Annotated in this window: 95 protein-coding genes, 1 tRNA gene and 6 pseudogenes (2 of these 102 only partly in view); 48 read left to right on the top strand and 54 right to left on the bottom strand. The window is 73.4% G+C overall.

What is annotated here, in order from left to right; translation table 11 throughout:
- The 8 genes from hypE to D9753_RS33800 form a co-directional block, all read right to left on the bottom strand.
- On the bottom strand, positions 1–305 hold the 5' end (the start) of the coding sequence (gene hypE / locus D9753_RS33835; RefSeq protein WP_240468514.1) for a hydrogenase expression/formation protein HypE. 685 nt of this gene lie to the left of the window's left edge; 305 of the gene's 990 nt are visible here — the first part of the coding sequence; its start codon is at positions 303–305; its stop codon lies beyond the left edge, outside the window.
- Positions 306–435: 130 nt separating this feature from the next.
- Positions 436–1,578: a hydrogenase formation protein HypD gene (gene hypD / locus D9753_RS33830; RefSeq protein ID WP_121790467.1), complete on the bottom strand. Its 1,143-nt coding sequence runs from the start codon at positions 1,576–1,578 to the stop codon at positions 436–438.
- A complete protein-coding gene (locus D9753_RS33825) occupies positions 1,575–1,865 on the bottom strand; it encodes a HypC/HybG/HupF family hydrogenase formation chaperone (protein ID WP_121790466.1) in 291 nt (96 codons plus the stop codon). The genes hypD and D9753_RS33825 overlap by 4 nt, the downstream gene beginning before the upstream one ends.
- 3 nt (positions 1,866–1,868) lie before the next feature.
- On the bottom strand, positions 1,869–4,223 hold the full coding sequence (hypF, locus tag D9753_RS33820) for a carbamoyltransferase HypF (RefSeq protein WP_121790465.1): 2,355 nt from the start codon (positions 4,221–4,223) through the stop codon (positions 1,869–1,871).
- Complete coding sequence (hypB, locus tag D9753_RS33815) at positions 4,220–4,942, bottom strand: hydrogenase nickel incorporation protein HypB (protein ID WP_121790464.1); 723 nt, start codon at positions 4,940–4,942, stop codon at positions 4,220–4,222. Before hypB ends, hypF begins: the two co-directional genes overlap by 4 nt.
- A gap of 60 nt (positions 4,943–5,002) precedes the next feature.
- Entirely contained in the window at positions 5,003–5,581 is a 579-nt protein-coding gene (locus D9753_RS33810; protein ID WP_121790463.1) for a hydrogenase maturation protease, read from the bottom strand.
- The gene (locus tag D9753_RS33805; RefSeq protein ID WP_121790462.1) at positions 5,578–7,287 is read right to left on the bottom strand and encodes a hydrogenase maturation protein; all 1,710 of its coding nucleotides are present in this window, start codon (positions 7,285–7,287) and stop codon (positions 5,578–5,580) included. Before D9753_RS33805 ends, D9753_RS33810 begins: the two co-directional genes overlap by 4 nt.
- Positions 7,288–7,757: 470 nt before the next feature.
- Positions 7,758–8,492 (bottom strand): MgtC/SapB family protein, encoded by a 735-nt coding sequence (locus D9753_RS33800; protein WP_121790461.1) that lies wholly within the window; start codon positions 8,490–8,492, stop codon positions 7,758–7,760.
- Between the two features lie 180 nt (positions 8,493–8,672).
- On the opposite strand from D9753_RS33800, the gene D9753_RS33795 reads away from it, so the two are divergent.
- The 4 genes from D9753_RS33795 (at position 8,673) to D9753_RS33780 (ending at position 12,485) form a co-directional block, all read left to right on the top strand.
- Complete coding sequence (locus tag D9753_RS33795; RefSeq protein WP_121790460.1) at positions 8,673–9,086, top strand: DUF2267 domain-containing protein; 414 nt, start codon at positions 8,673–8,675, stop codon at positions 9,084–9,086.
- A 176-nt stretch (positions 9,087–9,262) separates the two neighbouring features.
- Complete coding sequence (locus D9753_RS33790) at positions 9,263–9,718, top strand: ANTAR domain-containing protein (protein WP_121790459.1); 456 nt, start codon at positions 9,263–9,265, stop codon at positions 9,716–9,718.
- Between the two features lie 348 nt (positions 9,719–10,066).
- Entirely contained in the window at positions 10,067–11,242 is a 1,176-nt protein-coding gene (locus D9753_RS33785; RefSeq protein ID WP_121790458.1) for an AI-2E family transporter, read from the top strand.
- A gap of 196 nt (positions 11,243–11,438) precedes the next feature.
- Positions 11,439–12,485 (top strand): FUSC family protein, encoded by a 1,047-nt coding sequence (locus D9753_RS33780; RefSeq protein WP_205614439.1) that lies wholly within the window; start codon positions 11,439–11,441, stop codon positions 12,483–12,485.
- Between the two features lie 660 nt (positions 12,486–13,145).
- On the opposite strand, the gene D9753_RS33770 is transcribed toward D9753_RS33780, so the two are convergent.
- From D9753_RS33770 to D9753_RS33755, 4 genes are all read right to left on the bottom strand, one after another.
- On the bottom strand, positions 13,146–14,252 hold the full coding sequence (locus D9753_RS33770) for a terpene synthase family protein (protein ID WP_163010861.1): 1,107 nt from the start codon (positions 14,250–14,252) through the stop codon (positions 13,146–13,148).
- Positions 14,249–15,058 carry an ABC transporter permease gene (locus D9753_RS33765; RefSeq protein ID WP_121790456.1) on the bottom strand — a complete coding sequence of 270 codons (810 nt, stop codon included), beginning with the start codon at positions 15,056–15,058 and terminating at the stop codon, positions 14,249–14,251. Before D9753_RS33765 ends, D9753_RS33770 begins: the two co-directional genes overlap by 4 nt.
- On the bottom strand, positions 15,055–15,660 hold the full coding sequence (locus D9753_RS33760; RefSeq protein WP_121790455.1) for an ATP-binding cassette domain-containing protein: 606 nt from the start codon (positions 15,658–15,660) through the stop codon (positions 15,055–15,057). Before D9753_RS33760 ends, D9753_RS33765 begins: the two co-directional genes overlap by 4 nt.
- A 711-nt stretch (positions 15,661–16,371) precedes the next feature.
- Complete coding sequence (locus D9753_RS33755) at positions 16,372–17,199, bottom strand: alpha/beta fold hydrolase (RefSeq protein ID WP_163010860.1); 828 nt, start codon at positions 17,197–17,199, stop codon at positions 16,372–16,374.
- Positions 17,200–17,256: 57 nt separating this feature from the next.
- Here D9753_RS33755 and D9753_RS33750 point away from each other — a divergent pair, with 57 nt between their 5' ends.
- On the top strand, positions 17,257–17,742 hold the full coding sequence (locus D9753_RS33750; protein ID WP_121790454.1) for a MarR family winged helix-turn-helix transcriptional regulator: 486 nt from the start codon (positions 17,257–17,259) through the stop codon (positions 17,740–17,742).
- A 17-nt stretch (positions 17,743–17,759) separates the two neighbouring features.
- On the opposite strand, the gene D9753_RS33745 is transcribed toward D9753_RS33750, so the two are convergent.
- The 11 genes from D9753_RS33745 to D9753_RS33695 form a co-directional block, all read right to left on the bottom strand.
- A complete protein-coding gene (locus D9753_RS33745; RefSeq protein WP_121791430.1) occupies positions 17,760–18,599 on the bottom strand; it encodes a lysozyme in 840 nt (279 codons plus the stop codon).
- Between the two features lie 85 nt (positions 18,600–18,684).
- Entirely contained in the window at positions 18,685–20,541 is a 1,857-nt protein-coding gene (locus D9753_RS33740; protein ID WP_121790453.1) for a M1 family aminopeptidase, read from the bottom strand.
- A gap of 273 nt (positions 20,542–20,814) precedes the next feature.
- The gene (locus D9753_RS33735; protein ID WP_121790452.1) at positions 20,815–21,471 is read right to left on the bottom strand and encodes a maltokinase N-terminal cap-like domain-containing protein; all 657 of its coding nucleotides are present in this window, start codon (positions 21,469–21,471) and stop codon (positions 20,815–20,817) included.
- Positions 21,472–21,511: 40 nt separating this feature from the next.
- Complete coding sequence (locus D9753_RS33730; RefSeq protein ID WP_121790451.1) at positions 21,512–22,183, bottom strand: spherulation-specific family 4 protein; 672 nt, start codon at positions 22,181–22,183, stop codon at positions 21,512–21,514.
- The gene (locus D9753_RS33725) at positions 22,180–23,079 is read right to left on the bottom strand and encodes an NAD-dependent epimerase/dehydratase family protein (protein ID WP_121790450.1); all 900 of its coding nucleotides are present in this window, start codon (positions 23,077–23,079) and stop codon (positions 22,180–22,182) included. Before D9753_RS33725 ends, D9753_RS33730 begins: the two co-directional genes overlap by 4 nt.
- A 7-nt stretch (positions 23,080–23,086) precedes the next feature.
- A complete protein-coding gene (locus tag D9753_RS33720) occupies positions 23,087–23,800 on the bottom strand; it encodes a nucleotidyltransferase family protein (protein ID WP_121790449.1) in 714 nt (237 codons plus the stop codon).
- A gap of 51 nt (positions 23,801–23,851) precedes the next feature.
- Positions 23,852–24,853: a GDP-mannose 4,6-dehydratase gene (locus tag D9753_RS33715; RefSeq protein WP_121790448.1), complete on the bottom strand. Its 1,002-nt coding sequence runs from the start codon at positions 24,851–24,853 to the stop codon at positions 23,852–23,854.
- A 45-nt stretch (positions 24,854–24,898) separates the two neighbouring features.
- Positions 24,899–26,296, bottom strand: a complete 1,398-nt coding sequence (locus tag D9753_RS33710; protein WP_121790447.1) for a hypothetical protein — start codon at positions 26,294–26,296, stop codon at positions 24,899–24,901.
- Positions 26,293–27,804: a GT4 family glycosyltransferase PelF gene (gene pelF / locus D9753_RS33705; RefSeq protein WP_121790446.1), complete on the bottom strand. Its 1,512-nt coding sequence runs from the start codon at positions 27,802–27,804 to the stop codon at positions 26,293–26,295. Before pelF ends, D9753_RS33710 begins: the two co-directional genes overlap by 4 nt.
- 143 nt (positions 27,805–27,947) lie before the next feature.
- Positions 27,948–30,077 (bottom strand): hypothetical protein, encoded by a 2,130-nt coding sequence (locus tag D9753_RS33700; protein WP_121790445.1) that lies wholly within the window; start codon positions 30,075–30,077, stop codon positions 27,948–27,950.
- A 397-nt stretch (positions 30,078–30,474) separates the two neighbouring features.
- Positions 30,475–30,999 (bottom strand): hypothetical protein, encoded by a 525-nt coding sequence (locus tag D9753_RS33695; protein ID WP_121790444.1) that lies wholly within the window; start codon positions 30,997–30,999, stop codon positions 30,475–30,477.
- Between the two features lie 544 nt (positions 31,000–31,543).
- On the opposite strand from D9753_RS33695, the gene D9753_RS33690 reads away from it, so the two are divergent.
- Both D9753_RS33690 and D9753_RS33685 read left to right on the top strand, forming a co-directional pair.
- Positions 31,544–31,801 (top strand): DUF5133 domain-containing protein, encoded by a 258-nt coding sequence (locus tag D9753_RS33690; RefSeq protein ID WP_121790443.1) that lies wholly within the window; start codon positions 31,544–31,546, stop codon positions 31,799–31,801.
- A 223-nt stretch (positions 31,802–32,024) separates the two neighbouring features.
- Positions 32,025–32,942: an SGNH/GDSL hydrolase family protein gene (locus tag D9753_RS33685; RefSeq protein ID WP_205614329.1), complete on the top strand. Its 918-nt coding sequence runs from the start codon at positions 32,025–32,027 to the stop codon at positions 32,940–32,942.
- Between the two features lie 115 nt (positions 32,943–33,057).
- On the opposite strand, the gene pgm is transcribed toward D9753_RS33685, so the two are convergent.
- The 3 genes and pseudogenes from pgm to D9753_RS33670 form a co-directional block, all read right to left on the bottom strand.
- The gene (gene pgm, locus D9753_RS33680; RefSeq protein ID WP_121790442.1) at positions 33,058–34,698 is read right to left on the bottom strand and encodes a phosphoglucomutase (alpha-D-glucose-1,6-bisphosphate-dependent); all 1,641 of its coding nucleotides are present in this window, start codon (positions 34,696–34,698) and stop codon (positions 33,058–33,060) included.
- Between the two features lie 128 nt (positions 34,699–34,826).
- The gene (locus D9753_RS33675; RefSeq protein WP_121790441.1) at positions 34,827–35,666 is read right to left on the bottom strand and encodes a chitosanase; all 840 of its coding nucleotides are present in this window, start codon (positions 35,664–35,666) and stop codon (positions 34,827–34,829) included.
- Positions 35,667–35,825: 159 nt separating this feature from the next.
- Positions 35,826–36,194: pseudogene (locus D9753_RS33670) on the bottom strand (MFS transporter); the annotation flags it as partial.
- On the opposite strand from D9753_RS33670, the gene D9753_RS33665 reads away from it, so the two are divergent.
- The 4 genes and pseudogenes from D9753_RS33665 to D9753_RS33650 form a co-directional block, all read left to right on the top strand.
- A complete protein-coding gene (locus D9753_RS33665) occupies positions 36,154–36,393 on the top strand; it encodes a hypothetical protein (protein WP_121790440.1) in 240 nt (79 codons plus the stop codon). The pseudogene D9753_RS33670 and the gene D9753_RS33665 overlap by 41 nt on opposite strands.
- Positions 36,394–36,397: 4 nt before the next feature.
- On the top strand, positions 36,398–37,018 hold the full coding sequence (locus tag D9753_RS33660) for a DedA family protein (RefSeq protein ID WP_121790439.1): 621 nt from the start codon (positions 36,398–36,400) through the stop codon (positions 37,016–37,018).
- Between the two features lie 108 nt (positions 37,019–37,126).
- A complete protein-coding gene (locus D9753_RS33655; RefSeq protein WP_121790438.1) occupies positions 37,127–37,300 on the top strand; it encodes a CsbD family protein in 174 nt (57 codons plus the stop codon).
- Positions 37,301–37,573: 273 nt separating this feature from the next.
- Positions 37,574–37,831 (top strand): annotated as a pseudogene (locus D9753_RS33650) (ATP-binding protein); the annotation flags it as partial.
- 29 nt (positions 37,832–37,860) lie between these two features.
- Here D9753_RS33650 and D9753_RS33645 read toward each other — a convergent pair.
- The 3 genes from D9753_RS33645 to selD form a co-directional block, all read right to left on the bottom strand.
- Positions 37,861–40,377 (bottom strand): SpoIIE family protein phosphatase, encoded by a 2,517-nt coding sequence (locus tag D9753_RS33645; protein ID WP_121790437.1) that lies wholly within the window; start codon positions 40,375–40,377, stop codon positions 37,861–37,863.
- Between the two features lie 49 nt (positions 40,378–40,426).
- Positions 40,427–44,692, bottom strand: a complete 4,266-nt coding sequence (locus D9753_RS33640) for a HAMP domain-containing protein (protein WP_205614328.1) — start codon at positions 44,690–44,692, stop codon at positions 40,427–40,429.
- A 511-nt stretch (positions 44,693–45,203) separates the two neighbouring features.
- Positions 45,204–46,217, bottom strand: a complete 1,014-nt coding sequence (gene selD, locus D9753_RS33635; protein ID WP_121790435.1) for a selenide, water dikinase SelD — start codon at positions 46,215–46,217, stop codon at positions 45,204–45,206.
- A gap of 37 nt (positions 46,218–46,254) precedes the next feature.
- On the opposite strand from selD, the gene D9753_RS36800 reads away from it, so the two are divergent.
- Positions 46,255–46,347, top strand: a tRNA-Sec gene (locus tag D9753_RS36800).
- A 35-nt stretch (positions 46,348–46,382) separates the two neighbouring features.
- Here the strand turns inward: D9753_RS36800 and D9753_RS33630 are convergent.
- The 5 genes and pseudogenes from D9753_RS33630 to D9753_RS33610 all read right to left on the bottom strand — a co-directional run.
- Positions 46,383–48,119, bottom strand: a pseudogene (locus D9753_RS33630) (SelB domain-containing protein); the annotation flags it as partial.
- The gene (selA, locus tag D9753_RS33625) at positions 48,119–49,420 is read right to left on the bottom strand and encodes an L-seryl-tRNA(Sec) selenium transferase (protein ID WP_121790433.1); all 1,302 of its coding nucleotides are present in this window, start codon (positions 49,418–49,420) and stop codon (positions 48,119–48,121) included. The pseudogene D9753_RS33630 and the gene selA, both read right to left, overlap by 1 nt.
- Before the next feature lie 624 nt (positions 49,421–50,044).
- A complete protein-coding gene (locus D9753_RS33620; protein WP_394346784.1) occupies positions 50,045–51,064 on the bottom strand; it encodes an MASE1 domain-containing protein in 1,020 nt (339 codons plus the stop codon).
- 174 nt (positions 51,065–51,238) lie between these two features.
- On the bottom strand, positions 51,239–52,102 hold the full coding sequence (locus D9753_RS33615) for a PP2C family protein-serine/threonine phosphatase (RefSeq protein ID WP_121790431.1): 864 nt from the start codon (positions 52,100–52,102) through the stop codon (positions 51,239–51,241).
- 132 nt (positions 52,103–52,234) lie between these two features.
- Complete coding sequence (locus D9753_RS33610) at positions 52,235–52,555, bottom strand: hypothetical protein (RefSeq protein ID WP_121790430.1); 321 nt, start codon at positions 52,553–52,555, stop codon at positions 52,235–52,237.
- 176 nt (positions 52,556–52,731) lie between these two features.
- Here D9753_RS33610 and D9753_RS33605 point away from each other — a divergent pair, with 176 nt between their 5' ends.
- Complete coding sequence (locus tag D9753_RS33605; protein ID WP_121790429.1) at positions 52,732–53,046, top strand: hypothetical protein; 315 nt, start codon at positions 52,732–52,734, stop codon at positions 53,044–53,046.
- Between the two features lie 75 nt (positions 53,047–53,121).
- Here D9753_RS33605 and D9753_RS33600 read toward each other — a convergent pair whose 3' ends face one another.
- Complete coding sequence (locus D9753_RS33600; protein ID WP_121790428.1) at positions 53,122–53,814, bottom strand: alpha/beta fold hydrolase; 693 nt, start codon at positions 53,812–53,814, stop codon at positions 53,122–53,124.
- A gap of 221 nt (positions 53,815–54,035) precedes the next feature.
- Here D9753_RS33600 and D9753_RS33595 point away from each other — a divergent pair, with 221 nt between their 5' ends.
- Positions 54,036–55,487: a glyceraldehyde-3-phosphate dehydrogenase gene (locus tag D9753_RS33595; RefSeq protein ID WP_121790427.1), complete on the top strand. Its 1,452-nt coding sequence runs from the start codon at positions 54,036–54,038 to the stop codon at positions 55,485–55,487.
- A 78-nt stretch (positions 55,488–55,565) separates the two neighbouring features.
- On the opposite strand, the gene D9753_RS33590 is transcribed toward D9753_RS33595, so the two are convergent.
- From D9753_RS33590 to D9753_RS33570, 5 genes are all read right to left on the bottom strand, one after another.
- Entirely contained in the window at positions 55,566–57,524 is a 1,959-nt protein-coding gene (locus D9753_RS33590) for a collagenase (protein WP_121790426.1), read from the bottom strand.
- Positions 57,525–57,724: 200 nt separating this feature from the next.
- Positions 57,725–59,092, bottom strand: coding sequence for an alkaline phosphatase PhoX (locus D9753_RS33585; protein ID WP_121790425.1), 1,368 nt, complete (start codon positions 59,090–59,092; stop codon positions 57,725–57,727).
- A gap of 308 nt (positions 59,093–59,400) precedes the next feature.
- The gene (locus D9753_RS33580; protein WP_121790424.1) at positions 59,401–60,351 is read right to left on the bottom strand and encodes a LysR family transcriptional regulator; all 951 of its coding nucleotides are present in this window, start codon (positions 60,349–60,351) and stop codon (positions 59,401–59,403) included.
- 339 nt (positions 60,352–60,690) lie between these two features.
- A complete protein-coding gene (locus D9753_RS33575; RefSeq protein ID WP_121790423.1) occupies positions 60,691–61,356 on the bottom strand; it encodes a class F sortase in 666 nt (221 codons plus the stop codon).
- Between the two features lie 142 nt (positions 61,357–61,498).
- Positions 61,499–62,119 (bottom strand): hypothetical protein, encoded by a 621-nt coding sequence (locus tag D9753_RS33570; RefSeq protein ID WP_121790422.1) that lies wholly within the window; start codon positions 62,117–62,119, stop codon positions 61,499–61,501.
- A 500-nt stretch (positions 62,120–62,619) separates the two neighbouring features.
- Between D9753_RS33570 and D9753_RS33565 the strand changes: the two genes are divergently transcribed.
- The 5 genes from D9753_RS33565 to D9753_RS33545 all read left to right on the top strand — a co-directional run bounded on the left by D9753_RS33565 (position 62,620) and on the right by D9753_RS33545 (position 67,205).
- Positions 62,620–63,486 carry an SCO6745 family protein gene (locus D9753_RS33565; RefSeq protein ID WP_240468353.1) on the top strand — a complete coding sequence of 289 codons (867 nt, stop codon included), beginning with the start codon at positions 62,620–62,622 and terminating at the stop codon, positions 63,484–63,486.
- Positions 63,487–63,924: 438 nt separating this feature from the next.
- Positions 63,925–64,761 (top strand): fructosamine kinase family protein, encoded by an 837-nt coding sequence (locus D9753_RS33560; protein ID WP_121791428.1) that lies wholly within the window; start codon positions 63,925–63,927, stop codon positions 64,759–64,761.
- A gap of 273 nt (positions 64,762–65,034) precedes the next feature.
- Entirely contained in the window at positions 65,035–65,226 is a 192-nt protein-coding gene (gene tgmA / locus D9753_RS33555) for a putative ATP-grasp-modified RiPP (protein WP_020938095.1), read from the top strand.
- An 18-nt stretch (positions 65,227–65,244) separates the two neighbouring features.
- Complete coding sequence (gene tgmB / locus D9753_RS33550; protein WP_121790420.1) at positions 65,245–66,228, top strand: ATP-grasp ribosomal peptide maturase; 984 nt, start codon at positions 65,245–65,247, stop codon at positions 66,226–66,228.
- A gap of 35 nt (positions 66,229–66,263) precedes the next feature.
- Complete coding sequence (locus tag D9753_RS33545) at positions 66,264–67,205, top strand: Gfo/Idh/MocA family protein (protein ID WP_121790419.1); 942 nt, start codon at positions 66,264–66,266, stop codon at positions 67,203–67,205.
- 50 nt (positions 67,206–67,255) lie between these two features.
- Here D9753_RS33545 and D9753_RS33540 read toward each other — a convergent pair whose 3' ends face one another.
- Complete coding sequence (locus D9753_RS33540; protein WP_121790418.1) at positions 67,256–68,164, bottom strand: GNAT family N-acetyltransferase; 909 nt, start codon at positions 68,162–68,164, stop codon at positions 67,256–67,258.
- A 249-nt stretch (positions 68,165–68,413) separates the two neighbouring features.
- Between D9753_RS33540 and D9753_RS33535 the strand changes: the two genes are divergently transcribed.
- From D9753_RS33535 to D9753_RS33525, 3 genes are all read left to right on the top strand, one after another.
- Positions 68,414–69,541: a PP2C family protein-serine/threonine phosphatase gene (locus D9753_RS33535; RefSeq protein ID WP_121790417.1), complete on the top strand. Its 1,128-nt coding sequence runs from the start codon at positions 68,414–68,416 to the stop codon at positions 69,539–69,541.
- 48 nt (positions 69,542–69,589) lie between these two features.
- Positions 69,590–70,045: a hypothetical protein gene (locus D9753_RS33530; protein WP_121790416.1), complete on the top strand. Its 456-nt coding sequence runs from the start codon at positions 69,590–69,592 to the stop codon at positions 70,043–70,045.
- 186 nt (positions 70,046–70,231) lie between these two features.
- Entirely contained in the window at positions 70,232–71,473 is a 1,242-nt protein-coding gene (locus D9753_RS33525) for a serine hydrolase domain-containing protein (protein WP_121790415.1), read from the top strand.
- Between the two features lie 286 nt (positions 71,474–71,759).
- Here D9753_RS33525 and D9753_RS33520 read toward each other — a convergent pair whose 3' ends face one another.
- The gene (locus tag D9753_RS33520; RefSeq protein ID WP_121790414.1) at positions 71,760–73,352 is read right to left on the bottom strand and encodes an MFS transporter; all 1,593 of its coding nucleotides are present in this window, start codon (positions 73,350–73,352) and stop codon (positions 71,760–71,762) included.
- 199 nt (positions 73,353–73,551) lie between these two features.
- Positions 73,552–74,025: a MarR family winged helix-turn-helix transcriptional regulator gene (locus D9753_RS33515; protein WP_205614327.1), complete on the bottom strand. Its 474-nt coding sequence runs from the start codon at positions 74,023–74,025 to the stop codon at positions 73,552–73,554.
- A gap of 118 nt (positions 74,026–74,143) precedes the next feature.
- Between D9753_RS33515 and D9753_RS33510 the strand changes: the two genes are divergently transcribed.
- From D9753_RS33510 to D9753_RS33500, 3 genes are all read left to right on the top strand, one after another.
- Positions 74,144–74,764, top strand: coding sequence for an L-threonylcarbamoyladenylate synthase (locus D9753_RS33510; protein ID WP_163010859.1), 621 nt, complete (start codon positions 74,144–74,146; stop codon positions 74,762–74,764).
- Between the two features lie 319 nt (positions 74,765–75,083).
- Complete coding sequence (locus tag D9753_RS33505) at positions 75,084–75,839, top strand: dienelactone hydrolase family protein (RefSeq protein WP_121790412.1); 756 nt, start codon at positions 75,084–75,086, stop codon at positions 75,837–75,839.
- Positions 75,840–76,017: 178 nt separating this feature from the next.
- Complete coding sequence (locus D9753_RS33500; protein ID WP_394346819.1) at positions 76,018–77,190, top strand: glycoside hydrolase family 64 protein; 1,173 nt, start codon at positions 76,018–76,020, stop codon at positions 77,188–77,190.
- A 57-nt stretch (positions 77,191–77,247) separates the two neighbouring features.
- On the opposite strand, the pseudogene D9753_RS33495 reads toward D9753_RS33500, so the two are convergent.
- Both D9753_RS33495 and D9753_RS33490 read right to left on the bottom strand, forming a co-directional pair.
- Positions 77,248–79,652, bottom strand: a pseudogene (locus tag D9753_RS33495) (M4 family metallopeptidase).
- A 296-nt stretch (positions 79,653–79,948) separates the two neighbouring features.
- Entirely contained in the window at positions 79,949–80,764 is an 816-nt protein-coding gene (locus D9753_RS33490) for an SAM-dependent methyltransferase (RefSeq protein ID WP_121790410.1), read from the bottom strand.
- 120 nt (positions 80,765–80,884) lie between these two features.
- Between D9753_RS33490 and D9753_RS36795 the strand changes: the two genes are divergently transcribed.
- Positions 80,885–81,094 (top strand): hypothetical protein, encoded by a 210-nt coding sequence (locus D9753_RS36795; protein ID WP_163010553.1) that lies wholly within the window; start codon positions 80,885–80,887, stop codon positions 81,092–81,094.
- Between the two features lie 67 nt (positions 81,095–81,161).
- The gene (locus tag D9753_RS33485) at positions 81,162–82,193 is read left to right on the top strand and encodes an LLM class flavin-dependent oxidoreductase (protein ID WP_121790409.1); all 1,032 of its coding nucleotides are present in this window, start codon (positions 81,162–81,164) and stop codon (positions 82,191–82,193) included.
- A gap of 1 nt (position 82,194) precedes the next feature.
- On the opposite strand, the gene D9753_RS33480 is transcribed toward D9753_RS33485, so the two are convergent.
- Positions 82,195–83,256: a TauD/TfdA dioxygenase family protein gene (locus D9753_RS33480; RefSeq protein ID WP_121790408.1), complete on the bottom strand. Its 1,062-nt coding sequence runs from the start codon at positions 83,254–83,256 to the stop codon at positions 82,195–82,197.
- Positions 83,257–83,425: 169 nt separating this feature from the next.
- On the opposite strand from D9753_RS33480, the gene D9753_RS33475 reads away from it, so the two are divergent.
- Entirely contained in the window at positions 83,426–84,037 is a 612-nt protein-coding gene (locus D9753_RS33475) for a DNA polymerase ligase N-terminal domain-containing protein (RefSeq protein WP_121791426.1), read from the top strand.
- Between the two features lie 280 nt (positions 84,038–84,317).
- Here D9753_RS33475 and D9753_RS33465 read toward each other — a convergent pair whose 3' ends face one another.
- Complete coding sequence (locus D9753_RS33465) at positions 84,318–84,788, bottom strand: peroxiredoxin (RefSeq protein WP_121790407.1); 471 nt, start codon at positions 84,786–84,788, stop codon at positions 84,318–84,320.
- On the bottom strand, positions 84,785–85,189 hold the full coding sequence (locus D9753_RS33460) for a DoxX family protein (RefSeq protein ID WP_121790406.1): 405 nt from the start codon (positions 85,187–85,189) through the stop codon (positions 84,785–84,787). Before D9753_RS33460 ends, D9753_RS33465 begins: the two co-directional genes overlap by 4 nt.
- A gap of 151 nt (positions 85,190–85,340) precedes the next feature.
- On the opposite strand from D9753_RS33460, the gene D9753_RS33455 reads away from it, so the two are divergent.
- Complete coding sequence (locus tag D9753_RS33455) at positions 85,341–86,099, top strand: IclR family transcriptional regulator (protein ID WP_121790405.1); 759 nt, start codon at positions 85,341–85,343, stop codon at positions 86,097–86,099.
- 98 nt (positions 86,100–86,197) lie between these two features.
- The gene (locus tag D9753_RS33450) at positions 86,198–87,364 is read left to right on the top strand and encodes a PP2C family protein-serine/threonine phosphatase (RefSeq protein WP_121790404.1); all 1,167 of its coding nucleotides are present in this window, start codon (positions 86,198–86,200) and stop codon (positions 87,362–87,364) included.
- Between the two features lie 256 nt (positions 87,365–87,620).
- On the opposite strand, the gene D9753_RS33445 is transcribed toward D9753_RS33450, so the two are convergent.
- The gene (locus tag D9753_RS33445) at positions 87,621–88,049 is read right to left on the bottom strand and encodes an ATP-binding protein (protein ID WP_121790403.1); all 429 of its coding nucleotides are present in this window, start codon (positions 88,047–88,049) and stop codon (positions 87,621–87,623) included.
- Positions 88,050–88,234: 185 nt separating this feature from the next.
- On the opposite strand from D9753_RS33445, the gene D9753_RS33440 reads away from it, so the two are divergent.
- From D9753_RS33440 to hemC, 5 genes are all read left to right on the top strand, one after another.
- Positions 88,235–89,002: an IclR family transcriptional regulator gene (locus D9753_RS33440; RefSeq protein WP_121790402.1), complete on the top strand. Its 768-nt coding sequence runs from the start codon at positions 88,235–88,237 to the stop codon at positions 89,000–89,002.
- A 44-nt stretch (positions 89,003–89,046) separates the two neighbouring features.
- Positions 89,047–90,561: a glycerol kinase GlpK gene (glpK, locus tag D9753_RS33435; RefSeq protein WP_121790401.1), complete on the top strand. Its 1,515-nt coding sequence runs from the start codon at positions 89,047–89,049 to the stop codon at positions 90,559–90,561.
- A gap of 181 nt (positions 90,562–90,742) precedes the next feature.
- Positions 90,743–91,723: an ATP-dependent DNA ligase gene (locus tag D9753_RS33430; protein WP_121791425.1), complete on the top strand. Its 981-nt coding sequence runs from the start codon at positions 90,743–90,745 to the stop codon at positions 91,721–91,723.
- A gap of 195 nt (positions 91,724–91,918) precedes the next feature.
- Positions 91,919–92,695, top strand: coding sequence for an NPP1 family protein (locus D9753_RS33425; protein ID WP_240468351.1), 777 nt, complete (start codon positions 91,919–91,921; stop codon positions 92,693–92,695).
- A 90-nt stretch (positions 92,696–92,785) separates the two neighbouring features.
- Positions 92,786–93,721 (top strand): hydroxymethylbilane synthase, encoded by a 936-nt coding sequence (hemC, locus tag D9753_RS33420; RefSeq protein ID WP_121790399.1) that lies wholly within the window; start codon positions 92,786–92,788, stop codon positions 93,719–93,721.
- Between the two features lie 24 nt (positions 93,722–93,745).
- Here hemC and D9753_RS33415 read toward each other — a convergent pair whose 3' ends face one another.
- Positions 93,746–94,270, bottom strand: coding sequence for a hypothetical protein (locus D9753_RS33415; protein ID WP_121790398.1), 525 nt, complete (start codon positions 94,268–94,270; stop codon positions 93,746–93,748).
- 459 nt (positions 94,271–94,729) lie between these two features.
- Here D9753_RS33415 and D9753_RS33410 point away from each other — a divergent pair, with 459 nt between their 5' ends.
- Complete coding sequence (locus D9753_RS33410; RefSeq protein WP_121790397.1) at positions 94,730–95,527, top strand: RNA polymerase sigma factor SigF; 798 nt, start codon at positions 94,730–94,732, stop codon at positions 95,525–95,527.
- Between the two features lie 13 nt (positions 95,528–95,540).
- On the opposite strand, the gene D9753_RS33405 is transcribed toward D9753_RS33410, so the two are convergent.
- Positions 95,541–95,855: an ANTAR domain-containing protein gene (locus D9753_RS33405; protein ID WP_121790396.1), complete on the bottom strand. Its 315-nt coding sequence runs from the start codon at positions 95,853–95,855 to the stop codon at positions 95,541–95,543.
- A 128-nt stretch (positions 95,856–95,983) separates the two neighbouring features.
- Here D9753_RS33405 and D9753_RS33400 point away from each other — a divergent pair, with 128 nt between their 5' ends.
- On the top strand, positions 95,984–96,790 hold the full coding sequence (locus D9753_RS33400) for a VOC family protein (RefSeq protein WP_163010858.1): 807 nt from the start codon (positions 95,984–95,986) through the stop codon (positions 96,788–96,790).
- A gap of 154 nt (positions 96,791–96,944) precedes the next feature.
- On the opposite strand, the gene glgX is transcribed toward D9753_RS33400, so the two are convergent.
- On the bottom strand, positions 96,945–99,089 hold the full coding sequence (gene glgX, locus D9753_RS33395) for a glycogen debranching protein GlgX (protein WP_121790394.1): 2,145 nt from the start codon (positions 99,087–99,089) through the stop codon (positions 96,945–96,947).
- The gene (locus D9753_RS33390) at positions 99,086–99,583 is read right to left on the bottom strand and encodes a pep a2 (protein ID WP_121791424.1); all 498 of its coding nucleotides are present in this window, start codon (positions 99,581–99,583) and stop codon (positions 99,086–99,088) included. Before D9753_RS33390 ends, glgX begins: the two co-directional genes overlap by 4 nt.
- Before the next feature lie 303 nt (positions 99,584–99,886).
- On the opposite strand from D9753_RS33390, the gene D9753_RS33385 reads away from it, so the two are divergent.
- The 6 genes and pseudogenes from D9753_RS33385 to D9753_RS33360 all read left to right on the top strand — a co-directional run bounded on the left by D9753_RS33385 (position 99,887) and on the right by D9753_RS33360 (position 108,813).
- Positions 99,887–100,186, top strand: a complete 300-nt coding sequence (locus D9753_RS33385; protein ID WP_121790393.1) for a DUF5133 domain-containing protein — start codon at positions 99,887–99,889, stop codon at positions 100,184–100,186.
- Between the two features lie 108 nt (positions 100,187–100,294).
- Positions 100,295–102,284 (top strand): annotated as a pseudogene (locus D9753_RS33380) (alpha-1,4-glucan--maltose-1-phosphate maltosyltransferase).
- Positions 102,281–103,999, top strand: coding sequence for a maltose alpha-D-glucosyltransferase (gene treS / locus D9753_RS33375; protein ID WP_121790392.1), 1,719 nt, complete (start codon positions 102,281–102,283; stop codon positions 103,997–103,999). Before D9753_RS33380 ends, treS begins: the two are co-directional and overlap by 4 nt.
- A gap of 29 nt (positions 104,000–104,028) precedes the next feature.
- Complete coding sequence (locus tag D9753_RS33370) at positions 104,029–105,393, top strand: maltokinase N-terminal cap-like domain-containing protein (protein WP_121790391.1); 1,365 nt, start codon at positions 104,029–104,031, stop codon at positions 105,391–105,393.
- 3 nt (positions 105,394–105,396) lie between these two features.
- The gene (glgB, locus tag D9753_RS33365; protein ID WP_121790390.1) at positions 105,397–107,631 is read left to right on the top strand and encodes a 1,4-alpha-glucan branching enzyme; all 2,235 of its coding nucleotides are present in this window, start codon (positions 105,397–105,399) and stop codon (positions 107,629–107,631) included.
- Positions 107,632–107,723: 92 nt separating this feature from the next.
- A pseudogene (locus tag D9753_RS33360) lies at positions 107,724–108,813 on the top strand (glutamate--cysteine ligase 2).
- Positions 108,814–108,822: 9 nt separating this feature from the next.
- Here D9753_RS33360 and D9753_RS33355 read toward each other — a convergent pair.
- Positions 108,823–109,056, bottom strand: a complete 234-nt coding sequence (locus tag D9753_RS33355) for a DUF6480 family protein (protein WP_121790389.1) — start codon at positions 109,054–109,056, stop codon at positions 108,823–108,825.
- 150 nt (positions 109,057–109,206) lie between these two features.
- On the opposite strand from D9753_RS33355, the gene D9753_RS33350 reads away from it, so the two are divergent.
- From D9753_RS33350 to D9753_RS33330, 5 genes are all read left to right on the top strand, one after another.
- Positions 109,207–111,105, top strand: a complete 1,899-nt coding sequence (locus D9753_RS33350) for an AMP-dependent synthetase/ligase (protein WP_121790388.1) — start codon at positions 109,207–109,209, stop codon at positions 111,103–111,105.
- 153 nt (positions 111,106–111,258) lie between these two features.
- The gene (locus D9753_RS33345; protein WP_121790387.1) at positions 111,259–111,693 is read left to right on the top strand and encodes an ATP-binding protein; all 435 of its coding nucleotides are present in this window, start codon (positions 111,259–111,261) and stop codon (positions 111,691–111,693) included.
- 195 nt (positions 111,694–111,888) lie between these two features.
- Positions 111,889–113,265, top strand: coding sequence for an NAD(P)/FAD-dependent oxidoreductase (locus D9753_RS33340; RefSeq protein ID WP_163010857.1), 1,377 nt, complete (start codon positions 111,889–111,891; stop codon positions 113,263–113,265).
- A gap of 99 nt (positions 113,266–113,364) precedes the next feature.
- Positions 113,365–113,574: a DUF4287 domain-containing protein gene (locus tag D9753_RS33335; protein ID WP_121790385.1), complete on the top strand. Its 210-nt coding sequence runs from the start codon at positions 113,365–113,367 to the stop codon at positions 113,572–113,574.
- 66 nt (positions 113,575–113,640) lie between these two features.
- Positions 113,641–115,343, top strand: the 5' portion of a protein-coding gene (locus D9753_RS33330) for an FUSC family protein (RefSeq protein ID WP_240468511.1). Its footprint extends 553 nt past the window's final position; only the first 1,703 of its 2,256 coding nucleotides appear in the window; it begins with the start codon at positions 113,641–113,643; its stop codon lies beyond the right edge, outside the window.

Here is a 115,343-nt window from a genome sequence, read left to right as displayed (position 1 = left end):
ACGCGCTCCACCACGGCCAGTTCCACGCCCTCCTCGAGGATGAAGGCGGTGGACAGGTACGCGGGCCGGGCGCCGCTCATCGCCAGGTCGTTGACGGTGCCGTTGACGGCCAGGTCGCCGAGGCTGCCGCCGGGGAAGAACAGCGGGCGTACGACGTAGGAGTCGGTGGAGAAGGCCAGCCGGGCGCCGCCCAGGTCGAGGACGGCCGAGTCGGCGAGCGCGGCCAGGGTGGGGTTGCCGTACGCGGGGGTGAAGACCTGTTCGATCAGTTCGGCGGACAGGGCGCCGCCTCCGCCGTGTCCCATGACGACGACCGGCTGGTCGCGCAGGGGCGCCGGGCAGGTCCACTCCGCGGGGTCGACGGCAGCGGTGCCCGCCGCGGCGGCCCCGGCGGCTTCGGCGGCTTCGGTGGCTTCGGCGGCTTCGGTGGCGAGATCAGCCAACGGAGTTCATCTCCTCCTGCGGGATACGGGATCCCTGTGGTGCCGGGGCGTTCATCCGGCGGTACAGGTAGTAGGCGGCGCAGGCGCCCTCGCTGGAGACCATGGTGGCGCCGAGCGGGGTGCGCGGGGTGCAGGCCGTGCCGAACGCCTCGCACTCGGTCGGCTTGATCAGCCCTTGCAGGACCTCACCGGCCCGGCACACGGCGGGTTCCTCGGTGCGGATCCCGGTGACGTCGAAGCGGTGCTCGGCGTCGTGGGCGCGGAAGGCGTCGGTCAGCCGCCAGCCGCTGGCCGGGATGCGGCCGATGCCGCGCCAGTTGCGGTCCGTGACCTCGAAGACCTCCTCGATCATGCGCATGGCGGCCTGGTTGCCCTGGTCGCGTACGGCGCGGGCGTAGGCGTTGTCCACGCCGTGCTCGCCGCGCTCCAGTTGGTGGACGGCGCGGCGGATGCCTTCGAGGATGTCGAGCGGCTCGAAGCCGGTCACGACGATCGGCACCCGGTGCCTCGCGGCCAGCTCCGGGTACTCGGCGGTGCCCATCACGCTGCACACGTGACCGGCGGCGAGGAAGCCCTGCACGCGGCAGCCGGGCGCGGTCATGATGGCCTCGATCGCCGGGGGGACCCGGACGTGGGACACCAGCAGGCTGAAGTTGTCGAGGCCGAGCCTGCGGGCCTGGTGCACGGCCATGGCGTTGGCGGGGGCGGTCGTCTCGAAGCCGATCGCGAAGAACACCACCTGACGGTCCGGGTTCCTGCGGGCGATGTCGAGGGCGTCGAGCGGGGAGTACACCACGCGTACGTCACCGCCCTCGCCCTTGACGCGGAACAGGTCCCGGTCGGTGCCCGGCACGCGGAGCATGTCGCCGAAGGAGCAGAAGATCACGCCGGGGCGGGCGGCGATCTCCAGTGCCTTGTCGATGACGTCGAGGGGCGTGACGCACACCGGGCAGCCGGGGCCATGAATCAACTCCACGTTCTCTGGGAGGAGTTGGTCGATCCCGTGGCGGATGATGGAGTGGGTCTGGCCGCCGCAGACCTCCATGAGCGCCCATGGGCGGGTGGCGGTGGCCCGGATCTCGTCGAGCAGCCGGTGTGCCAGAGCGGGGTCGTTGAACTCGTCGATGTACTTCACCGGGACTCGCTTCCGTTCTCCTGCCGGGCCGCCTGCTCCCAGGCGTCGCCGAACTCCTCCTCCAACAGTCCGAGTTGCTCGAACAGCTCCAGGGAGGCCCGGGCCGATTCCTCGTCCAGGCGCTGGAGCGCGAAGCCGACGTGGACGATGACGTACTCCCCCACCCGCACATCGGGCAGGTACTCCAGGCACGCCTGTTTCTGCACTCCGCCGAAATCGATCAGCCCGGTGAGCGGGTCGGCGCGATGGTCGATGGACACGACCTTGCCGGGCACAGCCAGACACATGGGTCACTCCGTCTCGTGGTGGACGGCCGTTCCCGCGACCATGAGCTGGCCGAGCGCGAGACCGCCGTCGTTCGGGGGGACTTCGCCGTGCCGCAGGAGCGTGAACCCGTCCCGGTCGAGCAGGCCGGCGCACTCCTCCTCCAGCAGGGCGTTGGCGAAGACGCCGCCGGTGAGGGCGACGGTGGTCAGGCCGGTGGCCGTGCGGGCGCGGCGGCAGATCTCGGCGACGGTACGCGCGACGCCGCGGTGGAAGCGGGCGGCGAGTACGGGCGCGGGCGTGCCGCGGGCCCGGTCGTGCAGGAGCGCCCGCAGCATCGGCGTGGGGCTGCACGTGAGGCGGTCCGTGCCGCTGAGCCCGAAGGGGTAGGCCACGGTGTTCTCGCCGGCCGCCTCCAGTGCCGCCGCCTCCAGCTCCAGGGCGGCCTGCGCCTCGTAGTCAGCACGGTGGCACACGCCGACGAGCGAGGAGACGGCGTCGAAGAGCCGCCCCATGCCGGAGGACGGCACACAGGCCACCTGTCGTTCCAGTTGGCGTCGGAGCACCGCGCGTTCGGTGTCCGAGCAGGCGATGACGCTCGGCAGTTCCCGCGTCCACGGCAGTCCCGCCGCCCACAGCCGGGCCAGGGCCAGGCGGCACGGGTTGGCCACACCGGCGTCGCCGCCGGGCAGCGGGGCGGGCTCCAGGTGAGCGAAGCGGCGGTAGCCGGTGTAGTCGGCGAGCAGGACCTCGCCGCCCCACACCGTGCCGTCGTCGCCGTAGCCGGTGCCGTCGAAGGCGACGCCGATGACGGGTGCGCCGCCGTCCAGGCCGTGCTCGGCCATCGCGGCGGCGATGTGGGCATGGTGGTGCTGCACCAGCACCGGCCCGGACAGGCCGAGCCGGGCGGCCCGGCCGCGCGCCAGGCGGGTCGAGTGGTAGCCGGGGTGCCGGTCGGCCGCCACCCGCCGGGGGACGACTCCGGTGAGGCGGGTGAGGTGCCGCTCGGCCCGCTCGGCGGCTGCCAGGGTGGCCAGCTCGCCCATGTCGCCGATGTGCGGCCCGAGCCAGGCGTGGTCGCCCTCGCCCAGACAGAGGACGTTCTTCAGGTCGCCGCCGACGGCGAGCGTGGGCCGGACCGGGACCGGCAGGCGCACCGGGCGGGGAACGTAGCCGCGGGAGCGCCGCAGGACCTGTGGGGTGCCGTCGGGGCGGACGCGCAGCAGGGAGTCGTCGCACGGGGAGGCGATGGGCCGGTCGTGGGTGAGCCAGGCGTCGGCGAGGCCGGCCAGCCGGGTCAGGGCCTGGGCGTCGTCGGTGACGATGGGCTCACCGGAGCGGTTGCCGCTGGTCATGACCAGGACCCGGGGGCCGGGGGGATCGCCGGGCAGCCCGAACAGCAGGGTGTGGACGGGGGTGTAGGGCAGCATCACGCCGACGTACGGGCTGCCGGGGCAGACCTGGCCGGCGAGGCGGATGCCGTCGGGGGGTGTGCGGCGGCGCAGCAGGACGACGGGGCGGTGGGCGCCGGTGAGGGCATCGCGTTCCGCGTCGGAGAGGATCGCGATCCGTTCGGCCGTGGGCAGGTCGGCGCACATCACCGCGAAGGCCTTGCCGCCGCGCTCCTTGCGGTCGCGCAGGGCGGTGACGGCGCGGGCGTCGGTGGCGTCGCAGGCCAGGTGGTAGCCGCCGACGCCCTTGACGGCGACGATCCGCCCGGCGGCGAGCAGCGCGCGGGCGCTCGCGAGGGCCGCCGCGTCCCGGGCCGGGCGGACCCCGGTCCTGTCGGCCGGGACCAGGGCGAGCCGCGGACCGCAGTCGGGGCAGGCGACGGGCTGGGCGTGGAAGCGCCGGTCGGCCGGGTCGCCGTACTCCCGGGCGCAGGCGGAGCACATCGGGAAGCCGGCCATGGTGGTGGCGGCGCGGTCGTAGGGCATGCCGGTGGCGACGGTGAAGCGGGGGCCGCAGTGTGTGCAGGTCAGGAAGGGGTGGCGGTAGCGGCGGTCGCCGGGGTCGGCCAGTTCGCGCAGGCAGTCGGCGCAGGTCGCCGTGTCGGGCGGGAGGTGTGTGCGGCCCGGGGACCGCTCGGTGGAGCGGATGCCGAAGGGGCCGGTGGCGCCGGTGGCGGGGACGTCCTCGCAGCCGACGCCGGTCACGGTCGCCAGCGGGGGCGGCCGCTCGGCCAGCCGGCGGACGAACAGCTCCACCTCGTCCGGCGGGCCCTCGACCTCGATGAGCACGCCGTCGGCGGTGTTGCTCACGAACCCGGGCAGGGCGAGGGTGGCGGCCAGCCGGTGTACGTACGGCCGGAAGCCGACCCCCTGCACCGTGCCGCGCACGGTGATGCGGCGGCGGACCGGTCCGGTGGCGGGCGCCGTCACGCGACGGGGGCGGAATCGGGGTGGTGGACGTGCGGGTGGGGGGCGAGCGGCGGGCGGTGCGGCGGGACTCCGTCGCGGGCGGCGAGGGCGCGGTCGAGCAGGGTGCCGACGCCGGAACCGGTGCGGGCGCAGGATCGTACGATCTCCACGCCCGGGTTGACCTGGTGCACGTTCTCGTGGAACAGGCTCTCGTCGAAGCCGGCCGGTCCGGCGAGGTCGGTCTTGGTGATCACCACGAGATGGGCGGAGCCGAACGCGGTCGGGTACTTCAGCGGCTTGTCCTCGCCCTCGGTGACGGCCATCAGCACGACGCGCAGGGTCTCGCCGAGGTCGTAGGCGGCCGGGCAGACCAGGTTGCCGACGTTCTCCACGAAGAGCACGGAGGTGTCGCCCGGCAGCCAGCCCGCCAGCCGGGCCCGGACCTGACGGGCCTCCAGGTGGCACAGTCCGTCGGTGAGGAGCTGCTGGACGGGGGCGCCGGAGCGGGCCAGCCGGACGGCGTCGTTCTCGGTGGCCAGGTCCGCGGTGAGCGCGGCCACCGGGACGCCGCGCTCCACCGCGCGGGCCAGGACCCGGCCGAGGAGTTCGGTCTTGCCGCTGCCGGGGCTGGACAGGAGGTTGACCAGGGTCACGCCCTGCCGGGCGAGGTCGCCGCGCAGGCTCGCGGCCAGGTCGTCGTTCTTCGCCAGGACGGCCTGTCTGACGTCGGACCGGCACATGGGCGCTGCTCCTCGGATGGGGTGACGGGGCGCGGGCCGCATCGCGTGCGGCCCGGCATCTCAGCGATTCTGGGTGCCGCCGGGCGCCGTTGCGGGCAGCGCAGCCGGGTGCGGGGTGCCGGATTCCACCGGGCGGCCCAACGGGGGCAGGGACCCGGCGGGGTCGTCGAGCAGGGCGGGGACGAGCGTGTGCAGCGCGTCCACGGCCCGGCCGACCGCTTCGCGCACCGGGGCGCTCAGTCCCCCGAGGAGGTCGTCGCCGGCCGGCAGTACGCCGGGTTCGCAGGCCAGGACGAGGACCCGGGGCAGGGGCTCGTCGCCCAGGTGTCGGGCCAGGGCCAGTACCTTCGCCGGGTCCATGCCGTGGGCCTCGGGCGCGACGGTCCCGTCGGGCGGTTCGGCCTCGATCAGCGAGAGGGTGCCGGGGCGGTGCCCGCGCGGGGCCGCGTCGACCAGGACGGCGGTGGCACAGCCGGCCAGCAGGTCGTAGGCGAGGTCCAGGCCGCGGATGCCGTAGTCGCGCACCCGCACCCCGGGCGGCAGCGGGCGGTGTGCGAGTGCGCGGATCACCTCGGGGCCGAAGGCGTCGTCGGCGAGGAAGATGTTGCCGACTCCGGCCACCAGGATCCGGGGCGTCACCGGACGTCTCCCGCGGCCGGGGCGAGGGGCCGGGGCGAGCCGGCCGGTGTCTTGCGGACGAAGGCCGAGCGCAGGGCGTGGTAGGGGGCCGCGGGGTCGAAGAAGACGGCGTGCATGCGGGCCAGTTCCGCCTGCCGGTGGTCGGCCAGGGGGCGTTCCCGCTCGTCCGCCGCGCGGGCCGCCGCCTTGGCGGCGAGCCGCCGGTCGAGGTCCGGGGCGGCGGCGAGGGTGGTCGCCAGCCGCCGCACCTCGGCCGCGAAGTCCTGCGGTGCGGCCGGCACCAGCCGGTCCACGAGGCCGAGCCGTTCGGCGGACGCGGCGCTGACCGGCACCGCCTCGGTGGTCAGCCGGCGTGCGTTGCCGGGGCCGACGCGGCGGGGCAGGGTGTAGGTCCAGAACTCGGAGCCGTACAGGCCCATGCGCCGGTAGTGCGGGTTGAGGACGGCGCCCGTGCGGCACCACACCTGGTCGGCGGCGAGGGCCAGCATGGCCCCGCCGGCCGCGGCGTTGCCGGCGAGGGCGGCCACCACCAGCCGGTCGGTGGTGCGCAGCACGGCCTCGACGAGGTCGTCCATGGCGTTGAGGTTGGTCCAGGACTCCTCGGCCGGGTCGGGGGCGGCCTCGATGACGTTCAGGTGGATGCCGTTGGAGAAGAAGTCGCGGGTCCCGCCGAGGACGAGGACGCGGGTGGGGCGTGCGAGGGCCTGCGTGTAGGCGGCGAGCAGTCTGCGGCACTGGTCGGTGCTCATCGCGCCGCCCGGGAAGGAGAAGGCGAGGAAGCCGACGTCACCGTGCTGCCGGTAGCGGATGTCGGTCCAGGTGCGCCGGCCGGGCGGGAGTTCCGGTGGGGCGGGGTCCTCCGGGAGCCGGAGGCCGGGCTGCTGGGAGGCGAGCACCGAGGCGGCCGGGCGGCGGAAGGGCGCCGGGTCGCCGGAGTCGCGGCGGGGACGCAGTTCCGGGATCCAGACCGCGCCGTCCCGGGTCGCCCGGCAGACGGCTCCGGCGCGCTGGGCCAGCAGGGCGCCGGGACGGCCGCGCAGCCGGTCCTCGGGGTGCCCGCCGTGCAGGAACACCTGGCGGCCGAGGAGTTCGTCCAGGACGCCCGGCTGGGAGTCGGCGCCGCGGAGCGTGCGCAGGACCGTCTCGGTGTCGTCGCGTTCCCAGTCGATCCGCCGCTGCTCCTGCCGGAAGAAGTCGCGCCACCCGACCGTGACCGACGCGTCGGTCTGCGGGAGGGGCTTGTAGAAGCCTTCCGCGTAGCGCCGTACGGCCGTCAGGACGGCGGTGACGGCGGCGTCGGAGGCCTCGTTGCGGTAGAGGTCGCTCTTGCCGACGGGCGGCACGGGGAACGGCTCGGCCGCCCAGATCGCGCCCGCGTCCATCGCCGCCTCGGCCCGGAGCACGGTCACGCCCCACTGCTCCGCCCGGCCGGCGATGGCCCAGTCCAGCGCGGACGGGCCGCGGTCGCCCGGCGGCCCCGGGTGCACGATCAGGCAGGTGTGGTCGCGCCACACGTCCTCGGGCAGGGCCGTCCTGAGCATCGGCGCGATGATCAGCTCCGGCCGCGACTCGCGCACGGCGGCGCGGACCGGGTCGGGGCCGTGTGCGGCGAGCACCACGTCGACCCGGTGCCCGAGGTCCGACAGTTCGGCGTACACGCGCTGGGAGAGGCTGTTGAACGCGCTGGCGACCAGCAGGATGTCCATGGCACGGCATGGTCGTCGTTCGCCGGGGTGCCGTGAAGAACCGCCACGGCGTTTCGCCGGCCTCGCCCGGCTCTCTTGGGCCATCCGGATCGCACGGCGGGGGTCGCGGGGGTCGTCGTACGCCCCGCCCCGCTCGTCGCGGTGTGCCTGCGGCGGGGCGGGGGTGATCGGGGTGGACGTGCGCCGGGAGGGCGTGCCCCGCGCGGGTCGGACTCAGGCCGCGAGGGGCCGGCCGGGGGTGAGGCGGTCGAGGAGCTGGTCCTGGTGGAGTCCGGCCACCGGGGCGAGCAGGTCGGGGTGGCGGAGCAGGGCGGCGGCGCGGCGGTCACCGGCCTCGGGGGTGAGCAGCCGGCGGAAGCCGACCGGCGCGGAGGCGGTGTGCTCGCCGCCGGTTCCGCGTCGGCTGCTGCCCGTCCCGCGCCGACCGCCGTTTCGTCGTGCGCCGGGAGGTGCGCCGTCCCCCGTGCGGGCTATTCGTCGTCCTCCGCGGTGGTCAGCTCGACGTCGAGTACGCCGTCGTCGTGGAACAGTTCCGCGGCCAGCCGCGAGGGGTCCGCGGTGCCCTCCAGCCGCACCAGGACCCGGGCGGCGGCGTCGGCGCGGTCGGGCAGCCGTTCGACCTTGACCTGGACGATCCGGAAGCCGCGCCGGGTGCAGGCCTCCATCAGGCGGGGCAGCAGTGCCGAGCCGGTCCGGTAGGTCAGGCGTGCCTCGAAGGCGGCGGTCGCGCCGGGGACCAGCCGGCGCGAGAGCCGCGGGTAGCCCCGTACCACCAGGAAGTGCAGCGCCGTCACCGCGACCGCGAGGAGGGGCAGCCCACCGCCGCAGGCCATGCCGACGGCGCAGGTCAGCCAGACGGTGGCGGCGGTCGTCAGGCCCCGCACGGCGTCACGTCGTACGAAGATCAGACCGCCGCCGATGAAGCCGATCCCGGAGACGATCTGCGCCGCGACGCGGGAGGGGTCGAAGGAGACGTTCTGCAGCCCCAGCACCGCGGTGAACCCGTGCTGGGAGACCTCCATCATCAGCGCGCTGGCGATGCCGACCAGCGTGTGGGTGCGCAGGCCCGCGCTCTTCTGCCGGGCCGCGCGCTCCCAGCCGATCACGCTGGACAGCACGAGCGCCAGTCCGAGTTCGGCCAACTGCCGCGGCCCCTGCCCGTTGTGGATGTCCCACAGCGGGGCGGCCAGTCCCGCTCCTGTCATGCGCACCTCGCACGATGATCAGTCGATCCTACGCCGCCGACGCCCGCCCCGCGCCACGGCGACGACGCCACCGGGCGCCCGGCGACCGTGACACGGCGCGGGTGCGGGGGTACCCGTCCGGGGCCGCCATGCCCGCGGGACGGCGCTGCCGTCAGGACTCCGTGCGAAGGGACCGGCCTCATGCGGCACGACGAGATGATCGGAAAGGTGCAGGCGCTGGCCCAGCTACCCGACCGGCGAACGGCCGAGCGGGCCGCGCACGCGGTGGTGACCACGCTGTCGGAACGGCTGCCGTCGGGACTGGCCCGGCATGTGGCCGCCCAGTTGCCGCACGACATGGCGGCGGCCATGCGGGAGGCGGCCGACGCCTCGGCGGGGCCGGACTCCGGCACGTCGGCCGAACGGTTCGGGCTGACCGCCTTCGCCGGACGCATCGCCGTCCGGGCCGCCACCGACGAGGACACCGCGCTGCGGGAGGCCGCCGCCGTCCTGGAGGTGCTGGACGCCGCCCTCGCCCCGGAGCTGACCGAACGGATGGCCGGGGCGCTGCCCGCCGACATCCGCGAGCTGCTGCCGACGGGCCGGGCCGTATAGACACCCGGCGCCGGGTGCCCGGTCCGCGGCGGGAGCCGGGCACCCCGACGGCGCGAGCCGACCGACGTGGACCGGCACGGCATGACCGGGACCGGCCCCACTGGTTCAATTCGTATGCGTACGCTCACTGGGGGCAGGTGAAGCAGTGACGCCCCCCACCCCGAAAAGGTGCTCCAATGGCCTTCTTCGCCGTCTCCCGGAACAAGCCGCTCGTCCTGCTGTCGACCACCGACCTGGTGACCGAACACCACCGGTTGCAAGAGGAGAACGAGCAGCTACGGCGCGCGGTCACCTCGCACGCCGTGATCGACCAGGCCATCGGCGTCGTGGTCACCCTCGGCCGGATGGCGCCGGAAGGGGCCTGGCGGGCGCTGCGGGACGTCTCCCAGCGCACCAACACCAAGCTGCGGACGGTCGCAGAGCACATCCTGGACCACGCCCAGGGCGGCCCGCTTCCCGAGTCGGAGCGGGCCGAACTCGAGAAAGCGATCGTCCGGCACCGCCGGTGCGGCGGGATGCCGGTCACCGACGGCCGTGCCGGCTCCCCCGGCGGTGCCGGGAGCGACGGGACGACGGAGGCCGCAGCACCCACCGGTCCTCCACCTGATCCAGTCCGTACAGCAGGACGCTGAGGACCGGGAGCAGCAGAACCGCGACGATCATCATCGGAGGCTCCCCCTCCCTGCCGGGGTCACCGACGCGAGTGCCCTCCTCCCGGGCGCCCACCCCCGCCGGCTGTGAAGGTCCTGTGACCACTCGCAACCGGACCGGCCCGCGGTGCGGCGTCGGGCCGGGCCCGAGCACCAGCTCGCCCGGGCCCGGCACCGGCTCACCACGGTCCGGTACGGAGAGCCACGGCTCCGGCACCACGGTCCGGTACGAAGGGCCCGGCGGGTGCGCTCGGCGCGCCCCTTTCCCGCCCCGTGCTTACGGTGCTGTGGAGGTGACCGGTCGTCGCGGGTGGCGAGGAGGCGTGAGCGGTGGTGGGCGAGGAGCGCCGACGGGGGTCCGGGCGAGGCGGCGGGCGGCGGGCCGCCGGCCGGGTGCTGGGCAGCCGGCCGGCGTACTCGGTGCGGCTGCCGGCGCCGCCCCGGCCGGAGCCGCCGACACCGCCGGCCGAGCGGACGGTGCCGTGGCTGCGGGTCGCCGCGGCCTTCTCCTGGCGGCTGATCCTCGTCGGCGTCGTCGTCTACGGCGTCTTCAGCGTCCTCGGCAGCTTCCAGTTGATCGCCGTGGCCCTGTTCCTCGCGCTGGTCGTGACGTCCGTCCTGCGCCCGCTCGCCGACCTGCTCGGCCGGTTCCTGCCGCGGCCGGTCGCCGTGGCCGTGGTGCTGATCGGCAGCCTGCTCGCCCTGCTCGCCCTGCTCGCCCTGGTGGGCAGCGCGGTGGCGGGCGAGTCGGCCCGGCTGGTGGGCGACCTCCGCGGCGGTACGCACCGCATCCAGGACTGGCTGCAACGGCCACCGTTCCGGCTCAGCCCGGACCGGCTCTCCGCCCTCCAGGACCAACTGGCGCACTATGTCTCCGCGCACCGGGCGGTTCTGTTCAGCAGCGCGGTCAGCGAGTTCGGCCGGGTGGTGGAGCTGGTCGCGGGCGGCGCACTCGCGCTGTTCGCGTCGGTGTTCTTCATCCACTCCGGCGAGCACCTGTGGGGCTGGGCACGCGACCAGCTCCTGCCCGACGGTGCCCGCGCGGCCTGGGACCGGGCGGGCCGGGCGGCCTGGCACAGCTTCGCCGGTTACACCAGGGGCATCATCATCGTGGCCGCCACCAACGCCGTACTGGTCGGTGTCGCCCTGCTGGTGCTGCGGGTGCCGCTCGCGCTGCCGCTGGCCCTGCTGGAGTTCTTCGCGGCGTTCGTGCCGCTGGTGGGTTCGCCGGTCGCCCTCGCGGTCGCCACGGTCGTCGCGCTCGCCGGGCGCGGACCTTTCACGGCGGCGTGCGTGCTGGTCCTGATCGTCGTGATCGGCCAGCTCGAGGGGCATGTGCTGCACCCGCTGGTGATGAGCTGGGCGGTACGGCTGCACCCGCTGGTCGTCGCCCTGTCCGTCATCGCGGGCAGCGTCATGGCGGGGGTGATCGGCGCCGTCGTGGCGGTTCCACTGGTCTCGGTGGTGTGGTCGGTGCTGCGTGCCCTGCGCGCGGTACCCCCCTGACGGCACGCCCCGCCACGGGGTGGTGTGCGCTGTCACAGTGCCGGGGCGGGGATGGGCGGCATGGACCGGGCCGACCGGTGGCACCCGGGTCACCGTGCGTGGGACAGGAGTGACCTTGCAGGGCGTACGGCGTGAGCTGTCGGACGCGGTACGGACGGTACGACAGGCCTGGAGAGGACCGGGCCGGGAACGGGACATGGCCCTCCAGGCGGTGAAGGCCGCGCTGGCCGCGTGGCTGGCCTGGGTGGTGGCGGGATGGTGGCTGCACGCCCCGGTGGCGTTCGTCGCGCCCTGGGTGGCGGTCGTCCTGGTGGAGACGACGGTCTACCGGTCGATCGCCCACGGACTGCAACAGCTCGCGGCGATCGGGGCCGGCACGATCGCGGCCACGGCGGCCGGGCTGCTGCTGCACAGCACGGTGGCCGCGATGGCGGTCGTCCTGCCCCTGGTGATGCTGCTCGGCCGGTGGCGGCGACTGGGCAGCCAGGGCATCAACGCGGCCACCGGCGCCCTGTTCGTCCTCACCAACGGGCCGGTGAGCGTCGCCACCTCGACGGCCCGGCTCACCGAGGCCCTCTTCGGGGCGTTCGTCGGCATCGCCGTCAACGCGCTGGTACGGCCGCCGCTGTATCTGCGCGACACCCGCGCCGTGCTCCAGGACGCGACCGAGGAGGCCCACGACATCCTGCGGGACGTGGCGGACGGGCTGGCCGGGGGACGCTGGGACGCCGAGGAGGCCGGGGCCTGGCACGAGCGGGCACTGCGGCTGCACCGGCTGGTGGAGGAGGCCCGCTCGGCGGTGGAGTGGGGCCGGGAGAGCCTGCGGGGCAACCTGCGCCGCCGGCGCCCCGGTGCCGTGCCGCCACCCGGCAAGGAGTACGACGACGCGCTCGTGGTCCTGGACTACGCGGCCGTCCACACGGCCGGGGTGACCCGCACGGTCATGGAGGCCGCCGCCGAGGACGGTCCGCCGTCCCGGCCGCGGCCCGAGCCGGCCCGCCGCTACGCCGAGTTCCTGCGCCAGACCGCCCACGCGCTGCGGCTGTACAGCCACAGCCGGTTCGGCGACGCGTGCGAGGACGAGCTGCGCGAGGCCGTGGCGCGGCTGAACGGCACGCTCGCCGAGCTGCGCCGGGATCTGGTCCGCTCCGTCACGGACGATCCCGACGAGGTCGCCACCTACGGCGCGCTGCTCGCCCAGGCCCACCGGCTGGCCGGCCAACTGGCCGCCTCGGGCGCGTGAGCCCGGCCCCGGCCGGCCGCACCCGTTCGGAACGTCGGTCCGCGCGGTGGGACGCGCGGGCCGTCGTACTGGACGCGGCGCCTGCCGCCCTCTTGCCGGGTTCGCGCACTCCGAACACGGCCGGGCCCACTCCGAGGACGCCGTCGGTCAGCGGCCCAGAGCGCACTCCCCCGCCGCCGTGCAGCGCGCGCTGGACGTCCGGGGCCCGGTGTGGTGTCCCTCCAGGCGCACGGCCGGTCGGCCCGGCGCACGTCCAGTTCCACCGGTCCGGGGCCGCAGTCGAGGTAGACCGTCGCCCCGATGTACGCGTCGATGCCGACCCCGCGCGGCAGGACGTTGCGCCGGGTGAGGAGCGGGTCGGCCGGGTGGGGTCCCGGCTGCGGCAGCCGCTCGGCGGCCATGAGGGTGACCGGCGCGTTGCGGTGGGCGGGCCGGCTGAAGTAGCGGTCCCCGACTATGCCGAGGCCCGCGCGGACCTCGGCCGTCGTCACCGGTTCCCGGGCGGCAGTTCGGGCAGACCGCCGCCGGGCCGCCCGGAGAGCCGGTGCACCGGGGAGACCAGCGGCTGGAGCATCTCGACGTGCGGCACGCACCGAGCCTGGTCGGGCCGGGGGCGTCCGCCCCGGCCCGGTGGCCGAGGGGGCCGACCGCTGACGCCCGTCAGCAGTGGTCCCACCACCAGGAGACGCTCGGACAGGGCAGGGGGCTGGTGTCCGTGGTCGACGGCGACGGTGCCCAGTAGGCGGGTGTCCTGGTGACGTCCTCCAGGGCGATGCTCCGTGCCGGGTTGTAGCGCGGTGCGCACAGGGACGCTTCGGTGTTGGCGATGATGAACTGACCGAGTCGCTCGACCAGGTACCGCAGGGGCGCCTCGGCGCGGGGCGACAGGCGCTCGCGCAGACGGAGGAAGAGAAGCATCAGGCGGTCACGCGTCTCGGTCGCCGCGGTGACGGCCCGGTCGAAGGAGAGCCCGCGGGCCGCTTGCAGGACGCCCACGTAATTCGGGGAGGTCTGACCCTCTGCCTTCTCCTTGTGGTACGAGGCGATGTCGTTCTCCACTCCCACGAGGAGGGTCGCGCAGCCGATCAGGGCCTGGACCGCCGGTGCGTTCCAGTCCTCGTCGGGGATGGGGGCAGGTCCGCACAGTCCGATCCACGCGGCGTACACCGAGCTGCCGACGTCGTGGATGCGCAGGGCGAGGTATTCGTCCTCGGTGGGTTCGTCGATGTGGAGCTTGTGCACGCCGCTCGTGAGCAGGCACCTGAGTCCGGTGCTCACGCGAGCCACCTGTGTCGGTGTGCATTCCGCGCGGAGCTGTTCCATCACGTCGTGCACCGCCGCGACATAGGGGCTGTCGTTCTCCGTGACGCGGTATCCCGGAGATTCCAGGACATGCGTGATCCGGTTGACGAGACGGATGATCTCGCTGCGCCGGCTGGGGGCCTCGGGGTGATCGAGCACCTCGTCGTCGATCACGAGCGCCCACTCGATCATGCAGCCGATGCCTCGCAGCACCGCCTTGCTGGTCCGCTGGGTGGAGAACCGCCCGAGGACCCAGGCCAGGACGGTTCCGGCAGAGTGGTGGGACGCGGCGGCCGTCGGCTCGGGAAAGAAGTCGTAGGACTCCTTCCATGCCTGGACCTGGGCCGCGACGTCCGTCGGGAGGTGGGAGAGCGCCGGCTTCGGCAAGGGGTAGTAGAAGCGCGGTGGACCACCCGGCTGAGCGGGAATCCCGATCCGGCCCACTGCTGATGTGCTGCTGGTCATGCGTGCTCCTTCATCGGCGCGAGGCTGGTACGGGGGTTCGTCGTTCGGGGCAGGGCGTTGCGGGTGCGGTGGTGGAAGGCCAGGAGGCCGAGGAGCCCCGCGGCGGCGAACCACAGCGTCTGGAGGGCGAGGTCGGAGGGGGCGGGGGTGGAGGAGAAGCCCGCCGCCGTGGCGACCTGGACGGCGCCGTAGGTGGGCAGGAAACGCGTCATGGTGCTGCCGGCGCCCGAGCTGAGCACGGGGTTCTGCAAGCCGACGTCGATGACACTGGTCATGACCAGAGCGAACATGCCCTCGACCTCACGGCGCAGGAGCGATCCGAAGACGACGCCGAGGGCCCCGTAGGTCAGAGCCGCGCCGAACAGGGCGGCGGCGAGCGGGCCGGGCCGCTCAGGTGTCCAGGCGGTGCGGATGACGGCGGTGGCGTAGGCGGCGAGGACCGCGGACGTGAGAGTCAAGGAGGCGGTCTTGGCCAGGACGAGGTGGGTACGGGGGTAGCCGGCCATGGCCAGACGCCGGTCGAAGCGTCCGCCGGAGAACGTGGCGGCGAACATCATGAAACCGGTGACCAGGGTGACGGCGTTGAGGGCACCGGTGATCTGGGTGAGCCGGCTGCCGGGAAGCGACACCGTCTCGCCGGTGGACGCCAAGCGGATGGAGACGGCCCTGTCGGGGATGGTCAGGTAGACCAGGGTGATCCACGTGGGAATGAAGAAGACCACCAGCAGACAGGCGAACCGGTTGCGGGCGTGCTCGATGAGGTCGTAGCGGGTGGCCGTGGCGAACAGGTTCAGGTGCCTTCTCATGCCGAGGTCACCGCGTCGGCGTGCAGGGTGCCCGCGTCCAGGCGCCAGAGCAGATCGAGGCGTTCGGTGTCGTAGGCCAGGTGCGAGACCACGAGGACGGAGCGGCCGGCGTCACGCAAGTGGGCGGCCAGGTCCCAGAACCGCTGGTAGGTGTCCCAGTCGAAGCCCTGGTACGGCTCGTCCAGCAGGAGGACCTGGGGGTCGTGCATGAGGGCGAGAGTGAGGTTCAGCTTCTGCCTCGTGCCGCCGCTGAGCACTCCGGCCCGCGCGTCGGCGTACTCGGAGAACCGCAGGATCTCCATGATCTCCTCGGCGTGCCGCAGGTCGGGGAGTGCGAAGGCGACCCGGAAGAACTCCAGATGCTGCCGGACGGTGAGGGCGTCGTTGAGGACCGCGGTCTGCGGGCAGTAGCCGAAACGTCCCTGGTGACGCACCACGCCACGATCCGGACGCAGCTCACCGGCGAGAATCCGCAGCAGGGTCGTCTTGCCCGCGCCGTTCTCACCGACGATCCCGCCCAGCATGCCGGCCCCGAGGTCCAGTTCGACACCCCGCAGGACCACACGCCGGCGGTAGGCGTGGTGCACATCCCTCACCTCCACCGCGCCGCCCTCCCCCAGCCGATCCAGTGAGTGCCTCCGGCTCGTCAACCGGAGTATCGGCGGCGAGAAACCGGCACACCGATAGTCACACCGTCACACCACCCGAAAAGGGGAACGGACGCGACGGAAGTTGACGACAACGGGTCGCACGCATGCCCGGTTCGTCGCGGTGACCAGCGGCCTCGGCGGACTCCGCGGGCCCTGCGGTCGGCGGGCTCGGCGGTTGCGACGGTCTGTGCGGCCTCGCCCGTCAGTCGGCCGGCGCGGTGCCGGCCGCCGGTTCCTCGGCGGAGGCGGCCGGATGGGGGGCGCTCGGCGTCCGGGGCGGCGAGCCGTTCCTCGATGCCGGCCTCGGTGTGCCGTGGGTCGCGGGCGTCACCGATCATGAGGCGGGTTCGGCCTCCGGAGTGCTCGACGCCGAGCAGTTCACCGACGCAGTCGGGGTCGCCCTGCTGGGCACCTGCTTCTTCGCGGCACCCGCCGACGGCGGCGACCCTTCCCGGGCCGCCGCCGTCACGCTGCTCACCGCGGTGGGCCCGCCGCTCCTGGCCCTGGCGCCGCCCCCCGGCTGCCCGCCCGGGGCCGGGCCGACGACACGGCCTGACCGCGGGCCGGTTCGCCGGGCGAGGAAGCCCAGGGGACCGGGTCCCCCGGGCGCGGCGGACGCCGTCCGCTCGGGGTGGGCCGGAGGGCCGCCGTCGCCGCGTGGTGTTACGGCAGCCGGTCCAGGAAGGCGGACAGTTCGGCGTTGAAGCGGGCCGGGTTCTCCATGTTGGGATAGTGCCCCGCGCCCGGAATGCTCACCGTGCGGCCGTCGGGGACGAGTTCCGCCAGACGGGCGGCCATGGCGAGGTGGTCCGGGGAGTCCAGGGCGCCGTTGACGGCGATCAGGGGCACCTCGATGCCGGGCACGCGCTCCCAGGTCCGCGTGACGGGCACGTGGTGGTCGGGCTCGCCGGGCGTGTGCTTGCCCAGGGTGCCCAGGCCCATCTCCCGCAGCCGGCCCACCAGGTCGGGGTCGACGCCGGTGAGGTCCCGGTGCGGGCCGGCGGCCCAGAGCACGAACGCGTCGGCCCAGCCGGCCAGGTCACCGGCGGCCAGGGCCTGCTGCTGGGCGGCGGCCACCCCGAGCACCCAGGGGTCCTCGAAGACGGGTTCGCTGGTGCCGACCCCGCTGACGACGACCGCGCGGACCAGCTCGGGGTACTCCAGCGCGCAGTCGACGGCGATGCCCCCGCCCATGCACAGCCCGACGAGCACGGCGGGAGCGGCGTCGAGGCCGCGGAGCAGTGTGGCCAGGTCGTCGACCTGCCGGAAGGGGCCGGTGGCGTTGTCGGAGGCGCCGTGGCCGCGGGCGTCCCACGCGATGACCCGGCGGCCGGGTGCGAAGGCCCGGATCTGCTCCTCCCACATGCGGTGGTCGACGAAGCCGCCGTGCAGGAGGACGAGGGGTGCGCCGGAGCCGGCCTCGCGGTAGGCGAGGCGGCCGTCGGCGGTCGCCAGGGAACGGACGGGCGTGGATGTCAGATCGACAGTCATGACAACCAAGGTGTCATTTTTCGCGCACGTTGGCAACCAAGGTGTCATCCTGGTCGTATGAAGGACGACCGAACCGCCCCCGCCGCCGCACCGGATCCGGACGAGCTGGCCGACCACCTCACCGAGGTGTTCGACCTGGTCGGCCCGCTCTACCGGCGGGTGCACCGCAAGGTGGAGCAGGCCGCCCCGATCGAGGGCCTGTCGGTCGGCGTGCGCGCCGTGCTCGATCTGCTGCGGGCGCGGGGGCCGATGACGGTCCCGCAGATGGGCCGGGCGCAGGCGCTCAGCCGGCAGTTCGTCCAGCGCATGGTGAACGACGCGGCGCGGCAGGGTCTGGTGGAGAGCGTGGCGAACCCCGCGCACCGCCGGTCCTCGCTGATCCGGCTCACCGGTCCGGGCCGGGCGGCGATCGCGGCGGTGCGGGCCCGCGAGCACGAGCTGCTGCGCCGGGTGGGAGGCGATCTGAGCATGGCGGACGTCGATGCGTGTCTGCGCGTGCTCGCAGCGATGCACGCGCTCTTCGACGACGTGGACGTGGACTGAACCGTGACGGAGGGCACTCAGCCGGTGGCGAAGTCCCGCAGCGCGTCCTGGGGGCCGTTGAAACGGTCGTGGTCGCCGACCGTCTTGCCGGTGGAGGTGTACTGCCACATCGTGTGGGTCTTCCAGCCCGCCGGCAGGGCGCCGACCGTGGAGGCGTAGCGGGCGATCCACAGCGGGTTGGTCGCGCCGAACCCGGCGTAGCCGCCGGTGCACTGGGTCCACCAGCTCGTGGCCGTGTAGATGACCGCGTTCCGGCCGGTGCGGGACTTGTACCGGTTCAGGAAGTCGCGGATCCAGCCGACCATGCCGCTCTTGGACTTGCCGAAGCAGTCGTCGCCGTACGGGTTCCACTCGATGTCGAGGACTCCGGGCAGGGTCTTGGCGTCGTTGGACCAGCCGCCGCCGTGCTGCACGAAGTAGTCGGCCTGGGCGGCGCCGCCGGCGGTGTCCGGGGTCGCGAAGTGGTAGGCGCCGCGGATCATGCCGATGTTGTACGAACCGGTGTACTGGCTGCTGAAGTAGGGGTTGGTGTAGGAGGTGCCCTCGGTGGCCTTCGTGTAGGCCCACGTGGTGCCGTCGCCCCACAGCGTCTTCCAGTTGACGGCTCCCTGATAGCTGGAGACGTCGACGCCCTCGGCCTGGGAGGCGCGGGGGACGGGGGGCGGGGTGCCGTCGGAGCCGTCGTGGGCGAGTACGCCGATGCCCATGTAGGCATTGCCGCGTACGGGAGCGCCTCCGGCCGGCAGGGGCACGGCCGGGACGCTGGACAGGAACAGGAGGAGGCCGGTCAGGGCGCCGGTGAGGCACAGGGGGGACCGGCCGCGGAAAGGGGCTATGGAGTTTCGCACGCCCTCCATCTGACCCGGGGTCGGGTCGTCCCGCACCCCGGGTACCGCCCGACGAGGCCATCCGCGGCCGGTCTTTGAGCCGTACGGGTGGCTGTCAGCCGTCGATGCGGTGCTGGGTCCAGAAGGAGTTCAGGTCCGTGCTCGTGGCGGCCTGGGCCGCCGCTTTGAACTCGGCCGTGGTGGACACGCCGTACCAGTGCGCGGTCGCGTAGTCCTTCAGCAGCTTGGCCATGGCGGTGTCACCCAGGACGCGCCGCAGGTCGTGCAGGGCGCACTTGCCGTAGCCGTAGACGACGGTGGAGTACCGGGAGGAGTGCGCGTCCCAGTACGCCATCGAGTTGGTGATCTTCTCGGTGCCGGAGGCCCAGGAGACGCTGCTCCAGCAGTTGCTGCCGGTCTTGCCCTGGGCGAGGTCGGTGGCGTAGTCGGTGAACGACTCGTCCAGCCAGGGGCTGGTGTACTCGTCGTCGCCGACGATGCCGTACCACCACTGGTGGGCGATCTCATGGGTGAGGGCGGTGGTGCTGACCAGGTCCATGACGAACCCGGGGTACTCCATGCCGCCGAACCAGTAGTTGTTGTCGATGACGGCGTCCAGCTCGCCGTAGGGGTAGGCGCCGAACCGGGCCGCGTGGGCGTCGACGGCGGTCTTGGCGGTGCTCAGCATCGACTGGGCGCTGGAGGAGCTGATGCCCGAGACGGAGTACACGTTCACCGGGACGCCGGCGGCGGAGGTGCCGGAGATCTTGGCGAACGGTCCGGCGGCCCAGGCGAAGTCGCGGACCTTGGACGCGGTGGCCGTGGTGACCGTGCGGCCACTGGAGCCGGGGGTGTCCGTGGAGGTGCCGGTGGCCGGGACCAGCAGGCCGTTCGGGTGGTCCAGGGTGACCTTGAAGTCGGCGGCCAGGGAGTAGAACGACTCGCCGTTGTTTGTGTACGGGTCCAGGTGCCAGCCGGCGCTGTCACGGACCGCGAGGACGGGCAGCGCGTTGCCGATGAAGCTGAACGCGCCGTCGTGGCCGAACCGGTCGGCGCCGCTGGGCACGGTGATGCCGAGGTCGAAGCCGATGGTGGCGGACCGGCCCTGGGCGAGCGGGGACGGCAGGTCGATCTTCAGGGCGGTGCAGGCCACGGAGGGGGCGCCGGCACTGCCGCCGGTGACGTTGCTGACCTTGATGGGCATCGCGTCGCAGGTGCCGTGGTAGTTGTCCCACAGCCGCAGGTAGACCTCGCCGAGCGCGGTGGCGGAGGCGTTGGTGAAGGTGACGTTCTCGTGGCCGGTCCAGACGGTGCCGCTCGTGTCGCTGCTGAGGTTCACGGTGTAGGCGGGCGCCGCAGGGGTGCGGGTGGCGTCGGCCGGTGGCGGCGTGCTGCCGTCGGAGGTGTCCAGGGTGATGTCGTCCAGGACGAAGCTCGTCTGGAGGCTGGAGTCCTCGGTGCCGGTGAAGGACAGGTTCACCGTCTGGCCGGCGAACGACGACACGTCGATCGTCCTGTGGACGTAGCCCGTGTTCTCGTCCAGGTTCGAGTAGGTGGCCAGGGTCGTGCTGCCGATCTTGGCCGTCAGCTTGTCGTACGCGACGGACGTGGTGGTCTCGGCGGTGTCGGTGTGCAGCCAGAAGCCGAGCGTGGCGGTGGCGCACCCGGAGGGGATGGTCACGCTCTGGCCGAGGGTGTCGGTGCGGGTGCTGCCCGCGCCGTCCAGCCAGGCGTAGGAACTGCCGCCGTGGGCGGTCTGTCCGGAGCGGCTGGTGATCAGGGTGGACGGGGACTGGGTCCACGGTGAAGTGCCGCTCTCGAAACCTCCGTTGCCGATCACCTGGGCCGGAGCGCAGGCGGCGGGGGCGGAGTGGGGGCCCGCGGCGGCGGGGGTGCCGGGGAGTACGAGGGCGGCCACCGCGGCGACGGTGAGCGCACCGGCGCCGAGGGCCTTGTGGGGGGTCGTTCTCACACGCTACTCCTTCGTGGCGGCCGGGGTTGCGGCCTGCTCGAAGGCCGCCCGGCCGGGGTTCGCCGGGCGGCCGCGTACGGGACGTGCGCGATCGCTTGTGCCGAAGAGCCCGTCGCGTCCCCATGGGGTCGGGGCGACGACTGCCGGACGACTGCCGAAAGACTGACAGATTTGACCGGTTCATGCCAGATGGATAAAGCGGGCGCGCCTCCCCCGGCATCACGGGCGACACCGCCGCTCGGCGCGCCCGCCCCTCGGCGGACGGCGCCTCGGTCAGGCGTCGCGCAGCGTCATGAGGACGGCCCGCAGCCGGGTGCCGTCCGGGCCGGGCCAGCCGGTGGCGACGTGCCCGAGCGCTCCCCGCGGCGGCAGCGGCGGATTCTCGTCGACGGGGGTCAGGACGCGGTGGACGTGCAGGACCGTCCCGTGGGGCGCGGGCAGACGGGTGCCGTCCCGCTCGTCGGCCGGCTCGGGAACGAGGCCGTCGCGGGTGAGGGCGGCGCCGGTGTGGGAGCGGGTCACCTCGTGGTCGGGTGTGTCACTGACGCTCTGCGCCACCGCCTGCGCCCGGCCCTCGATCAGCGCCAGCAACTCGGTGAACAGCACCGGGTCGTGGCAGCCGTCGTAGACCCAGCGCTTGCCCAGCACCCCGTGCTCCATCGTGCCGATCAGGGCGTGTCCGGCGCCCTCCAGCGGCGCCCCGCGGTAGGTGAGCGGTACCAGATACGCCGTCGGCTCGGGGCCCGCGGTGTCGGTGGCCACGATGAACTCCATGCCGACCTCGCCCTCGGGGTCGTCCAGCCGGAACCCGCCGGACCTCTCCAGCGCGGGCGCGTGCCGACCGCCGCGGTACCAGGGACGGGTGGGGAGCCAGTCGGTGAGCAGTTCCGTCTTGCTCGGCTCGAGGGTGGTGTCATGGATGACGGCCATGCCGGTGGTTGCCTCCCGTGCTGCGGAATACGGACCCGGCTCAGCCTTCCACACCGTCCCCGCCGGCCAACGCGGGGCTCAACCCGGCCCACGGGTTGGGCGGTTCACCGGTCACCGGGCCGCACACCGCGGCGCCCCGCTCGTGTGCCGTGCGGACGGCGAGCGGGACGAGGGCCTCGGGGACGCCGTAGACGAGGTGGCACAGCCGGTCCGGCGGGTGCCGGGCGGTCCAGGCCGGCCGGGTGAACGCCGAGACGTACGTCGACCAGTGGCCCTCGAAGGTGACGGTCAGGTCCCCCAGGCGGGTGTAGCCGGGCGCCGGGTGGACGCCCGGGTTGAGGACGACGGTGCCGGCGCCGAGCCGCCGCAGGTCCCGGACCAGACGGCGGCAGGCGGGCAGGCCGTCCGGGCCGGCGGTGACCCGGTCCAGGAAGCAGCCGTCGGCCCCGTACCAGTCCTGGTGGCGGCGCAGCTCCTCGGTGATCCGGCGCCGGTCCCGGACGCCGTAGTCGGTGTCGACGTAGCCGAGAAGGCGCGCGCCGGCCGCGCGCAGGGCCCCGGCCGCCGCCGTGAACGCGGGGTCGGGGACGCTGCCGGGTCCGCTCGCCGGGTTGAGGACGACCGCGTAGGTGCGGTCCGCCGCCGCGATCAGCCGGTGCCAGGCGCCGGGGTCCTCGGCCGGATGCACGTACAGCGGTACCAGCAGGCTCACGGCACGCGCTCCGCGTCGGCCGTCCACAGCGCGGCGAGGGCGTCGTCGAGGCTGTGGGCCGGCCGCCAGCCCAGGGCCCGGGCCGCGGCGGAGACGTCCGAGCACTGCCACGACACCTGCGCGGAGCGCGCCGAGCCGGCCGTGCTCTCCTCCATCCGTCCCCGGAACCCCGCCCGCCGGGCCAGGCCGTGCACCAGCTCCCGGACGGGGACGGCCGTTCCGCTGCCGATGTTGAGCACGGCGGGCAGGGGCCCGGGGGCGGTGACGGCGGACTCGGCCGCCCGGGCCACGTCGCGCACGTCGACGAAGTCGCGGTGCGCGGAGAGGTCCCCGAGGCGCAGCACCGCCTCCGGGTCCTGCCCGGCCGAGCGGAGCAGCGCGACCAGCCGGCCGGGCAGGCTCGCGAGGGGTGCGCCGGGGCCGACCGGATTGCCGACCCGCAGCACCACCGCGTCCAGGGCGGCGGAGGTCACCGCCACCGTACCCGCCAGCTTGGTCGCGCCGTACGGCGTCACCGGACAGGCGGGCGCCGACTCGGTGACCGGCACACCCGCGGTGCCCGGCCCGTACTCGGCGGCCGAACCCAGGTGCACGAGGCGGGCGGTGGGAGCCGCCTCGCGCAGCGCCGCGCAGAGTACGGCCGGACCACGGGCGTTGACCTCGGCCAGGGTGACGGCGTCGCCGCCGGTGGCGCCCGCGCAGTTGACCACGGCGTCGGGGGCGGCCGTCACCAGGGTCTTCGCGAGCCGCTCGGGCGGGTCGGTCGCGAGGTCGACGCCGAATCCCGCGGAGGCGGTGCGGCCGGCGGCGACGACGTGCGCGCCCGGCAGGGCGCGCAGCCGCTCGGCCACGTGGCGGCCCAGATACCCGGTGCCGCCGAGGACGAGAATACGCATGTGGTACTCAGGCTCCCTTGAGCAGCAGGGACTTGCGGCTGGTGAACTCCGCGTTGGCCCGGTCGTAGTCGTCGGGACGGCCGATGTCCAGCCAGTAGCCGTCGAACTCGTAGGCGTGCGGCGGGTCCTGGTGCTTCAGCAGGTCCAGGACGAGTTCGTCGAAGCCGAGCGGCAGGCCCGGCGTGTAGCCGTCCAGGGTCGCGCGGCTGAGGCCGTAGACGCCCATGGAGACGCGGTAGTCCATGCTGGGCTTCTCGGTGAACGCCACGACCCTGCTCGCGTCGGTGGTGAGCACGCCGAAGTCGATGTGGACCTTGCGGGCGTACGTGGCGATGGTCAGCGGCGCACCCGACCGCTCGTGGCGGCGCAGTACGTCGGCGTAGTCGAGGTCGGTGAGGATGTCGCCGTTCATCACCAGGAACGTCTCGGGCAGCCGGTCCCTGAGGTTGAGCAGCGGGCCCATGGTGCCGAGCGGGCTCTCCTCGGTGGCGTAGTCGACGCTCATGCCCCACTGGGAGCCGTCGCCGACGTACGCGCGGATGATCTCGCCCAGGTGGCCTATCGCGATGGTGCAGCGGGTGAAACCCGCGGCCGACAACTGGCGCAGCACGATCTCCAGGATGGCGTGCTGGTCGCCGATCGGGACGAGCGGCTTGGGCAGCGCGGTGGTGTAGGGCCGCAGCCGGACGCCCTTGCCTCCCGCCAGAATCACTGCGTGCATGGGGCTCCTCCTTCGTTGACGCAAGGACACAGGGGGGACGTGCCGGTCGGGTCAGATGTTGTAGATAGCGGTCTTGTAGCGGGCCAGGTTGGCCGGGTCGCGGAAGAACTCCACGGTGTGGGCGAGGCCCTGTTCCAGGGTGTGGGCGGGCTGCCAGCCGGTGGCCCCGGCGAGCCGGGTTGCGTCGGCGACCAGCCGCATGACCTCGGAGTTGGCCGGCCGGATGCGCGCGGGGTCCTCGCGGACGTCGAGGGCGGTGTCCATCACCTTGCCGATCAGCGCGACGAGGTCGCCGACGGAGATCTCGCCACCCGTCCCGGCGTTGAAGGTGCGGCCGACGACCTGCTCGGCGGGTGCGGTGCCGACGGCGAGGAACGCCTGCGCGGTGTCCCGGACGAAGGTGAAGTCACGGGTGGGGCGCAGATCGCCGAGGGTGATGGTCCGCTCCCCCGCCGCGACCTGGCCGATGACGGTGGGGATGACGGCGCGCATCGACTGGCGCGGGCCGAAGGTGTTGAACGGGCGGAGCGTGACGACCGGGGTACCGAAGCTGGCGTGGTAGCTGTCGGCCAGCCGGTCGCCGCCGGCCTTCGAAGCGGCGTACGGGGACTGGGTGTTGATGGGGTGGTCCTCGGTGATGGGCACGGTCCGCGCGGTGCCGTAGGTCTCGCTGGTGGAGGTGTGCACCAGCCGGGGCGTGCCGAGGGCGCGGACCGCCTCCAGCACGTTGAGGGTGCCGGTGACGTTGGTGTCCACGTAGCTGTGCGGGGCCCGGTAGGAGTACGGGATCGCGATCAGCGCGGCCAGGTGGTAGGCGACGTCGGCGCCGTCGAGCAGGCCGCGGACCGAGCCGGGGTCGCGGACGTCGCCGAGGACGATCTCCACGTGGTCCAGGACGTCCGGGGCGAGGGTCTCCAGCCAGCCGTAGGAGGAGAAGGAGTTGTACTGGGCCATGGCTCTGACCCGGTGGCCCGAGGCGACCAGGGCCTCGGTGAGGTGGGAGCCGATGAAGCCCTCGGCTCCGGTGACGGCGGCGAGCGGTGCGGGGGTCAAGTCGGAGTTCCTTCCGGTCGGTTGCGCGGGGACGAGCGGTGTGGGTCAGGCGTGCCGGGCGGGCCGGCCGAGCAGCCGCAGGGCGCAGGCCACCAGGGCCGTCACGGCCGCGCCGCAGCACAGCGGCAGGGCGGTACGGCCCGGTGGCAGGTGCAGCAGCGCCGCCGCGCCGGCCGTCGCGGCGGCGGCCAGACAGATCACGGCCGGTGGCCAGGCGGCTCCGAACGCCTGGAGGAGCAGCGCGGTCCACAGGGTCGCCGCGAGCAGCAGCAGCGGAGCCGGTGCCGCACCGGTGAGGTAGGCGGCGGGCAGCAGCGGCAGCACGTAGGCGACCAGGCAGCCGCCGAGGACGGCGGCGGAGCGCAGCAGGAAGGCGGCGGGGGTGGCGGTGGCGCGCAGGGCGGCGACGGACAGGCCCCGGTAGCGGTACAGCAGCCATTCGGCGGGGCCCATGCTGACCGTCAGCACGATCACCGCGTACGGTTCGCGCCGCCCCTCCAGCAGTACCAGCACGCCCGCGGCCAGCCCGAACAGTCCGTACGGCAAGGACCACCGCAGCCGGGGCCGGGTGCCGCCGGCCGCGGCCGGGGTGGCGAGGGCGGTGCGCAGGGCGTGGCCGGTGCCGGCGAGAGTGGCCAGCAGTGCGAGCAGCGGCAGCCCGGTGCGCACGGCGGTGCCGGGTTCCCACCAGGGCAGTACGGCGGCGCCCGCGATCAGCGGGGTGAGTGCGGCCAGCAGCAGCCGCTCCCGGGCCAGGACCAGCAGGACGCCCGCTGCCGCGAGGTACAGCGACTGCGCCGCCGCCGCCGCGAGCACCGGACCGGCGGCGCCGGCGAGCGGGACGGCGGACGCGGTGGCCAGCGCCGCGCCCAGCGGGGCGCCGGTGAGCAGGGTGCGGGCGGCCTCCCGGCGGCCGGTGGCCATCCGCAGGTGGGCGCGGTGGCCGAGGGCCTGTCCCCACGCCCAGGAGACCAGTCCGGCGGTGATGAGCGCGGCGGCGTGCCGGCCGGGGTGCCACAGGGGTGCGGTGAGCAGGTAGGCGAGGCCCGGCAGCGCGAACAGCGCGCCGCGCAGCAGGCTGCGGACCGTGTCCGGGCGCCAGGGGTCGGCCGTGGGCGCGGGTTCCGGGAAGGTCCGGGGCACCTGCTCGTACAGGGCGGCGGCCAGGGAGAACAGGCCGGTGTGGCCGTAGCGTTGCCTGATCTCGTCGGCCGTCAGGCCCTCGGCCTCCAGCAGGGCGGCCACCTCGTACGGATGGACGGCCGGGCCGACGCGGTCGGCGAGATCGGCGGCCAGCCGGCTGACCGCCTCCGGGTCGGGGCCGCGTCTGGGCAGCCGCAGGGCCAGCGTGTGGTCGTCGCGGCGCGCGGGCGGCTCGGCGAGCCGCAGCGCGAGGGTGTCCTGTTCGGTGCCGCCCGGTTCGAGCGCCATGGGGCCGCTCATCCGGACAGGCTCCCCGCGGTGAGGGGCAGCGCCTCGCCCTGCGCGGCCGGCTCGGTGGACGGCCGGACGCGGGTGGGCAGTTCGAGGTAGATCGAGCGGAAGGTGTCGATGGTCTGGCGCAGTGTGAACTGCTCGATCACCCGCAGCCGGGCCGCCTCCCCCATCGCCCTGCGCCGCTCGGCGTCGCCGAGCAGTTCCAGCGCCGCTGCCGCCATGCGGGCGGGGTCGCGCGGCGGGACGACGAGCCCGGTGCCGCCCACGGCCTCCCGGACGCCGCCGACGTCGGTGGAGACGGTGGCCCGGCCGCAGGACATGGCCTCGATGAGGGTGAACGGGAAGCCCTCGCTGATGCTGGAGAGCATCACGACGTTCCCGGCGGCGTAGGCGTCCTTGATGTCGTCGACGCGGCCCTCGAAGGTGACGGCGTCGGCGTGTCCCAGTTCGGCGGCGAGGGCCTCGCAGCGTTCCCGGTAGGCCTCTCCACCGCGTGGTGTGCCGCCGAAGAGCCGCAGCCGGGCCTCGGGTACCTCCTTGCGGACCAGGGCGAACGCGCGGATGAGGGTCTCCAGGTCCTTGATGGGGTCGACGCGGCCGGCCCAACTGAGCGTCGGCACGCCGGGTTCGGGTCCGGCGGGCGGGAACGCGGCCGGGTCCACGCCGTTGTAGACGGTGCGGATGGCCTGCGGGTCCGCGCCGCCCTGCTCCTCCCAGAGCCGGTTGTAGCGGTTGCCGGGGGTGATCAGGGCGGCCCGGCGGTAGCTCTCCTCCGCCAGCAGCCGGAAGAAGCCGAGGACGAGGGCCTTCACCGGCCAGCGGTAGGGAGCGGTGCGATAGCCGAGGTAGCGTTCCCGCAGGTACACGCCGTGTTCGGTGAGCAGCAGCGGGACCTCGTACTGCTCCAGCCCGGCGAGACCCGGCAGCACGGCCACCCCGCCGCTGACGGCGTGGGCCACCCCGTTCCGGGGCGGGGGGGCGGCGAGCGGGCGCAGGGCGTGTTCCAGCAGGGCGGTGGCGGTGACCGCGTCGTGCAGGGTGGGGGCGGCCTCCCGGACCGGGAGTCCCGGGCGGTTCCACACCGCGGCGAGGAGGGCGATGGCCCGGTCGCCGCGCAGGAACGCGCTCAGTGTGCCGTCGGCGGCGGCCCGGGCCATCGTGTACAGCGCGGGCGGGAAGCCGTCCTCGGCGCGCGGGTCGAGGAGCGCGGTGAGGAAGCGTTCGTAGGCGGCCGTGAGCCGGTTGCGGGCCCGGCCCCGGGGCGGACGGCCCTCCGGCGGGGTCCCCCACATGGGTACGGAGAGCACGCTGTGGACGTGGGCGGGCAGGTCCCAGACGACGGGTTCGCGTCCGGTGCCGGTGACGGCGACGACGTCGAAGTCGAGGTCGGGCATGCCCTGGACGAGCTGGTCGCACCAGACGCTGACGCCGCCATGGCTGTGCGGGTAGGTGCCTTCGGTGAGCAGGGTGACGTGCGCCGCGCCGGAGCGGCGCGCGCCGTGCTGAACGTGCATCGATGGGGCTCCACGGCCGAGGTGTGGGGTGGTCGTGCGGGTTCCGGGCGCCGACGGGCGGCCGGAACCCGGGCCCGTCCGGCCGGCTCCCGTCGCGAGGCGTGCGGGAGCCGGCCGGACCGGCCCTGGGTTCGGTGCGCCGTTCAGCTCTCCGGGGTGTACGGAACCTGTTCGGTCACGCCCGCCGGGACCCTGGTGTGCGGGGTCGGGGCGGTGGCCGCGGCGGTGGTGCCGGCGGTCGCCGCCGGGGCGGCGGCCGAGGACGGCAGGGTGAAGGTGAGCGCGCTGCCGGCGGAGGTGGTCCAGCCGGAGAGGGTGCCCGCGTAGGCGGTGCCGAAGGCGGTGGTACCGCGGGTGGTGCCGGCGGGCAGGGTCGCGGGGACGGCGGTGCCGTTCGGCCCCTGCACGGTGACGGTGCCACCGATGCGGTAGGCGGTCACCTGGCCGGCCTGTACGGCGGTCTTCCAGGCGGCGCGGCGCTGGAGTTCGACGCCGATGTCCTTCATCCGCAGGTCGACCACGGGGGTGCTGTCCGCGAACAGGGCGTCGTAGCCGTCCAGGACGCCGTCGAGGACGGGGTAGGCGATGCGGTCCTCGGCGAGGTTCGACTGGTGGATGAAGTGCGGCTTGGGGTCGTTGGACAGCACGTGTCCGAGGGCGATCCGGGTCTCCAGCGGCACGATGTAGCCGGTGTAGCCGGTGCCGGTGTCCAGGGGCGCGGACAGGCAGGTGGTGGTCGCCGGGTTGTCCTCGCAGATGCCGCTGCCGCCCTGGGCGCGGCCGGTGTAGAGCCAGTTGTACTCGTCGACCTGTTCGGCGGTCCTGCCCGCGTTGTAGAAGACGTTCATCGGGTAGCGGGCGACCGTGGTGGCGGGGCCGACCTGGCGCTGCTGGGGGTCGCGGGAGTTGTCCGAGGCGAGCCACGTGACGTTGTTGTCCGTGAGGGCGAGGGCCAGGTTGGGGTTGTCCGCGGGCTGCTGCGGCAGGATCCTGAGGCCGGAGTGCTCGCCGGTGACCAGCTCGGTGTTGTCGAGCGGGAGTCCGGCCACCTGTCCCCAGACGCGGTTGGTGAGGATCTCGTTGTCGATCGCGGTGCGGCTGACCCACTTGGTGCTGCCGTCGGCGTTGGTGGTGCAGGTCCACGGTACGACGGTGACGTTCTGCTCGCAGCCGAGGAAGGCGTGCGTGTAGGTGTGGTTGACCCAGCGGAACTGGTTCCGGTCGGTGATCAGCCTGTCGGCGAGCTGGTCGACGCCGTCGTTGTCCTCGCGCTGGTCGACGCTGCCGGCGCCGTTGTAGACCATGTCGAAGGTGAAGTGGCGGCTGTTCTGCCAGGCGGTGGCGTGGTCGACGTCGGCCGGGGTCATCCGGATGGGGCTGGGGGTGCCGGCGCCGCCGGTGCAGTCGACGTCGCCGGGTGTGCAGTTGAGCCGGGTGTCCCAGCGGTCGTCGGCGGCGAACACGTCGTCCACGTGTACGGCGAAGTAGTTGCGGGAGGCGCCGAGGTGCACCCCGCCGGTCATCCACTCCACGATGCCGCGGGCCAGCAGCCGGAACTGCTGCTGGTACTGGTTGTAGACGAAGGTGACGACCAGTTCGCGCCGCCCGTCGTGCCGGTACTCGCCGACCAGGGAGCCCTGCCTGGTGGTGCCCGGGATGGGCGCCTGCACGTAGGGGGTGAAGTCGGCGCCGGCGGCGGGCGTCGACAGGTAGGCGTAACTCTCGCCGACGCTGGGCGAGTTGTCCTCGAACGGCACCGGGCCGTCGAGGTAGCCGAAGGCTCCGCCGCGGCCGGCCGCGGTCACCTGGGCCTGGACACCGTCGATGCTGCCCGAGTAGCCGCCCGAGGTGGGGACCTGGAGCCCGGCCTGGGGGCGGGCGTAGGTGTAGGCGTCGACCTGCGGGATCGCGTAGGTCTGCTCGTAGGCGGCGAGCGCGGTCATCTCGGCGCTGCCGGCCGCGAACGGGTTGTCGTTGGGCAGGACGACGGCCTGGAACCTGGCCCGGGGCCGGCCGTCGACGGTGTCGGCGAGGAAGCCCGCGTCGATGGTGGGCCGGTCGGACCGTGTGAGGTCGACCTTCGTGTACGGCGTTCCCGCGGTGTCGAGTTCGGCGGCGATGGCGTCGGTGGCCGGGCCGCCGTCGCTCACCACCAGGACTCTGAGGTCGACGCGCGGCGCGGTGGCGTCGGCCTCGGCCGGGCCGGCCCCCAGGCCGAGCGCGGCGATGAGTGCGCCCACCGTCAGCGCGGTGGTGCGTATGGTCCGCTTCATGCGGTGAAGTCCCCTCCCCGGGCAGGGGTGAGCACGGCTCCCATGGAGCGGACACCCCCTCGCGTGACGCCGGCGTCCCCCTCAGAAGCCGGTCGTCGACGCATCTGTCGCGTCACATGGTGATGTCTCTGTGTAGCTTTTGTGGTCGAGTTACGGAACATGACGGAAAAGTGCAGGTGTCCGACAGCGTCCCGAAGCAACCTGAACGACCGTTTTCGCGTCGCCACCATGTGGGGGGTCACGGCGGACGGAGGGCTCCGGCCCGCTGGTCCGGCCGGGGTGCGGCGCACCGGCGGACCATGGCGGTCCGCCGGGCGACATGTCGGGTCCGTACCGCGCGGGGCCGGCGCCCTCGGGGCGAGTTTCGGCCACCCGGTCGACGGGGCCGAGGAGTCCGTCAGGCGCAGACGACGCGCGTCTCGGGCGTGTAGACGGGTCCGCCGTTGGTGTTGGCGCTGTCGCTGAACTCGGCGTAGTAGTACGAGTAGAAGCCGATGTTGCCGTTGCAGCCGGAGTCGGCGGCGACCTGGAGGGTCAGCGTGACGGTGCGGCTCTGCCCGGGCGCGATGGTGGCGCCGTAGTTGCCGCCGAGGTTGCTCGGCCCGGTGCCGGAACAGGCGGTGCTGCCGCTCGCGGTCGCCAGGCTGCACCCGGTGAAGCTGTACTTCAGGTCCGGGCGCTGGGTGGTCAGCCAGGTCGGGTCGATCGTCTGGTACACGAACCAGATGTCGTAGGTCCTGTTGTTGGTGATGGTCATCGACAGCTTCACCGTGCCACCGGGGGTGGTGGTGGCACTGTCGGTCGCGAAGGTCAGGGAGGCCGGCGCGGGGTCGGCGCTCGCGCTGGGGGCGAGGCCGAAGACGGCGAGGAGGAGGGCGAGGACGGCGGTGAGCCCGAGGCGTCTCGGCAGAGGTGATCGCATGGCCCGGGAGGCTAGGCAGGCGTACGGCACGCCGTCTGCCCCGCTGCACCGGTCCCGGACACGGTTCGGCCGAAAGTGGCCCTCGCGTGAAGAAGGTGCGGGGGCGCTGTGACGGTGCGTCGCATATCGCATACGCGCACGCCGGGACGGGGCGGCGCGAGGGGGGCGTGGGGTTCGCGGCGAGGGTGGTGCGCGAGTCGGCTTTGGCGCGGACGAGACGCCCCCACTTCGACGGAAGGAAAGCCACCGGTTGTGTCGGGGGTTGCTTCCCGGCCACACCACGGTTTCCGGCCGCGCGGAGCGGGTGGCGACGGACGACGAGGAAGGGGGCGGGCGGCGCGGATCAGTGCGGCCGGAGCGGGGCGACGGGCGGCGCGGGTCCGGGTCCGGGGCACGTCCGCCTCGCCGGCCCCCACGGAGACGATCAGATGGCACAGCGCGCCCCGGGCGGCGGACACCGTCGAGGACGGGTGGCATGCGGTGCCCGAAGGCGGGTATTCGCGCTGCGACTTCGCACATCGGCGACACACCAGGAGGCGGACACATGCTGATGGCACACCCCGCGGTACTGCAGGACCTCATCGCCCAGTACGAGGCCCTCACGCTGCTCGGGGCCGAGGAGAGCACCCCGGAGGCCCGGCAGCGGCTCGCGGACGTGTCGTACACGCTGTGCGTGGCCACCGGCACCCGGGACGTCGACATGGCTCTCATCGCCGCCCGGCACCGGCTCTCCGGGGCCCGCCCGGAGGACGACTCGCTGCTCGAGCTGGCGGGCCCGGCGGAACCGGCGGCCGCGGTCTGACCGAACCGGCACACCGGCCGACGGCGAAGCCACCGGTGTGGCCGGCCCCCGCGCAACGGGCCGGACCTCCGGGCCCGTTGCGCGCCCCCCTCCCCCTGAACTCGTCGCCTCCCGCTTCTGGTCCGCGAGACCTACCGGACGGTATACATGCCCAGTCCGACGCGCGAGGGCCGCTCCTGAGGTGCCGCCGCCCGCGCGACACAGCGGTTCAGGGGGAGGACGCATGACGCACGACAGGCGCCCGGCGGGCAGGGCGGCAGACCGGCGGCGGACCGCCGTGCTGGGGGCGGCACTGGCCGGATGCACCCTGCTCGCGGCCGGCACCACACCGGCCGCGGCGCACCCCGGCGGCCACGGCCGCGCGGTCGCCTACGTCGCGCTCGGCGACTCCTACACCTCGGGTCCCGGGATTCCCCGGCAGGTGGACGCCGACTGCGCGCGCTCCGACCACAACTACCCCTCGCTCGTGGCGGCCCGGGCGGAGGTGACCGCGTTCACGGACGTGAGCTGCGCCGGCGCCACCACCGCCGAGATGTGGCAGGCGCAGGGCACGAACGGACCTGAGCTGGACGCGCTCGACCGGCACACGGACCTGGTCACGCTGCAGATCGGCGGCAACGACGTCGGATTCGGCTCGATCATCGGCACCTGTGCCCGGCTCGCCGCCCAGGACCCGGCCGGCAACCCCTGTGAGCGGGCGTACAACGCGTCCGGACACGATGAGCTGGCCCTCGCCGTCGTGCGCACCGCGCCGAAGGTCGACCGGGTGCTGCGGGCCGTGCACGCCCGCGCACCGCACGCCCGGGTGGTCGTCGTCGGCTACCCCGACCTGCTCCCCGACGACGGCAACGGCTGTTTCCCGCAGGTCCCGTTCGCCCGGAAGGACTTCGCCTACCTGCGGGACACCGAGAAGCGGCTGAACCTGATGCTGCGCCTGGTGGCCGGCCTCAACCGGGCCGCCTACGTGGACACCTACGGCGCGACGGTCGGTCACGACATGTGCAAGGCGCCCGCCGACCGCTGGATAGAGCCGCTCCGGCCGGCCTCCCCCGCGGCTCCGGCCCACCCCAACGCCGAGGGCGAGGCGGCCATGGCGCAGGCGGTGCTGGACCGGCTGCACGCGGGCCGCGGACGCGACTGAGCCGGACCGGCCCTCCCGCACCCCGCCCCGGGACCGCGGCCCGCACACCGCGGACCGCACCGGGGCGGCCTCCGTGACATCTGGCACCGTGCCGGAGGCCGCCCCCACGGCCGTGTCAGCCGCCGAGCGCCCCCAGGACCACCGCCTGGGCCTCCTCCTGGACCCGGGCGAGGTGGGCGGCGCCGAGGAAGGACTCGGCGTACACCTTGTACACGTCCTCCGTGCCCGAGGGCCGGGCCGCGAACCAGGCGTTGTCGGTGGTGACCTTGATGCCGCCGATGGCCGCGCCGTTGCCGGGTGCCTCGGTGAGGACGGAGGTGACCGTCTCGCCGGCCAGCGTGTCCGCGGTGACCTGGGCCGGGGACAACTTGCCCAGCAGCGCCTTCTGTTCGCGGGTCGCGGGCGCGTCGATGCGGGCGTAGGCGGGTGCGCCGAAGCGGGCGGTCAGCCCGGCGTAGTGCTCCGAGGGCGTCCGGTCGGTGACGGCCGTGATCTCGGAGGCGAGCAGCGCGAGGATGATGCCGTCCTTGTCGGTGGTCCACACCGAGCCGTCCCGGCGCAGGAAGGACGCGCCGGCCGACTCCTCGCCGCCGAACCCGAGGGCACCGCTGGCCAGTCCGTCCACGAACCACTTGAACCCGACCGGCACCTCGACAAGCTGACGGCCGAGGTCGGCGGCGACCCGGTCGATCATCGTGGAGGAGACCAGGGTCTTGCCGATGCCCGCGCCGGCCGGCCACTGCTCGCGGTGCCGGTAGAGGTAGGAGATGGCGACCGCGAGGTAGTGGTTGGGGTTCATCAGGCCCGCGTCCGGGGTGACGATGCCGTGCCGGTCGGCGTCGGCGTCGTTGCCCGTGGCGATCCGGAAGCGGTCGCGCTGCTCGATGAGGGACGCCATCGCGTACGGCGAGGAGCAGTCCATGCGGATCTGGCCATCCCAGTCCAGCGTCATGAAGCGCCAGGCGGGATCGGTGTGCGGGTTGACCACCGTCAGGTCGATGCGGTGCTGCTCGGCGATCCGGCCCCAGTAGGCGACGGAGGCGCCGCCGAGCGGGTCGGCGCCGATGCGCACGCCGGCCGCGCGGATGGCGTCCAGGTCCAGCACGCTGGGCAGGTCGCCGACGTAGGTGCCGAGGAAGTCGTAGCGCCGGGTGGTGTCCGCGGCGAGCGCGCGGTCGTACGGCAGCCGGCGTACGTCCTTCAGGCCGCCCGTGATGATCTGGTTGGCGCGGTCCTGGATCCAGGAGGTGGCGTCGGAGGCCGCCGGGCCGCCGCTCGGCGGGTTGTACTTGAAGCCGCCGTCGGCGGGCGGGTTGTGCGACGGGGTGACGACGACGCCGTCGGCGAGGCCGGAGGTGCGGCCCCGGTTGTGCGTCAGGATCGCGTGCGAGACGGCGGGCGTGGGCGTGTAGCCGTCCGCGCTGTCGATCAGCACGGTCACGTCGTTGGCGGCGAACACCTCCAGCGCGGTGGCCCTGGCGGGTTCCGACAGGGCGTGGGTGTCGGCGCCCAGGAAGAGGGGCCCGTCGGTGCCCTGGGCCGCCCGGTACTCGCAGATGGCCTGACTGGTGGCGGCGATGTGGTCCTCGTTGAAGGCACCCGCCAGGGACGAACCACGGTGCCCCGAGGTGCCGAACGCCACCCGCTGTCCCGGGTCGGCCGGGTCGGGGTGCAGCGTGTAGTACGCCGTGACCAGCCTGGCCACGTCGACGAGGTCCTCGGGACCGGCCGGCCGGCCGGCGCGCTCGTGCGGCATGAGTCCGTTCCTCCGCATAGGTGGGGGTCGTACGCTCACCGCCCATCTTTCCTCGTCAGGGGCGTGGCATGCATGTGCGCCCCACCGGCCGGGCCGCTCCGGGCCCGGCCGGCCGCACGCCGTGCGGGTCAGCCGATGTGGTAGCTGTCCCCGTACACCTTCCAGTCGAGCGGGGTGTTCAGGCCGAGGTTTCCCTTGCGCAGGAAGACCCGTTGCGCGGTGTCGACGCGGCTGGTGTCACTGTGTGCCTCCTCCTGCTTCATGGCCCACACGCGGGCGTCCAGGAAGGCGTTCAGGTACGTGGTCTCGTTGCCGCCCCGGGCCGGCGGCTGGGCGGTGCGCAGGGCACGCTCGCGGATGTTGCGGAAGCTGGTCGGGTCGTCGCCGTCGCCGTGCATGACGAGGGCGTCGTAGTAGAGGAACTGGCCCAGCGCGCGCAGACCGTCGGTCCTGCCCTGGGTGACGGCCGGGTCGAAGTAGACACGGTCGCGTTCGTCGTTCTGGGCCTGCTGGAAGGCGGTGTCCTGGGCGGCCTTGCGCCAGTCCTTGGGGAAGTCCGGGTCGAGGCCGTCGTGCGAGTCGGTGCCGTCGACCCGGCGCAGGGCGGGCAGGTACTTCGCGAGGACGTTGCCGGGCTTGCGGTCGGTGTGGAGCCGGACTAGGTCGAGCATGTCGCCGGTGCCGGAGCAGAAGCCGACGATGCCGGCGGTGTAGCCGCGGCCGTCGCCGATGTCCTCGATGTACTTGTACTGGGCCTTCCAGTCGAGCGAGGAGTTCTCCGCGCTCGACACCAGCTTCATGGCGATCTCCTTCTTCGCCGGATCGTCCAGGCCCGGCGCGGCGGCGGAGGCCGTGCCCGCGCGGGAGACTCCGAGCAGGGCGCCCGAGGCGACGGCGCCGAACGCGGCGACGACGGTCCGGCGGGAGAGACGGGCGGGGGCTGCCGGCTCACGGTGTGCGTGCACCACAGGGGCTCCAAGTGGGGGGTGGGCGTGGGCGGTTCGGTCCGCACCGCCCACTGGTAGGAAAGTTTCCTATCAAAGGCGGGGGGGTCCGGTAACCCGGTGCGGGCGAAGTTCGTAGGATCGGACAACCCTCGCGGCCCACCCCCCGGCCCCCGCGCGGGGTCAGCCGTGCCGCGCCGCGTCCCGTTCCTCGGCGTAGGCGTACAGCTCCTGCGAGGTGCTGATGAGGTCGCGCATCTCCTCCCGCGAACCGACCATCGGCTGCGAGCCCTTGAGCGGGACCTGGGCGCTCTCGGGCAGGAGGCGCACGGTGAGCAGGCCGATGGCACCCGCCAGCACCAGATAGTAGGCGGGCATCAGGTCGTCGCCGGTGAGGTCGACGAGGGCGGTCGTGACCAGGGGGGTGGTGCCGCCGAAGGCGGCCACGGCGATGTTGAAGCCGATGCCCATGGCCGCGTAGCGGACGGCGGTCGGGAACAGGGCGGGCAGGGTGGCCGCGCTGGGTGCGGCGAAGCAGGCCAGCCCACTGCTGCCTCCCCACCCCGACGTGACCCGCGCCCGCGACTGCGAGCAGTGCCTCGGCTGGGGGACCCTCGTCACCCGCGACGGCGACCACGAGCTGTGCCACGCGTGCCAGCCCGGCAACGGTGACGACGAGGACATCACCGCCACCGGGTCCCAGCCGCCCCACCCCCGCTGCCGACCGCCTGCTCGCACCGACGTACCGTGAGGGCATGTCCCCACCCCTTCCGGGACCGCTGGCCCATCTGGAACCGCTGCTCGGCCACTACGGCTACTGGGCCGTGGGGGCCGTGGTCCTCGTCGAGGACTTCGGGGTCCCCGCGCCCGGCGAGACGATCCTCCTCGCGGCGGGGGTCTACGCGGGCACGGGCCGGCTGGACGTCGTGGCCGTGGCGGCCGTCGCGTTCGTCGCGGCCGTCGCCGGCGACAACCTCGGCTATCTGATCGGCCGGACCGGCGGGCGGCCCTTCGTGCACCGGTGGGGCCGGTACGTCCTGCTGACGCCGAAACGGTTCGAGGCCGCCGAGCAGTTCTTCCAGCGGCACGGCGGCAGGATCGTGACCGTGGCCCGGTTCGTCGAGGGCCTGCGCCAGGCCAACGGCATCATCGCCGGCACGACCGGCATGCACTGGCGCCGCTTCCTCGCCTTCAACGCCCTCGGCGCGGCGCTGTGGGTCGGCCTGTGGACGACGCTGGCGTACCTGGCCGGCAGCCACATCACGGCGGTGTACGACGAGATCAGGCGCTACCAGCTCTACGTCCTCGTGGCCGCCGCGGTCGTCGTCGCGGGGTTCGCCGTACGGCACCTCCTGCGGCGGCGGCACGAGCGCTGAACCCGCGACGGCGTCCGGGCGAAGGCGGCGGACCCCTGGTTTGGGCGCGGGCACAGCGGTAATCCGAATACCGACCACAGACCCGTCGACGTTGGGATGTGACACGCGATGGCCGGTGACAAGAAGGCCAAGGGCAAGGCGGAGCAGGCCAAGGGCAAGCTCAAGGAGACCGCGGGGCGCGCCGTGGGCAACGAGCGCCTGGAGGCCGAGGGCCGCATGGAAGGCGCAGCCGGAGACGCCCGGCAGGCGAAGGAGAAGGCGAAGGACGTCTTCAAGCACTGAGGCGCGCGCCGAGTTATCTGCGGAACGGGTCCGGACATCCAGCGCAAGCGGATGCCCGGACCCGTTCCGCTGTCGCGTACACCGGCCCGGTCACGCCCCCGGCCGCCGCTGCCCGCCGCTCCGCCCTGGCGAGCCATTCGTGTGCATCCGGTGGATTCCCCGGGAACGTCCCTCGACCCGCGGCCGAGTGGGTAGCCGGGCAGGGGCGGACGGCCACCCCGCTGTGCACAGGAAGGGCCCCTCACCCCGGAGGGAAAGGGCAACGTCGTCAGCGAACTGGTCACCAACGCGGCCAGGCACGCGCCCGGCCCCTGCGCCCTGCGTCTGGAGCTGCCGGCCGGCGCGCTGCGCGTGTCCGTCACGGACACCTCCCGGAACCCGCCGCGGCGGCGCCCTGTCGATCCCCGGCGGGTCGGCGGCCACGGGCTGCACCTGGTGGCGACGGTCTCCCGCGGCCTGGACGTGACCTGGCTGCCGCGGGGCAAGCGGATCAGCGCGACCGTGCCGCTCCTCGCGGCGGAAGCCGGCTGAACGGAACCCGCCGCGCGGACGGGGCCCGGTCAGGCCACCCTTATGCCGATGATGCAGGTGTCGTCGTCGGTGTCCGACCTGCTGTAGGTGAGCAGCCGGTCAAGCTGCTGGTCGAGGGTGGTGGAGACCGCGCCCGCCGTGTCCAGCAGATGGGCCAGGGACTCCTCCACCGAGCGGTCCCGGCGTTCGATCAGGCCGTCGGTGTACATCAGCAGGGTGTCCCCCACGGCTAGCTGGAGTTCCTCCTCGTCGTAGCCCGCCTCCGGTACGGCACCCAGCAGCAGTCCCCTGACCGGGGGCAGCGCGGTCGCCTCCGGCCCGCCGGTCCCCCCGGTCTCCCGCACCAGGACCGGCGGCAGATGGCCCGCCCGGGCCCAGCGCAGGGTGCGCCGCTCACCGTCGTACAGGCCGCAGACGGCGGTCGCGGTGACCGCTCCCGTCAGATGGTGGGCGACGATGTTCAGCCACGAAAGCAGCTGCGCCGGGCCGGCGCCGGTCACGGCGAGGCCGCGCAGCGCGTTGCGCAGGACGACCATGCTGGTCGCCGCCTCGATGCCGTGTCCGGCGACATCGCCGACGCACAGCAGGATCAGTCCGGAGGGCAGGGCGACGGCGTCGTACCAGTCGCCGCCGACCAGGTTCTCGGTCTCGGCGGGCCGGTAGCGCACCGCCACCTGGAGGCCGGGCACCCGGAGCGGGGCCTGCGTCGGGGGCATGATGGCGTGCTGGAGCTGGAGGGTCAGCCGGTTGCGCTCCACGGCCTGCTGCTCGGTGTGGGCAAGCTGGTCGCGGGTGGCGGCGAGCGCGACCTCCGTCCAGTGCTGGGCGGAGATGTCCTGGTAGGCGCCCCGGACGACGAAGAGCTGGCCGTCGGTGTCGAGGACGGGCTCGGCGACCACGCGCATGTGCCGGGTCACGCCGTCCGGGCGCAGCAGCCGGAAGGCGGCCGAGGCGGGCCTGCGGTGGTGCAGCACGGTGCGCAGGAAACGGCCGAGGGTGACCGCGTCGTCCGGGTGGGCGTGGGCCGGCAGGTCCTGGAGGGCGACCGGGAGGCTGGTGCTCGGGCGGCCGTACAGGCTGAACAACTGGTCGTTCCAGGTGATCTCGCCGGTGAGCAGGTTCTCCTCGAAGCCGCCGATCCGGCCGAGCCGCTGCGCGTGCTGGAGCAGGCTGGCCAGGCGTGCCGCCTCGTCCTCGATGCGCCAGATCAGCAGCACGCTGGAACCGTGCCGGCTGATGCTGATGTCGGCGACGGCGGACAGCGGCACCTCGTCGACCAGCGCGGTCAGCCGCATCCGGTGGGCGCGGAACGGTTCGCCGGTGGCGTAGACCCGCTCCACCCGCTGGAACAGCTCACTGGCGCCGGCGGCCATCGGGTAGGCCTCCAGCAGCAGGGCGCCGCTCACGACGGCCCGGGGCCGGCCCGCCGGGTCGAGGAAGCGGCTGTTGACGTGCTGGATGCGGAAGTCGACGAGCTGACCGGCGTCGTCCAGGTGCGGCACCAGCACCAGGGCCGGGTCGTGCAGACCGTCCGCCAGGTCCGTCAGTTCGACCACGTCGGGCAGCAGCCGGGGCTCCTGCTCGGTGCCGGGCTGCGGGGCCGTGGTCTCCAGGGAGTGCGCGCACAGCTCGGCGAGGGCCTCCACCTGCCGGACGACCGGGCGCGGCAGCGGGCTCTCGGGCTTGGGCCAGGCGATCTCCAGGACGCCGTAGATCCGGCCGCCCGCGCCGGCGGGCAGGGCGATCCGGGCGCCGTCGGCGTACTCCCGCCGGCCGATGGTGGGCAGCCCGGAGTCGGCGAGCGAGGGCAGCCACTGCCCGTCGGGCTGGTTCAGGCCACGCCGGGCCACGGTGGCCACGTCGGGCGGGACGTAGCGCCAGCGGGCCGCCTCGCCCGGCGGGAAGCCGGCGCTGCCCGCGAGGGAGAGGGAGCCGTCCGAGCCGGCCGCCCAGATGGCGACGGCGACCGCGCCCAGCGGGCGCAGGGCGTGGTCGAGCAGCGAGTCGGCCATCGCCTGGGTGTCGTCGGCGGCCAGGACACCGCTCTCGGCGGCGCGCAGGCGTACGGCGGCGGACCCCTCGACGGGTCCGGCCGGGTCGGTCGCGGCCGACAGGAACGCCTCGGTGACCTCCGAGACGCGGTCCCGGGCGGCCTGGTTGATGACCTCCACCGCGAACTCCAGCGGGGTCATCTGCGCCTGCTCGGTGAGTTCGCTGAGCTGGCGGGCGGCCTGCGCCGGGCCGCAGCCGAGGCGCTCGACCAGGATGCCCTTGGCGAGTTCGACGAGCGCCCGGCCCTCGGCCTCGGCCTGCGCCGCCCGTACCTCCCGGCGCAGCCGCTCCACGGTGGCGGCGAGCCGGCCGACCGGAGAGGTGGCGGGCAGGTCGGCGGCCGGGAAGCCCGGCAGCACGAAGTCGACGGCCGGGAGGTCCGCGGCCGGGAAGCCCGGCAGCACCACGTCGACGGCCGGGACGTCCGCGGCCGGCTGCGGGGAGGGCACGCCGGCCGGCAGGTCCGGCCCGGTGGGCGGTTCGGCAGCGTTCACCGGATCCTCACTCCTCGGCCTGTGGACGGACGGGCTCGCCGTGCGGTCCTCATGCGGGGAGCCAGCGTCGGACACAGGCGATGAGGTCATGAGTGTCCACCGGTTTCGTGACGTAGTCGCTGGCGCCGGAAGCCAGACTCTTCTCCCGGTCGCCCTGCATGGCCTTGGCGGTCACCGCGATGACCGGCAGATCAGCGTACTGCGGCATCTTGCGGATCTCCGCCGTGGCGGTGTACCCGTCCATCTCGGGCATCATCACATCCATCAGGACCAGCTCGACGTCCGGGTTGTTCACCAGGGTGTCGATGCCCTTGCGGCCGTTCTCCGCGTGCAGCACGCGGAAACCGTGCAGTTCCAGGATGCCGCTGAGCGCGAACAGGTTGCGCGCGTCGTCGTCCACGACGAGGACCGTACGGCCGCGGGTGTGGTCGTCGACCAGGTGCGGCGCCGTGTGCTGGGGCTCGTCCCCGCGGACGAGGGTGAGGACCTCGCCGGGCTCCTCGGCCGACAGGTGCAGCGCGATCCGCTCGCGCAGCTCGTCCAGGCTGAACAGGTACTCCAGCGAGCTGCCCGCGGGCTCCGCGGTGACGGGCTCGGTGCGGTGCGAGACGTGCACCAGCACCGGGACGCTCGTCAGGGCCGAGTCGCCGCGCAGCGCCTCCAGGAAGCGGGCCGACTCCCCGTCGGGCGTGCCGAGTTCCACGACGACACAGTGGCAGGGCTCGTCCGCGAGGGCTCCGGCCGCCTCCTGGGCGCCGACCGCGGTGATGATGTCGACGGGCGTGCCGCCGCCGTCGGCGCGGCTGTGCTCGAGGTCCCCGATCACGCTCTCGGCGACGAGCGTGAGCAGCCCGCGGGGACGTTCCTCCACGACGAGCAGGCGGCGCGGGCGCTCCCGCTTGGCGATGGCCGGCGGCAGCCCGAGGGGGGTGTCCTGCTCGGGCGCGTGGTCCGGCCGCTCCAGTTCGGCGGTGTGCGGGACGGGGCGGCCGCCGCGCAGGTGTTCCTCGAAGTCCGGCCGGGCGACGGGCAGGAAGAGGGCGAAGGTGCTGCCCTTGCCGGGCGTGCTGTCCACGGTGACGGCGCCGCCGAGCAGGTGGGCGATCTCCCGGGTGATGGACAGGCCGAGCCCGGTGCCGCCGTACTTGCGGCTGGTGGTGCCGTCGGCCTGCTGGAAGGCGCCGAAGATGGTCTCTAGCTGCTGCTCGGGGATGCCGATGCCGGTGTCCTTCACCCGGAAGGCGACGATCGCTCCGCCGCGCACCACGCCCGGGGGCACCTCGCTGTCCGCGGCGGGTTCGACGCGCAGTTCGACGCCGCCCTGTTCGGTGAACTTCACCGCGTTGGACAGCAGGTTGCGCAGGATCTGCCGGAGCCGGGAGTCGTCGGTGAGCAGGTCGGCGGGGGCGCCGGGCGCCGTGGTGATGGTGAAGTCCAGGCTCTTCTGGGACGTCATCGGCTGGAAGGTGGCCTCGACGTACTCGATGAGCTGGCGCAGCGAGACGCGCTCGGGCGTCACGTCCATCTTTCCGGCCTCGACCTTGGACAGGTCCAGGATGTCGTTGATCAGCTGGAGCAGGTCCGAGCCGGCGGAGTGGATGATGCCCGCGTACTCGACCTGCTTGGGGGTGAGGTTGCGCGAGGGGTTCTGGGCGAGGAGCTGGGCGAGGATGAGCAGGCTGTTCAGCGGGGTGCGCAGCTCGTGGCTCATGTTCGCCAGGAACTCGGACTTGTACTTCGAGGCGAGCGACAACTGCTGGGCGCGCGCTTCGAGTTCCTGCCGGGCCTGCTCGATCTGGAGGTTCTTCGCCTCGATGTCCCGGTTCTGGTCGGCCAGCAGGGAGGCCTTCTCCTCCAGTTCGGCGTTGGACTGCTGGAGTTCCTCCTGGCGGGCCTGCAACTCGGCCGAACGGGACTGGAGTTCGCTGGTCAGGCGCTGCGACTCCTCAAGGAGTTCGTCGGTGCGGGCGTTGGCGACGATGGTGTTGACGTTCACGCCGATGGTGTCGACCAGCTGCTGGAGGAAGTCCCGCTGGACGGTGGTGAACCGGGTGACCGCGGCGAGTTCGATGACGCCGAGGACCTGCTCCTCGAAGACGATGGGGAGCAGCAGCAGCGCGGTGGGCTCCACCCGTCCGAGCCCGGAGGAGATGGTCACGTACCCGGGCGGGAGCTGGTCCACGGCGATGGTACGGCGGCTGCGCGCGGCCTGGCCGACCAGGGAGCGGCCGAACGGGATGCGGATGGGCCGGGAGTCCTCCTCGGGCCGTCCGTAGGCGCCGACGAGCCGCAGCTCGGGTCCGGACACGCCGTCCTCGGCGAGGTAGAAGGCGCCGTACTGGGCGGCCACCTGCGGCACCAGCTCGTCCATGATCAGCTCGGCTACGACCGGCAGGTCGCGGTGGCCCTGCATGAGGCCGGAGATCCGGGCCAGGTTGGTCTTGAGCCAGTCCTGTTCCTGGTTGGCCCGGGTGGTCTCGCGCAGGGACTCCACCATGGAGTTGATGTTGTCCTTGAGGTCGGCCACCTCGCCGGAGGCGTCGACGGTGATGGACCGGGTCAGGTCGCCCTCGGCGACCGCGCTGGCCACGTCGGCGATGGCGCGGACCTGCCGGGTGAGGTTGCCGGCGAGTTCGTTGACGTTCTCGGTGAGGCGCTTCCAGGTACCGGAGACGCCCTCGACCTCGGCCTGGCCACCGAGCCGGCCCTCGGTGCCGACCTCGCGGGCCACCCGGGTGACCTCGTCGGCGAACGCGGAGAGCTGGTCGACCATCGTGTTGATGGTGGTCTTCAGTTCGAGGATCTCGCCGCGGGCGTCGACGTCGATCTTCTTCGACAGGTCGCCCTTGGCCACGGCGGTGGTCACCAGCGCGATGTTGCGGACCTGGCCGGTGAGGTTGTTGGCCATGGAGTTGACGTTGTCGGTGAGGTCCTTCCAGGTGCCGGCCACGTTGGGCACGTGCGCCTGGCCGCCGAGCCGGCCCTCGGTGCCGACCTCGCGGGCCACCCGGGTGACCTCGTCGGCGAACGCCGACAGCGTGTCGACCATGGTGTTGATGACGTCGGCGAGCGCGGCGACCTCGCCCTTGGCCTCGACGGTGATCTTCTGCGACAGGTCACCCCGGGCCACGGCCGTGGCGACCTGGGCGATGGAGCGGACCTGGCCGGTCAGGTTGGAGGCCATCACGTTGACGTTGTCGGTGAGGTCCTTCCAGGTGCCGGCGACGCCGCGCACCTGCGCCTGGCCGCCGAGCCGCCCCTCGGTGCCGACCTCGCGGGCGACGCGGGTGACCTCGTCGGCGAACGCGGAGAGCTGGTCCACCATCGTGTTGATGGTGTTCTTCAGCTCCAGGATCTCGCCCCGCGCGTCCACGGTGATCTTCTGCGACAGGTCGCCCTGCGCCACCGCGGTGGCCACCTGGGCGACGTTGCGGACCTGCGCCGTCAGGTTCCCGCCCATGAAGTTCACCGAGTCCGTCAGGTCACGCCAGGTGCCCTTGACGCCCTTGACGTCGGCCTGGCCCCCCAGCCGGCCCTCGGTGCCCACTTCACGGGCCACCCGGGTGACCTCGTCCGCGAACGCGGAGAGCTGGTCCACCATCGTGTTGATGGTGCTCTTCAGCTCCAGGATCTCGCCCCGCGCGTCCACGGTGATCTTCTGCGACAGGTCGCCCTGCGCCACCGCGGTCGTCACCTGGGCGACGTTGCGGACCTGCGCCGTCAGGTTCCCGGCCATGAAGTTGACCGAGTCCGTGAGGTCCCGCCACACGCCGGCGACACCGGGAACCTGGGCCTGGCCGCCGAGGCGGCCCTCGGTGCCGACCTCACGGGCGACGCGCGTGACCTCGTCGGCGAAGGCCGAGAGCTGGTCGACCATCGTGTTGACGGTCTCCTTAAGCTGCAGGATCTCGCCGCGCGCGTCCACGTCGATCTTCTGCGACAGGTCGCCCTTGGCCACGGCGGTGGCGACCTGGGCGATGTCGCGGACCTGCGTGGTCAGGTTGCCGGCCATCGCGTTGACGGAGTCGGTCAGATCGGCCCACGTGCCGGAGACGCCCGGCACCTGCGCCTGTCCGCCGAGAGTGCCCTCGGTACCCACTTCGCGGGCCACCCGGGTGACCTCGGAGGTGAACACGGAGAGCTGGTCGACCATGCCGTTGAACACGGTGGCGATGTCGCCCATGAGTCCGGTGGAGTCGTCGGGCAGCCGTGTGCCGAAGTCTCCGTCCCGCACCGCGGTCAGTCCCGCGAGCAGTCGTCTCAGTTCGTGGTCACCCGGGACCGCTTCGGTCGTCCCGGTCGCCTTGCCGGCCATGCGCACCCTCGATCCGCTCCCCTAGAGCCCCCGCGCGCCGAGGACTCGGAACCGCGGCCGGGAGCGTGCTGCGACCCGACCGTTGGTGTGTGCATTTCCGCAGTTCACGGATTTGCATGATGAGAAAAATACGCCGCAGGCTAACCCACTTCCGCGGGCTGGGACAAAGCAATCGGCCAACCCTTCCCGCACGGGAAACCAACTCGCTCGTGGCAGGTGTGAAGGCGCCGCGACTGGGTATGCGGATCTGTTCCGCTCCAGCCGGCGGAGACGCGTCGGCACTCTCCCCCGGGTCGCCGGAGCTCCGCAGGCGGTCCTGCCTCGGCGGCACCTCGGCGTTCGCCGCGCCCCGCCGCCTGGCGAGCCGGTTCCCGAGGACCGCCGTCTCCGGCGACGCGGACCCGCCGCAGTGAGCAGTGTCACCCGTGACGTCACCTCAGCATCACGTCACCTCCGCACGATGCGGCCTCCGCACGATGTGACCTGAACGGGACGTGACCTGAAGCCGACGTCACCTGAGCACGATCGAACGGCTCCCGAGCGGTACCAGCTCCCCCACCACCGGCGCCCCGGGCACCTCCCCGGCGACGAGCAGCCCGCCGGAGGTCTGCGCGTCCGCGAGCAGCAGCCGGGTGTCCTCGTCGATGTCCCCGAAGTCGGTGTGCGGCGCGACCCACTCCAGGTTGCGCCGGGTACCGCCGCTGACGTACCCGTCCCGTACGGCCTCCCGGGCGCCGTCCAGGTACGGGACGGCCGCGGTGTCGACCACGGCGGTGACCCCGGAGGCCCGGGCCAGCTTGTGCAGATGGCCGAGGAGGCCGAAGCCGGTGACGTCGGTGGCGCAGACGGCCCCGGCGGCCAGGGCGGCCTCGGAGGCCTCCCGGTTGAGCGCCGTCATCGTGGCGACGGCCTGCTCGAACCGCTCGCCGGTGGCCTTGTGCCGGTTGTTCAGCACGCCGAGGCCGAGCGGCTTGGTCAGCGACAGCGGCACCCCCGGGCGGCCGGCGTCGTTGCGCAGCAGCCGCCCCGGGTCGGCGACGCCGGTGACGGCCATGCCGTACTTCGGCTCGGGGTCGTCCACACTGTGCCCGCCGCCGACGTGGCAGCCGGCCTCGGTGGCGATGTCGAGGCCGCCGCGCAGCACCTCACGGGCGAGGTCGAAGGGCAGCCGGTCGCGCGGCCAGGCCAGCAGGTTGACGGCGACGACGGGCCGGCCGCCCATCGCGTACACGTCGGACAGGGCGTTGGCTGCCGCGATGCGGCCCCAGTCGTAGGGGTCGTCCACGACCGGGGTGAAGAAGTCGGCCGTGCACACCAGGGCGGTTCCCCGGTGACCGACCACGGCCGCGTCGTCGCCGGTGGCCAGCCCGACGAGCAGCGGGGTGTCGCCGTCGGCCGCCGGTGCCCCGGTGAGTCCGGCGACGATGTCCTCCAGTTCGCCGGGCGGGATCTTGCAGGCGCAGCCGCCGCCGTGGGCGAACTGGGTGAGCCGTACGGGTGCCTGGTGCGTCGGTGTCGGTGTCATACCGGTGGTCTCCCGGAGCAGTAGCCTGACGAACGGTGGAGGCGTGTGGGTGCCTGGTGGCCCTCCCGGTCTTCAAAACCGAGGTGCCCGAGGATCTCGGGCAGGCGGGTTCGATTCCCGTCCGCCTCCGTTCCCCGCCGGGACCCGGCAGCGCCGGCGCTGGTCGTCGACGCGCTCGGTCCAGCCCGCGGCGTCCAGGAACTCCAGCAGCGGTACCGCCACCCGGCGGGTGGTGTCCAGTGCGCGGCGGGCCTCACTGAGCGTGAACGGCTGGGGCAGGGCGCCGAGGACGGCGACGGCCCCGGCGTCCGCGCCGGGCAGCAGCACGATCCCGTCGGCGATGCGCAGCAGCGCCCCGGCGGCCGCCGCGGCGGCCAGCGCCCGCCGGTCGAGCCCCAGCTCGGCCAGCCGCCCGGCCTCGGGGGCGCGGAACGGCGTACGGGCGAGATCCCGGCGTACGGCGTCCACGGCCGCGCGGACGGATCCAGGCAGGGCGGGCCCGGGACGGCCGGCGGGGTAGAGCCGGCCCAGGCGGGCCTGGACCCGGGGTTGCGCGGCGGTCAGCGCGTCGATGAGGGCACGGTCGGGAAGGCCGAGCAGCCGGCGGGCCGCCTCGGCGGGCAGGCCGGGCTCCAGCGGGTGTGCGCGGGCGTGCCGGCCGGTCTCCTCGGCCAGCCGGTCGGCGAGGGCCCGCCAGTGCGCCGGGTCGGCCAGCCAGTCCCCGGCGACGGGGTCGCCGGGGGCCGGGACGCCCATCGCCAACAGGTCGGCGCGCCGGACCAGCTTGCGGCGGCGCAGTTCGGCGGCGCCGTCGGGACGGCCGGTCATGCTGGCCAGCTCGGCCGCGCGGGCCCGGCCGGCGCCGCGCCGGGCCAGCCGGGGCGGCCGTACGTCGAGGACGGTGACCCCGCGGGGCAGCCGGGCGCCGCCCGGTTCCCGCAGCACGGCGCGGTCGCCGGCCCGCAGGGGCAGCCCCCGGCGGAGGGTGAGCCGGGCCGTGTCCGGGCCGAGCGGGCGGACGGTCACCGGCACGGCCGCCGTTCCGATGTGCAGGGTGACACCCCGGGGCAGGTCGGCCACCGGCTCGCCGGTGACGCGGACGTCGATCGCCTCGGCGCACAGCCAGCGGTCCGGGGTGAGCAGGACCTGACCGCGGCGCAGGCTGTCGTCGCCCGGACCGTGCACGTTCACGGCGACGCGGGCCACCGCGCCGACGGCCGTCCGCTCCTCGTGCAGGCTCTGGAGTCCGCGGACCCGCAGCAGGGCCGACCCGTCCCCGGTGACCAGCCGGTCGCCGACGCGCAGGGTGCCGGCCCCCAGCGTGCCGGTCACCACGGTGCCGTGGCCGCGGACGGTGAACGCCCGGTCGAGCCACAGCCGGACGTCGGCGCCGGTGTCGGGTACGGGCAGCCGGCCGGCCATACCGGCCAGTTCGGCCCGCAGGTCGTCCAGCCCCGCCCCGGTGACCGCGCTGACGGCGACCGCCGGGGCCGTGCCGAGGGAGGTCGCGGCCAGGCGTTCGACCGCGTCGGCGCGCACCGGTTCCGGGTGGGCGAGGTCACTGCGGGTCACCGCGAGTACGGCGTGCCGGACGCCGAGCGCATCCAGCACGGCCAGGTGTTCGGCCGACTGCGGCTGCCAGCCCTGGTCGGCGGCGACCACGAACAGCACGGCGGGCACGGGGCCGGCGCCGGCCAGCATCGTCGGTACGAAGCGCTCGTGCCCGGGTACGTCGACGAAGGCGAGGGGCTCCCCGTCGACTTCGGTCCACACGAAGCCCAGGTCCAGGGTGAGGCCGCGGCGGCGTTCCTCCTCGTACCGGTCGGGCTCCATCCCGGTGAGCGCCCGGACCAGCGCGGACTTGCCGTGGTCGACGTGGCCGGCGGTGGCGAGCACCCGCATCACGTCCGTCCTTCCACGGCGGCCCGGGCCTCCCGTACGGCCTGTGCCAGCCGCTCGTCGTCCTCCGGCGGCACCGCCCGCAGATCCAGCAGGCAGCGTCCCGCCTCCAGGCGCCCGACGACCGGGACACGGCCGTTGCGCAGCACGGGGGCGTACGGCTCGGGCAGGGACAGTGCCGCGCTGGGCAGGGTGACGCCGGGGCCGCCTCCGCCGCCGACCGTGGCGGCGCTGTCGACGGGTTCCGCGTCGACCCCGGCGGCGGACAGGTCCGCGGCGAGGCGGGCGGCGCGGGCCGCGAGGAGGTCCGGGTCGGCGGTGAGGGCGAGGGCGGTCGGGGTGGGCGGGCCGGTGAGCGTGGCCTCCAGGGCGGCGAGGGTCAGTTTGTCGACACGGAGCGCGCGGGCCAGCGGATGCCGGGCCAGGGCGGCGACGAGGTCCTCCCGGCCCAGCAGGAGCCCGCACTGCGGGCCGCCGAGCAGTTTGTCGCCGCTGGCGGTGACGAGGGCGGCGCCCGCGCGCAACTGGGTGTCGGCGTCGGGTTCCGCGGGCAGCGCCGGGTGCGGGGCGAGCAGGCCGGAGCCGATGTCGACGACGACCGGGACACCGAGGCCCGCGAGGTCGACGACCTCGGCGGACCGGGTGAACCCGGTGATACGGAAGTTGGACGGGTGCACCTTGAGCACGAAGCCCGTGTCGGGGCCGACGGCGGCGGCGTAGTCGGCGGGGGCCGTGCGGTTGGTCGTACCCACCTCACGGAGCCGGGCCCCGGTCGAGACCAGCAGGTCGGGCAGGCGGAACCCGTCGCCGATCTCCACCATCTCGCCCCGGCTGACGATGATCTCCCTGCCGGCCGCGAGGGCGGTGGCGGCCAGCACGAGAGCGGCGGCGCCGTTGTTGACGACGTGCGCGGCGCCGGCGGCCGGCACGCCCTCCCGCAGCGCGGCGAGCGCCGAGCGCCCCCGGCGGGCCCGCACCCCCGTGGTCAGGTCGAGTTCGACGTCCGTGGGTCCGGCGGCCTCCGCGACCGCCTGCCGGGCAGCGGCGGAGAGCGGGGCGCGCCCCAGGTTGGTGTGGAGCAGCACCCCGGTGGCGTTGATCACCGGCCGCAGGCCGCCCGCGCTCCCCGGCAGCAGGGCCAGGGCCGTCTCCGGCACCAGCTCCACCGGCACGCTCCCCTCCCGGGCCCGCTGCTGTGCCTCCCGGACAGCGGTCTTCACCAGCCCGGCGCCGAGCCGCTCCACGGCCGCCGCCAGCCGGGGCTCCCGCAGGAGGGCGTCGGTACGGGGAACACGACGCCGCACGTCTGCGGGGTCCGCGCGGGTGGCCCGGGGCGCGGACGCACTGTGTGTGGCATCGGCGCGGCCGTGGGCGCGCGGGGGCGCGGGCCGGCCGGCGGGCGGCGGGCTCGGCGGAGTCCCCTCGTCGGCGTACGGCGGGGAGGGGCGGCCGGTGGGCGTGGGGGGCTCGGCCGTGTGCGGGGGTGGGGTGCCGGGGGCGGGGCGGGGTCCTCGGGCCGGCCTCGTCCGGCCCGTCCGTCACCGGCCGTCGCTCCATGCCGCCGCTGTCCCTCCGGTCCAGCCCCTGTGTCCGTGCGGGCTCTGCCCATCGTCTCTCAGTGCCCATGGGCGGCCGCTCGACACGCCGGGGAACGGCGTCGGCGATGGCCACCGCGCAGGTAGCCGGCGCCTTGTGAAGGACGACGACCGTGACCTACGGGACGAGCGTGCGGTGGCGGCCGAGCGGGCCGCGCGGCCGGCAGCTCGAAGCGGACCGCGAACGCGCTTCCGCCAGCCCTCCGGCCATCCGTGTCCGGTGCGCCGGGCCGAGGTCGGGGGCCGGCGCCGCATGGCGAGGCGTCGGTGCCGGGGCGGTGCCGAGTCCGCCGGGCCGTACCGGGACGCACCACCCCTCGGTCAGCCCCGTGCTCACGGCGCCTCGGGCTGCCGTCCCCGGTCGCCGTCGGTACCGCTGTGCGGCCTCGGTGGCGGGGCCTCGCCCGCGGTGAGGTGTTCGAGTACCTCGACCAGTTCCTGGCAGGCCCGCTCGACCGAACGCCGGGTGTTGTGCTGCTCGATGATCACCGCTGACAGCAGCAGCGCGGTGAGGGCCATGGCACCGTTGAACGCCTGGAGTTTGACCATGATCTCCACCCGGTTCAGCCCCGCGAAGGCCCCCACCTCGTCGGTCGCGGCGACGGTGGCCACCACGGAGGTCAGCAGCGCGCACGGGACGCTGCCCATTAGCTGGAACCGCAGGGCCGCCCAGATGATGAGCGGGTAGACGAGGAAGAGCAGACTGATCGAGCTGTAGGCCGACAGCGGTACGACGGCGCAGGCGGCGAGGACCAGCGCGGCCGCCTCCTTCCACCTGCCCAGCGGCAGCGGCCGGCGCACGCCGTGCACCAACAGCAGCAGGAGCGGGGTGACGATCAGGACGCCCATCGCGTCGCCCACCCACCACGCGAGCCAGACGATCCAGAAGCTGTGGCCGGCCAGGCTGCCCGACAGCACGAGGAGGCCGACGCCGATGGTCGCGCTGATCAGCATGGCGGTCAGCGCGCCGAGGAACACGAGCGCCAGTCCGTCGCGCAACCGGCTGAGGTCGGTGCGGAAGCGGGCCCGGCGCAGCAGGAGCGCCGCGCATACGGGCGCGGCGGTGTTGCCGACGAGGACGCCGAGCACCTCGGGGCCGGGCGTGGTGAGGGACAGGACCGCGAAGAAGGCGCCGAGTGTGACGCCGGGCCAGCAGCCCAGTCCGAGGACCAGCAGGGCCGTGACGGCGACGCCGGTCGGCGGCCAGATGGGGGTGACGACGGCTCCCCCGACCGTCAGCTCGCGCAGCAGGCCGAGCTGGGCCGCCGCGTAGTAGCAGGCGGCGACAGCCAGTATCTGGACGGCTCGGACGCCCGCCCGGCGCGGCTCCTCGGTACCCACCACACCAGCCATCTCACACCGGCGGCCCCGGCTCGGCGAGGCGGCAGGGGGTCCGGTCCGGCCCTATGGCTGAAACATGGCCCGGCCGACCCCGCCGTGCCCCGCCCGGGCCGCAGGGGCGCTCGCGCACCGCCCGCATCCCCGCACCTCGCGCACCACAAGCCACGGCATGACCGGCCTGGGCCGTCACCCCGTCACGGCAGGCTCGGCCCGCCCCCGTCGCGGGGCGGTGCTCGGGCCGTCCAGACCGACGACGAGGACGGCGGCGTCGTCCTCGTGGCCGACGCTCTCGGCGCCCTTGATCACGGCCGCGGCGAGCGCGCGGGCCTCCAGGCCGGCGACGGCGGCGATGCCCGCGAGCCGGACCACCTGGTCGAGGCCGTCCTCCATGTCCAGCGACGGCCCTTCCACGACACCGTCGGTGACCAGCACGAACACCCCGCCGGTGGTGAGCCGGTGCCGGGTCACCGGGTACGCGACGTCCCGCTCGATGCCGAGGGGCGGGCCGCCTTCGTCGTCGACGACGCCGGACTTGCCGTCGGCCGTGGCCCAGACGAAGGGGATGTGCCCCGCCCGGGCGCTCTCCAGCACTCCGGTGGCCGGGTCGAGCCGCATGAACGTACAGGTGGCGAACAGGTCGCCGCCCAGGGAGAGCAGCAGGTCGTTGGTGCAGGCCAGGAGCTCGCCCGGCTCGCCGGTGACGGAGGCGAGTGCCCGCAGTCCGGCCCTGACCTGGCCCATGAAGGCGGCGGCCTCGATGTTGTGTCCCTGCACGTCACCGATCGACAGGCCGATCCGGCCGTCGGGCAGGCAGAAGGCGTCGTACCAGTCGCCGCCCACGTTGAGACCGATGTTGGCCGGCGCGTACCGCACCGCCAGGTGGAGACCGGGTGCGGCGGGCAGGTCCCGGGGCAGCATGCCGCGCTGGAGGGCGATGGCCAGCTCGACCTGGGTGCGCTGGAACTCCGCGCGCCGACGCGCCTGGGCGGTGAGCGAACCGAGTCTGGCCAGCAGCTCGTCGCCTTCGTCCGTGGAGCGTTTGCGGGACATCGATCACTTCCGCTGGGGCGGTGGTGCGCGGACGGCCGACCGCCTGAATGTTCGACGAACCCTAGATTTTACCCGTATGGGGTGATCGTGCCCCAGCGGCGGCCCTCGACCCCGGCCCGGTCGCGGTCCGGGTCAGCGGACCTCGGAGTCGATTCCGGTGATGACCGCCGGCCCGAGCGGGGCTTTCCCCTCGTCCAGGCCCGCGTCCCGCAGTGCGGAGTCCGCGAGCCGGCGCGCCTCCTCCTCGGCATGCGGGCCGGTGTCCGCCTCGACGGTCAGGCGGAGGGTGAAGGTGTTGTCCTCGTTGAGGCTGAGCACGTCGAGGTCCTCGGCATTGCCCATCCGCGTGCCGTGCGGGTCGGCGGGCCGCAGCGCCCGGGCCAGCCGGGTACGGGCATCGGCCCCGATCCCGCTGGTGAAGGTACCGGGCACGCTGATCACGTAGGTCGTCATGAGACGGTCCTTTCCTTCCTCGGGCGTCTCGCCTACCCCGATTCACGGCCTTCGCACGGCAGATCACCCGGACGGTGGACATTCCCGTGTCGACTGCCGGGCCGGGCGGGGACGGAGTGGGAGATTACGGGTGCGGCTCCGGTCCGCTCCCCATCCCCTCGTCGAAGGACACCGCCATGCGCCTGTGTCGTCCGCTCGTCGCCGTGCTCGGCGGCCTCGCCCTCGCCCTCACCACCACCGCTCCGGCGCTCGCCGCCGACGGCACGTTCACCTGGATCGGTCCGCACGGCAAGGCGTACGCCATCACCGACCCGCCGAGCCACCGGTGCTTCGACATGGCCCAGGAAGCGCGCGGCGCGCACAACGGGACCAGGAAGCCGCTCGTCGTCCACACGCGGAAGAAGTGCAAGGGGACGGCGCTGCGGCTCGCCCCCGGCCGGTCGGCGCCCGCCGGCGCGCGCTTCGCCAGCGTCGTCTTCGACCCGCGCTGACCCCGCCGCCCCGACGCACCGACGTCCGGAACCCGGCCGCCGTCCCGAGGGCGCCGCGGCGGTTCAGGGGGCTGCTCAGATCCAGCCGTCGAGCGCCCCCATGAAACCCTCGAAATCGTCCCGGTACAGGGTGTGCCCGGCCCCTTCCACGGTGCGGACCTCGAAGCCCCGCCGCTTCAACTCCGCGTCCAGGCCGGCGCGGTGGAGTTCACCGGCGCCGGCCAGCACCACCAGGGAGGGCACCACCGGGCGGGCCGGTGTCCGGCCGACCGCGTAGATGCCGGGCAGGACGGCGGCCGTCGCCGGGTCCCAGGCGGCCAGCGTGGCCAGCTCGACGTCCACGTCCGCCTCGTCCCAGCGCGGATTGAAGTTCCTGATCATGGAACGGCTGGCGGTCCTGAACGCCGCGAAGTAGGCGGAGGCCGCGACCAGTTTCTCGCGCACCTCCCAGGCGGGGTCGCAGTAGACGGCCCGGGCGGGCGCCAGCCGTTCGACCGCGCCGGCCAGCACCATGGCCCCGAGAGAGTGGCCGATCGCCAGCTCCGCCCCCGCGGGCAGGGTCTCCACGAGGTCGTCCGCCCAGTACTCGGGGCTGTACTCGCCCCGGCCGCTCGCGCCGTGCCCGCGCAGGTCCACGGCGATGACGCGGTATCCCTTGTCCGCCAGGGCTGGTGCGACCCGGTGCCAGGTGCGGTGGTCGGACATGATCCCGTGCACCAGCACGGCGATCCGGTCGCCGGTCCCCCACTCGTGCGTGTGCAGCCTCATCGGCGGCCTCTCCCCCATCGGACCTCGTCGGACTCCCTCGGACCTCGTCGGGCTCCGTCGGACTCGCGCGAGCGACCCGCACCGGGCTGCCGCGGACCCCGTCCGTGCCGTCGGACCCGGTCGGATCATGTCATCGCGGGGCGGGCCGCATCCACCCCCGCAGAGACCCCGAAAAGGGTGTGGTTATCATATGAGCGCTGCCTAGCTCGAAAGATGGATCTGTGACTGTCAACGACGACTCGTTCACCAACTGGAAGATCCGCGAGGAGATCGCGGAGTCGATGATCCCGCTCATCGGGAAGCTGCACCGCGAGCGGGACGTGACCGTCCTGCTGCACAGCCGCTCCCTGGTGAACAAGTCGGTGGTCAGCATCCTCAAGACGCACCGCTTCGCCCGCCAGATCGCCGGTGCGGAGCTGTCGGTCACCGAGACGATGCCGTTCCTGGAGGCGCTGACCGCCCTCGACCTCGGGCCGTCCCAGATCGACCTCGGCATGCTGGCCACCCTGTACCAGGCCGACGAGCGCGGCCTGAGCGTGGCGGAGTTCACCGCGGAGGCCGTCGCCGGTGCCACCGGCGACGACCGGGTCGAGCGGCGCGAGCCGCGCGACGTCGTCCTGTACGGCTTCGGCCGCATCGGCCGGCTCGTCGCCCGCCTGCTCATCGAGAAGTCGGGTTCCGGCAACGGCCTGCGACTGCGCGCCATCGTCGTGCGCGGCGGCGGCCGGGCCGCCGGGGACCTCGTCAAGCGCGCCTCGCTGCTGCGCCGCGACTCCATCCACGGCCAGTTCCAGGGCACGATCACGTTGGACGAGGACAACAGCACGATCGTCGCCAACGGCAACGAGATCAAGGTGATCTACGCCGACGACCCGTCGCACGTGGACTACACCGAGTACGGCATCCGCAACGCCATCCTCATCGACAACACCGGCAAGTGGCGTGACCGCGAGGGCCTGTCCCAGCACCTGCGCCCCGGCATCGAGAAGGTCGTGCTGACCGCGCCGGGCAAGGGCGACGTCCCGAACATCGTGCACGGCGTCAACCACGACACCATCAAGCCCGACGAGCAGATCCTGTCCTGCGCCTCCTGCACCACCAACGCGATCGTGCCGCCACTGAAGGCGATGGACGACGAGTACGGCGTGCTGCGCGGACACGTGGAGACCGTCCACTCGTTCACCAACGACCAGAACCTGCTGGACAATTACCACAAGTCCGAGCGCCGTGGCCGCTCCGCGCCGCTCAACATGGTGATCACCGAGACGGGTGCCGCCTCCGCCGTCGCCAAGGCGCTGCCCGATCTGAAGGCGAAGATCAGCGGCAGCTCGATCCGCGTTCCGGTGCCGGACGTCTCCATCGCGATCCTCAACCTCCGGCTGGCCCGCGAGGCCAGCCGCGAGGAGGTCCACGAATACCTGCGCGAGGTGTCGCTGACCTCACCGCTGAAGCGTCAGATCGACTTCATCACGGCACCCGACGCGGTCTCCAGCGACTTCATCGGCTCGCGCCACGCCTCGATCGTGGACGCCGGCGCCCTCAAGGTCGACGGCGACAACGCGATCCTCTACCTCTGGTACGACAACGAGTTCGGCTATTCCTGCCAGGTCGTCCGCGTCGTCCAGCACGTGTCGGGCGTGGAGTACCCGACGTACCCGGCCACGGCGGTCTGATCCCCCGGGCCCCGCGTACGCCTGAGGCCGCCGGCCGGGATCCCCGGCCGACGGCCTTCCTCTACCGGGCGCGTGCGCTCAGGCCGCGGCCGGCCTGGCGCAGGTGCCCGCGGCGCACGCGGTGAGCCACTGGTCGAAGTCGGCGTCGTAGCGGGTGCCGATGCCGTCGTGGTAGACGGCGTATCCGCCGGTGTAGTCACCCGCGCGGAAGCGGGCGAGCATGCGCTGGACGTCGTCGGGGTGCCTCTCGAGCATGTAGCGCACCGCGAGGTAGCCCCATGGGTAGGTGCGGGTGACGTCGCTGTTGTCGTAGGTGCTGCCGAACAGGGTGCTCAGCCGGTACGTGTGCCTGCCGGCCTCCTGGGCCGCCTGGTCGTAGGCCAGGCCCCGGTAACCGTAGGAGACGTACTCGGCGAGGCCCTCGATCCACCACACGTCCGGCACCGATATCTGCCGGCCGAAGTCGCCCGCCATGTCGTCGCGGGCGTCCAGGAAGTGCGTGTACTCGTGGTTGAGGTTCCAGATCCGGGCCGTGAAGCCGTCGTCCCGGTCCTTCTGGTACATGATCGACATCGCTTGGTTCGCCGGATCCGACGGATCGCCGCCCAGCGTCATGCCGCCGTTGTCGGTGCTGATGCCGTACATGGGACCGGCGTACGTCTGGTAGTCGGCGCGGCTGGCGAAGACGACGAGCCGGACCGTGGAGGCGTACTGGCCGGGTATCGCGCCGTCGGCCCGCACGATGCCGCGGAAGTAGGCGTCCTGGTGCAGCACTCCGGCGCAGACCGCGTCGAGGTCGGCCTCGGTGAGCGCCTGGGCGTGGACGGTGACGTTCGCGTCGCAGCGGCGGGTGACGGGCAGGACGGCCCGGGCGAGCTTGTCCGGCAGGCCGCACACGTCGTAGTAGCCGCAGTCGGCGTTGTCGTAGGCGTCGGCCTGCGCGGCCACCGCCACCCACAGCCCGGCCGTCGGGCCGGTGATAGCGGTCCGGTCCAGCAGGTCCTTCACCAACGGCCGTACGGTGGGGCGTAGTTCGGGGTGTTCGGTGTAACGGGCCAGGTTCATGCCGGCGTTGGAGTCCAGGAAGGCCAGGCCGGTGCCGAGCCGGTCGGTGTGGGCCAGGGCGAAGTCGTACAGGGTGTCGGTGATCCGCGGGTCGGCCTCGACCGCCCGTACGTACTCCGGGTTCCAGTTGCCGCGCCACAGTGGCGTGTAGACGTCGTTGACGGCCCTGATCATGCTGTCGACCGGGTCGTACGTGCTGTCGTAGGCGGTCAGCAGCCGCCGGTAGACGGAGAGATAGCGGCCCTGCTGGTCGGCGCTGTCGGTGAGGATGACGGTCTCGCCGAGGATGTCACCGTTGGCCGCGGAGACGTCACGGGAGTGGGAGCGGGCGAAGAAGGCGTCCATGCCGGCGGTGACGGCCGTGGTCAGCCGCGGGGAGTAGGTGCCCACGTCTCCCGGGTGGTTGAACTGCGCGTAGTAGCCGGCGCGCAGGAAGAGGACCAACTGGAGCAGGCTGCCGGAGTTGTCGCCGCGGTACCGCCCGGCGGTGCGCGTGAACGCGTTCGCGACGGTCAGCATCTGGGACTGGCGGAAGACGTCGTACGCGGTCTTGCCCGCGACCGGGAAGAGGGTGTTGACGCAGTCCGCGGTCGCGGCCTTCACGTACGACACGAGCGCGGCGCCGGTACGGCTGCCGAAGTCGGCCGGGGTGCAGGAGGCCACCTGCGCCCTGCGCGCGGCCGGACGGGTGAACAGGGGCTGCTGGGGCCGGAGTCGGGCGGGACTGAGGCGCCGGGCCTGGACCGCGGGACGCTCGGTGGGGAGGGTGGTCGCGGCGGCGGGCGACGGCACGGGGAGGTGCGCGCGGGCAGCGGCGGCCGTGCCGGGGCGGGCCGGGGGTGCCGCGAGCGCCGGGGTGGACAGCAGGCCGGCCAGGGTCACACAGACGGCGGCCGCGGCGGCCGGCCGCACGGCCGGGCGGCCGGCTCTGCGTCCGGCCCTGCGTCCGGGCAGCGCGAATCGATAGCGCATCGGGATTCCTCCACGAAGGGATGCGCCTCGGTGGGGTGTCGAGGCGTGTGACGCACTGTCTCAGCGCACCTTCGCCCCAACAATGGTGTGTGACATAGCACATGACACTGACCGCTCATAACATCGCGGCGGACCTCCCCCCGGTCGGGCCGGGGCGGGCGGCGCGTGCCCGCCCCGGCGTGCTCACAACTGTCCGGTGCCTACCGGTGCCACGGGCCGGTCACCGCGAACGTGGTGCCGGGGGTGTAGCAGTTGACGAACATCGTCCTCCTGTCCGGGGCGAAGGTGACCCCGGCGAACTCGCCCCATTCGGGCGCCTGTTCCGTCCCGATGTTCTGCCGGCCCCGGGCCAGCGCGTAGACCTCGCCCGTGCGGTTCACACCGAGGACGTGCTGCGCCCCGTTGCCGTCCTCGCACACCATCAGGCCGCCGCCGGGAGCGAGGCAGATGTTGTCCGGGGACTCACCGGGGAGCTGCACGTCGGTGTCCGGGCCGAACACGACGACCAGGGTCAGCCGGCGGCTCGCCGGTTCGTAGCGCCAGATCTGGCCGTAGTGGTCGGCCGCCGAGCCGTCCGCGCTGCGGGCGAAGGAGGACACGAAGTACACGCGGCCGGCGCCCCAGTAGCAGCCCTCCAGCTTCTGCGCGTGCGTGATGCCCCCGGCGCCGTAGTCCTGGAACCGGGTGGGGGTGGTGGCGGCCAGCGGGTCGGGTACGTCCACCCACTCGATGCCGTCGAAGCGCGCGCCGGCCTCCTGGATCGTGGACAGGTCCCGGACACCGGGCACCCGCATCGCCTGGAGCCGGCCGCCCGCGCGCAGCGAACCGACGCCGCCCAGCGGCTTGTCCGGCAGGAAGCGGTAGAAGAGGCCGAACGGCTTCTCGAAGGCGTCCTCCGTCTCGTAGACGACGCCGTGGCGCGGGTCGACCGCGATCGCCTCGTGCTGGAAGCGGCCCATCGCGGGCAGGGGGACGGCGCCGGTGCGGTGCGGGTCGGTGGGGTGGACCTCGAAGACGAAGCCGTGGTCCTTGGTGTAGCCGTTGGTGCCCGCCCTGTCCTCGGTCTCCTCGCAGGTCAGCCAGGTGTCCCAAGGGGTGTGCCCGCCTGCGCAGTTGACGGCCGTGCCCGCGATGGCGACCCGTTCGGACAGTACGCGCCGGCCCCTGTCGAGCGTGAGGGCCGTACAGCCGCCCTTGCCCGCCGGGTCGTAGGTGAGGCCGCTGACGACCGGGACCGGGAACTCGGCGGTGACACGGTTCTCGTGGTTGCGGACGAGATGCGTGCGGCCCCCTCGGCCGGCGAAGGCGGCCATGCCGTCGTGGTGGGAGGGGACGGGCCCCTCCCCGGAGCGCAGCCGGTCGCCCTCACGGGAGAGCACCGTGTAGCGGAAACCTTTCGGCAGGTCGAGCAGGCCGTGCGGGTCGGGGACGAGGGGGCCGTAGCCGGTGCGGCCCAGGTCGTGCGCGGCGGCGGTGCCCGCGAAAAGCTCGGACAGGGCCCCGGTGAAGGCGATGCCCGCTCCCAGCGCGCTCGCTCCGGCCAGGACCTGACGGCGTGTTGCAGACATACGGCAGCAACCTTCCTGCTGGCGGACAGGAACTGTGACGACCCCGCCGTGTCTACCACCTGGTACGGGCCGCCGGAACCACGCGCGGAGCACGTGTCAGCCCCCGCGGCGTACGGTTCCGGCCGGCCCGCGCAACCTCCGTCGCCCGCGCCGCCCCGTCACCCCGCAGCGCCCATCGCGCGCTGCCCCCGTCGCCTGAGCAGCCCCGTCACCCGCCCAGCCTCCGTCGCCCGCGCGACCTCCGCCGCCTCCGTCGGTGGCCGTCCGCGCCCGGCGCCTCCCGTGGCGTACGCCCCGCACCTGCGCGCCTAGGCTCCGACACTCCAGGTGCGCGAGGCCCAGGTGCGCAGGTGCGGGGCCTGGGCGACGAGGTCGCGGTACGCCGCCAGGGCAGACCCCAGCAGGGTCTCCGCCACGGCGTCGCTGACGGCGTCCGGCCGCCACGCGAGGACGTAACGGCACCACAGGGGGGAGCCGGCCAGCGGTTTCACCAGGATGTGCGGGACGGGCCGCAGCGTCGGCTGGACGAGGGAGACCCCGAGCCCGTCGGCGATCATGCTCTGCAGTTGCGCCTGGTCGCCGAGGAACTCGTGGACGGTGAGCGGCGTGAAGCCGGCCGTCGTGCAGGCGTCGTAGAACACCCCGGGCCAGCCCGCGCCGTCGTCCGGGGTGACGAACCAGGCGTCCTCGGCCAGATCGGCGAGCTGTACCTGCGCGCACTGCCTGAGCCGGTGCCGGGCGGGCAGGGCGACGAACGTCGGTTCGGTGACGATGCCGCGGTGCCGTACGCCGGCCGAGTGCCGCAGTTCCATCCCGGGGTAGTCGGCGGCGATGGCGGCGTCCACCGCGCCCTCCTCCAGCAGCTCCACGATCCGCGAGGAGGCGTAGACACTGGTGACGGCGAGGGACAGTTCCGGCAGCCGGGTGCGGACGCGGGAGACCGTCCCGGACAGCATGGGCGAGTTGGTCGCGGCCACCCGCAGCGTCCGGTGCGCAGGGCCGGCGGCCGGGCGGTGTCCGATCGCGGCGGCCCGGGTGAGCACGTCCCGGGCCTGCTCGACGACCTCGGCGCCGTACCGTGTCGGCCGGACCCCGCTCGGGCCGCGCTCGAAGAGCGGCTCGCCCAGGTGGCGTTCGATGCGCCGTAGCTGGGTGCTCACCGCGGGCTGCGAGTAGCCCAGCTGTGCGGCGGCACGGCCCACGCTGCCCGCGTCCGCTATCGCGCACAGCACGCGCAGGTGCCGCAGCTCCAGCTCCATCGGTCCACTCCCCGTTCGTTCCCGCGCCGGTCGCACGCCCGGGCCCGCGCCCGTGCGCGCGGGCGGCGGACCGAAGCGTTCCATGGCGCCCTCCGCGACACAAGCCGCAGGTCCGCCACGGTGTGCGGGGTCACGCCGGCCTGAGCCTCCCACTGCGCGGGTGTGCGGGGCGCGGCATCCTCGAACGCCTGACCGCGCGGCCCCGCACCTCCGCGGCCCCGGTGGGCGCGTCCGTGCCATGGGGCCGGGTCCGGCCCGGCGGGCCGGGGCCCCACGGCGCGCGGGACACCGGCGCCGATGTCGGACGGCCCCCGGCGTCACACCCGCATCGCCGCCGGTTCAGACCAGGTGGGCGAAGACGACCAGGTTCTCGGTGTAGTCCCGCACCGAGCGGTCGTAGGCCCCGGAACAGGTGATGAGCCGGACCTCGGGGCGCGTGGCGTCCGCGTACACGCGTGAGCTGGGGAAGTCGTCCTTCGGGAAGGACTCGGCGTCGTCCACGACGAAGTCGGCCGTACGCCCGTCGGCCCGCTCCACGGAGAACCGGTCGCCGCGCGTCAGCTGGTCCAGGCCGGCGAAGACCGCCGCGGAGACCTTCGTGTCGACGTGCCCGGCGATGACCGCGGTGCCCTTCTCGCCGGGCGAGGCGCCCCTGGCGTACCAGCCGACGAGATTGGTGTCCGCGGCGGGCGGCGGTTCGAGCTGGCCCGAGGCGCCGATGGACAGGGTGGTGAACGGGGCGTCGACATCGATCTTCGGGATGCGCAGGCGGGTCGGCTCGGAACGCGGCAGCGCCTCGCCCACCCGGTGCGGGTCGGCCTGCGCGGCGGCCGTGACGCCGGAGGGGCGGGGCGGTGCCCCCGGCGTGACGTCCGGCCGCTGGTGACCGCCGAACATGCTGACGGCGAGGACGGCCACCGCCACACCCCACAGCGTCAGCCGCCCGCCGTGGCCGGAACCGAGCTCGTCCGGCGCGGGGGCCGGGGAGGACGTATCTGCTGCCATCGGACACCACCTCACTCGGGCACGGCAGCACGGGACTCGGGGCAGGGAAGGCACGCCGCGGGACGGCGTCCGGGGCCGGGACACGGGCCGCCGGCACGAACGTGCGCCGGCGGCGTCCGCGGCCCCTGGGACGTGCCGTCCCTCAGGACGCCGGCTGGACGGCCTTCTTGCGGCGCAGCGCGTAAGCGCCGGCGGCGCCTACGGCCAGGACGGCGATGCCGCCCGCGGTGGCCCCGGGAGCTGCGAGCGCACCTCCACCGGTGTGCATGCCACCACGCGGCTTCTCGTGGTCGTCGCCCCATCCGCCCTTGTCGTGACCGCCGCCGCTGCCCTTGTCACCGCTGTCCTTGTCCCCCTTGTCCCCCTTGTCGCCCTTCTCTCCCTTGTCCTTGTAGCTCTCGGGGTCGAACCGGCTGCCGTCGTGGTCCGAGCCCCAGTCGTCGCCGCGCACCGCGGCGAGTGCTCCGCCACCCGTGTGCATTCCGCCGCGCGGCCCGTCGTGTTCCCGGCCGCCGCCGCGCTTGTTGCCGTAGTCCTTGTCGCGATCGCTTCCGGAATCCTCGTCGTGATCCTTTCCGGAGCCCTTGTCGTGGTCGCTGTCGGAGCCGCTGTCGTGGTCACGGCCGGAGTCGCTGTCGTGCTCCTTGCTGTACGAGGAGTCGTCGTGATCGCCGGCGGGGACGGCGAACGCGGCACCGGGAGTGGCGAAGGAGAAGGCGGCGGTGGCAGCCGCGGTGGCCAGGAGCATGCGGGCAGAGCGCATAGTGATGTCCTTCCGCCATGGCCGGTCAGCGGATACCTCATCAGCTGGGTGGACCCGGCCCTGACATGAACCACCGTCAGCGAGGCCGTCACCGACCACCATCCGAGCCGTCCAGCCGGGTCATCACGCCACCCGTCTGCCCCAGCGCGGCTCCCCCTCGGCCCCCCGTACGGGTCAATCGGGATGGCGGGCGCCCCATGCCGTGGAACATTCCAGGGGTGCGGGGGGGGGTGGCTCGCGGAGCACGGCGCCGGGCGGATCGGGCGGACGGCGGCCGACGGCATGGTCACCGGCCTACCGACCTCCGGCCCGGACGCCGCACCGGCCGAGATCGGTCCGGACCGGGCCCTGTGGTTCACGGAACTGCTCGGCAATGCCTCGGCCGGGTCCGCGTGCCGGTCCGGTGACGCCCCGCCCCTTGTTATGACAGCCGTCATAAAGCAGGCTGGTGCCGACAGCACGGCAGGCCGAGGCGGTGGGAGGAAGCAGTGGCGGACGGGATGGCGCGAGCACTGTGGGAACGGTACGAACCGGTGCACGACCTCGTGTACTTCGCGCCGGAGGCGCACCGGGCGGCGGACGGGCTCGGCATGCGCGGCTACTGGATGGGCTACTTCGCCCTGCGCGCCGCACCCCTGGGCGCGGTGCCGCCGGCCGTGGTGACGAGCTGTTTCTACGTCTTCCACCCCGTCCGGGTGACCCGGGCGCTGCCGGACGCCTGGCGGTACGCGGCCCCGGCGGACGTCCTGGCGGCCCGGGAAGAGGCGATGAACGCGGCGATGACCCGCCTGTTCGAGGCGGATGCCGTCGACTCGGCCGACTTCGCCGAGGCCGCTGACCTGGCGTGGGAGGCCGCGACGGCGGCGGACACCACGGGCCGGGTGCTGGCCGCCGCCAACCAGGCGCTGGAGCGTCCCGAGCGGCCCGCCGCCCGGCTGTGGCAGGCCCTGACGACCCTGCGCGAGCATCGGGGCGACTCGCATGTCGCGGTGCTGGTGAGCCTGGGGCTCGGACCGGTCGAGGCCATGGTGCTCAAGGCGGCGGGCGGCGAGTCCGACGGGGCGTTCCTGCGTACGACACGCAAGTGGGGGGAGGCGGACTGGGACGCGGCGGTGGCCCGGCTGCGCGCGTCCGGCCGGCTCGCCGCGGACGGCTCGCTCACGCCGGCGGGGGCCGCGGTGCGCGCGGAGGCGGAGGCGCTCACCGACGCGGCGGCCGAGGGGCCGTGGACCGCGCTGGGGGCCGAGCGCACCGGGCGCCTGGCCGGACTGCTGGAGCCGCTGGCCGAAACCGTCCTCAGGTCGGGACTGCTGCCGCCCGGCAACCCGGTCGGGCTGCCCCGGGCGTCGCACCCCGTCGCCGGCTGAGTCCCGCGCGGGCGCGTCCAGCGGCACGGAGCGGCCGCCGGTCGCCGGCCGCCTCAGGACCCCGCCGCACGGAAGCGCACCCCGGTGGGGGTCGCATCACCGAGCGGATGTGCTCCGCGGGGCACACGGGACGCGGGCCGCCGGTCCGTGGCGTATGGAAGCGCACCCCGATGGGGGCCGTCAGCACCGAGCGGATGTGCTCCGCGGGGCACACGGGACGCGGGCCGCCGGTCCGTGGCGCACGGCGGTACCTGCCGGTGGCGGCGCCCGCCGCCCTCCCTCCCCCCGCTCACACGCGCCGGGCGGGAGGCGGCGCGGGTGGCGACCGCCCGGGTGTGACCCGTAACGGTCGTGTCCGAGGCCGAAGTGCCGCGTGCGTGGCCTCGGTTGGGGTCGTACGCTGGGGTCGTGGTCAACCGGGACGAGGATCCGGGGCAGGTGGCGGCCCGGCTCACCGGGCGCCCGGCCGATCGGGTGCGCACGACGCCGGGGTCACCCGCCGAGGTGCTGCTCGACGGCGGGACCCCGGTGATGGTGAAACGCGGCGACGGTCCGGGGGCCGTGCGCGCCGAGGTGGCGGGACTGCGCTGGCTGGCCGCGGCGGAGGCGGTCCGGGTGCCCGCGGTGCTCGGTCACGACGAGCACTGGATGGTGACCGAGCGGGTCCCGGTCGGCAGCCCCGGCCCCGAGGCGGCGTTCCGTTTCGGCCAGGCCCTCGCCGCCCTGCACGCGGCCGGCGCGCCCCACCTCGGGGCACCTCCGCCCGGCGGCCCGGAGGACGCGTACATCGGGGCCGCGCCCCTGCGCAACGCGCCGGGCACCGACTGGCCCCGCTGGTACGCCGAACACCGCGTACTGCCGTACGTACGCGACGCGGTGGACCGGGGCACGCTCCGCCCCGGCGAGGCGGCCCTGTTCGAGCGGGTCTGCGAGCGGCTGCCGGAACTGGCGGGTCCCCCGGAGCCGCCGGCCCGGCTGCACGGCGACCTGTGGAACGGCAATGTGCTGTGGGGCGCGGACGGCGAGGTCCGGCTCATCGACCCGGCCGCGCACGGCGGACACCGGGAGACCGACCTCGCGATGCTCCGGCTGTTCGGCTGCCCCCAGTTGGACCGGATCCTCGCCGGCTACCGGCAGGCGGCCCCGCCGGCGGACGGCTGGCAGCAGCGGGTGGGCCTGCACCAGCTCTTCCCCCTCCTGGTGCACGTCGTGCTGTTCGGGCGGTCGTACGCGGAGCAGGCCCTGGAGGTGGCACGGGACGCGCTCGCGCGCTGACCCGGCACCCACCCGCCCGGCGGCGCGGCTCCTCCCCCGTGTCCGGACGGTGACGCGGCCGGCCTCCCCCGCCCGGATGCCGGGTACCCGTACCCCGAGGGCCGCGGGCGCCGCGGGCCGCGGCCGTCCGGTCGCGTCGACGGAACGGCGAAGTGTTGTCTTCTTGCTCAGGCACGGTCCCCGACCACTTCCGGTGCGTGATCACGGAGCGTAAGGAAACCAATCACCCGTTCGACTCGTATAAGGACGTGACAGCCTAATCAGGGAGAGACCATGCAACCGTTCACGCTCAACTACGCGCGGCCCGCAGTGCAGTTGGACGTCACCACTCCGTACGCGTACGACTCCGGACTGCAATTGAACGTCCTCCCCGACGGGCGAATCGCCGCCACCGATCACGCCACGTTGAGAGCGCTCGGAACCACGACCTCGACCGCCGGTTCCAAGACGCACTTCGACGACTGAACCGCGGGCGTCGAGAAGATGACCGTGCTCATCCTGACCAGTGAAGAGGACGTGACGGCGGACATGGTGGTCCTCCGGCTGGGCGAGGCGGGCGTGCCCGTCGTCCGGCTCGACCCCGCCGATCTGACCAACGGGGTGGCGCTGTCGGGCGAGTTCGTCCACGGCGCCTGCCGCGGGCACCTGTCCGTCGGCGGACGCCTGGTCGGCATCAACGGCCTGCGTTCCGTGTGGGTGCGCAGACCGGGCAGTCCCGCGGCCCGCGCCGCCCAGCCGTCGGCCTGGCTGACGGAGGAGTCGTCGCAGGCGCTGTACGGCATGCTGCGCTCCAGCGACGCCCGCTGGATGAACCACCCGGACGCGGCCCACCGGGCCCGCCACAAGCCCTGGCAGTTGCGTCTCGCCCAAAGCTGTGGCCTGCCGGTGCCGGCCACCCTGATCACGACGTTCCCGCAGGCGGCGCGGGCGTTCGCGGAGCGCTTCCCGGACCTGGTGGTCAAACCGGTCTCCGGCGCGCATCCGCAGGAGCCGCCGCGGGCGGTGCCGACCAGCCGGGTCGCACCGGACGCCGACTTCACCGCGGTCGCCTTCGGACCGACGCTGCTGCAACGGCGGATCGCCAAGCGGGCCGACATCAGGCTCACGGCCGTCGGCGGCACGCTGCTGGCCGCGCGCAAGCCCACCGACCCGGACGCCGGCCCCGACGACGTGGACGTCCGCTTCGCCCCGTCGGTCTCCCCCTGGCTGCCCGCGGACGTGCCGCCGCGCGTCGCCGAGGGCGTGCTGCGCTACCTGCGGGACGCGGGACTCGCCTACGGCGCTTTCGACTTCGCGGAGGACGCGGACGGGATCTGGTGGTTCCTGGAGTGCAATCAGTCCGGCCAGTTCGGGTTCGTGGAGATGGACACCGGGCAGCCGATCGCCGCGACCATCGCCGCATGGCTCGCGGAGGAAACGGATCCGGGCCGCAGCCGTGCGGAGGGCGACCGGAGTGCGGCGTCTTGAGGGTGCGGAGATCGGCTCGGAGAAGGGAATGCGACATGCGCATCGGACTGCTGGGAACGGGCCCGTGGGCACGGGCGGCCTACGCCCCCGCCCTCGCCGGGCACACCGGCCTGGAGTTCGCCGGGGTGTGGGGACGCCGGCCGGAGGCTGCCACGGAGCTGGCGCAGCAGTACGACGTGCCGGCGTACGCCGATGTGGACGCGCTGCTGGCCGACGTGGACGCGGTGGCGGTGGCCCTGCCTCCGTCCGTGCAGGCCGAACTCGCGGTGCGGGCGGCGGCAGCGGGCCGGCATCTGCTGCTCGACAAGCCGCTGGCGCTGTCGGTCGCCGAAGGACGGGCCGTCGCGGACGCGGTGGAGCGGGCCGGGGTGGCGTCGGTGGTGTTCTTCACCGCGCGCTTCCAGAAGGAGCCGGAGGCCTGGATCGAGGAACAGGCCGCGGTGGCGGGCTGGTTCACGGCACGGGCGCAGTGGCTCGGGGCGGTGTTCACGACCGACAGCCCGTTCGCGGCCTCCCCGTGGCGCCGGGAGAAGGGCGCGCTGTGGGACGTCGGCCCGCACGCTCTGTCGGTGCTGTTGCCGGTCCTGGGCGACGTACGGCAGGTCCTGGCGGCGGCACACGGTCCGGCGGACACCGTCCACCTGGTCCTCGACCACGCCACCGGCGCGACGAGCACGCTCACCCTGAGCCTGACGGCCCCGCCCGCGGCGGCCGGGGCCGACGTGGAACTGCGGGGCGAGGCGGGGGTCACCGTCCTGCCGGGGAGTAGCGAAGGGGCGGTCCCGGCGCTGGCCCGGGCCGCCGACGCCCTGGTGCGGGCGGCCCGCACCGGCCGCCCGCACCCCTGCGACGCCGGTTTCGGCCTCCGCGTCACCGAGATCCTGGCGACGGCGGAGACCCGCCTGTCGGAGGGCCGCCAGTCGCAGGGCACCGACCAGGCGGCTCCCGACCGGACGGAAGCCGGCCCGCGCGCGTAGCACCGGGTTCGCGGATGAGCGACGGCCCGGGCGCCGGGCTGTCGGTGGGGTCACCCGGCTCCGGTGGCGTCGTCCGTCCAGTAGTTGACTCGTTCCCGCACGACGGGGTAGCCGGCCGTGGTGAAGTGCGCGGCCATCGGGAGGTTGCCCTGGTCGGTGGCGGCGGCGACGAACTCGGCGCCGTGTGCGGCCAGGAAGTGGGTGCACTCGGCGAGCAGGTCGTAGGCGTAGCCGTGGCCGCGGTGTTCCGGCACCACCCCGATGAAGCCGACGCAGGGCCCGGAGGAGTTGTGTGCCGGGATGTGGATGCCGACCGGATCGCCGCCGGGGGTGCGGGCGATCTGCCACCAGGCGCGTGGGGACGGGAGTCCTCGCAGGGTGTCCAGTTCCTCCTGGGCCGCCCGGTCCACGCCGTCCTCCTCGATGGCCCGGCGGGCGTGCGCGTCGAGGGTGACGGAGTGGATGCGGCGCAGGAGGCCGTGGAAGACGGCGTCGTCGGGTTCGGGCGTGAAGTGGAGTCGGCCGGTCCGCTCGGGCAGGCCCAGGTCCGGGGTCCAGCGGTAGAGGAAGCGGTCCACCAGGGGTGTGTAGCCGGCCTGGCGCGCGGCGGCGGTGCGTGTGCCGGCCGCGGCCCGCAGGCGCGGGTCGTCGCGCCAGCCGGCGGGCAGGTCGAGTTCCAGTTCGGGGGTTCGCCAGGGCGCGGTCCGCAGCAGTTCTGCACCCGCCGCCTCCTCGCCCTCGGCGACGTCGAACCAGTTGATCAGCAGCGGCTCGGGGTCCTCGGGGCGGCCCCACCAGGCGGCGCGGGCCACGGTGCGGCCGTCACGCAGCGCGACGCGCTGCCAGTCGGGGCGGTAGCGGGTGTTCCGGTGCTTCTCGGCCAGGGCGAGCGGGTCGGGCATGGTACGGAACAGGGCGGCACTGCTCGCGTCGAGCGTGCGGATGACCAGGTCGGTCAAGGAGTCCTCCGGTATGCGTCATGCGTGCGGCGCTCCCGGTCGGATCAGACGTGACACGCCCGCGGCACGGGGAGGGGGGAGCGCTGGATGGTGGTGACCTGCATCGTGCTCGCCTCCTTCTTCCGTCCGTCTCGGGCGTGGTGCGCCACAGGCTAGACGGCGCGCGGGGCGGGCGTCCACCGGTTTTCGGCGCGGTCCTGGTGCGCCCGGCGGCGGGCTGCTCCGACGGGGGCGGCGTAGCTTGGGGATGTGGGATCGGTGCGCGGCTGGTTGCCGCGCGGGGACCGGGAGAATCGCGGCTGGCTGCGGGGCGCGCCACCGCCGTGGTGGGTGCGGGTGCTGCCCGTGCTCCTGCTCGTGGGGGTCACCGTCACCACGCTGATGACGCCCCGCGCGGGTGATCTGGGCTTCCTGCTGGGCGCCATCCCGCCGCTGGCGGTCCTGTCGTACGGCCCGGTGATGACCGGACTGCTGGGTGCGGGCGTGATCGTGGTGCTGAACGCGCCGGCCACGCATCTGAACCGGCCCGGCAGCACCGACCTGCTCACCATCGTGTTCGTGGCCGCGCTGAGCGTGTTCGTGTCCTTCGTGCGCAGCCGCCGGGACGCCCAACTGGACACGGAGCGGGCCATCGGTGAGGCGGTGCAGCGAGCCGTGCTGCCGCCGCTGCCGGAACGGGTCGGGCGGGTCGGCTGCGCGGCGTTCTACCGGGCCGCGCAGAACGGCACGCTGGTGGGCGGGGACTTCTTCGACGTGCGGGAGGGACCGGGCGGTGTCCGCGCGGTGATGGGGGACGTGCAGGGGCACGGGCTGGCGGCGGTCGCGACGGTGGTGTCGCTGCTGGGGGCGTTCCGGGAGGCGGCCCTGGACCAGCCGGACCTGGAGTCGGTGGCTGCCCGCATGGACCGCCGGCTGGCGGTGGACTCGGCGGACGCACGGCACGCGGAGCTGTTCGCGACGGCGCTGCTGCTGGAGTTCACCGGGGGCACGGCCGCGGTGCGGCTGGTGGCGTGCGGTCATCCGGCGCCCGTCCTGCTGTGCGAGGGGCAGGCCCGGGAGGTGACCGTCGCGCCCGGCCCGCCGCTGGGGATCGGCCTGGTGGGCGTCGGCCCGCCGAAGGAGGTCACCGTGGCGCTCGGTCCGGGCGACCGGCTGTTCCTGGCCTCGGACGGGGTGTGGGAGGCGCGGGACACCACCGGCGCCTTCTATCCGCTGCCCGAGCGGCTGGCCGCGCTGGCCGGCACTCCGTCGGCCGAGCTGCCGGGAGCGGTGTGGGCGGACCTGGCCCGGCGGCGCTACGGGGTACGGGACGACGCCACCATGCTGGTGCTGTCCCCCGACCCGCCGACGAGATCCGGCCGGCCGGCGGCGGCCTGACCCGCGGATGACACCCGGGCCGCCGGCGTCACCCGTCCCGTCGGCGCGATGTGGACGCGGGGCGTGGAGTGGCTCGCCGCGTCGGCGGCCGACCCGCGCGGCTGCAAATGGGAGTGGGATCACGGCGAGGGCATCGCCCTGCTGGAGGCGGGCCGCTTCTGGGACGTGCTGAGCGTTCCCGACCGGCTGGGGCTGCTCACTCTGGACCTGCTGTGGGGGCCCGCGCTGCCGGTGCCGGGACCGACCCTGGTGGACACCGCGGCCGAGCGGGTCGGCTTCTTCCTGCCGCCGGACCCGGCCGGGGGCTGGGTGGGCGCCGGACTGCGGTACGCGAGCCGGGGGGCCTGGGTCGCCGTACCGCCGCCGTACCGGCCCGCCCGCTACCTGGAGTGGCTCGTACCGCCCGACGGCACCGGCGCCCTCCATGCGCCCGGCGCCCTGGAGGACGCGTTGCGGCAGGCCAACGGCACCCTGGCCGTTCTGGCACCACTGTACGGGCGGTAGCGGATCACCGCGGTCCGGGCTCGCGCCGGGAGAGGAGGGCCGGGCCGGAGAGGACCGCGATGTGGCCGTGGCGCGGTCCGACCGACGCGCGTGGTGGACCGGGCGCTCCTATGCTGGGGAGATCCGGGCTCGGACGTCTCGCTCAGGTCGTCTCTCACGCGTCTGTCACGTGGTTGGAGTGAGCCCATGCCGCCTTCGTCCGCACGCCTGCGCAAGGGGGCCACCGCCGCCGCGCTCGCGGGAACGCTGTTCGTGCCCCTCGCCGCGGGGACGGCACCGGCGGCCCTACCGGCCGCGCCCGCCTCCGACACTCCCGGTCCGTCGGCCTCGGGCCCGGACGTCCGCGCCCTCACCCCCGGCGTGGCACGGCGGGTCGACGCGGCCGTACGGCGGGTGATGCGCGAGACCGGCACCCCCGGCGTGAGCGTCGGCATCTGGACGCCGGGACAACCCGGTTACGTCCGCTCCTTCGGCGTCGCCGACAAGTCGACCGGTCGCCGGATGGCCCGGGGCATGTACACGCGCATCGGCAGCGAGACGAAGACGTTCACCGTGACCGCCCTGCTCCAGCTCGTGGACCGGGGCAAGGTCGGCCTGGACGACCCCATCGGCAGATACGTCGACGGCGTACCCAACGGCGACAGGATGACGCTGCGTCAACTGGCCGGTATGCGCAGCGGGCTGTTCAACTACTCGGAGGACGACGCCTTCTTCAAGGCGCTCACCTCCGACCCCCGGCGCCCCTTCACGCCGCAGCAGTTGCTCGCCTACTCCTTCAAGCACCCCGTGCTCTTCCGGCCGGGCGAGAAGTTCTCCTACAGCAACACCAACCTGATCCTGCTCGGCCTGGTCGTGGAGCAGAGGAGCGGCTCGCACCTCGGGGAGTACATCCAGCGGCACATCCTCGATCCGGCCGGCATGAAGCACACGCTCTTCCCGCACGGCAACGAGTTCCCCGCACCGCACCCGCAGGGCTACACCGACCAGACGGCGGACGGGAGGACGGCTGACGCCGCCGGCTGGGACCCGTCCTGGGGCTGGGCGGCCGGAGCGATGATCTCGACCCTGGACGATCTGCGCATCTGGGCGCCCACGGTGGCCACCGGCCGACTGCCCGACGGGAGGCGGATGGTCGGCGCCGCCACGCAGAAGCAGCGCCTCGTCACCCCGGCGACGCCGATCCCGGGCGCCGGATACGGGCTGGGCATCTTCGACGTGCAGGGCTGGATCGGTCACAACGGCTCCCTGCCCGGCTACGAGTCGCTGACCATCTACCTCCCGTCGACGCGCACCACCCTGGTGATCGTCCTCAACACCGACATCGACCACGGCAAGGACGAACCCAGCACACTGTTCGGCCGGGCGGTCACGCGGATCGTCTCCCCCCGGCACGTGTTCGACCTGCCGGCCGAGCCGGCGGCCAGGTGAGGCGCGCAGCCGCTGAGTGAGCGGGGGCGGGCCGGCGGAGCGGACATGGCTCCGCCGGCGGCCTGGGGGGGGATCGGCCGCCGGCGGAGACGCCACGCCCGGGGCGGGGGGGGGACGGCCCCGGGCGGCTCCTCCACCGATTGCCCCGGTTCCCGGGAAGTACGCACCGGCACTGCGGGGCGTTCGACGGGACGGGACGGGGCGGCGGACACAGGCGTGACCGGACGGCCGTACGCGCGGCGTTCCCGCGGGTCCCGGGCTCGCCCGGCTCCGCGCCCCGTGGCCGTCACTCCGTGGCGGCCGCGGCGCCCTTGCGCATGCCGGCCGCTGCGAGGCCCGCGCCGAGCACGCACAGGAGGCCGGTGATCACCGCGGCGGCGTGCAGGCCGTTCATGAACGCGCGGATACTGCCCTCCGTCACGGCCGAGCCGAGGCGCTGAGGCATGTCGCGGGAGACGGGGGCGACACCCATCGCCACCGCGTCCTTCGCCCCGGCCAGCTTCCCGGCCAGGGCTCGGGGCACGCCCGCGCCGGTCAGTTCGGTCTCCAGGGTGGCGCCGACCCGGGCGCTGATCACCGAGACCAGTACGGAGGTGCCGAGGGCGCCGCCGATCTGGAGGGTGGTGGCCTGGAGTCCGCCGGCCACACCGCCGTCCCGCACGGGCGCGTTGCCGACGATGGCGTCGGAGGAGGCGGACAGCACCATGCCGACGCCGAGGCCGAGCGCGACGAACGGCGGCCACATGGTGGCGTACGCCGAGTCGCCGGACCAGGTGAGCATGGTGAAGCAGGCGGCGGCCTGGAGCAGCATGCCGAGCGGCATGCAGAACCGGGCGCCGAACCGGGCCGTCAGGACGGCCCCCAGCAGGGATGCGACGAGTGAGGCGAGGCTCATCGGCAGGGTGCGCACGCCCGCCTGGACGGGTGTCAGGCCGCGCACGTTCTGGAGGTAGAGCATGACGAAGAAGATCACGCCCAGCATGACGAAGAAGTTGAGGGCGGTGATGACCGCGCCGACGGTCAGGGAACGGCTGCGGAACAGCCGCATCGGCAGCAGCGGATGCTCGACGCGCGTCTCGTGGCGGCCGAAGACGACGAGCAGCAGCAGGCCGACGAGGATCGCGCCCCAGGTGGCGGCCGACGCCCAGCCCCAGGTCTCGCCCTTGACGACGCCGAGGACGACGCTCACCAGTCCGAGCGCGAGCAGTACGACGCCGGTGACGTCGAAGCGGTGGTGACCGGTGGTGTTCCTCGACTGCGGCAGCACGAACGCGCTGAAGGCGCAGGCGAGTACGCCGATGGGCAGGTTGATGTAGAAGACGGACTCCCAGCTGACGTGCTCCACCAGCAGGCCGCCGACGATCGGGCCCAGCGCCGTGGAGACGGCGGAGACCATCGCCCAGATGCCCACGGCCATGCCGAACCTGCGGGGCGGGAACACCGCGCGCAGCAGACCGAGGGTGTTGGGCATGAGCAGTCCGCCGAAGACGCCCTGGAGCGCGCGGAAGGCGACGACGCCCGTGATGGAGCCGGAGAAGCCGATGGCGACGGAGGACAGCGCGAAGCCGGCGACTCCGGCGAGGTAGAAGGTGCGCCGGCCGAACCGGTCGCCGAGTGTGCCGCCGAGGATCAGGGTGGCGGCGAGGGCGAGCAGATAGGCGTTGGTCACCCACTGCAACTGCGCGGTGGACGCGTGCAGTTCACGGCCGATCGCGGGGTTGGCGATGGCGACGACGGAGCCGTCGAGCTGGACCATGAACAGGCCGAAGGCGACCGCGCAGAGCGTCAGCCAGGGGTTGGCGCGCCGTCGGGCGGCGGCGGTGGCCGGCAGCGCGGTGGACGCGGGCACGGCGGAGTGATCCACGGAGGTGGACGGCATGGAGAGGCCTCGTCTGGTGCGGAGATCAGATACGGGGAAGGGGCAGGGCGGACGGCGCCCATGACGGCGCGGGCGCCCGGGACCGCGACGCGGCACGCCAGCGGCCCGGGCGGCGGGGCGCCCGGGGCGTGCGAACCGCGGCACGGCACGGCACTGGCGGCGGCCCGGCGGCACGCCCGGGGCCGTAGGGGTGCGCGTGTCAGTGGGCGGCGGGGTGGAGCCGGTGCGTCAGTGAGTTGAGGGCGCCGAGGGCCGAGCCCAGGGCGTCCATCTCACCCTCGGTGAGCGAGAGCAGGGCGCCCGTGAGGTGGGAGACCTGGAGCGCGCGCACCTCGCCGAGGCGGCGCCGGGCGACCGGCGTCAGGTGCAGCCGGGCGACGCGTCTGTCGGCGCTGTCCTGCCGGCGTTCCAGCAGGCCCTGTCCGGTGAGCTGGGAGACCAGCGCGCTGACGTTGTTGGGCTTCATCAGCAGGGCGTCGGCGGCCTCGCGCACGGTGGCACCCCGGTGCTCCGCGAGGAAGCGCAGCAGGTTCAGCGGGCCCTCGGGCGGCTTGGGACGGGCGTAGTCGCGGGCGACCAGCCGGTCCAGGGCCCGGTGCAGCGCGGGCAGGGCGTCGGCGAGCGCCGAGGCGACGCTGTCGACGTCCCGCTGGGGGGCGCTGGATCCGGGCATGACCGCCACGATAGGTATGACGTCATACCTATGTCAAACGGGTCCGGGGTCCCTCGGGCGGTGCCGGCGGGGCGCCTCCCTGCGAGCAGGGCGTCCGCCGACGGAATAAGCTCGTCGGATGGCGAAGTACTTCGACGTGCACCCCGACAATCCGCAGGCGCGCAGCATCGGCCAGGTCGCCGACGCGGTCCGTTCGGGGGCTCTCATCGCATATCCGACCGACTCCTGCTACGCGCTCGGCTGCCAACTCGGCAGCCGGGACGGGATGGACCGGATCCGCTCCATCCGCCGGCTGGACGACCGGCACCACTTCACGCTGATGTGCCGGGACTTCGCGCAGCTCGGCCAGTTCGTCCGGGTGGACAACGACGTCTTCCGGGCCGTGAAGGCCTCGACACCCGGCAGCTACACCTTCATCCTGCCGGCCACCCGCGAGGTGCCGCGCAAGCTGCTGCACCCGAAGAAGAAGACCGTGGGTGTGCGCATCCCCGACCACGTGGTCACCCAGGCGCTGCTGGCGGAGCTGGGCGAGCCGCTGCTGTCCAGCACACTGCTGCTGCCGGACGAGGAGGAGCCGCTGACCCAGGGCTGGGAGATCAAGGACCGGCTCGACCACGTGGTGGACGCGGTGGTCGACTCCGGCGACTGCGGCACCGAGCCGACGACGGTGGTCGACTTCTCCGGCGGGGAGGCGGAGATCGTGCGGCGGGGCGCCGGCGACACGAGCCGCTTCGAGTGAGCGCGCGGGGGATCGGGCATGCCGCCGTCACCCGCCGAGCAGACAGATGCTCACGTCCTCGCGGCGCGGTTCGGTGACGGCCCGTCCCACCGCACCCGCACCCTCACCCCGCCGGGAAAGCGGAGGCGACCGACGGCCGCCGGGCCGTGCCCGCCCCGGTAGCCGGTCCGGATCCGGGCTCACGGTGGACGTCTCCCCCGGCCGTGGCCGGACGCCGCCCTCGCGACACGGCTCGCCGATCCTGCGTGGCAGCATGGGCTCAGTCGTGGCGCCGGGCAGCGATCCGCCCGCGTCCGTCCCCGAGGGAAGGCTTTCGACCATGACCGATGTCCGGGTGACCAGCGTCGACATCACCACCGAGGACGGTGTCGCCGACGCCTGCCTCGTCCAGCCGGCCGACGGGCGCCCGCGCCCGGCCGTGCTGCTCTACCAGGACGCCTACGGGCTGCGCCCCCATCTGCGGTCCATGGCCGAACGGCTCGCCGGTGCCGGCTACACGGTGCTGGTGCCGAACGTGTTCTACCGCCTCGGCCGGGCCCCGGTGCTGGAGCTGCCCGCGCTCATCGACCCGGCCGCCGACCCCACCCTCTGGGAGCGGCTCGGACCGATGCTGGCCGGGCTGACGCCCGACCTGGTCAAGCGGGACGCGGGCGCCTGGCTGCGGTGGCTGGCCGGCAGTCCGGCGGCGGCCGACGGCCCGGTCGCGCTGACCGGTTACTGCATGGGCGCCCGGCTCGCCCTGTGGACCGCGGGCGCCCACCCCGACCGGGTCGCGGCGGCGGCCGGTTTCCACGGGGGCCGGCTCGCCACCGACGACCCGGACAGCCCGCACCTGGAGGCGCCGGCCATCACCGCGGAGCTGTACCTCGGGCACGCCGACGAGGACCCGTCGCTGCCTCCGGAGCAGGTGGCGCGCTTCGAGGAGGCCCTGACGGCCGCCGGCGTCCGGCACACCTGCGAGGTCTACGCCGGCGCGCACCACGGCTTCACCCAGGCCGACACCCCGGCCTACGACCGGGAGGCCGACGAACGGCACTGGGCCGCCCTGCTCGGCCTGCTCGAGCGCGCGTTCTAACCCCGGGCCCCGGCACCCGCGGACCGGTGGGCGCCGGGCCGATCCGGTCCTGAACATTGACATGTACGTGTCCGGGGGATGAATCTGAGAGCGCTCTCACAACAGGTACGGACCAGACCCGTACGACCCCGACCCCACACGGAGGTGGAGAGTGCCTCACAGGCTCACACGCCCCGCCCTGCCCCTGGCCGCCGCCGCGGCGCTGATCTGCGGAGCCCTCACGCTCGGCGCACCGGTCCGCGCCGACGCCGCCGTCCCCGACACCATCCCGCTGAAGATCACCAACAACTCGGGCCGCTCCGACCAGGTCTACGTCTACGACCTCGGCACCCAGTTGTCCTCCGGACGGCAGGGCTGGGCCGACGCGAACGGCACGTTCCACGCCTGGCCGGCGGGCGGCAACCCGCCGACCCCCGCACCGGACGCGGCCATACCCGGCCCGGCCGCCGGACAGTCCACGACGATCCGGATCCCGAAGTTCTCCGGCCGGATCTACTTCTCGTACGGCCAGAAGCTCGACTTCCGGCTGACCACCGGCGGGTTGGTGCAGCCGGCCGTGCAGAACCTCTCCGACCCCAACCGGAACATCCTCTTCAACTGGTCGGAGTACACGCTCAACGACTCCGGTCTGTGGCTCAACAGCACCCAGGTGGACATGTTCTCGGCGCCGTACGCGGTCGGGGTGCAGCGGACCGACGGCAGCGTGAGCACCACCGGGCACCTGAAGTCCGGTGGCTGGAGCGGCTTCTTCAACGCGCTGCGCGGACAGCCGGGCGGCTGGGCCAACCTGGTCCAGACGCGTTCGGACGGCACCGTGCTGCGCGCGCTGTCCCCGCTGTACGGCGTGGAGACCGGCGCCCTGCCGGCGAACGTCATGGACGACTACGTCAACCGGGTCTGGCAGAAGTACACGACGTCGACCCTGACGGTGACGCCGTTCGCGAACGAGCCGAACACCAAGTACTACGGCCGGGTCTCGGGCAACGTCATGAACTTCACCAACCCCTCCGGCGCGGTGGTCACCAGCTTCCAGAAGCCGGACGCCTCCAGCATCTTCGGCTGTCACAAGCTGCTGGACGCGCCCAACGACAACGTGCGCGGTCCCGTCTCCCGCACGCTGTGCGCCGGTTTCAACCGGTCGACCCTGCTGGTGAACCCCAACCAGCCGGACACGACGACGGCGAACTTCTACCAGGACACGGTGACCAACCACTACGCGCGCAAGATCCACGCGCAGATGGCCGACGGCAAGGCCTACGCGTTCGCCTTCGACGACGTCGGCAGCCAGGAGTCACTCGTGCACGACGGCAGCCCGCAGCAGGCGTATCTGACGCTGGACCCGCTGAGCTGACACGACGACGGTCCCGCACCCGGGGAACGGGTGCGGGACCGCGGTCGGATACGGGGATCAGCCGGTCGTCAGGGCCGTGTCGTCCACGACGAAGCTGGTCTGGAGGGAGGCGTCCTCCACGCCGTTGAACTTCAGCGTGACGGTCGAGCCCGCCAGCGAGGACAGGTCGAAGGACTTCTGGCTGTAGCCGGAGGCCGCGTTGACGTTCGAGTAGGTCGCGAGGGTCTTCGAACCGGCGGTCACCGTCAGCTTGTCGTACTGGGTGCTGCCGGTCTCCGCGGTGTCGATGTGCAGATAGAAGGTCAGGGTCGCCTTGCAGCCCGCGGGGATCGTGACCGACTGGGACAGCGAGTCGGTGTGCGCGGAGCCGTAGCCGTTCAGCCAGGCCTTGTAGGAGCCGCCGTGGGCCGCCTCACCGCTGTCGGTGGTGATGACGCCGCTGGTCGAGGTCCAGCCGGTGCTGCCGGACTCGAAGCCCGGGTTGCTCAGGAGCTGGGCCGAGGAGCAGCCGCCGCCGGTCGTGCTGACCGTCCAGCCGAAGGTGGTGGTGCCGGTCGCGCCGGTGGAGTCGGTCACCGTGACGGTGGTGTTGTACGTCCCCGCCGTGGTGGGCGTGCCGGAGATCAGGCCGGTCGAGCTGTTGATCGACAGGCCGGCCGGCAGACCGGAGGCGCTGTAGGTCAGGGCGCCGCTGTTGGTGCTGCTCGCCTGGACCTGCAGGTTGACGGCCGTGCCCACGGTGGTCGACTGGCTGCCCGGGTTGGTCACCGTCACCCCGCTGCTCGGCGGGTTGATGTGGCTGCCGACGTTGATGCCGGCGAAGGCGTTGCCCACTCCCGCGTACTGCGTGGAGTTGGTGCCGTACAGCGCGGCGGCGGCGTTCAGGGCGGCGGTGCGGGCGCCGGCGTAGTTGGTGCTGGACGTCATGTACGTCGTCAGCGCCTTGTACCAGATCTTCAGCGCGGCGTCGCGGCCGATGCCGGTGACGGCGACGCCGTCGGAGGTCGGGCTGTTGTAGGTCACGCCGTTGATGACCTTGGTGCCGCTGCCCTCGGACAGCAGGTAGAACATGTGGTTCGCCGGGCCCGAGGAGTAGTGCACGTCCAGGTTGCCGACGCCGGAGTACCAGCTATCGGCCGAGCCGCCGTCCTTGCTCGGCTTGTCCATGTAACGCAGCGGCGAGCCGTCACCGTTGATGTCGATCTTCTCGCCGATGAGGTAGTCACCGACGTCGGACGTGTTGTTCGCGTAGAACTCCACGCCGGTGCCGAAGATGTCGGAGGTGGCCTCGTTCAGACCGCCCGACTCACCGCTGTACTCCAGGCCGGCGGTGTTGGAGGTGACGCCGTGGCTCATCTCGTGGCCGGCCACGTCCAGCGAGGTCAGCGGGTCGTTGTTGCCCGAGCCGTCGCCGTAGGTCATGCAGAAGCAGCCGTCGTCCCAGAAGGCGTTGACGTACGCGTTGCCGTAGTGGACGCGGGAGTAGGCGCCGACGCCGTCGTTCTTGATACCGCTGCGGCCGAAGGTGTTCTTGTAGAAGTCCCAGGTCTCCTGCGCCCCGTAGTGCGCGTCGGCGCCCGCGGTGGCGGCGTTGGAGTTGGTGCCGTCGCCCCAGGTGTCATTGGTCTGCGAGAACAGCGTTCCGGTGCCCGAGGTGCCGTGGTTCAGGTTGTACGTCTTGTGGCCCCCGCGGGCCCCGTCGGTGAGCGTGTACGTCGAGCCCGACTGGGTCGTGGTCAGCGTCACCTGGCCGCTGTACCTGGTCTTGCCGACACCGGTGTCGATCGCCTGGAACCGGTGCAGCTCCTTGCCGGTGGTGGCGTCGGTGATGACGTGCAGCCGGCTGGGGGTGCCGTCGTCCTGGAAGCCGCCGATCACCGTCTCCCAGGCGAGCTTCGGGGTGCCGGTGCCCGCCCAGATCACCTTGCGGGCGCTGTCGGTGGCGGGCTTCTTGGCGTCCAGGGCCTTCGCGGCCTTCAGCGCCCTGGTCTCCGCGGCGGCCTTGGTGAAGATCGCGGTGGTGGAACGCACTGTGATCGTGCGCTTGTTGTTGAAGGTGGTGCTCACCGTCCCCTTGGCCCGCGAGGCGGGCGGGGTGGGTGTGCACGACGAGGTCGCCGCCGAGGACGGGCAGTCCGGCGTACGTGCGCTCGTACCGCGTGTGCAGGGTGCCGTCGTTGTCCTTGACGACGTCCCGGACGACCAGCTTCTCCCGGGCGCCGAGCCCGAGGGTGCGGGCGGTCGTGTCGGTCTTCTGCCGGGCGCTCTTGATCAGCGCCTGGTGCTGGGCCGGGCTGAGGCCGGCCGCCAGGCCGCCGCCGCGCAGCGGGCTGGGGTGGGGGAGCGGCCGGTGCGGCGGTGGCCGGTACGGCCTGGAGACCGACGGCGAGGAAGGCCGCGGTGGAGACCAGGGCGGCTCCGACCGTGGCCCGCTTGTGGGGAAGGGCTCTGTGGGGTCTCACTCGTACTCCTCCTGCTGCGGCCGCCGGTTCGCGGCCGATGACAGACCGGGCGGACGGGTCTGCCGCCCGGGCGAGCTGAGCTGTGCGGGACCGTGATCCGTGTGCGGGTGGGGTGGATCAGCGTTCGGCAGGAGAATGACAGCCCTGACCGGGCCATGTCACCCAACGCCGGGTCAATCGAGGGTTTTCCCCCGGTCCGCCCGCCACCGCCGCGCCGGCCGGTGCCGAGACCCCCCGCAACGGCCGGCGCCCCCTCCCCGGCGAAGAGAGGGGGCGCCGGCCGGTGCGTGCGCGGGTCACCGCTTGCGGGCCAGGCCGCCGTGCTCGGCGACGACCTCGGACGTGGGCGCCCCGGGCTCCGGACGCCACCGCGTGACCGGGACGACGCCGGGCTCGATCAGTTCCAGGCCGTCGAAGTACGCGGTGATCTCGTCGACGGTGCGCAGGTTGTACGGGACGGCACCGCTGTCGTTGTAGGCGTCCTGCGCCTCCTCGAAGACCGGGTCGATGCCGCGCGAACCGTCGTTGACGACGAGGTGACTGCCGGACGGCAGGGCCTCCATGAGCCGGGTCACGATGGAGCGGGCCCGGTCGTGGTCGGCGACGTGTCCCAGGATGTTGCTGAGGATGAGCGCGGTGGGCCGGCCGAGATCCAGTGTCCGGGCGGCGGCCTCGAGGATGCGGTCCGGGTCCGTGACGTCCGCGTCGATGTAGGCCGTCGCGCCCTCGCGCGACGAGTACAGCAGCGCACGGGCGTGGGCGAGGACCATCGGGTCGTTGTCGACGTAGACGATGCGCGCCTCGGGGGCGAGGCCCTGCGCGACCTCGTGGGTGTTCTGGGCGGTCGGCAGGCCGGTGCCGACGTCCAGGAACTGCCGGATGCCCGCCTCGGACACCAGGTACGTGATGGTACGGCGCAGGAAGGCACGGCTGCTGCGGGCGATGGTGACGATGCCCGGGAAGACGGCGGTGTACGCGTCGCCGGCCTCCTCGTCGACGGGATAGTTGTCCTTGCCGCCGAGCCAGTAGTTCCAGATGCGGGCGGAGTGCGGCACCGACGTGTCGATCTTCTGGCGCATCGCTTCTTCGGGCGTCGTCACAGGGTCGGTCATGGGTCGTGTCCGTCTTTCAGCCGAGGCGTGGATCATTCACGGCACAACTTACGTGCCCTGACGGGTTGCTGACCCGCCGGTCCGGGTTTCCGGGTGCCCCCGGTAGTTACCGTGCACCGCGTGTCCGACTCCTCACGCGATACCGCACAGGGCGCCGGCCGGGGCGTCGCCGAACGCGGCACGTACCGGCGGCAAGTGCTTCCTGCGGCTGGACGTCGGCCCCGGGGCGGTCCGGCTGCGCTGTTCGCCGCGACCGGCAACCGCCCCCAGGAACTGGACCCGCCCGTCGAGGACGAGGTCGTGATCCCGCTCCCCGGCCCGCCGAACTGATCACACGGTTGTCACACTCGCCTGCCAGAATCGGGGCAGCACCGACGTACGACCGCTGGAGGAGCCCGTGCCGTCCACCCCTCGCCCCCTGCGCAGGCTGGGCTTCCTCACCATCGGCCTGTTCGACGCGGCGGACCCCGGCCGCGGCCACGAGTCCACGCTCCAGATCATCGAACTGGGCGAACGGCTCGGCTTCGACAGCGCCTGGGTCCGCCACCGCCACCTCCAGTACGGCATCTCGTCCCCGGTCGCCGTCCTCGCCGCCGCCTCGCAGCGCACCCGCCGCATCGAACTCGGCACTGCGGTGACCCCGCTCGGCTGGGAGAACCCGCTGCGGCTCGCCGAGGACCTCGCGACCGTCGACGTGCTGTCCGGCGGCCGGCTCAACCCCGGTGTCAGCGTGGGCCCGCCCCAGCACTTCGAGCAGGTCAGGGACGCCCTCTACCCGGACACCGCCGACGCGGAGGACTTCGGCCACGAGCGGGTGCGCCGGCTCGTGGACCTGGTGCGCGGCGAGCCCGCCACCGGCTTCCACGGGGAGGAGGGCTTCGAGGTGTTCTCCTCCGTGGTCCAGCCGCACTCCCCCGGCCTCGGGCGGCGGCTGTGGTACGGCGCCGGCAGCCTCGGCTCGGCCCGCTGGGCGGGCGAGCACGGCATGAACCTCCTGACCAGCAGTGTCGTCAAGGCCGAGGACAGCGTGGGCGGGCCGCTGGACTTCGCCGGTACACAGCTTTCCCACATCCGGGAGTTCCGGGCCCGCCACCCCGACGGGGACGCGGCCCGCGTCTCCCAGGGGCTCGTGGTGATCCCGACCGACTCCGCGAGCCCCGGACAGCGCGCCCGGTACGCCGAGTACGCGGCCCGGCGGCTGCCCCGTACCGCCTCCCCGCAGGGACCGGCGCGGCTGCTGTTCGCGCCGGACCTGGTAGGCACCTCGGCGGAACTGGCCGAACGGCTGCACGCCCACGCGGCGTTCCGCGAGGTCGACGAGGTGGCGTTCGCGCTGCCGTTCACCTTCGAGCACGAGGACTACGTGCAGATCCTGACGGACATGGCGACGAAGCTGGGTCCGGCGCTGGGGTGGCGGCCCGCCGGCTGACTCACCACTGCCCCACCGCCGGGCCGGTGAGCGGCTCCGACGGCCTGCCGTCCACGCCCACCGGCACGTCCCCGGCGAGCATCACCCGGTGCATGATCCGGGGAGCAGTCAGGTGGGCGTGGTCGCTCGGGGCGAGGTGGATCGTGGCCCGGTTGTCCCAGAAGGCGACGCTGCCGGGCTCCCAGCGGAAGCGGACGGTGTACTCGGGGCGGACCGCCTGTTCCAGCAGCATCTCCAGCAGTGCGGCGCTCTCGGGGCGGGAGACGCCGGCGATCTGCTCCACGTAGTAGCCGTTGACGAACAGCACCCGCTCCCCCGTCTCCGGGTGCACGCGGACGAGGGGGTGCACGGAGGCGACCTGGTGGTCCAGGAGGTGACGGACGTACGCGTCGTCGCCCGGCCGGGGCTGGTAGCCGACGCCGAGCCGGTGCTCGGCGCGCAGCCCGTCGACGAAGGCTCGGACCGGTGCGGACAGTCCGGCATAGGCGGCGGCCAGACCGGCCCAGGTGGTGTCGCCGCCGTAGGGCGGTACGGTCTCGGCGCGCAGGACGGTCGCGGCCGGCGGGTCGATCCGGGCGCCGTGGTCGCAGTGCCAGCCGCGCAGCAGGGTGTGCCGGCGGCGGCGCAGCCACTCCTCGTGCTCCATGCCGAACCGTCCGCCCAGCTCCAGCCGGTCCGCCGTGGTCTCCACCTCGGGGAAGCCCGCCGGCGAGGCACCGCCCCGCCGGCGGAGGACGATCGGTTCGCCGAAGCGGCGGGCGAAAGCGACATGGCCGGCGTGGTCCAGCCGCTGGTCGCGGAAGAACACCACCTTCCAGCGCAGCAGGGCCTGCCGGACCAGGGTCACCACGGCGTCGTCGAGCGGCCCGGTGAGGTCGACGCCGGTGATCTCGGCACCGATGTGCCCGGCGACGGGCCGGACCTCCACCCCGGAGACCGTGACGTCCGCACCGGGGGCCGTCTCCCCGGCACGGGGACCCCTCGCCGCCCCGTCGGCGGGCGGCGCTCCCGGCGCGTCCGCGCCCCGCTCCGGCTGTCCCGCTGTGACCCTGTGCGTCGTCATGCGCGCTCCGATGCTCGTCCCTACCGGCTCCGCTCAGATCGTGACACCGCGGCCCCCGCACCGCGAACTCCCTTCCCGTGCTGCTGCCGCCGGACGGCGTCGCGGGCTGGACCGGAGGTCCCGGGGGTACCCGGGGGTGCGGGAGGCGGACGCACGGGAGGAGCCGCTGGTGGCAGCGGAGGACCGGCTGCGGACGTACCGCGGCAGGCGCGGCTTCGGGCGGACCCGCGAGCCGTCGGGCCGGGCGGCCGGTGCCGGCGGTGACGGGCCCCGGTTCGTGGTGCAGATCCACGACGCCCGCCGGATGCACTTCGACTTCCGGCTCCAGGTCGGCGACGTCCTGAAGTCCTGGTCCGTGCCCAAGGGCCCGTCGGACGATCCCGGGGACAAGCGGCTGGCGGTGCCCACGGAGGACCATCCGCTGGACTACGAGGACTTCGAGGGCGTCATCCCCAAGGGTGAGTACGGCGGCGGGACCGTGATCGTGTGGGACCGGGGGACGTACGAGCCGCTGAGCCACGACCGCGGGGGCCGCCCGGTGGATTTCGCGGAATCCCTGGAGCGCGGGCACGCCACCTTCCGGCTGCGCGGCGCCAAGCTGCGCGGCGAGTACGCCCTGACCCGCTTCCGCGGCGGCGCGGACGGGGAGGAGTCCTGGCTGCTGATTCGCAAGGGCCCGGCCCGCCCGGACGCGCACGGCACCCCGGACCCCCGGCGGGCCCGATCGGTGCGCACGGGACGCACCCTGGCCCAGGTCGCGGCGGCCGAATGCGAGCGGTGACGGTGGTCAGCCGCCGGCGGTGGGTGGGGCGTCCACGGTGCCGGTCCGTCCGGCGCAGGTCGGGGACGCAGAGGTTGAGGGCGGCAGCGGCGGCGATCAGTCCGGCGCAGGCCAGGAGCACGCCCCCGCTGTCCCAGGCGTGCGCGGCGAGGGCGGCGAGGTAGCCGGGGGGAACGGCGAGGCGCTCACCGACCCCGTTGAAGGCGCCCATGCGGCCCTGCTCGGCCGGTGGCACCTGGCGCTGGAAGGCGGTGGTCCATGCGACGATCGAGGAGCCGGTTCAGCTCTTGCGGGCGCGCAGGGCGGCCAGGGCCCGGTCGGCGTGGGTGTTCATGCGCAGTTCGCTGCGGACGACGTCGAGGACGGTACGGTCCGCGTCGATCACGAAGGTGACGCGCTTGGTGGGGGCCAGGGAGAAGCCGCGCCGCACGCCGAACCGCTCACGGACCGTGCCGTCGGCGTCGGAGAGCAGCGGCATGCCGAGGCGGTGCCGGCCGGTGAACTCCTGCTGCTTGTCCACGCCGTCCCCGCTGATGCCGACGGGGCGGGCGCCTACGGCGGCGAACTCGGCGGCGAGGTCGCGGAAGTGACAGGCCTCGGCGGTGCAGCCGGGGGTGAGGGCGGCGGGGTAGAAGAAGAGGACGACCGGTCCGTCGGCCAGCAGTTCACCGAGCCGGCGGACCGTCCCGGTCTCGTCGGGCAGGGCGAAGTCCTCCACCTTGTCCCCCGCCGCCAGGGGACGCCGGGTCACCGCTGCCCCTTCCCCGGCCGTCCGGTCGCGTCCGCCGCGCCGCGGGCCACCGTGCGGGCCCACAGCACCAGCGGCGCCTGGAGCGGGAGCCGGGCGAGAGCGGCGGTCCGCTGGGGCGTGGGCCGGTCGCGCGAGTCGACGGCCAACTGGATGTTGGCCGGGAACACCCCGACGAAGAAGGCCGCTGCCGCCCCGGCCGCCGCGGCGCGCGTCCGGGGGGCCGCGATACCGGCCGCCAGGGCCAGTTCGACGGCGCCGCTGCCGTACGTCCAGGCCCTGGGTGAGCCGGGCAGCCGGCGGGGGATCGTCGCGTCGAACCGCCGCGGGGCGGCGAGGTGGGCGACCCCGGACACGGCCAGCAGGCCGGCGAGCAGCAGGGATGAGCGTTCGGACCGGGACACGGTTCCTCCTCTGGTGGCCTGCCGCCGGATATTACTGGACGGTAGGCCCTACGGCGCGCACCCCGGCCGGGCCCTGCCGGCCCCCGGCCGGACTCTGCCGGCCCCCGGCCCCGGTCTTGCCCGCGCCGGGTGCCGGGCGCAACCTGGTGCTATGGGCGCTCAGGACGGCCCCACCCTCATCACGTCCGTGCAGCGTGCCCTCCGTCTGCTGGAGGCGGTCAGCGCGCACGAGAACGGCGCGCCGGCCAAACAGCTGGCACGCGAGACGGAGCTGCCCCTGGGCACGGCCTACCACCTGCTGCGCACCCTGGTCCACGACGGATACGTACGGAAACTGGGCGACGGCGGCTTCGTCCTGGGCGACAGGCTGAACTCGCTGCACGCGGCCGGCAACGCGCAGACGCTGCTCAGCCGCGTACGCCCCGCGCTGGCCGCCCTGCGGGACGAGCTGGCCGGCGCCGTCTACCTCACGCTCTACGAGGAGGGCGAGATCAGGGTCGCCGAGATAGTCGACGGCCCCCGTACGCCACGGGTGGACCTGTGGGTGGGGTTCGAGGACGCCGGACACGCCACCGCGCTGGGCAAGTCCGTGCTGCGCGAGCTGGACGAGGAGGGCCGCCGGGAGTACCTGTCGCGGCACCACCTCGCCGATCTCACGCCACGCACGATCACGTCTCTGCCGGAGCTGCTCCGCAGGATCGAGTCGCCCCCCTTGGCGCCGGCCGTCACGGACCTGGAGGAGTACGCGCTCGGCACCGTGTGCGTCGCCGTGCCCGTCTACCGAGGGGACACGCTCGGCTCCGTGGGCGTCTCCCTGCCCGCCGAACGGCGGACCCAGCTCCAGGAGGTCCGGGACCGCCTGGTCCCGCTGGCGATCCGGGTGACCAGGAACCTGTCGCTCACTATCTGAAAAGCCGCTCCTTGTGGTACCCCTTGCCTGGCCCGTTTCCTGGACGAAACGGACACTCCGGGTGTGCACCCCCTACCGGCGAGGACTGCGGACACAACATGAGCCAGGCTCGACACCACGGCGGCGGTCACGCGCTGACACGGCTGTCCAGGAACCGTGCGGCCGATGTCCTGAGGCAGCTCCGGCGGCGTGTCGCCGGACAGTTGGCCGCGGGGACGCCCGTGCTGCCGGTACTGGTCGTCGCCGTCGTCGTGCTCGTCGACCTCGCCGGCGGGGCGGGCATGATCTGGCTGCCGCTGCTGGCGGCCGGACCCGCGCTGGCGGCCACCACCAACGGGCCGCGCGGTGTGCTCTGCGCCGGCCTCCTCGCCGCGGCGACGGGCGCGGCGCTGGGCGTCCTGCACGGGGCCCCGGCACGCGAACTGGCGGCCGTACCGTGCACCCTGCTCGCCGTCACCGCGGCGAGCGGCCTGGCCAGCGCGTCGCGGGGCCGACGGGAACGGGTCCTCGCGGCGGTCCGGTCGGTCGCCGAGGCCGCCCAGCAGGCACTGCTCCAGCCCGTCCCGGAGACCGTCGGCCCGTTCCAGGTGGCCGTCCGCTACAGCGCCGCGGCGGCGGAGGCGCGCATCGGCGGCGACCTCTACGCCCTGCTGCCCACCCCGTACGGCATCCGGCTGATCGTCGGCGACGTGCGCGGCAAGGGTCTGCCGGCCGTGGGCACCGCCGCGCTCGTGCTCGGCGTGTTCCGTGAGGCCGCCCAGGACGAACCGGACCTGCTCGCCGTCGTCGGCCGGATCGAGCGGAGCCTGGCGCGCAACCTCGGCCCGGACGACTTCGTCACCGCGGTGGTCGCCGGATGCCCCCGGTCGGGGGACCTGGAGGTCGTCAACTGCGGCCACGCGCCCCCGCTGCTGATATCCGCGTCCGGTGAGGTCCGGGCGGTGGAGCCGGTCCCGCCCGCCCCGCCCCTCGGGCTGCGCGCCCTCTCGGGCCAGGAACCCGGCCTCCAGCGGCTGCCGCTGACGGTGGGTGACCAACTGCTGCTGTACACCGACGGGGTCACCGAGGCCCGTGATCACACCCGAGCGTTCTATCCGCTGGCCGATGGCGTGGCCCGGCACGTGTCCGAGGAGCCGGCGCGCACGCTCACCGCGCTCCACGACGAGCTGCTCGCGCATGTGGGCGGACGGCTGCACGACGACGCCGCCCTTCTCCTGCTCCGCAAGGTGACCGCGGACGAGCCGGTCCCCGTACTACCGGGCTAGCGGCGGCTCCTCAGGCCGGGACGGTCGCACCGCTGCGGAGTGGCGGCGGCGTCTCAGGCGGGTCCCGGTGCCGCCGGGACGGCGACGGCGTCTCGCCGCAATGATCTCCGGGCTGCGTAGTGGCGGCGTCTCAGGTGCCGGGTCCGCGTGCTGCCGGGACGGCCACGGCTTCTCGGGCGCCGACGGCTCCCGCGCTGCCGGACGGCGGCGGTTTCTCGGGCGCACGGCTCCGCGCTGGCGGACGGCGGCGGCGGACTCAGGCCGCGGCGAGTTCGGCCCAGCGGGTGATCCCGGCGGAGTGGACCCGTATGCCGTGCCGGGTCGCCAGGGCGTGGACGATCGCCTCGCCCCGGCCGTGCTCGTCCGGGTCGATCCCGGCGAGGGAGCGGCCCGCCGGCAGCGCGGGCCCCGCATCGGTGACCTCGACCCGCAGCGTGCGGCCGGTGTCGCCCCACCGCCAGGACAGCCGCAGCTCGGCCGGGGGACGGGCGTGGATGACCGCGTTGGTGGCGAGTTCGGACACCACGAGCAGCAGGTCCTCGACGACGTCCGGGCAGACGCTCCACTCGGCGAGGACCGCCGCCACCCGCCGGCGTACGGCCGAGACGGCGCCGGCGACGGGCGGCAGCGGACACACGTGTTGTTCGTATGCCGCTCGAAGCAGCGTGTTGAGCTGTGCCGCCATGTTCTCTCCCGGTGGTGTCCTGCCGGTCCCGTGCCGTCCTATCGGTGCGTTCCGTACTCCGAGGCACGCTATGGAGACAAATCGGGCCCGTCAATGAACGGCGGTCGGCATTACCGAACAGGCCCGTGCCCGGCCGCCCCACCGCCCGCGCGGCGAAGCGCCCGCGGCGGTAATAGGCTCGCCTCATGGCCGGCCCAGTCCAGTCGATCGAACGGGCGGCGGCGATCCTGCGCCTGCTCGCCGGTGGGCCCCGCCGACTCGGACTCGGCGAGGTGGCGGCCTCGCTCGGCCTGGCGAAGGGCACCGCACACGGCATTCTGCGCACACTCCAGCACGTGGACTTCGTGGAGCAGGACGCGGCGACCGGGAAGTACCAGCTCGGAGCCGCCCTGCTGCACCTGGGCACCAGCTACCTGGACGTCAACGAGCTGCGCTCGCGGTCCCTCAACTGGGCCGACGCCCTGGCCGCCCGCAGCGGCGAGGCGGTGCGCCTGGGGACCCCCCTGGAGGGCAGGGTCCTCGTCGTCCACCACGTGTTCCGGCCGGACGACACCTTCCAGACCCTGGACGTGGGCTCGCTGCTGCCCCTGCACGCGTCCTCGCTCGGCAAGGTGCTGCTGGCCTACGGCGCCGCGGCCGTCGAGCCGTGCCGGGAACCCGGCCTGGAGGCCTACACCCGGCACACCCTGGTCGACGCCGAGCAACTGGGCCGGGCGCTGGCCGCCGTCCGGGAGAGCGGATGGGCCGCCGAGGTCCAGGAGATGAGCATGGGCGAGGCCGGGCTCGCCGCGCCGATCCGGGGGCACGGCGGGCTCGTCGTCGGCGCCGTCGGGCTCTCCGGGCCGGTCGAGCGGATCTGTGACGGCCAGGGCCGCCCCCGCCCGAACCTGCTCACCCTGATCCGTGAGGCCGCGCGGGCGATCTCCAGGGACCTGGGAGCCGCCCGCTGGTAGCCCAGGACAGCCGCCCCTCGATCCGTCGGAAGGCAGACCCGATCATGGTTGAACGGTACGTGATGTCCGTCGATCAGGGCACGAACTCGACGCGGTGCATCCTGTTCGACCACCGTGGGCGGCTGGTCTCGGTCGCGCAGCGGGAGCACCAGCAGCACTTTCCGCGGCCGGGCTGGGTGGAGCACGACGCCGTCGAGATATGGCACAACCTGCGCCGCGTCGTGCCCGAGGCCCTGTCGGACGCCGGGGTCGAGCCGGACCAGGTCGCCGCCCTCGGCCTGGCCAACCAGCGCGAGACGACGGTGCTCTGGGACCGGCGGACCGGTGCCCCGCTCAGCCGGGCGATCGTCTGGCAGGACACCCGCACGGGGCCGCTCGTCGAGGACCTCAGGAAGCACCCCGGCGAGGCGTTCTTCCTGGACCGCTGCGCCGTGCCGCCCTCGACGTACTTCTCGGCGCTGCGGATCCGGTGGCTGTTCGACCACGTCAAGGGCGTCGAGCAGCGCGCCAGGGACGGCGAGGTGCTGTTCGGGACGATGGAGAGCTGGCTGATCTGGAACCTCACCGGAGGCGCCGGCGGCGGCCTGCACCTGACGGACGCCACCAACGCCAGCCGCACGATGCTGATGAACATCCGCACCCTCGGCTGGGACGAGGAGCTGCTGGACCTCTTCGGGGTGCCCCGCCCGATGCTGCCGGAGATCAGGTCGTCGGCCGAGACGTACGGCGAGGCCCGCTCGGTGCTGCCGGGCGTACGTATCACGGCCGCCCTCGGTGACCAGCAGGCCGCCCTGTTCGGCCAGACCTGCTTCTCCCCTGGCGAGGCCAAGTGCACCTACGGAACGGGAGGCTTCCTGCTGCTCAACACCGGCGGCGACCCCGTGCGCTCCCGGCACGGCCTGCTCACCACCGTCGCTTACCGGATCGGGGCCCAGCCGCCGGCGTACGCCCTGGAGGGGTCGATAGCCGTCACCGGCGCACTCGTGCAGTGGTTCCGTGACCGCCTGGGCCTGATCAGCAGCGCCCCGGAGATCGAGACCCTCGCGCGGACGGTCGAGGACAACGGCGGCTGCTACATCGTCCCCGCCTTCTCGGGTCTGTTCGCGCCCCGCTGGCGCAGCGACGCGCGCGGGGTCGTCGTCGGACTCACCTCGTACATCACCAAGGGGCACCTGGCGCGCGCCGTCCTGGAGGCCACCGGATGGCAGACGCGGGAGGTCGTCGACGCCATGAACGCCGACTCCGCGCTCCCCCTGCGGCAGTTGAAGGTGGACGGCGGCATGACCGCGGACAACCTGCTCATGCAGTTCGTCGCCGACGTGCTCGACGTGCCCGTGGTGCGGCCCATGGTCGCCGAGACGGTCTCCCTCGGCGCCGCCTACGCGGCCGGGCTCGCCGCCGGCTACTGGTCCGACCTGGAGGTGCTGCGCCGCAACTGGCACCGCGCCGCCCAATGGCTGCCCGGCATGGACCCCGGGCACCGGGAGTCGGAGTACGACAACTGGCGGCGGGCCGTCGAACGGTCCCTGGACTGGGTCAGACCGGCCCGCTCCGCCTGACGCCCGCTCCGCCTGACGCCCGGGGCCCCTGACGCCCGGCCGGCGGTCAGCGGCCCGGGCCGGCCGGTGCCGGGAACGCCGGCCCCGGGCCGGTCCCTCCGGCGGGGCCCGTTCAGGGGAACCGCGGGTGAAAGGCGCGTGAGGGCGGCGGGGCCGGTCGAGACCTTCTGCCGTGACCGCCGTGACCCTGCCGCTCATCCCGCCGATGCTCGCCACCCCCGGCGGCCTGCCGTCCGCCGCCCAGGACGAGCGGTGGGCGTACGAGACCAAGCAGGACGGCCAGCGGGTGATGGTCTACCTGCCCGGCGACGGCAGCGTGCTGCTGCGCGCCCGCTCCGGCGAGGACATCACCGCGGCCTACCCCGAACTCCGGCCGCTGGGCGCCGCCCTGGGCGCCACGCCCGCCGTGCTGGACGGCGAGGTGCTGGCCCTGGACGAGCAGGGGCGGGCCGACTTCCAGTTGCTGCAGAACCGGATGGGCCTGGCGCACGCCCCCGCGCGGGCGGCGCGCCGGGCCGCCCGGGTGCCGGTGCACCTGGTGCTGTTCGACGTGCCGTACCTGGCGGAGCCGCTGGTGCGGCTGCCGTACGTCCGCCGGCGGGCCCGGCTGGAGGGACTGGGCCTGCGCGGGCCGCACTGGTCGACACCGGGCGCCCTGACCGGGCACGGCGCCGAGGCACTGCGGGCCACCCGGGAGCACGGCCTGGAGGGCCTGGTGTGCAAGCGGCTCGACTCGGTGTACGAACCCGGGGTCCGTTCCCGCGCCTGGATCAAGATCCGGAACATGCGCGCCGAGGACGTGATCGTCGGCGGCTGGCTGCCCGGCAGGGGACGGCTGGCCGGGCTGCCCGGAGCGGTGCGGGCCGGCCAGCGCGCGGGCGGCCGGCTGCGGTACGTCGGCGGGGTCGGCACCGGCTGGAGCGCGGCGGAACGGGCGGAACTCGCGGAGCTGCTGCGGGACGCGGCGAGCGGGCGGTGCCCCTTCGACCCGGTGCCGCGCATCCCGGACGCCCGCTGGGTGCTGCCCCAACTGGTGGGCGAGGTCAGCTACAGCACGCGGACCCGGAACGGGATGCTGCGCCAGCCGTCCTGGCTGCGGCTGCGCCCGGACCTCACCCCGCAGGAGTCGGCGGCGGACCTGCCGGACAGCTTCGGCCGGTGACGGAGGTCCGACGAGACGGCACCTCCGTGGGGCGCCGCCGACGGGCCGGGGGTCGGCACGGCGGGCGGCGAGGACGGCGGACAGTTCCACGGCCAGGCCGTCGGCGGGGAGGGGCGCACGTGTGACCTCTTGGCAGCGTCGCGCGCGACCGGGATGCTGAACTGCCCTGTGTCCGACCGCCGTTGGAGGTCACCCGTGTACCCGATCGCCTCGCGCGTCCGGCGCGGCAGATGGTTCGCCGTCCTGGCCGGCGCCGCCGCCCTGGTCGTCGCCACCCCCGCCGCCGCCTTCGCCGCTCCGCCCCTGGCCCTGCCGCAGAACGCCGAGGCCGCCGAACTGACGTACCAGCCCGCCTTCGACTACGACACGGACGGCTGTTACCCGACGCCGGCGATAGGCCCGGACGGCACGGTCAACCCGGGACTGAAGCCGACCGGCGCCCTCAACGGCAATTGCCACGACGCCTCCGACCTCGCCAACACCAACAGCTATTCCCGCTCCGAGTGCAACAACGGCTGGTGCGCCTACCTCTACGGCCTGTACTTCGAGAAGGACCAGGCACTGCCCGGCAGCGGCATCGGCGGGCACCGCAACGACTGGGAGCACGTCGCGGTGTGGGTGCGGGACGGACAGGTCCAGTACGTGTCGACGTCCAACCACGGCTCGTTCACCGTGCACCCGGCCTCCGAGGTCCGCTTCGAGGGCACGCATCCGAAGGTCGTCTACCACAAGGACGGCATCGGCACCCACTGCTTCCGGCTCGCCGACGCCGACGACGAACCGCCGGAGAACCACCGGCACACCTGGCAGTATCCGCCCCTGGTCGGCTGGAACGGCTATCCGGCGGGCGTGCGCGAAGAGTTGAGCGCCTACGACTTCGGCAGCGCCCACTTCGGCCTGAAGGACCCGGCGTTCGCCTCCCACCTCGCGTCGGCGAAGCCGTCCGGGATCCCGTTCGACCCCGGCGCCTGAACCCCGTCCGCCGCGGCGGCCTGCCCCGACGCGTCGGCGAGGCGCGGGGTCCGCCCCTCGGCCGCCCTCACAGCGGTCTATCGTGTCCCCATGTCTGTGCCGGAACTCATCCGTATCGTCTCCCGCGACTCCCCCATGGCCCTGGCCCAAGTGGAGCGGGTCCGCGCCGAGTTGGCCGCACTGCACCCGGGCGTGCGGACCGAGGTCGTACCCGTGCGCACGACCGGTGACAAGTGGCTGGGCGATCTGTCCGAGGTCGAGGGCAAGGGCGCGTTCACCAAAGAGGTGGACGCCGCCCTGCTGGCCGGGGAGGCGGATCTCGCGGTGCACTGCGTCAAGGACGTGCCCGCCGACCGGCCGCTGCCCGCCGGGACGGTGTTCGCCGCGTTCCTGAGGCGGGACGACATCCGGGACGCGCTGGTGCACCCCGGCGGGCTGACCCTGGACGAGCTGCCGGCCGGCACCCGGATCGGAACCTCCTCGGTGCGCCGGGTCGCCCAGCTCGCCGCGACCCGTCCCCGGCTGGAGTGCGTGCCGTTCCGCGGCAACGCCAACCGCCGGCTGGAGAAGCTGGCCGCCGGCGAGGCGGACGCGCTGCTGCTGGCGGTGTCCGGCCTGGAGCGCATCGGCCGGACCGACGTGATCAGCGAGGTGCTGTCGCCGGAGACGATGATGCCGCCGATCGGCGCGGGCATCCTCGCCCTCCAGTGCCGGGAGGACGACACCGAGCTGATCGACGCGGTCAGCGGGCTCGGTGACCCGGCCACCCACCGGGAGGCGACGGCCGAGCGAATGTTCCTGCATGTGCTCCAGGGCCACTGCAACAGCCCGATCGCCGGGTACGCGCGCGTGGACCACGGCGGGGAACTCTCCCTGCGGGCCTGCGTGTTCACCCCGGACGGCAAGACCCGGCTGAACGCCCACGAGTGGGCCGGCCGGCTCGATCCCGCCACACTCGGCACCTCGGTCGCGGTGGCGCTGCTCCGGCAGGGCGCGCGGGAGATCATCGACGGCATCCCGCACTGAGCCCGGCCGGGCAGGCCGCCCGGCTCAGGCGGTGCCCGGCTCCGCCTGGCCCTTCAGGAAGGCGTCGACCTGGTGGGCCAGACCGCACGGGCCGGCCCCGGCGGGCGTGGCAGAGGCGGCCCCCTCCACGACGCCGATCCCGCCCGCCCACAGGCGCCGGTCGCTCCACTCGTCCTCCACCCGCAACTGCACCTGCACGTCCACGTGGCTGAGGGCGGCCTCGGGCGCGGCGGCGTAGAGCACGGCGGTGGCCCGGCGCAGCGGATAGACGTCGAAGCCCTCGATGAACTGCGAGTTGCGCCAGTCGACGAAGGCGCCCTCGCCGTCCGGGCCGACACGGACGTCGATCTGACCATCCTCCAGATGGATGCCGTAGTGCCGCGCGCCGCGGTTCTCGACGGTCACCCGGACGCTGAAGTACGTCAGTCCGGCGGCGGCGTCGTCCCGTCCGCGCGGCGGCTCGGCCGGCGCCAGGCGGTGGACGCGGACCCGCAGACCGGCATGCTCCTCGTACTCCTGCCAGTCCCCGACCACGTTCGGCTCGTACACGGTGCCCCTCTCGACCCTCGAGAGCTGCTGTCTATCTGTGCGCTCAGCGCACTGTCAAATGAGCAGAATGCGCTGTGGCCAGGGGATTCACCGTCGTTGATCGGTGATCAAGCGCTGCCCAGGAAGTATCCGTTCGCGGCGCCTCACCGGCGGGTACGCGCGCGTGCCGCACATCACGTCCGCGGCAAGATCGGCGGGCCGGCCGGCCGGGCGCCGCGAGGCCGGTGGCGCCGGTCCCGGTGAGCCCGCGACGGCGGTCAAGGATATTCTGTGGAATTAACCGATATGTATGTATTTGTTTTGAGATGCGTGAGAACGGGAAAGCGCACAACAGTGCTTCGGACAGGAGGCACGTCCGTGGGAACCGGCGTCGCCGGACGCCCCGGTGTCCTTTCCTCGGTCCGAGCGCACCTCCCACGGTGTCTGTCCATCCAGCACCTGCCGAAAGAGGTGCGCGCCATGCGTGTCACTGGCAGCACGAAGCCTCACCCCCATGACGACGCCCCGGACACGGGCAGGTCCTTCGAACGTCTGGCGGGGCTGCCCGACGGTCCCGAGCGTCAGGCGCTCCGGGACGAGCTGGTCCGCCTGTGGCTGCCCATGGCCGAGCGGATCGCCGTGCGGTTCCGGGGCCGCGGGGAGGCCCTGGAGGACCTCTACCAGGTGGCCGCGCTGGGCCTGGTCAAGGCCGTCGACCACTACGACACCTCGCGCGGCCGCGCCTTCGAGGCGTACGCCGTGCCCACCATCACCGGGGAGATCAAGCGCCACTTCCGTGACCACATGTGGACCCTGCACGTGCCGCGCCGGGTGCAGGACCTGCGCAACCGGGTCCGCTCGGCGATCAAGGAGCTGGCGCAGACCACGTCGGGCCGGGCGCCCACCGTCACCGAGATCGCCGCGTACACGCGGCTGACCGAGGACGAGGTGCGTACGGGCATGGAGGCGCTGGAGTGCTTCTCCGCGCTGTCCCTGGACGCCGAGGTGGCCGGCACCGACGGGTACGCCCTCGGCGACTCCCTGGGCGCGGCCGACCCGGGGTACGACCTCGTCGTGGACCGCGCCGCGGTCAAGCCGTGCCTCGCTGCCCTGCCCGAGCGCGAGCGCACCATCCTCTACCTGCGGTTCTTCGGCGGCATGACGCAGAGCCGGATCGCCCAGCAGCTCGGCATCTCCCAGATGCACGTCTCGCGGCTGCTCAGCGGCTGCTTCGACCGGCTGCGCGAGGAACTCCTCGCGGAGACCCGGGCCCGCTGACACGCGCCGCCGGCTACGCCCGCTCCGACCCCGGCACCCGCGTGGGGCCGTACCGGTCCAGTGCGTCCTCCAGCTCGGCACGGACGTACGGGGGGAGGTCGCCGCGGCGGCCCCAGACGAGGATCAGCTCCGCGATGTTGCGGAGCTTGATGTTGGTGTGCTGGGAGACGTCCTTCAGCACCTGCCAGCCCTGGTCCGGCGTGACCCGGCCGAGGGCGACCACCATTCCGATCGCCTGGTCGACGACGGCATGGGAGACCATCGCCTCCTTGAGCTGGTCGACCTCCGCCTGAAGCGCGGCGACGCGGTCCGGTTCGCTCTCCTGCATGCCTCCATCCTGCGCAGAGGCCTGGACCCCTGCCACCCGGGGTACTCGGCATGCACCCCACCCCCTTCCGGTCGGACACTGGTGTCAGACCGGTGGCCGCCCGGCCCCGAGAGCAGGACGCGACTGCCATGAACCACGACACACCCGCCGCCGCACCGCGCAGGAGAGACATCGTCTCCACGGACTCCGTCTTCGGCGCCCCGTGCTGGGTGAGCCTGACCAGCCGCGACCTCCAGGCCACCCAGGACTTCTACACGGCCGTGCTGGGCTGGCGCTGGCGCGGCGCCAAGCTCGGCGAGCACTTCCGTATCGCCCTGGCGAACGGCGTGCCGGTGGCCGGAATCGCCGCCGTGGCCTCCATGTGGCAGATGGCGGTCGCCTGGACGCCGTACTTCGCGGTGCCGGACGCGGACGTGGCCGTGTCCCGGGTCCGCGAGCGCGGCGGTACGGCGGCGGTCGGGCCGCTGTCCTTCCCGCCGGGCCGGGCGGCGCTGCTCGCCGACCGCGACGGGGCCACCTTCGGGATCTGGCAGGGCGAGCTGGTCTCCAACTGGGAGGCGTGGCGGCAGGCCGCGCCGGCCTTCGTGCGGCTGCACACCCGGGACGCCTTCGACGCCGCGATCTTCTACGGCGAGATCCTGGACTGGGCGTCCGGGCTGCCGGGCTGCTGCGAGGTCGAGTACGCGGGCGGTGAGGTGGTGCTGCGCAGCCGCGGTGACGTGGTGGCGCGCATCGACTCGGGCGCGGTGGGGGCCGCCCCGGACCCCTCGGTGCGGCCCCACTGGCAGATCCACTTCGCGGTGACCGACGTGGCCGACTGTGCCCGCGCGGCGGAGAAGCACGGTGGGAGTGTGCTGCGCGAGAACGAGACCGAGGCGATCCTGCGCGACGCGGACGGCGCGCAGTTCACCGTGACGTCCCGGCGCGGCCACTGACGGTCCCCGGCCGCCACCGACCGGCCGCCACCGGACGGTCCCCGGCCGCCACGAGCGGTCACCGGCGCCGGGCGACCGACGGCGGTGGCCTCCCCCGTACCCACCCCAGGGCCGCTCGGCGCGGGGCCCGGGGTTCTCCGCGCCGCCGGCCGCGTCAGCCGCCGGCGCGCGACGGGCGGGACAGCAGGACCAGACCGCGGGACTCCACGCGGAGCTTCGTGCCGGCCTTGCGTTCGCGTTCGTCGGGGACGCCCTCGGGGTCGGCGGTGTCGACCAGGGTGGTCCAGCGCTGGCCGAAGGAGGCGTCGGGCAGCCGGAAGTCGACCGGCTCCCAGTAGCCGTTGACGAGCAGCAGGAAGGAGTCGTCGGTCATGCGGCGCCCGTAGGCGTCGCGTTCGGCGATGGCGTCGCCGTTGAGGAACACGCCGACCGAGTGCGCGTCGTCGCGCTGCCAGTCCCGGTCGGTCATCTCGCGGGCGTCGGGCCGCAGCCACATCAGGTCGGGCAGCGGCTGCTCGGCGTTGGTCACGGTCTCGCCGCGGAAGAAGCGGCGGCGGCGCAGCACCGGGTGCCCGGCGCGCAGGGCGATCAGGTGCCGGGTGAAGTCGGCGAGGCCGCGCTGCTCGTCGGTGAGGTCCCAGTCCACCCAGGAGACGGCGTTGTCCTGGCAGTAGGCGTTGTTGTTGCCGCGCTGGGTGCGGCCCAGTTCGTCACCGTGGCAGAGCATCGGGATGCCCTGGGAGAGGAGCAGGGTGGCCAGCAGGTTGCGCTGCTGGCGGGCGCGGAGTTCCAGGACGGCGGGGTCGCGGGTGTCGCCCTCCACCCCGCAGTTCCAGGACCGGTTGTGGCTCTCGCCGTCCCGCTCGTCCTCGCCGTTGTCCTTGTTGTGCTTGTCGTTGTACGACACGAGGTCGCGCAGGGTGAATCCGTCGTGCGCGGTGACGAAGTTGACGCTCGCGCGGGGCCGGCGCCGGCTGTGCTGGTAGAGGTCGGACGAGCCGGTGAGCCGGGAGGCGAACTCGCCGAGCGCGCCGGGCTCGGCCCGCCAGAAGTCCCGTACGGCGTCGCGGTACTTGCCGTTCCACTCCGACCACAGGGGCGGGAAGTTGCCCACCTGGTAGCCGCCCTCGCCGACGTCCCAGGGTTCGGCGATGAGCTTGACGCGGCTGATCACCGGATCCTGCTGGATGAGGTCGAAGAACGCCGAGAGCCGGTCCACCTCGTGGAACTGCCGGGCCAGGGTGGCCGCGAGGTCGAACCGGAAGCCGTCGACGTGCATCTCGGTGACCCAGTACCGCAGCGAGTCCATGATGAGCTGGAGCACGTAGGGGTGCCGCATCAGCAGGCTGTTGCCGGTGCCGGTGGTGTCGTAGTAGTGCGCCCAGTCACCGTCGACCAGGCGGTAGTAGGAGGCGTTGTCGATGCCCCGGAAGGACAGCGTGGGCCCCATCTCGTTGCCCTCGGCGGTGTGGTTGTAGACCACGTCGAGGATGACTTCGAGGCCGGCCGCGTGCAGCGCCTTCACCATGGCCTTGAACTCGTCGACCTGCTGGCCGCGGCTGCCGAGGGCGGCGTAGGCGTTGTGCGGGGCGAAGAAGCCGATGGTGTTGTAGCCCCAGTAGTTGGCCAGGCCGCGGTCCTGGAGGACGCCGTCCTGCACGAACTGGTGCACCGGCATCAGCTCCACCGCGGTGACGCCGAGCGAGGTCAGGTGCTCGGTCACGGCGGGGTGCGCGAGACCGGCGTAGGTGCCGCGCAGCCGGTCGGGGACGTCCGGGTGGGTGCGGGTGAGGCCGCGGACGTGGGCCTCGTAGATGACCGAGTCCGCGTACGGCGTCCTGGGCGGGCGGTCTTCGCCCCAGTCGAAGAACGGGTCCGTGACCACGCCCAGCATGGAGTGGCCGGCACTGTCGGCCGGGTCGGGGCCGTCGGGTGAGCGCTCGTACAGGGAGGGGTGGTTGTCGATCTGGCCGTCGACGGCACGGGCGTACGGGTCGAGCAGCAGCTTCGCCGGGTTGCACCGGTTGCCGAACGCCGGCTGCCAGGGGCCGTGCACCCGGTAGCCGTACCGCCGGCCGGGGGCGATGCCGGGCAGATAGGCGTGCCAGACGAAGCCGTCGACCTCGTGCATGGGGACGGACGTGCCGCCGCCGGCGTCGTCGACGAGGATCAGCTCGACGTGCTCGGCGACCTCACTGAAGAGGGCGAAGTTGGTGCCCTGTCCGTCGAACGAGGCGCCCAGCGGGTAGGGGTGCCCGCTCCAGACGGGCACCCCTTCGCGGACCTTGCGGGCGGTCACCGGCTGCCCACCGGAACGTGGTCCCCGGCGAGCGCGGCCACGCGCTCGGTGCGCGGCACCTCCAGGCCGGTGCGCAGGGTGGGGGCGGGGGCGGTCGGCACCAGCGGGACGCGCTGGCCGGCGCGGGCCCGCTGCGAGAACCAGATGATCTTGGCGCCGGTGTCCGCGGCGCAGCAGCCCCAGCCGTCGCTCATGGCGGCGATGTCGGCCAGGCAGGCCCGCAGGTCCTGGTCGGGGCGCAGATCGGGGTCGTCGCCGCCGAAGGCCGTGATGAGATGCTGGCCGTTCCACCACATCTCGATGGAGGTGCGCTTGTCCGTGGCGTGCGCGTCGATCGCCCGCAGCAGCATTTCCGCGCCGCGGCAGACGGGGTCGACGAGGTTGTCGAGGTCCCAGTGGCGGATGTGGGCGGCCAGGATGCGGCTGACCTGTCCCACCCGTTCCGGGCTGACTTCCACGTCGAGGTGGTAGTAGCAGGGCACTGCGGTCTTCATCGTCGCTTGCTCCTCACCGGCGAAGCTCTCGCTTCCCATACCCCGTCCGGGAGGGATCCCGGACACGAAGCGTGAGCGTTCCTCGCTCCTGAGTCACCTCTACGGTGCGGCCGCTACGCCATTCGTGCAACACGAGCACCCGGCACGCGCAACGGTTGAAGCTCCAACAAGACGCTGGGTCGTGGTGCGTGCACCATGAGTGAAAGCCTCGATCGCCGTAACGGTGCCGCGCCTCTCCGTGTGCGGACACCACCCGACCGTCGGGAACGCGCCCAGTCGAGAGCGTGGAAGGTGAACAGGGCCATGCTGCTACCGGCCAAGGCCGAAGTGGCCCGGCAGTTGCGGCGGTACCGGGCGTGGGAGCGCGTGATGCTCGCCTCGCCGTACGACCGCACGGTCCGGGCCACCTTCGAGGACTCGGGGTACACACTGTGCGTCCTGATGGGCAAACGCTGTGCCCGCGAGGCCGCGGACGCCGCCGAACGCTATCTGCGCACCAACCCGGTCACCTACCTGCGCGAGCAGGGCGGTCGGCCGCAGCCGCGCCGGACGGCCAGAAGAGCGACGCCACCGGAGCGGCGTTCCACGGCGCCACGCCCCTGACCTGGCACCGTACAAGGCGTTCCTCTCGGGACCGGCCCGCGCCGGCCCGACTTCGGATCGCGAAGCCGGGCCGAGTGCCCGGCTTCGCGCACGGCGGAGGTGAGATACATGCGCAGGACCCCGGCCATCGGCCGTGTACCGGTACGTGACGTCCGGCCGGCCGTGGACTGCGGCAGGCGCCCGGCGAAAGCGGTGGCCGGGGAGACCTTCCAGGTGACGGCCACCGTGTTCCGCGAGGGGCACGACGCCGTGGGCGCCAACGTGGTCCTGCGCGACCCGAAGGGCCGCAGGGGCCCGTGGACACCGATGCGGGAGCTGTCCCCGGGCAGCGACCGCTGGGGCGCGGACATCACCCCGGACGCGACGGGACGCTGGACCTTCCGCGTGGAGGCCTGGAGTCATCCCCTGGCGACCTGGCGGCACATCGCGTCCGTCAAGGTGCCGGCCGGCATCGACACCGGCCTGGTGCTGGAGCAGGGCGCCGAGCTGTACGAGCGGGCGGCGGCCGGAGTGCCCAAGGGTCCGGAGCGCGACCTGGTGCTGGCCGCCGCGTGCGCCCTCGGCGACGACTCCCGCTCCGTCCACCACCGTCTGCAGCCGGCGTTGTCGCCGGAGGTGGAGGCGTTGCTGGGGCGGTATCCGCTGCGGGAGCTGGTCACCGCCTCGGACGCGATGCCGCTGCTGGTGGAGCGGGAACGGGCCCTGTACGGCTCCTGGTACGAGTTCTTCCCCCGTTCCGAGGGCACCGCCGAGCAGCCGCACGGCACGTTCCGCACGGCCGCGCGGCGCCTGGAGGCGATCGCGGACATGGGCTTCGACGTGGTCTACCTGCCCCCCGTCCACCCGATCGGCACGACGTTCCGCAAGGGCCCCGACAACACCCTCACCGCCGGCCCCGACGACGTCGGCGTGCCCTGGGCGATCGGTTCCCCCGAGGGCGGCCACGACGCCGTCCACCCGGCCCTGGGCACCCTGGAGGACTTCGGCCTCTTCGTCGCCGCGCCCGGGAACTGGGCCTGGAGATCGCCCTGGACTTCGCGCTCCAGTGCTCCCCCGACCACCCCTGGGTGCACAAGCACCCCGAGTGGTTCCGCCACCGCCCCGACGGTTCCATCGCCTACGCCGAGAACCCGCCGAAGAAGTACCAGGACATCTACCCCGTCTCCTTCGACACCGACTGGACGGCCTCGTCACCGAGACGGTCCGTGTCCTGCGGCACTGGATGGACCACGGGGTGCGCATCTTCCGCGTGGACAACCCCCACACCAAGCCGGTGGTGTTCTGGGAACGGGTCATCGCGGAGATCAACCGCAAGGACCCCGACGTCATCTTCCTCGCGGAGGCGTTCACCCGCCCGGCGATGATGCACACCCTGGCCCAGATCGGCTTCCAGCAGTCCTACACCTACTTCACCTGGCGCAACAGCAAGCAGGAGCTGACGGAGTACCTCACCGAGCTGTCGGGTGAGGCGGCGGCCTACATGCGGCCCAACCTCTTCCCCAGCACCCCCGACATCCTGCACGCCTACCTCCAGCACGGCGGGCGCCCCGCCTTCGAGGTCCGCGCCGTCCTGGCCGCCACCCTCTCCCCCGCCTGGGGCGTCTACAGCGGCTACGAACTGTGCGAGAACACGCCGCTGCGCGAGGGCAGCGAGGAGTACCGGCACTCCGAGAAGTACCAGCTCCGCCCCCGCGACTGGGAGGCCGCCGCCCGCGAGGGCCGCACCATCGCCCCCCTCATCACCCGCCTCAACACCGCACGGCGGCGGCACCCCGCGCTGCAGCGCCTGCGGAATCTCCGCTTCCACCAGACTGACAACGACGCCGTGCTCGCCTACAGCAAGAGCACGGGCACGGACACGGTCATCATGGTCGTCAACCTCGACCCGCATCACACCCAGGAGGCCAAGGTCTCGTTGGACATGCCGCGACTCGGCCTGGACCGGCACGCCGCCCTGTCCGTGCACGACGAACTGACGGGCGAGACGTACCGCTGGGGCAGGACCAACTACGTGCGTCTCACGCCCGGCCGGACGCCGGCGCACGTGCTCCACGTCGGGCGATCGACGCCCCAGATCGGAGGGCCCGCAGCGTCATGACCGTCAACGATCCCGTACCGGACACCTTCGAGGACACGCCCGCCAAGGACCGGGATCCGGAGTGGTTCAAACGCGCCGTCTTCTACGAGGTGCTGGTCCGCTCCTTCCACGACAGCAACGGCGACGGCGTCGGCGACCTGAAGGGGCTGACCGCCAAGCTCGACTACCTCCAGTGGCTCGGCGTGGACTGCCTGTGGCTGCCGCCGTTCTTCAAGTCCCCCCTGAAGGACGGCGGCTACGACGTGTCGGACTACACGTCCGTGCTGCCGGAGTTCGGTGACCTCGCCGACTTCGTGGAGTTCGTGGACGCCGCCCACCAGCGCGGCATGCGCGTGATCATCGACTTCGTCATGAACCACACCAGCGACGAGCACCCGTGGTTCCAGGAGTCCCGCAGGAACCCCGACGGCCCCTACGGCGACTACTACATGTGGGCCGACGACGACAAGCAGTACCAGGACGCCCGCATCATCTTCGTCGACACCGAGGCCTCCAACTGGACCTTCGACCCGGTGCGCGGCCAGTACTACTTCCACCGCTTCTTCTCCCACCAGCCGGACCTCAACTACGAGAACCCGGCCGTGCAGGAGGAGATCCTGGCCGCCCTGCGCTTCTGGCTGGACCTGGGCATCGACGGTTTCCGCCTGGACGCGGTCCCCTACCTCTACGCCGAGGAGGGCACCAACTGCGAGAACCTGCCCGCCACGCACGCCTTCCTCAGACGGGTCCGCCGCGACATCGACGCCATGTACCCGGACACCGTGCTGCTGGCGGAGGCGAACCAGTGGCCCGAGGACGTCGTCGACTACTTCGGCGACTACCGGGCCGGCGGCGACGAGTGCCACATGGCGTTCCACTTCCCGGTCATGCCGCGCATCTTCATGGCCGTGCGCCGTGAGTCGCGCTACCCGGTCTCCGAGATCCTCGCCAAGACGCCCGCGATCCCCTCCGGCTGCCAGTGGGGCATCTTCCTGCGCAACCACGACGAGCTGACCCTGGAGATGGTCACCGACGAGGAACGCGACTACATGTGGGCCGAGTACGCCAAGGATCCGCGGATGCGCGCCAACATCGGCATCCGCCGGCGCCTCGCGCCCCTGCTCGACAACGACCGCAACCAGATCGAGCTGTTCACCGCCCTGCTGCTGTCCCTGCCCGGCTCGCCGATCCTCTACTACGGCGACGAGATCGGCATGGGCGACAACATCTGGCTCGGTGACCGCGACGCGGTCCGCACCCCCATGCAGTGGACCCCGGACCGCAACGCCGGCTTCTCCTCCTGCGACCCCGGCCGGCTCTACCTCCCCACGATCATGGACCCGGTCCACGGCTACCAGGTCACCAACGTCGAGGCCTCCATGTCGTCCCCGTCCAGCCTGCTGCACTGGACCCGCCGCATGATCGAGATCCGCAAGCAGAACCCCGCCTTCGGACTCGGTTCGTTCACGGAACTGCCGTCCTCCAACCCGGCGGTGCTGGCGTTCCTGCGGGAGCACGGCGACGACCTCGTGCTGTGCGTGAACAACTTCTCCCGCTTCGCCCAGCCCACCGAACTCGACCTGCGGGCCTACGACGGCCGGCACCCGGTCGAGCTGATCGGCGGGGTGCGTTTCCCCGCCATCGGCGAACTGCCGTACCTGCTCACCCTCCAGGGCCACGGCTTCTACTGGTTCCGGCTCACCCGAGTCGCATCCCGCATCGGCCGCCGCCGCTGATCCCGGCGCCGAGGAAAGGACGCGTCACCATGCCGAAGACCATCACTCCCCGGCCGAGAACCGCCGTCGGCGCCGACGGCCCCCTGGTCTCGCTCGGCGCGCTGCTGCGCGAGTGGTTGCCGAGGCAACGCTGGTTCGCGGGCAAGGACCGGCCCGTCACCGACCTGTCGGTGCTGTCCATGACGGAGCTGTTCCCGGGGTGTCTGCACCTGCTGGTGCACGCCTCGCACGCGCCGGTGCCGGCCCCCGGCGGCACGCCCCCGCCCGGTGACTGCTACCAGCTACTGCTGGGCCTGCGCCCGCACCTCGCCCCCCGTCTCGAGCGGGCGTTCATCGGGCGCGCGGTGGAAGGGCCACTGGCCGGGCTCGCGGTCTACGACGCGCTCCACGACCCGCGCGCGGCCCATCTGCTCCTGGAGCGGCTGCGGCAGCCCGGCACGGCGGGCCCGCTGCGGTTCGAGGCGGACCCGGCCGCCCACGTGCCCGGCGGGCTGCCCCCACGGCTGCTGGACGCCGAGCAGTCCAACTCCTCGATCGTGTACGGCGACGCCTACATCCTGAAGGTGTTCCGCCGGATCCAGCCGGGCGTCAACCCGGACCTGGAGGTGTCGGCCGCGCTGGCCGGGCAGGGCTGCACCCGGGTGCCCCCGCCGGTGGCCTGGTTCACCACGACCGCCCCGCGCCCGGCCACCCTCGGGGTGCTGCAGCCGTTCCTGCCGGACGCCACCGACGGCTGGACGCTGGCGCTGCGCGCGCTCGCCGCGGGCGACGACTTCACCGCCGAGGCCCGTGCGCTGGGCCGGGCGACGGCCGAGGTGCACCTGGCACTGGCCGGGGCGTTCCCATCGGCCGGGCCGGGCGAGAACGGCCGTACGGCCGAGGCGATGTGCGCGCGGCTGGACGCCGCCGCGCACGCCGTGCCCGCGCTGGCGCCCTTCGTCCCCGGCCTGAGGGCCGCGTTCGGGGCGCTCGCCACGTGCGACACCGGGCCGCCCGCCCAGCGCATCCACGGCGACCTGCACCTGGGGCAGGTGCTGCGGGCCGGCCGCGACTGGTTCGTCATCGACTTCGAGGGTGAACCCTCCCGCCCGCTCACCGAGCGACGGGCCCCGCAGTCCCCGGTGCGCGATGTCGCCGGGATGCTGCGCTCCTTCGACTACGCGGCCCGGCAGCGCCGCCCCTGGCGACCCGAGTGGGCGCGCCGCTGCCGGGAGGCGTTCTGCGCGGGCTACGCGGCCCGCGCGGGCTGGGATCCACGCAAGAAGCACGCGCTGCTGCGCGCGCACGAGACGGACAGGGCGGTGTACGAGGTGCTGTACGAGGCAAGACACCGACCGGACTGGCTGCCGGTACCGATGGCGGCGATCAAGCGGCTCGCCGTGTGGGGAGGCTGACCCATGGCACTGCGCGACACGGCGCGTCCCGAGGCCGTGGGCCCGACGCCGCCCGAGGCCGTCCCTCCCCCGGACCGGGAGGACCCCCGGCCCACCGCACTCGACCCCGCCGACCGCGGCCGGCTGCTGGCCGGCGCGCACCACGATCCGCACGGCCTGCTGGGTGCCCACCCGGTGCCGGGCGGCTCCCTGATCCGGGCACTGCGCCCCAACGCCCGGGAGGTGAGCGTCCTGGCCGGCGGGACGCGCACCGCGCTGACGTCCGAGGGCGACGGCCTCTTCGCGGCCGTCCTGCCCGGCTCCGGAATTCCCTCGTACACGCTGCTGGTGGCGTACGACGACGGGGAGCGGGAGGTCCACGACCCGTACCGCTTCCTGCCCGCCCTCGGCGAGCTGGACCTGCATCTGCTCCGGGAGGGCCGGCACGAGGAGCTGTGGCGGGCGCTCGGGGCCGAGCCGATGGTCCACCAGGGCGTGGCCGGCACCCGCTTCACCGTGTGGGCGCCCAACGCCCAGGGGGTGCGGGTGGCCGGTGACTTCACGTACTGGGACGGCACGCAGTACCCGATGCGGTCGCTCGGCGCGTCCGGGGTGTGGGAGCTGTTCCTGCCCGGCGTCGGCGAGGGCACGCGGTACAAGTTCGAGATCACCTCCCGCCACGGCCACCGGTTCCTGAAGGCCGACCCGATGGCGCGGCTCACGGAGGTGCCGCCGGACACCGCGTCGGTGGTGACGTCCTCGCGGTACGAGTGGGGCGACGCGGAGTGGATGACGCACCGCGGTGACATTCCCGTGCACCGGGCGCCGTTCTCGGTGTACGAGGTGCATCTGCCGTCCTGGCGGCCGGGACTGACCTACCGCCGGCTGGCGGAGGAACTTCCGGCCTACGCGCGGGAGATGGGATTCACGCACGTGGAGCTGATGCCGGTGGCCGGGCATCCCTTCAGCGGTTCCTGGGGTTACCAGGTCACCTCCTACTACGCGCCGACGCCCCGGCTCGGCTCGCCGGACGACTTCCGGTACTTCGTGGACGCCTGTCACCGGGCCGGCCTCGGCGTGATCATGGACTGGGTGCCGGCGCACTTCCCCAAGGACGACTGGGCGCTGGCCCGGTTCGACGGGGACCCGCTGTACGAACCCGGGGACTCCCGGCGGGCCGAGCATCCGGACTGGGGGACGTACGAGTTCGACTTCGGGCGGACCGAGGTGCGCAACTTCCTCGTCGCCAACGCGGTCTACTGGTGCGAGGAGTTCCACATCGACGGGCTGCGCGTGGACGCCGTGGCCTCCATGCTCTACCTCGACTACTCGCGTGATTCCGGCCAGTGGGAGCCGAACGTGTTCGGTGGCCGGGAGGACCTGGACGCGGTGGCCTTCCTCCAGGAGATGAACGCCACCGTGTACCGGCGCTGCCCGGGGGTGGTGACCATCGCCGAGGAGTCGACCGCCTGGGAGGGGGTGACCCGGCCGACGGACAGCGGCGGCCTCGGGTTCGGGCTGAAGTGGAACATGGGCTGGATGCACGACTCGCTGGAGTACATCCAGAAGGAGCCGGTCCACCGCAGGTACCACCACAACGAGATGACCTTCTCGATGGTGTACGCCTACAGCGAGAACTACGTCCTGCCCATCTCCCACGACGAGGTCGTCCACGGCAAGCAGGCCCTGGTGTCGAAGATGCCGGGCGACTGGTGGCAGCGGCGCGCCAACCAGCGCGCCTACCTCGGCTTCATGTGGGCCCACCCGGGCAAGCAACTGCTGTTCATGGGACAGGAGTTCGCCCAGGGGGCGGAGTGGTCCGAGGCGCACGGCCCCGAGTGGTGGCTGCTCGCCGACGACTACCACTCCGCCGGTGACCACCGGGGCGTACAGGATCTCGTAAGGGACCTCAACACGGTGTACCGGCGGACCCCGGCGCTGTGGCAGCGGGACACCGACCCGGGCGGCTTCCGCTGGGTGCTGTGCGACGCGGCGGACGACAACGTCCTGGCGTTCCTGCGTTTCGCCGCCGACGGCACCCCGCTGCTGGCCGTGTCGAACTTCTCCCCCGTCGTCCGGCACGGCTACCGCCTGTGGGTGCCGGACGAGGTCCCCGCCTGGCGGCAGGTGCTGAACACCGACGCCGTCCGCTACGGCGGCGGCGGGGTCGGCACCGAGGGGCCCGTCAAGCCCGGGGACGGGTTCCTGGAGCTGACGCTGCCGCCGCTCGCCACGGTCTGGCTGGCCCCGGAGGGCTGAGCGCCGCAGGTGTCGTGACCGTCCCAGGGGGCAGGCGGGGGTCGTAGGACCCACGACTGCCCCTTGCGGCACGGACAGAAGGGCGGCACCACGTGCGCACCGTCGGAGTGGAGGAGGAACTCCTCCTGGTCGACCCGGACAGCGGCGACCCCAAGGCGCTCGCGGCGCCCGTACTCCGCCCGCGCCGCCCAGGCCGATCCGGGTCAGGACGTGTTCGAGAAGGAACTGTTCGGGCAGATGCTGGAGTTCGCCACGCATCCGCAGTCGGACATGACGGCCCTCGGCGACGAGATCGTGCGCTGCCGCAAGGAGGCGGCCCGGCACGCCGGGGAGATCGGCTGCGGGGTCGCGGCGCTGGCCAGCTCCCCCCTTCCGGTGAGCCCCTCCCTCAGCATGAACGAGCGCTACAAGTGGCTGGCCGAGCGGTACGGGGTGCCCACCCGGGAGCAGCTCGTGTGCGGCTGTCATGTCCATGTGTCGGTGGAGTCCGACGAGGAGGGCGTGGCGGTCCTGGACCGGATCCGGCCGTGGCTGCCGGTGTTCCGCGCGATCAGCGCCAACTCGCCGTTCTGGCAGGGCCGGGACACCGAGTACAGCAGCTACCGCAGCCGGGTGTGGGAACGCTGGCCGTCGGCCGGGCCGACCGAGCTGTTCGGCTCCCCCGAGCGGTACCACCGGCGGGTGGCGGACATGGTGGCCACCGGCGCCCTGCTGGACGAGGGAATGGTCTACTTCAGTGCCCGGCTGTCCGCGGCCTACCCGACGGTGGAGATCCGCGTGTCGGACGTGTGCCTGAACGCGGAGACCGCCGTGCTGATCGCCACGCTGACCCGGGGCCTGGTGGAGACCGCCGCGCGGGACTGGCGGGCCGGCCGGCCGCCGCTCGACCAGAGCGTGAGCATGCTGCGGCTCGCCGACTGGCAGGCCGCCCGCTTCGGCCTCGACCACGAGCTGCTCGACCCGGTGACCCTGCGTCCCCGGCCCGCCTCCGAGGTGCTGCGCTCGCTGCTGGAGCACACCGGTGACGCCCTCGCCGACAGCGGTGACGCGGCCCGTGCCGAAGAGACCGTCGCCGGTCTGCTGCGGCACGGCAACGGCGCCCGCGAGCAGCGGGCGTTGCTGGAGAGCACCGGCAGCCTGCGGGACGTCGTCACGGAGTGCGTGCGCCGCACCCAGGGCTGACGGCACCGGTCAGAGGATCAGGACCAGGGCGTAGACCAGGAAGAAGGCCGCGATCAGCACGACCAGCAGGAGGATCAGGGTCAGCGGGGCCTTGGCCCAGCCTCTGCGCCGGGCCTCCGGCTGACGGGGCCCCGCCTCGGGCATGCTGCTCTCGGCGGGCGGGGTCTCGCCGGGCGGGACTCCCCCGCCCGGCTCCAGTCCGGTCGTGCGCTCGGGTTCCGGATCGGGGTTCACGTAGCTCATGCCGTACGAGTCCCCAGAACACGACCGGATCATCAGCCGATCACGACTTACCCGTTCCCGGCACCGAACGCGCTCACCTGGGCTACATTCGAGCACCGCCGACACCGAGCCGGTCGGCGGAGTGACCCTCCGTACACCCAGGAGCAGCGCATGCGGAACGTCGCCCTCGCTCCGGCCGTCACCCCGCCGTTCACCGGCGGCCTCGCCGACAGCGTCTTCGAGACGGCGGACCGGAACCCCACCCTGCCGATGCTCGCGCGCCGCGCGGATTCCACCGCGACCGGGTGGGAGGAGGTGACGGCGGTCGAGGTGCGGGACGAGGTGGTGGACGTGGCCAAGGGCCTGATCGCCGCCGGCGTCTCGCCGGGCCACCGGGTGGCCCTGATGGCCCGCACCCGGTACGAGTGGACGGTGTTCGCCCACGCCCTGTGGGCCGTGGCCGCGGAGGTCGTGCCGATCCATCCGGCCGCCTCGCGCGACCAGGTCGAGTGGATCCTGCGGGACGCCGGCTGTGTGGCCGTGGTCGTGGAGGACGAGCAGGGCGTCATGACCGTCGGCACCGTCTGCGCCCGGCTGCCGCTGCTGCGGCACGTCTGGCAGTTGGACGCGGGCGCGCTGTCCGCACTGGCCGAGCGGGGTGCGGTGGTGCCGTACACGACCGTGGAGTCACTGCGCCGGATCGTGCTGCCCGACGCCACGGCGGCCGTCGTCTACACCTCGGGCACCTCGGGCCGTCCGATGGGCTGCGCGCTGAGCCACCGCGGTCTGGCCCACCCCTGCGACACCCTGCTGACCGGCTGGGGCCACACCGCCGCCCCCGCGGGCGAACAGGCCGCCGTACTGGCCTTCCTGCCGTTCTCCCACGTCTACGGGATCATGATCATGCTGACGTGCGTGCGCGGCGGGATCCTGCTGGGGCACGAGCCGGAGCTGACCGAGGCGGCACTGGCGTCGGCGCTGGCCACGTTCCGGCCGACGTACCTGTACGGCGTGCCGTCGGTGTTCGAGAAGCTGTACAAGAACTTCCTGCGGGCCGCGCAGAAGGAGGGCCGGGGCGCCCTGTTCGAGCGGGCCGCGCGGACCGCGCGGGACTTCGCCGCGGCCGAGGAGCGCCGGCGGCTGGGCACCGGCCCGGGACCCGGACTCGACCTGAGGCTGCAACACGGCCTGTACGAGCGGACGGTCTACCGCCGGCTGCGGGCGGCGCTCGGCGGCCGGGTGGTCCGCGGCACCTCCGGGGGTTCCTCCCTCGACCGCGGTCTGTCCCTGTTCTACGAGGGCATCGGCGTCTACGTCCACGACGGGTACGGGCTCACCGAGTCCTGCGGCGGGATCACCATGCAGCCGCTGGGCCGGGAGAAGTCCGGGACGGTGGGCCGGTCCCTGCCGGGCACCGAGGTCCAGGTGGCGGACGACGGGGAGATCCTGGTGCGCGGGCCGTCGGTGTTCCAGGGCTACGTCGGCGACGAGGCGGCGACGCGGGCCGCGCTGCGCGGGGGCTGGCTGGCCACCGGGGACATCGGACGGCTGGACTCCGAGGGCTATCTGACGATCACCGGACGCAAGAAGGACATCATCGTCACCAGCGGCGGCAAGAGCGTGGCCCCGGCCCTGCTGGAGCAGCGGCTGCGCATGCATCCGCTGGTGCACCAGGCGGTGGTGATCGGGGACGACCGGCCCTGTGTCGGCGCCCTCATCACGCTGGACCCGGACTTCCTCACGCACTGGCGGGCCGCCCTGCGGCTCCAGGGGGACGTCACGGGCCGGGAGGCGCGGGAGGAGAACGCGCTGCGGGAGGAGATCGCACGCGCCGTCGCCTCCGCCAACAGTGCGGTGTCCCGCGCGGAGTCCATCCGGGTCCACCGTGTCCTCCCGGAACCGTTCGCACCGGAGAACGGGCTGCTCACGCCGTCCATGAAGCTGCGGCGGGCCGCCGTCGTACGGCACTACGCGGCCGAGATCGAGGCGATGTACCAGGCGCGTTCCCGGGGACGGCGGGGCCCGTCGGAGACAGCCGAGTGGGACGAGCCGGACGACGTCTTCCGCTGAGCACGCGCACCGCGGGGCCGCTGTGCCGAGGGGGGACGGATAGCCTGCCCGGCTCGGGGAACCCGCAGCGCAGGCAGAGATCAGCAACGACGACCGTCCTGGTCGTGATGGGGCCGGCCCGGCCCCGTCACCACCCGGACCGGGGAATGCGAGATGGCGACGGAGCCGCGTTGGGACGAGACACCGCCCTCGGAGGAGACGTACGAGCGTACGGTCTCCTTCCCGGGGGAGCTGCGCAACGTCACGGAGGCCCGGCTCGCGGCGGAGCAGTACCTGGACGCGCTCGCCGTGAGCGCACCGCCGGGCGCGCCGGAGTACTGGGACGACATCCTGCTGGTCGTGACGGAGCTGGCCGCGAACGTGATCCAGTACGCGCCCGGCCCGTTCGACCTGCGGATGCGCCGCACCTTCGACGGGGTGCACGTGACGATGCGCGACACGAACACGACCAAGCCGGAGCCGAGACCCTTCCACCCGCGTACCGGTGGCGGCGGCATCGGCTGGCATCTGGTGCACACCCTGTGCACCCAGGTGAGCGTCGTCGTGCACGAGCGCGGCAAGGACATCCACGCGTTCCTGCCCTGGTGACAGGCGTTCGACGTGTAGGCGTACGCCAACCGGTTACTCCGCCCCGTGCGGGGGCACGCTGATCCCCACGCGTTCGTCTGCCTGCCGTACCCGGCTGGCGGAACGGCTCGAGGCACGGTGCGATCGAAGTCGGTGCACAGCGATCCGGGGCAGGCGAACGGCGTCGAGTCGGACCGCCCGGAGCCGCAGAAAGGGATGAACACCGTGACACGACCCAGGATCCTGGTGGTCGGCGCAGGCTTCGCCGGAGTGGAGTGCGTCCGCCGCCTGGAGCGGAAACTCGCCCCCGGCGAGGCCGACGTCACGCTGGTGACGCCGTTCGCCTATCAGCTCTACCTGCCGCTGCTGCCCCAGGTCGCCTCCGGCGTGCTCACGCCGCAGTCGATCGCCCTCTCCCTGCGGCGCAGCAGCAAGTACCGCACCCGGATCATCCCGGGCGGTGCCATCGGGGTGGACCCGAAGGCCAAGGTGTGCGTCGTCCGCACCATCACCGACAAGATCGTCAACGAGCCCTACGACTACATCGTGCTGGCACCGGGCAGCGTCACCCGCACCTTCGACATCCCGGGCCTGGTCGAGCACGCCTTCGGGATGAAGACGCTCGCCGAGGCCGCCTACATCCGCGACCACGTCATCTCGCAGCTCGACCTCGCCGACGCCAGCGAAGACCCGGTCGAGCGGGCCGCGCGGCTCCAGTTCGTGGTGGTGGGCGGCGGGTACGCCGGCACCGAGACCGCGGCCTGTCTGCAACGGCTCACGCACGCGGCCGTACAGCGCTATCCGCGCCTGGACCCGGGCCTGATCAAGTGGCACCTGATCGACATCGCGCCCAAGCTCATGCCGGAACTGGGAGACAAGCTCGGCCGCAGCGCACAGGAGATCCTCAAGCGGCGCGGCATCGAGGTCTCGCTGGGCGTGTCGATCGACAAGGCCGGCCCGGAGGAGGTCACCTTCACCGACGGCCGGGTCGTGCCGACGCACACCCTGATCTGGACGGCGGGCGTGGTGGCCAGCCCGCTGATGGCCACGCTCGGCGCGGAGACGGTCCGCGGCCGGCTGGCGGTGACCGCGGAGATGTGCCTGCCGGGCCACGACGGCGTGTTCGCGCTCGGCGACTCGGCCGCCGTACCGGATCTGGCGAAGGGTCAGCAGGGCGCGGTCTGCCCGCCCACCGCGCAGCACGCCATGCGGCAGGGCCGGAAGGTCGCCGACAACGTCATCGCGGCGCTGCAGGGCCGGCCCCTCCAACCGTACGAGCACAAGGACCTCGGCCTCGTCGTCGACCTCGGCGGCAGGGACGCGGTGTCCAAGCCGCTGGGTGTCGAGCTGCGCGGGGTGCCCGCGCAGGCCGTGGCCCGCGGCTACCACTGGTCGGCCCTGCGCACCAACGTCGCCAAGACCCGGGTGATGACCAACTGGCTGCTGAACGCGGTCGCGGGCGACGACTTCGTGCGCACCGGTTTCCAGGCCCGCAAGCCCGCCCGGCTGAAGGACTTCGAGTTCACCGACTCGTACCTGACGCCGGAGCAGGTCCGGGCCCGGGTGGAGGGCGCGGCCCTCGACCAGCGATGATGTGACGCGGATCACCGGTGGACCGCCGATCATTCCCGACCGGACCGGCGGTCTTCTACGGTGACCGCACACCACGTCACACGGACGGAGCACCCCGGCATGACCGAGAAGGCTGTGAAGGGCCCGGCGAGCTACTTCCCCTCGATCGAGAAGAAGTACGGCCGCCCGGTCGGCGAGTGGCAGGAGCTGATCCGCTCCTCGCCGCTGACGAGACACATGGAGCTGGTGGCCTGGCTCAAGTCCGAGCACGGCCTCGGGCACGGGCACGCCAACGCCCTGGTGGCCGCCACCCTGGCCGGGGACGAGTAGCCCGGCGCCGCGTGCGATGCTGGGTCGGAGATCATTTTCTGGCACGGGAGAGAGCGCGGCGGCGTGTTGAGGGCAGTGGGACGGTCGGGACGGGTACGGATCTGGGACCGGCTCGCGGCCTCGGATCCCGGGCTGCTGCGGCTGACCGCCGGGCTGCGCACGGTCGTCGCCATCGCTCTCACCCTCGCGGTGCTCGCCGCGCTGCGGGTGCCGGTGCCCGAGCTGGTGGCCGGCGCGATGGCGGCCATGGTCGCCACCTTCGCCGTCCGGGAGAAGCAGCGCGGCCCGCAGGCCGTGACCCTCGCGCTCGGCCTGCCCGTCGCCCTGGCCTCGGTGGCGCTGGGCGCGCTGCTGAACCAACGGGTCGTCGCGGGCGACCTGTTCTTCGTCGCCCTCATCTTCAGCGCCGTCTACGGCCGCCGGTTCGGCGACCGCGGCACCGCCCTGGGGCTCATCGGCTTCCAGATCTACTTCCTCTCCCTGTTCGTGCACGCCACCGTGTCCACGCTGCCGACGTTGTGCGGCGTCCTCTGCGTGGCGTTCGCGTGCAGCGCGACCGCCCGGTTCGTGCTGCTGCCGCAGACCCCGGCGGGCACCCTGGACCGGATGCGGCGGGCCTTCCGCGCCCGGCTGGCCCAGCTCATGGCCACCCAGGCCGAACTCCTGGACGCCGGACCCGACGCGGTCGAGAAGGTCCTGGACGACCTGCGCACCGGCACCGCGCGCCTGCATGAGACGGCACTGCTGGTCCAGGGCCGGCTCGAGGACGGCACCTCCGACGCGGCGGTGGCCCGGCTGCTCCAGCGCCGGATCGCCGACGCCGAGATCGCGGCCGAACGGCTCGGCCTGCTGCTGCTCACCGCGCGCAGCGCCGAGCGCACCGACACCCTCACCCTGCACCTGCCCGGCGCCTCCGTGCCCTCCTCGGGCACGCTGCCGGTGCGGGACGAGGCGACGGACGCGCTGCGCCGGGACCTGGGGGCGCTACGGCTGCTGATGCTGCGGCCCGCCGGGGAGGCCGCGGGCACCGCGTTCGCCCACGTACGCAACCGGCTGCTCGGCTACCGGGACGAGGAGAACCTGCCCGTGGCCTCCCCGGCCGTGCAGGACGTCTTCCGTGGGCTCGGCGAGGCCGCCCGGGCCGCGCTGGGCCTGCGGCTCGCCCTGGACGGCCCGCAGGACGAGTCGGACGACAGCCCGGCGACCGTCCGTTCCCGCGAGGAGCTGGACGCGGAGGACGCCGCCATCGAGGTGAGCGAGGAGGCCGAGCGGGAGGAGGCCGAGCCGGCCGGCCTGCAACGGCCCACCACCCGGGCCGCGGTCCAGGTCGCCGTCGGCTCCGCGCTGGCCATCACCGGCGGCGAGCTGCTGTCCAGCCAGCGCTGGTACTGGGCGGTGCTGACCTGCTGGATCGTGTTCCTCAACACCGCCTCCACCGGCGAGATCCTGGTGAAGGGCTACCGGCGGCTGTTGGGCACGGTGCTCGGCGTGGTGGCCGGCATCGGGCTCGCCGCACTGGTGGGGCCCCACACGTGGACGGCGTTCGCGCTGGTGCTGCTGTTCATCTTCGCGATGTTCTACACCGCGCCCCTGTCGTACACGCTGATGTCGTTCTTCGTGACGGCCATGCTGGGGCTGCTGTACACGCTGCTGAACACCTACAGCACGGCGGTGCTGGTGCTGCGGATCGAGGAGACGGCGCTCGGCGCGGCCTGCGGGGTGATCGCGGCGGCCGTGGTGCTGCCGGTCCACACCGACCGACGTACCAA

The organism is Streptomyces dangxiongensis (genome assembly GCF_003675325.1).
GTDB lineage: Bacteria > Actinomycetota > Actinomycetes > Streptomycetales > Streptomycetaceae > Streptomyces > Streptomyces dangxiongensis.
This window is presented reverse-complemented; position numbering and strand designations above follow the sequence as displayed.

Bases quoted from the DNA above. Each gene is read 5' to 3' on its own strand.
- D9753_RS33825 (WP_121790466.1), bottom strand. From the start codon at position 1,865: ATGTGTCTGGCTGTGCCCGGCAAGGTCGTGTCCATCGACCATCGCGCC.
- hypB (WP_121790464.1), bottom strand. From the start codon at position 4,942: ATGTGCCGGTCCGACGTCAGACAGGCCGTCCTGGCGAAGAACGACGAC.
- D9753_RS33805 (WP_121790462.1), bottom strand. From the start codon at position 7,287: ATGGACATCCTGCTGGTCGCCAGCGCGTTCAACAGCCTCTCCCAGCGC.
- D9753_RS33800 (WP_121790461.1), bottom strand. From the start codon at position 8,492: ATGACAGGAGCGGGACTGGCCGCCCCGCTGTGGGACATCCACAACGGG.
- D9753_RS33795 (WP_121790460.1), top strand. From the start codon at position 8,673: ATGCGGCACGACGAGATGATCGGAAAGGTGCAGGCGCTGGCCCAGCTA.
- D9753_RS33790 (WP_121790459.1), top strand. From the start codon at position 9,263: ATGGCCTTCTTCGCCGTCTCCCGGAACAAGCCGCTCGTCCTGCTGTCG.
- D9753_RS33780 (WP_205614439.1), top strand. From the start codon at position 11,439: ATGGCCCTCCAGGCGGTGAAGGCCGCGCTGGCCGCGTGGCTGGCCTGG.
- D9753_RS33770 (WP_163010861.1), bottom strand. From the start codon at position 14,252: ATGACCAGCAGCACATCAGCAGTGGGCCGGATCGGGATTCCCGCTCAG.
- D9753_RS33765 (WP_121790456.1), bottom strand. From the start codon at position 15,058: ATGAGAAGGCACCTGAACCTGTTCGCCACGGCCACCCGCTACGACCTC.
- D9753_RS33755 (WP_163010860.1), bottom strand. From the start codon at position 17,199: ATGACTGTCGATCTGACATCCACGCCCGTCCGTTCCCTGGCGACCGCC.
- D9753_RS33750 (WP_121790454.1), top strand. From the start codon at position 17,257: ATGAAGGACGACCGAACCGCCCCCGCCGCCGCACCGGATCCGGACGAG.
- D9753_RS33745 (WP_121791430.1), bottom strand. From the start codon at position 18,599: ATGGAGGGCGTGCGAAACTCCATAGCCCCTTTCCGCGGCCGGTCCCCC.
- D9753_RS33735 (WP_121790452.1), bottom strand. From the start codon at position 21,471: ATGGCCGTCATCCATGACACCACCCTCGAGCCGAGCAAGACGGAACTG.
- D9753_RS33725 (WP_121790450.1), bottom strand. From the start codon at position 23,079: ATGCGTATTCTCGTCCTCGGCGGCACCGGGTATCTGGGCCGCCACGTG.
- D9753_RS33720 (WP_121790449.1), bottom strand. From the start codon at position 23,800: ATGCACGCAGTGATTCTGGCGGGAGGCAAGGGCGTCCGGCTGCGGCCC.
- D9753_RS33710 (WP_121790447.1), bottom strand. From the start codon at position 26,296: ATGAGCGGCCCCATGGCGCTCGAACCGGGCGGCACCGAACAGGACACC.
- pelF (WP_121790446.1), bottom strand. From the start codon at position 27,804: ATGCACGTTCAGCACGGCGCGCGCCGCTCCGGCGCGGCGCACGTCACC.
- D9753_RS33700 (WP_121790445.1), bottom strand. From the start codon at position 30,077: ATGAAGCGGACCATACGCACCACCGCGCTGACGGTGGGCGCACTCATC.
- D9753_RS33695 (WP_121790444.1), bottom strand. From the start codon at position 30,999: ATGCGATCACCTCTGCCGAGACGCCTCGGGCTCACCGCCGTCCTCGCC.
- D9753_RS33690 (WP_121790443.1), top strand. From the start codon at position 31,544: ATGCTGATGGCACACCCCGCGGTACTGCAGGACCTCATCGCCCAGTAC.
- D9753_RS33685 (WP_205614329.1), top strand. From the start codon at position 32,025: ATGACGCACGACAGGCGCCCGGCGGGCAGGGCGGCAGACCGGCGGCGG.
- pgm (WP_121790442.1), bottom strand. From the start codon at position 34,698: ATGCCGCACGAGCGCGCCGGCCGGCCGGCCGGTCCCGAGGACCTCGTC.
- D9753_RS33660 (WP_121790439.1), top strand. From the start codon at position 36,398: ATGTCCCCACCCCTTCCGGGACCGCTGGCCCATCTGGAACCGCTGCTC.
- D9753_RS33655 (WP_121790438.1), top strand. From the start codon at position 37,127: ATGGCCGGTGACAAGAAGGCCAAGGGCAAGGCGGAGCAGGCCAAGGGC.
- D9753_RS33640 (WP_205614328.1), bottom strand. From the start codon at position 44,692: ATGGCCGGCAAGGCGACCGGGACGACCGAAGCGGTCCCGGGTGACCAC.
- selD (WP_121790435.1), bottom strand. From the start codon at position 46,217: ATGACACCGACACCGACGCACCAGGCACCCGTACGGCTCACCCAGTTC.
- D9753_RS33620 (WP_394346784.1), bottom strand. From the start codon at position 51,064: ATGGCTGGTGTGGTGGGTACCGAGGAGCCGCGCCGGGCGGGCGTCCGA.
- D9753_RS33615 (WP_121790431.1), bottom strand. From the start codon at position 52,102: ATGTCCCGCAAACGCTCCACGGACGAAGGCGACGAGCTGCTGGCCAGA.
- D9753_RS33610 (WP_121790430.1), bottom strand. From the start codon at position 52,555: ATGACGACCTACGTGATCAGCGTGCCCGGTACCTTCACCAGCGGGATC.
- D9753_RS33605 (WP_121790429.1), top strand. From the start codon at position 52,732: ATGCGCCTGTGTCGTCCGCTCGTCGCCGTGCTCGGCGGCCTCGCCCTC.
- D9753_RS33600 (WP_121790428.1), bottom strand. From the start codon at position 53,814: ATGAGGCTGCACACGCACGAGTGGGGGACCGGCGACCGGATCGCCGTG.
- D9753_RS33590 (WP_121790426.1), bottom strand. From the start codon at position 57,524: ATGCGCTATCGATTCGCGCTGCCCGGACGCAGGGCCGGACGCAGAGCC.
- D9753_RS33585 (WP_121790425.1), bottom strand. From the start codon at position 59,092: ATGTCTGCAACACGCCGTCAGGTCCTGGCCGGAGCGAGCGCGCTGGGA.
- D9753_RS33580 (WP_121790424.1), bottom strand. From the start codon at position 60,351: ATGGAGCTGGAGCTGCGGCACCTGCGCGTGCTGTGCGCGATAGCGGAC.
- D9753_RS33575 (WP_121790423.1), bottom strand. From the start codon at position 61,356: ATGGCAGCAGATACGTCCTCCCCGGCCCCCGCGCCGGACGAGCTCGGT.
- D9753_RS33570 (WP_121790422.1), bottom strand. From the start codon at position 62,119: ATGCGCTCTGCCCGCATGCTCCTGGCCACCGCGGCTGCCACCGCCGCC.
- D9753_RS33565 (WP_240468353.1), top strand. From the start codon at position 62,620: ATGGCGCGAGCACTGTGGGAACGGTACGAACCGGTGCACGACCTCGTG.
- tgmA (WP_020938095.1), top strand. From the start codon at position 65,035: ATGCAACCGTTCACGCTCAACTACGCGCGGCCCGCAGTGCAGTTGGAC.
- tgmB (WP_121790420.1), top strand. From the start codon at position 65,245: ATGACCGTGCTCATCCTGACCAGTGAAGAGGACGTGACGGCGGACATG.
- D9753_RS33545 (WP_121790419.1), top strand. From the start codon at position 66,264: ATGCGCATCGGACTGCTGGGAACGGGCCCGTGGGCACGGGCGGCCTAC.
- D9753_RS33530 (WP_121790416.1), top strand. From the start codon at position 69,590: ATGTGGACGCGGGGCGTGGAGTGGCTCGCCGCGTCGGCGGCCGACCCG.
- D9753_RS33525 (WP_121790415.1), top strand. From the start codon at position 70,232: ATGCCGCCTTCGTCCGCACGCCTGCGCAAGGGGGCCACCGCCGCCGCG.
- D9753_RS33520 (WP_121790414.1), bottom strand. From the start codon at position 73,352: ATGCCGTCCACCTCCGTGGATCACTCCGCCGTGCCCGCGTCCACCGCG.
- D9753_RS33515 (WP_205614327.1), bottom strand. From the start codon at position 74,025: ATGCCCGGATCCAGCGCCCCCCAGCGGGACGTCGACAGCGTCGCCTCG.
- D9753_RS33510 (WP_163010859.1), top strand. From the start codon at position 74,144: ATGGCGAAGTACTTCGACGTGCACCCCGACAATCCGCAGGCGCGCAGC.
- D9753_RS33505 (WP_121790412.1), top strand. From the start codon at position 75,084: ATGACCGATGTCCGGGTGACCAGCGTCGACATCACCACCGAGGACGGT.
- D9753_RS33490 (WP_121790410.1), bottom strand. From the start codon at position 80,764: ATGACCGACCCTGTGACGACGCCCGAAGAAGCGATGCGCCAGAAGATC.
- D9753_RS33480 (WP_121790408.1), bottom strand. From the start codon at position 83,256: ATGACGACGCACAGGGTCACAGCGGGACAGCCGGAGCGGGGCGCGGAC.
- D9753_RS33455 (WP_121790405.1), top strand. From the start codon at position 85,341: ATGGGCGCTCAGGACGGCCCCACCCTCATCACGTCCGTGCAGCGTGCC.
- D9753_RS33450 (WP_121790404.1), top strand. From the start codon at position 86,198: ATGAGCCAGGCTCGACACCACGGCGGCGGTCACGCGCTGACACGGCTG.
- D9753_RS33445 (WP_121790403.1), bottom strand. From the start codon at position 88,049: ATGGCGGCACAGCTCAACACGCTGCTTCGAGCGGCATACGAACAACAC.
- D9753_RS33440 (WP_121790402.1), top strand. From the start codon at position 88,235: ATGGCCGGCCCAGTCCAGTCGATCGAACGGGCGGCGGCGATCCTGCGC.
- glpK (WP_121790401.1), top strand. From the start codon at position 89,047: ATGGTTGAACGGTACGTGATGTCCGTCGATCAGGGCACGAACTCGACG.
- hemC (WP_121790399.1), top strand. From the start codon at position 92,786: ATGTCTGTGCCGGAACTCATCCGTATCGTCTCCCGCGACTCCCCCATG.
- D9753_RS33410 (WP_121790397.1), top strand. From the start codon at position 94,730: ATGCGTGTCACTGGCAGCACGAAGCCTCACCCCCATGACGACGCCCCG.
- D9753_RS33405 (WP_121790396.1), bottom strand. From the start codon at position 95,855: ATGCAGGAGAGCGAACCGGACCGCGTCGCCGCGCTTCAGGCGGAGGTC.
- D9753_RS33400 (WP_163010858.1), top strand. From the start codon at position 95,984: ATGAACCACGACACACCCGCCGCCGCACCGCGCAGGAGAGACATCGTC.
- D9753_RS33390 (WP_121791424.1), bottom strand. From the start codon at position 99,583: ATGAAGACCGCAGTGCCCTGCTACTACCACCTCGACGTGGAAGTCAGC.
- D9753_RS33385 (WP_121790393.1), top strand. From the start codon at position 99,887: ATGCTGCTACCGGCCAAGGCCGAAGTGGCCCGGCAGTTGCGGCGGTAC.
- treS (WP_121790392.1), top strand. From the start codon at position 102,281: ATGACCGTCAACGATCCCGTACCGGACACCTTCGAGGACACGCCCGCC.
- D9753_RS33370 (WP_121790391.1), top strand. From the start codon at position 104,029: ATGCCGAAGACCATCACTCCCCGGCCGAGAACCGCCGTCGGCGCCGAC.
- glgB (WP_121790390.1), top strand. From the start codon at position 105,397: ATGGCACTGCGCGACACGGCGCGTCCCGAGGCCGTGGGCCCGACGCCG.
- D9753_RS33355 (WP_121790389.1), bottom strand. From the start codon at position 109,056: ATGAGCTACGTGAACCCCGATCCGGAACCCGAGCGCACGACCGGACTG.
- D9753_RS33350 (WP_121790388.1), top strand. From the start codon at position 109,207: ATGCGGAACGTCGCCCTCGCTCCGGCCGTCACCCCGCCGTTCACCGGC.
- D9753_RS33345 (WP_121790387.1), top strand. From the start codon at position 111,259: ATGGCGACGGAGCCGCGTTGGGACGAGACACCGCCCTCGGAGGAGACG.
- D9753_RS33340 (WP_163010857.1), top strand. From the start codon at position 111,889: ATGAACACCGTGACACGACCCAGGATCCTGGTGGTCGGCGCAGGCTTC.
- D9753_RS33335 (WP_121790385.1), top strand. From the start codon at position 113,365: ATGACCGAGAAGGCTGTGAAGGGCCCGGCGAGCTACTTCCCCTCGATC.